Annotated in this window: 102 protein-coding genes and 2 pseudogenes (1 of these 104 running past the window's edge); 58 read left to right on the plus strand and 46 right to left on the minus strand. The window is 64.8% G+C overall.

Annotated features, from left to right (window positions below; translation table 11 throughout):
- Positions 1-1,573 (minus strand): annotated as a pseudogene (locus E2I15_RS39740) (alpha-amylase family protein); the annotation flags it as partial.
- Between the two features lie 226 nt (positions 1,574-1,799).
- Here E2I15_RS39740 and E2I15_RS32755 point away from each other — a divergent pair.
- Positions 1,800-2,282: an MmcB family DNA repair protein gene (locus tag E2I15_RS32755; RefSeq protein ID WP_137482889.1), complete on the plus strand. Its 483-nt coding sequence runs from the start codon at positions 1,800-1,802 to the stop codon at positions 2,280-2,282.
- A gap of 222 nt (positions 2,283-2,504) precedes the next feature.
- Here E2I15_RS32755 and E2I15_RS32760 read toward each other — a convergent pair whose 3' ends face one another.
- Both E2I15_RS32760 and E2I15_RS32765 read right to left on the minus strand, forming a co-directional pair.
- Positions 2,505-3,059, minus strand: coding sequence for an ActR/PrrA/RegA family redox response regulator transcription factor (locus tag E2I15_RS32760; RefSeq protein ID WP_016845514.1), 555 nt, complete (start codon positions 3,057-3,059; stop codon positions 2,505-2,507).
- Positions 3,060-3,210: 151 nt separating this feature from the next.
- Positions 3,211-4,530 (minus strand): ActS/PrrB/RegB family redox-sensitive histidine kinase, encoded by a 1,320-nt coding sequence (locus E2I15_RS32765; protein ID WP_137482888.1) that lies wholly within the window; start codon positions 4,528-4,530, stop codon positions 3,211-3,213.
- A gap of 141 nt (positions 4,531-4,671) precedes the next feature.
- Between E2I15_RS32765 and E2I15_RS32770 the strand changes: the two genes are divergently transcribed.
- The 4 genes from E2I15_RS32770 to E2I15_RS32785 all read left to right on the plus strand — a co-directional run bounded on the left by E2I15_RS32770 (position 4,672) and on the right by E2I15_RS32785 (position 8,793).
- Complete coding sequence (locus E2I15_RS32770) at positions 4,672-5,478, plus strand: ABC transporter ATP-binding protein (RefSeq protein ID WP_137482887.1); 807 nt, start codon at positions 4,672-4,674, stop codon at positions 5,476-5,478.
- On the plus strand, positions 5,475-6,299 hold the full coding sequence (locus E2I15_RS32775) for an ABC transporter permease (RefSeq protein WP_137482886.1): 825 nt from the start codon (positions 5,475-5,477) through the stop codon (positions 6,297-6,299). The genes E2I15_RS32770 and E2I15_RS32775 overlap by 4 nt, the downstream gene beginning before the upstream one ends.
- Before the next feature lie 127 nt (positions 6,300-6,426).
- Positions 6,427-7,755, plus strand: a complete 1,329-nt coding sequence (locus tag E2I15_RS32780; RefSeq protein ID WP_137482885.1) for a polyhydroxyalkanoate depolymerase — start codon at positions 6,427-6,429, stop codon at positions 7,753-7,755.
- Positions 7,756-7,953: 198 nt separating this feature from the next.
- Positions 7,954-8,793, plus strand: a complete 840-nt coding sequence (locus E2I15_RS32785; RefSeq protein ID WP_137482884.1) for a M48 family metallopeptidase — start codon at positions 7,954-7,956, stop codon at positions 8,791-8,793.
- Positions 8,794-8,957: 164 nt separating this feature from the next.
- Here E2I15_RS32785 and E2I15_RS32790 read toward each other — a convergent pair whose 3' ends face one another.
- On the minus strand, positions 8,958-11,213 hold the full coding sequence (locus E2I15_RS32790) for a transglycosylase domain-containing protein (RefSeq protein WP_137482883.1): 2,256 nt from the start codon (positions 11,211-11,213) through the stop codon (positions 8,958-8,960).
- 248 nt (positions 11,214-11,461) lie between these two features.
- On the opposite strand from E2I15_RS32790, the gene E2I15_RS32795 reads away from it, so the two are divergent.
- The gene (locus E2I15_RS32795) at positions 11,462-11,887 is read left to right on the plus strand and encodes a DUF1330 domain-containing protein (protein ID WP_137482882.1); all 426 of its coding nucleotides are present in this window, start codon (positions 11,462-11,464) and stop codon (positions 11,885-11,887) included.
- 270 nt (positions 11,888-12,157) lie between these two features.
- Here the strand turns inward: E2I15_RS32795 and E2I15_RS32800 are convergent, their stop codons facing one another.
- Both E2I15_RS32800 and E2I15_RS32805 read right to left on the minus strand, forming a co-directional pair.
- The gene (locus tag E2I15_RS32800; RefSeq protein ID WP_137482881.1) at positions 12,158-13,384 is read right to left on the minus strand and encodes an ABC transporter substrate-binding protein; all 1,227 of its coding nucleotides are present in this window, start codon (positions 13,382-13,384) and stop codon (positions 12,158-12,160) included.
- Between the two features lie 382 nt (positions 13,385-13,766).
- Positions 13,767-14,987 (minus strand): ABC transporter substrate-binding protein, encoded by a 1,221-nt coding sequence (locus E2I15_RS32805; protein ID WP_137482880.1) that lies wholly within the window; start codon positions 14,985-14,987, stop codon positions 13,767-13,769.
- A 196-nt stretch (positions 14,988-15,183) separates the two neighbouring features.
- On the opposite strand from E2I15_RS32805, the gene E2I15_RS32810 reads away from it, so the two are divergent.
- A complete protein-coding gene (locus E2I15_RS32810; protein ID WP_137482879.1) occupies positions 15,184-15,708 on the plus strand; it encodes a methylated-DNA--[protein]-cysteine S-methyltransferase in 525 nt (174 codons plus the stop codon).
- 365 nt (positions 15,709-16,073) lie between these two features.
- Here the strand turns inward: E2I15_RS32810 and E2I15_RS32815 are convergent, their stop codons facing one another.
- Positions 16,074-16,238, minus strand: a complete 165-nt coding sequence (locus tag E2I15_RS32815; protein ID WP_155262696.1) for a hypothetical protein — start codon at positions 16,236-16,238, stop codon at positions 16,074-16,076.
- On the opposite strand from E2I15_RS32815, the gene E2I15_RS32820 reads away from it, so the two are divergent.
- Positions 16,237-16,419, plus strand: a complete 183-nt coding sequence (locus E2I15_RS32820) for a hypothetical protein (RefSeq protein ID WP_137482878.1) — start codon at positions 16,237-16,239, stop codon at positions 16,417-16,419. The two genes, E2I15_RS32815 and E2I15_RS32820, sit on opposite strands and share 2 nt — an antisense overlap.
- Before the next feature lies 1 nt (position 16,420).
- On the opposite strand, the gene E2I15_RS32825 is transcribed toward E2I15_RS32820, so the two are convergent.
- Genes E2I15_RS32825 through E2I15_RS32835 form a run of 3 tightly spaced genes read right to left on the minus strand, consistent with a single transcriptional unit; the run spans position 16,421 to position 19,332 of the window.
- On the minus strand, positions 16,421-16,864 hold the full coding sequence (locus E2I15_RS32825; protein ID WP_502707214.1) for a response regulator transcription factor: 444 nt from the start codon (positions 16,862-16,864) through the stop codon (positions 16,421-16,423).
- Positions 16,865-16,897: 33 nt separating this feature from the next.
- Complete coding sequence (locus E2I15_RS32830; protein WP_137482877.1) at positions 16,898-17,572, minus strand: response regulator transcription factor; 675 nt, start codon at positions 17,570-17,572, stop codon at positions 16,898-16,900.
- Positions 17,566-19,332, minus strand: coding sequence for a PAS domain-containing sensor histidine kinase (locus tag E2I15_RS32835; protein WP_246668349.1), 1,767 nt, complete (start codon positions 19,330-19,332; stop codon positions 17,566-17,568). Before E2I15_RS32835 ends, E2I15_RS32830 begins: the two co-directional genes overlap by 7 nt.
- Before the next feature lie 353 nt (positions 19,333-19,685).
- On the opposite strand from E2I15_RS32835, the gene E2I15_RS32840 reads away from it, so the two are divergent.
- From E2I15_RS32840 to E2I15_RS32850, 3 genes are all read left to right on the plus strand, one after another.
- Complete coding sequence (locus tag E2I15_RS32840; RefSeq protein WP_137482876.1) at positions 19,686-19,961, plus strand: hypothetical protein; 276 nt, start codon at positions 19,686-19,688, stop codon at positions 19,959-19,961.
- Between the two features lie 374 nt (positions 19,962-20,335).
- Positions 20,336-21,691 carry an HlyD family secretion protein gene (locus E2I15_RS32845; RefSeq protein WP_246668348.1) on the plus strand — a complete coding sequence of 452 codons (1,356 nt, stop codon included), beginning with the start codon at positions 20,336-20,338 and terminating at the stop codon, positions 21,689-21,691.
- The gene (locus E2I15_RS32850) at positions 21,688-23,634 is read left to right on the plus strand and encodes a glycosyltransferase (RefSeq protein WP_137482874.1); all 1,947 of its coding nucleotides are present in this window, start codon (positions 21,688-21,690) and stop codon (positions 23,632-23,634) included. The genes E2I15_RS32845 and E2I15_RS32850 overlap by 4 nt, the downstream gene beginning before the upstream one ends.
- A 105-nt stretch (positions 23,635-23,739) precedes the next feature.
- Here E2I15_RS32850 and E2I15_RS32855 read toward each other — a convergent pair whose 3' ends face one another.
- The gene (locus E2I15_RS32855; protein ID WP_137482873.1) at positions 23,740-26,532 is read right to left on the minus strand and encodes a [protein-PII] uridylyltransferase; all 2,793 of its coding nucleotides are present in this window, start codon (positions 26,530-26,532) and stop codon (positions 23,740-23,742) included.
- A gap of 257 nt (positions 26,533-26,789) precedes the next feature.
- Between E2I15_RS32855 and E2I15_RS32860 the strand changes: the two genes are divergently transcribed.
- Positions 26,790-27,299 carry an OsmC family protein gene (locus tag E2I15_RS32860; protein WP_016845538.1) on the plus strand — a complete coding sequence of 170 codons (510 nt, stop codon included), beginning with the start codon at positions 26,790-26,792 and terminating at the stop codon, positions 27,297-27,299.
- A 186-nt stretch (positions 27,300-27,485) separates the two neighbouring features.
- Complete coding sequence (locus E2I15_RS32865; RefSeq protein WP_137482872.1) at positions 27,486-28,286, plus strand: hypothetical protein; 801 nt, start codon at positions 27,486-27,488, stop codon at positions 28,284-28,286.
- 81 nt (positions 28,287-28,367) lie between these two features.
- Here E2I15_RS32865 and mutS read toward each other — a convergent pair whose 3' ends face one another.
- Positions 28,368-31,094, minus strand: coding sequence for a DNA mismatch repair protein MutS (mutS, locus tag E2I15_RS32870; protein ID WP_137482871.1), 2,727 nt, complete (start codon positions 31,092-31,094; stop codon positions 28,368-28,370).
- 315 nt (positions 31,095-31,409) lie between these two features.
- Between mutS and pcaF the strand changes: the two genes are divergently transcribed.
- The 7 genes from pcaF to E2I15_RS32905 all read left to right on the plus strand — a co-directional run bounded on the left by pcaF (position 31,410) and on the right by E2I15_RS32905 (position 37,032).
- Positions 31,410-32,618, plus strand: a complete 1,209-nt coding sequence (pcaF, locus tag E2I15_RS32875) for a 3-oxoadipyl-CoA thiolase (protein WP_137482870.1) — start codon at positions 31,410-31,412, stop codon at positions 32,616-32,618.
- A gap of 105 nt (positions 32,619-32,723) precedes the next feature.
- A complete protein-coding gene (gene pcaH / locus E2I15_RS32880; protein WP_137482869.1) occupies positions 32,724-33,425 on the plus strand; it encodes a protocatechuate 3,4-dioxygenase subunit beta in 702 nt (233 codons plus the stop codon).
- Positions 33,426-34,028 carry a protocatechuate 3,4-dioxygenase subunit alpha gene (gene pcaG, locus E2I15_RS32885; protein ID WP_137482868.1) on the plus strand — a complete coding sequence of 201 codons (603 nt, stop codon included), beginning with the start codon at positions 33,426-33,428 and terminating at the stop codon, positions 34,026-34,028.
- 142 nt (positions 34,029-34,170) lie between these two features.
- Entirely contained in the window at positions 34,171-34,494 is a 324-nt protein-coding gene (locus tag E2I15_RS32890; RefSeq protein ID WP_137482867.1) for an ArsR/SmtB family transcription factor, read from the plus strand.
- Between the two features lie 11 nt (positions 34,495-34,505).
- Entirely contained in the window at positions 34,506-34,970 is a 465-nt protein-coding gene (locus tag E2I15_RS32895; RefSeq protein WP_137482866.1) for an SRPBCC domain-containing protein, read from the plus strand.
- A gap of 21 nt (positions 34,971-34,991) precedes the next feature.
- Positions 34,992-35,846: a shikimate dehydrogenase gene (locus E2I15_RS32900; protein ID WP_137482865.1), complete on the plus strand. Its 855-nt coding sequence runs from the start codon at positions 34,992-34,994 to the stop codon at positions 35,844-35,846.
- Positions 35,847-35,862: 16 nt separating this feature from the next.
- Positions 35,863-37,032, plus strand: coding sequence for a Gfo/Idh/MocA family protein (locus E2I15_RS32905; protein WP_137482864.1), 1,170 nt, complete (start codon positions 35,863-35,865; stop codon positions 37,030-37,032).
- A gap of 210 nt (positions 37,033-37,242) precedes the next feature.
- Here E2I15_RS32905 and E2I15_RS32910 read toward each other — a convergent pair whose 3' ends face one another.
- From E2I15_RS32910 to E2I15_RS32925, 4 genes are all read right to left on the minus strand, one after another.
- Entirely contained in the window at positions 37,243-38,553 is a 1,311-nt protein-coding gene (locus tag E2I15_RS32910; RefSeq protein ID WP_137482863.1) for an ABC transporter substrate-binding protein, read from the minus strand.
- A gap of 290 nt (positions 38,554-38,843) precedes the next feature.
- Positions 38,844-40,400 carry an MDR family MFS transporter gene (locus tag E2I15_RS32915; protein ID WP_137482862.1) on the minus strand — a complete coding sequence of 519 codons (1,557 nt, stop codon included), beginning with the start codon at positions 40,398-40,400 and terminating at the stop codon, positions 38,844-38,846.
- 130 nt (positions 40,401-40,530) lie between these two features.
- A complete protein-coding gene (locus E2I15_RS32920) occupies positions 40,531-41,703 on the minus strand; it encodes an HlyD family secretion protein (protein WP_137482861.1) in 1,173 nt (390 codons plus the stop codon).
- Positions 41,696-42,175 carry a MarR family winged helix-turn-helix transcriptional regulator gene (locus E2I15_RS32925; protein ID WP_085970781.1) on the minus strand — a complete coding sequence of 160 codons (480 nt, stop codon included), beginning with the start codon at positions 42,173-42,175 and terminating at the stop codon, positions 41,696-41,698. The genes E2I15_RS32920 and E2I15_RS32925 overlap by 8 nt, the downstream gene beginning before the upstream one ends.
- A 168-nt stretch (positions 42,176-42,343) precedes the next feature.
- Here E2I15_RS32925 and E2I15_RS32930 point away from each other — a divergent pair, with 168 nt between their 5' ends.
- From E2I15_RS32930 to E2I15_RS32940, 3 genes are all read left to right on the plus strand, one after another.
- Positions 42,344-42,832 carry a Fur family transcriptional regulator gene (locus E2I15_RS32930; protein ID WP_026191999.1) on the plus strand — a complete coding sequence of 163 codons (489 nt, stop codon included), beginning with the start codon at positions 42,344-42,346 and terminating at the stop codon, positions 42,830-42,832.
- 240 nt (positions 42,833-43,072) lie between these two features.
- Positions 43,073-44,029, plus strand: coding sequence for a DMT family transporter (locus tag E2I15_RS32935; RefSeq protein WP_170991753.1), 957 nt, complete (start codon positions 43,073-43,075; stop codon positions 44,027-44,029).
- Between the two features lie 119 nt (positions 44,030-44,148).
- Positions 44,149-44,337: a hypothetical protein gene (locus E2I15_RS32940; protein ID WP_137482860.1), complete on the plus strand. Its 189-nt coding sequence runs from the start codon at positions 44,149-44,151 to the stop codon at positions 44,335-44,337.
- Positions 44,338-44,620: 283 nt separating this feature from the next.
- On the opposite strand, the gene E2I15_RS32945 is transcribed toward E2I15_RS32940, so the two are convergent.
- Complete coding sequence (locus E2I15_RS32945; RefSeq protein WP_137482859.1) at positions 44,621-45,496, minus strand: sulfurtransferase; 876 nt, start codon at positions 45,494-45,496, stop codon at positions 44,621-44,623.
- 259 nt (positions 45,497-45,755) lie between these two features.
- On the opposite strand from E2I15_RS32945, the gene ispG reads away from it, so the two are divergent.
- The 3 genes from ispG (at position 45,756) to E2I15_RS32960 (ending at position 49,655) form a co-directional block, all read left to right on the plus strand.
- Positions 45,756-47,045 (plus strand): flavodoxin-dependent (E)-4-hydroxy-3-methylbut-2-enyl-diphosphate synthase, encoded by a 1,290-nt coding sequence (gene ispG / locus E2I15_RS32950; RefSeq protein ID WP_137482858.1) that lies wholly within the window; start codon positions 45,756-45,758, stop codon positions 47,043-47,045.
- Between the two features lie 252 nt (positions 47,046-47,297).
- The gene (locus E2I15_RS32955; protein WP_028343560.1) at positions 47,298-48,191 is read left to right on the plus strand and encodes a TauD/TfdA dioxygenase family protein; all 894 of its coding nucleotides are present in this window, start codon (positions 47,298-47,300) and stop codon (positions 48,189-48,191) included.
- 123 nt (positions 48,192-48,314) lie between these two features.
- Complete coding sequence (locus tag E2I15_RS32960; RefSeq protein WP_137482857.1) at positions 48,315-49,655, plus strand: Rieske 2Fe-2S domain-containing protein; 1,341 nt, start codon at positions 48,315-48,317, stop codon at positions 49,653-49,655.
- Between the two features lie 146 nt (positions 49,656-49,801).
- On the opposite strand, the gene E2I15_RS32965 is transcribed toward E2I15_RS32960, so the two are convergent.
- Positions 49,802-51,409, minus strand: coding sequence for a Na+/H+ antiporter (locus E2I15_RS32965; RefSeq protein ID WP_137482856.1), 1,608 nt, complete (start codon positions 51,407-51,409; stop codon positions 49,802-49,804).
- Positions 51,410-51,517: 108 nt separating this feature from the next.
- Positions 51,518-51,892 (minus strand): nuclear transport factor 2 family protein, encoded by a 375-nt coding sequence (locus E2I15_RS32970; protein WP_137482855.1) that lies wholly within the window; start codon positions 51,890-51,892, stop codon positions 51,518-51,520.
- A gap of 100 nt (positions 51,893-51,992) precedes the next feature.
- On the opposite strand from E2I15_RS32970, the gene E2I15_RS32975 reads away from it, so the two are divergent.
- Entirely contained in the window at positions 51,993-52,427 is a 435-nt protein-coding gene (locus tag E2I15_RS32975; RefSeq protein WP_137482854.1) for a GFA family protein, read from the plus strand.
- An 84-nt stretch (positions 52,428-52,511) separates the two neighbouring features.
- Here the strand turns inward: E2I15_RS32975 and E2I15_RS32980 are convergent, their stop codons facing one another.
- Together E2I15_RS32980 and E2I15_RS32985 are read right to left on the minus strand one after the other, a co-directional pair.
- Complete coding sequence (locus E2I15_RS32980) at positions 52,512-53,192, minus strand: DUF1345 domain-containing protein (protein ID WP_018269206.1); 681 nt, start codon at positions 53,190-53,192, stop codon at positions 52,512-52,514.
- Positions 53,193-53,210: 18 nt separating this feature from the next.
- Positions 53,211-54,131 carry a polyprenyl synthetase family protein gene (locus tag E2I15_RS32985; RefSeq protein WP_137482853.1) on the minus strand — a complete coding sequence of 307 codons (921 nt, stop codon included), beginning with the start codon at positions 54,129-54,131 and terminating at the stop codon, positions 53,211-53,213.
- A gap of 199 nt (positions 54,132-54,330) precedes the next feature.
- On the opposite strand from E2I15_RS32985, the gene mtgA reads away from it, so the two are divergent.
- From mtgA to E2I15_RS33000, 3 genes are all read left to right on the plus strand, one after another.
- Complete coding sequence (mtgA, locus tag E2I15_RS32990) at positions 54,331-55,002, plus strand: monofunctional biosynthetic peptidoglycan transglycosylase (protein WP_137482852.1); 672 nt, start codon at positions 54,331-54,333, stop codon at positions 55,000-55,002.
- Between the two features lie 160 nt (positions 55,003-55,162).
- Positions 55,163-55,348 carry a 50S ribosomal protein L32 gene (gene rpmF, locus E2I15_RS32995; RefSeq protein ID WP_021077536.1) on the plus strand — a complete coding sequence of 62 codons (186 nt, stop codon included), beginning with the start codon at positions 55,163-55,165 and terminating at the stop codon, positions 55,346-55,348.
- Positions 55,349-55,491: 143 nt separating this feature from the next.
- The gene (locus tag E2I15_RS33000) at positions 55,492-56,124 is read left to right on the plus strand and encodes a hypothetical protein (protein ID WP_137482851.1); all 633 of its coding nucleotides are present in this window, start codon (positions 55,492-55,494) and stop codon (positions 56,122-56,124) included.
- Positions 56,125-56,191: 67 nt separating this feature from the next.
- Here E2I15_RS33000 and E2I15_RS33005 read toward each other — a convergent pair whose 3' ends face one another.
- A complete protein-coding gene (locus E2I15_RS33005) occupies positions 56,192-56,476 on the minus strand; it encodes a hypothetical protein (RefSeq protein ID WP_137482850.1) in 285 nt (94 codons plus the stop codon).
- A 219-nt stretch (positions 56,477-56,695) separates the two neighbouring features.
- On the opposite strand from E2I15_RS33005, the gene E2I15_RS33010 reads away from it, so the two are divergent.
- The 6 genes from E2I15_RS33010 to E2I15_RS33035 all read left to right on the plus strand — a co-directional run bounded on the left by E2I15_RS33010 (position 56,696) and on the right by E2I15_RS33035 (position 65,528).
- The gene (locus tag E2I15_RS33010) at positions 56,696-58,387 is read left to right on the plus strand and encodes a bifunctional diguanylate cyclase/phosphodiesterase (protein WP_137482849.1); all 1,692 of its coding nucleotides are present in this window, start codon (positions 56,696-56,698) and stop codon (positions 58,385-58,387) included.
- Positions 58,388-58,832: 445 nt separating this feature from the next.
- A complete protein-coding gene (locus tag E2I15_RS33015; RefSeq protein ID WP_246668352.1) occupies positions 58,833-59,690 on the plus strand; it encodes an ABC transporter substrate-binding protein in 858 nt (285 codons plus the stop codon).
- Positions 59,691-59,720: 30 nt separating this feature from the next.
- Positions 59,721-61,331 (plus strand): amino acid ABC transporter permease/ATP-binding protein, encoded by a 1,611-nt coding sequence (locus E2I15_RS33020; RefSeq protein ID WP_137482847.1) that lies wholly within the window; start codon positions 59,721-59,723, stop codon positions 61,329-61,331.
- Between the two features lie 40 nt (positions 61,332-61,371).
- Positions 61,372-62,613, plus strand: a complete 1,242-nt coding sequence (locus E2I15_RS33025) for an acetamidase/formamidase family protein (RefSeq protein WP_137482846.1) — start codon at positions 61,372-61,374, stop codon at positions 62,611-62,613.
- 82 nt (positions 62,614-62,695) lie between these two features.
- A complete protein-coding gene (locus E2I15_RS33030; protein ID WP_137482845.1) occupies positions 62,696-65,032 on the plus strand; it encodes an acetamidase/formamidase family protein in 2,337 nt (778 codons plus the stop codon).
- A gap of 109 nt (positions 65,033-65,141) precedes the next feature.
- On the plus strand, positions 65,142-65,528 hold the full coding sequence (locus E2I15_RS33035) for a RidA family protein (RefSeq protein WP_137482844.1): 387 nt from the start codon (positions 65,142-65,144) through the stop codon (positions 65,526-65,528).
- A gap of 142 nt (positions 65,529-65,670) precedes the next feature.
- Here E2I15_RS33035 and phaR read toward each other — a convergent pair whose 3' ends face one another.
- Positions 65,671-66,261, minus strand: coding sequence for a polyhydroxyalkanoate synthesis repressor PhaR (phaR, locus tag E2I15_RS33040; RefSeq protein WP_137482843.1), 591 nt, complete (start codon positions 66,259-66,261; stop codon positions 65,671-65,673).
- 313 nt (positions 66,262-66,574) lie between these two features.
- Here phaR and E2I15_RS33045 point away from each other — a divergent pair, with 313 nt between their 5' ends.
- The 3 genes from E2I15_RS33045 (at position 66,575) to yddG (ending at position 69,822) form a co-directional block, all read left to right on the plus strand.
- Positions 66,575-67,753 (plus strand): acetyl-CoA C-acetyltransferase, encoded by a 1,179-nt coding sequence (locus tag E2I15_RS33045; RefSeq protein WP_137482842.1) that lies wholly within the window; start codon positions 66,575-66,577, stop codon positions 67,751-67,753.
- Positions 67,754-68,023: 270 nt separating this feature from the next.
- On the plus strand, positions 68,024-68,749 hold the full coding sequence (gene phbB, locus E2I15_RS33050) for an acetoacetyl-CoA reductase (protein ID WP_016841131.1): 726 nt from the start codon (positions 68,024-68,026) through the stop codon (positions 68,747-68,749).
- A gap of 200 nt (positions 68,750-68,949) precedes the next feature.
- The gene (yddG, locus tag E2I15_RS33055; protein WP_137482841.1) at positions 68,950-69,822 is read left to right on the plus strand and encodes an aromatic amino acid exporter YddG; all 873 of its coding nucleotides are present in this window, start codon (positions 68,950-68,952) and stop codon (positions 69,820-69,822) included.
- 185 nt (positions 69,823-70,007) lie between these two features.
- Here yddG and E2I15_RS33060 read toward each other — a convergent pair whose 3' ends face one another.
- Together E2I15_RS33060 and gloB are read right to left on the minus strand one after the other, a co-directional pair.
- Positions 70,008-70,442 carry a cupin domain-containing protein gene (locus E2I15_RS33060; RefSeq protein ID WP_137482840.1) on the minus strand — a complete coding sequence of 145 codons (435 nt, stop codon included), beginning with the start codon at positions 70,440-70,442 and terminating at the stop codon, positions 70,008-70,010.
- Entirely contained in the window at positions 70,439-71,206 is a 768-nt protein-coding gene (gene gloB / locus E2I15_RS33065; RefSeq protein ID WP_137482839.1) for a hydroxyacylglutathione hydrolase, read from the minus strand. Before gloB ends, E2I15_RS33060 begins: the two co-directional genes overlap by 4 nt.
- Positions 71,207-71,385: 179 nt before the next feature.
- Between gloB and E2I15_RS33070 the strand changes: the two genes are divergently transcribed.
- Positions 71,386-72,138: a class I SAM-dependent methyltransferase gene (locus tag E2I15_RS33070; protein ID WP_137482838.1), complete on the plus strand. Its 753-nt coding sequence runs from the start codon at positions 71,386-71,388 to the stop codon at positions 72,136-72,138.
- Between the two features lie 69 nt (positions 72,139-72,207).
- Here the strand turns inward: E2I15_RS33070 and E2I15_RS33075 are convergent, their stop codons facing one another.
- The gene (locus tag E2I15_RS33075) at positions 72,208-72,972 is read right to left on the minus strand and encodes a DUF4167 domain-containing protein (protein ID WP_137482837.1); all 765 of its coding nucleotides are present in this window, start codon (positions 72,970-72,972) and stop codon (positions 72,208-72,210) included.
- A 497-nt stretch (positions 72,973-73,469) separates the two neighbouring features.
- Complete coding sequence (gene prmC, locus E2I15_RS33080; protein ID WP_137482836.1) at positions 73,470-74,357, minus strand: peptide chain release factor N(5)-glutamine methyltransferase; 888 nt, start codon at positions 74,355-74,357, stop codon at positions 73,470-73,472.
- Positions 74,358-74,463: 106 nt separating this feature from the next.
- Between prmC and E2I15_RS33085 the strand changes: the two genes are divergently transcribed.
- Complete coding sequence (locus E2I15_RS33085) at positions 74,464-74,889, plus strand: HIT domain-containing protein (RefSeq protein WP_137482835.1); 426 nt, start codon at positions 74,464-74,466, stop codon at positions 74,887-74,889.
- Positions 74,890-74,975: 86 nt separating this feature from the next.
- Here the strand turns inward: E2I15_RS33085 and E2I15_RS33090 are convergent, their stop codons facing one another.
- The 4 genes from E2I15_RS33090 to E2I15_RS33105 all read right to left on the minus strand — a co-directional run bounded on the left by E2I15_RS33090 (position 74,976) and on the right by E2I15_RS33105 (position 79,885).
- Complete coding sequence (locus E2I15_RS33090; RefSeq protein ID WP_038387064.1) at positions 74,976-75,674, minus strand: ABC transporter ATP-binding protein; 699 nt, start codon at positions 75,672-75,674, stop codon at positions 74,976-74,978.
- Positions 75,671-77,524, minus strand: coding sequence for a branched-chain amino acid ABC transporter ATP-binding protein/permease (locus tag E2I15_RS33095; protein WP_137482834.1), 1,854 nt, complete (start codon positions 77,522-77,524; stop codon positions 75,671-75,673). The genes E2I15_RS33090 and E2I15_RS33095 overlap by 4 nt, the downstream gene beginning before the upstream one ends.
- A 14-nt stretch (positions 77,525-77,538) precedes the next feature.
- Positions 77,539-78,414 carry a branched-chain amino acid ABC transporter permease gene (locus tag E2I15_RS33100; RefSeq protein WP_016843310.1) on the minus strand — a complete coding sequence of 292 codons (876 nt, stop codon included), beginning with the start codon at positions 78,412-78,414 and terminating at the stop codon, positions 77,539-77,541.
- Between the two features lie 115 nt (positions 78,415-78,529).
- Positions 78,530-79,885: a substrate-binding protein gene (locus E2I15_RS33105; protein WP_137482833.1), complete on the minus strand. Its 1,356-nt coding sequence runs from the start codon at positions 79,883-79,885 to the stop codon at positions 78,530-78,532.
- Between the two features lie 293 nt (positions 79,886-80,178).
- On the opposite strand from E2I15_RS33105, the gene E2I15_RS33110 reads away from it, so the two are divergent.
- Both E2I15_RS33110 and E2I15_RS33115 read left to right on the plus strand, forming a co-directional pair.
- Complete coding sequence (locus E2I15_RS33110; RefSeq protein ID WP_246668347.1) at positions 80,179-80,640, plus strand: hypothetical protein; 462 nt, start codon at positions 80,179-80,181, stop codon at positions 80,638-80,640.
- A 142-nt stretch (positions 80,641-80,782) separates the two neighbouring features.
- Entirely contained in the window at positions 80,783-81,253 is a 471-nt protein-coding gene (locus tag E2I15_RS33115; RefSeq protein ID WP_137482831.1) for a MarR family winged helix-turn-helix transcriptional regulator, read from the plus strand.
- 34 nt (positions 81,254-81,287) lie between these two features.
- On the opposite strand, the gene prfA is transcribed toward E2I15_RS33115, so the two are convergent.
- The 3 genes from prfA to E2I15_RS33130 form a co-directional block, all read right to left on the minus strand.
- The gene (gene prfA / locus E2I15_RS33120) at positions 81,288-82,367 is read right to left on the minus strand and encodes a peptide chain release factor 1 (RefSeq protein WP_137482830.1); all 1,080 of its coding nucleotides are present in this window, start codon (positions 82,365-82,367) and stop codon (positions 81,288-81,290) included.
- 57 nt (positions 82,368-82,424) lie between these two features.
- A complete protein-coding gene (gene ptsP / locus E2I15_RS33125) occupies positions 82,425-84,692 on the minus strand; it encodes a phosphoenolpyruvate--protein phosphotransferase (protein WP_137482829.1) in 2,268 nt (755 codons plus the stop codon).
- Positions 84,693-85,128: 436 nt separating this feature from the next.
- A complete protein-coding gene (locus tag E2I15_RS33130; protein WP_137482828.1) occupies positions 85,129-86,385 on the minus strand; it encodes an aspartate kinase in 1,257 nt (418 codons plus the stop codon).
- Between the two features lie 210 nt (positions 86,386-86,595).
- Between E2I15_RS33130 and E2I15_RS33135 the strand changes: the two genes are divergently transcribed.
- The 4 genes and pseudogenes from E2I15_RS33135 to E2I15_RS33150 all read left to right on the plus strand — a co-directional run bounded on the left by E2I15_RS33135 (position 86,596) and on the right by E2I15_RS33150 (position 89,296).
- On the plus strand, positions 86,596-87,063 hold the full coding sequence (locus E2I15_RS33135; protein WP_137482827.1) for a PH domain-containing protein: 468 nt from the start codon (positions 86,596-86,598) through the stop codon (positions 87,061-87,063).
- Positions 87,064-87,077: 14 nt separating this feature from the next.
- Positions 87,078-87,848 carry a bifunctional 2-polyprenyl-6-hydroxyphenol methylase/3-demethylubiquinol 3-O-methyltransferase UbiG gene (gene ubiG, locus E2I15_RS33140; protein ID WP_137482826.1) on the plus strand — a complete coding sequence of 257 codons (771 nt, stop codon included), beginning with the start codon at positions 87,078-87,080 and terminating at the stop codon, positions 87,846-87,848.
- A gap of 98 nt (positions 87,849-87,946) precedes the next feature.
- Positions 87,947-88,227 (plus strand): annotated as a pseudogene (locus E2I15_RS33145) (GIY-YIG nuclease family protein).
- A 169-nt stretch (positions 88,228-88,396) separates the two neighbouring features.
- Positions 88,397-89,296 carry an EamA family transporter gene (locus E2I15_RS33150; RefSeq protein WP_137482825.1) on the plus strand — a complete coding sequence of 300 codons (900 nt, stop codon included), beginning with the start codon at positions 88,397-88,399 and terminating at the stop codon, positions 89,294-89,296.
- Between the two features lie 60 nt (positions 89,297-89,356).
- On the opposite strand, the gene E2I15_RS33155 is transcribed toward E2I15_RS33150, so the two are convergent.
- The 6 genes from E2I15_RS33155 to E2I15_RS33180 form a co-directional block, all read right to left on the minus strand.
- Positions 89,357-89,797 carry an EamA family transporter gene (locus E2I15_RS33155; RefSeq protein ID WP_069279773.1) on the minus strand — a complete coding sequence of 147 codons (441 nt, stop codon included), beginning with the start codon at positions 89,795-89,797 and terminating at the stop codon, positions 89,357-89,359.
- Positions 89,798-89,910: 113 nt separating this feature from the next.
- On the minus strand, positions 89,911-90,381 hold the full coding sequence (locus E2I15_RS33160; RefSeq protein WP_016847390.1) for a DUF1178 family protein: 471 nt from the start codon (positions 90,379-90,381) through the stop codon (positions 89,911-89,913).
- Positions 90,378-91,253 (minus strand): carbon-nitrogen hydrolase family protein, encoded by an 876-nt coding sequence (locus tag E2I15_RS33165; protein ID WP_137482824.1) that lies wholly within the window; start codon positions 91,251-91,253, stop codon positions 90,378-90,380. Before E2I15_RS33165 ends, E2I15_RS33160 begins: the two co-directional genes overlap by 4 nt.
- On the minus strand, positions 91,253-91,525 hold the full coding sequence (gene grxC, locus E2I15_RS33170) for a glutaredoxin 3 (RefSeq protein ID WP_137482823.1): 273 nt from the start codon (positions 91,523-91,525) through the stop codon (positions 91,253-91,255). Before grxC ends, E2I15_RS33165 begins: the two co-directional genes overlap by 1 nt.
- A gap of 29 nt (positions 91,526-91,554) precedes the next feature.
- Positions 91,555-92,364, minus strand: coding sequence for a ComF family protein (locus tag E2I15_RS33175; protein WP_137482822.1), 810 nt, complete (start codon positions 92,362-92,364; stop codon positions 91,555-91,557).
- A 55-nt stretch (positions 92,365-92,419) separates the two neighbouring features.
- Positions 92,420-93,010 (minus strand): macro domain-containing protein, encoded by a 591-nt coding sequence (locus tag E2I15_RS33180; protein ID WP_137482821.1) that lies wholly within the window; start codon positions 93,008-93,010, stop codon positions 92,420-92,422.
- A 114-nt stretch (positions 93,011-93,124) separates the two neighbouring features.
- On the opposite strand from E2I15_RS33180, the gene E2I15_RS33185 reads away from it, so the two are divergent.
- Positions 93,125-93,967 (plus strand): methyltransferase domain-containing protein, encoded by an 843-nt coding sequence (locus E2I15_RS33185; protein WP_137482820.1) that lies wholly within the window; start codon positions 93,125-93,127, stop codon positions 93,965-93,967.
- A 470-nt stretch (positions 93,968-94,437) separates the two neighbouring features.
- Here E2I15_RS33185 and E2I15_RS33190 read toward each other — a convergent pair whose 3' ends face one another.
- Entirely contained in the window at positions 94,438-94,848 is a 411-nt protein-coding gene (locus E2I15_RS33190) for a (deoxy)nucleoside triphosphate pyrophosphohydrolase (RefSeq protein WP_016847399.1), read from the minus strand.
- A gap of 171 nt (positions 94,849-95,019) precedes the next feature.
- On the opposite strand from E2I15_RS33190, the gene E2I15_RS33195 reads away from it, so the two are divergent.
- Complete coding sequence (locus E2I15_RS33195; RefSeq protein WP_137482819.1) at positions 95,020-96,348, plus strand: TadE/TadG family type IV pilus assembly protein; 1,329 nt, start codon at positions 95,020-95,022, stop codon at positions 96,346-96,348.
- 99 nt (positions 96,349-96,447) lie between these two features.
- On the opposite strand, the gene argJ is transcribed toward E2I15_RS33195, so the two are convergent.
- Entirely contained in the window at positions 96,448-97,689 is a 1,242-nt protein-coding gene (gene argJ, locus E2I15_RS33200) for a bifunctional glutamate N-acetyltransferase/amino-acid acetyltransferase ArgJ (protein ID WP_137482818.1), read from the minus strand.
- Between the two features lie 285 nt (positions 97,690-97,974).
- Entirely contained in the window at positions 97,975-98,901 is a 927-nt protein-coding gene (locus E2I15_RS33205) for a peptidylprolyl isomerase (protein WP_137482817.1), read from the minus strand.
- A 378-nt stretch (positions 98,902-99,279) separates the two neighbouring features.
- On the opposite strand from E2I15_RS33205, the gene secA reads away from it, so the two are divergent.
- Positions 99,280-102,144, plus strand: a complete 2,865-nt coding sequence (gene secA, locus E2I15_RS33210) for a preprotein translocase subunit SecA (protein ID WP_137482816.1) — start codon at positions 99,280-99,282, stop codon at positions 102,142-102,144.
- A 250-nt stretch (positions 102,145-102,394) separates the two neighbouring features.
- On the opposite strand, the gene E2I15_RS33215 is transcribed toward secA, so the two are convergent.
- A complete protein-coding gene (locus E2I15_RS33215; protein WP_246668346.1) occupies positions 102,395-103,024 on the minus strand; it encodes a TetR/AcrR family transcriptional regulator in 630 nt (209 codons plus the stop codon).
- Between the two features lie 147 nt (positions 103,025-103,171).
- On the opposite strand from E2I15_RS33215, the gene E2I15_RS33220 reads away from it, so the two are divergent.
- Both E2I15_RS33220 and E2I15_RS33225 read left to right on the plus strand, forming a co-directional pair.
- A complete protein-coding gene (locus E2I15_RS33220) occupies positions 103,172-104,269 on the plus strand; it encodes an HlyD family secretion protein (RefSeq protein WP_246668345.1) in 1,098 nt (365 codons plus the stop codon).
- Positions 104,270-104,272: 3 nt separating this feature from the next.
- Positions 104,273-105,871: a DHA2 family efflux MFS transporter permease subunit gene (locus E2I15_RS33225; RefSeq protein ID WP_246668344.1), complete on the plus strand. Its 1,599-nt coding sequence runs from the start codon at positions 104,273-104,275 to the stop codon at positions 105,869-105,871.
- Positions 105,872-105,994: 123 nt separating this feature from the next.
- Here E2I15_RS33225 and E2I15_RS33230 read toward each other — a convergent pair whose 3' ends face one another.
- Both E2I15_RS33230 and E2I15_RS33235 read right to left on the minus strand, forming a co-directional pair.
- Complete coding sequence (locus E2I15_RS33230) at positions 105,995-106,429, minus strand: VOC family protein (protein WP_137482814.1); 435 nt, start codon at positions 106,427-106,429, stop codon at positions 105,995-105,997.
- Positions 106,430-106,594: 165 nt separating this feature from the next.
- The gene (locus E2I15_RS33235) at positions 106,595-107,038 is read right to left on the minus strand and encodes a MarR family winged helix-turn-helix transcriptional regulator (protein ID WP_016847408.1); all 444 of its coding nucleotides are present in this window, start codon (positions 107,036-107,038) and stop codon (positions 106,595-106,597) included.
- A 178-nt stretch (positions 107,039-107,216) separates the two neighbouring features.
- On the opposite strand from E2I15_RS33235, the gene E2I15_RS33240 reads away from it, so the two are divergent.
- The 6 genes from E2I15_RS33240 to E2I15_RS33265 form a co-directional block, all read left to right on the plus strand.
- The gene (locus E2I15_RS33240; protein ID WP_137482813.1) at positions 107,217-108,398 is read left to right on the plus strand and encodes a substrate-binding domain-containing protein; all 1,182 of its coding nucleotides are present in this window, start codon (positions 107,217-107,219) and stop codon (positions 108,396-108,398) included.
- A 79-nt stretch (positions 108,399-108,477) separates the two neighbouring features.
- Complete coding sequence (locus tag E2I15_RS33245) at positions 108,478-109,662, plus strand: substrate-binding domain-containing protein (protein WP_170991751.1); 1,185 nt, start codon at positions 108,478-108,480, stop codon at positions 109,660-109,662.
- Between the two features lie 272 nt (positions 109,663-109,934).
- A complete protein-coding gene (locus tag E2I15_RS33250; protein WP_137482811.1) occupies positions 109,935-111,449 on the plus strand; it encodes an amidase in 1,515 nt (504 codons plus the stop codon).
- A gap of 42 nt (positions 111,450-111,491) precedes the next feature.
- Positions 111,492-112,349 carry a branched-chain amino acid ABC transporter permease gene (locus tag E2I15_RS33255; RefSeq protein ID WP_018269185.1) on the plus strand — a complete coding sequence of 286 codons (858 nt, stop codon included), beginning with the start codon at positions 111,492-111,494 and terminating at the stop codon, positions 112,347-112,349.
- A 4-nt stretch (positions 112,350-112,353) separates the two neighbouring features.
- Positions 112,354-113,571: a substrate-binding protein gene (locus E2I15_RS33260; RefSeq protein WP_057015630.1), complete on the plus strand. Its 1,218-nt coding sequence runs from the start codon at positions 112,354-112,356 to the stop codon at positions 113,569-113,571.
- 7 nt (positions 113,572-113,578) lie between these two features.
- Positions 113,579-114,374, plus strand: partial view of a branched-chain amino acid ABC transporter permease gene (locus E2I15_RS33265; protein ID WP_246729468.1) — the 5' portion only. It continues 299 nt past the right edge of the window; only the first 796 of its 1,095 coding nucleotides appear in the window; the start codon lies at positions 113,579-113,581; its stop codon lies off the right edge, out of view.

The following is a 114,374-nucleotide window of genomic DNA, read 5'->3' on the forward strand; positions in this document are numbered from 1 at the left end:
GGCATCGTCGGCGCGGCTGTGGTCCTCGGTCAGGAGATTGACGAGGAGATTGCCGGCGTCGTCGGGCAGCCCGACGTTGAAAGATATCTCGAGCGGCTTTTCCGCGAAATTGTGCACGAACAGCACAGAGTTGTTACGCCAGTCGTACCGGACGATCAGGATGGCGCGATTTCGGGTTGCGATAACCTTGAAATCTCCCCAGCCGACCTCGGGGACTTCCTTGCGCATCCGGACGATGCGCTCGGTCCAGTTCAGCATCGAATTGGGGTCGCGCCGTTGCTTGGCCGCGTTGACGTGCTCGTAGCCATACGGTCCATTGTCGATGATGGGCACACATGGGCAGTCGCTCTCGGTGAAGCCGGCGTGGGGCTCAGTGGACCATTGCATCGGCGTGCGCGCGCAACCGCGTTCGGGCAGGTCGAGATTGTCGCCCATGCCGAGCTCATCGCCGTAGCGGATCACGGGCGTGCCGGGAAGCGTGCACATCACGCTGTAGGCGAGCTCGATGCGCCGGCGGTCGCCGCCTAGCATGGGCGCAAGCCGTCGCCGGATGCCCCGGTCGTAGAGCTGCATGCTCTTGTCGGCACCGAATGCCTTGAACACCGTCTCGCGCTGCGGCTTGGAGAGGCGGCCGAGGTCGAGTTCATCATGGTTGCGCAGGAACAAGCCCCATTGTGCGGTCGCGGGCCGTGGCTTGGTTGCCGTCAGGGCCTTCGCTAGCGGCTTCGTGTCGGCGGACGCCAGCGCGTAGAACAGATGCTGATTGACGTGGAAGTTGAACATCATGTGCATGCGGTCGCCGTCACGCCCGAAATATTCCATGTCCGTCTCGGGTAATACGTTGGCTTCGGCGAGAATGATCGCGTTGCCCTGGCGCCATTGCAGGAATTCCCGAAACGATCGCAGCATGTCGTACTGCTCGACCGGCTTGCGACTGGAGGCGCCCTTGGTCGCGATCACGAACGGCACGGCGTCCATGCGGAAGCCCGAGACGCCGAGCTGAATCCAGAACCCCATGATCTTGAGGTCTCGGCCTGCACATGCGGGTTCGACGTGTTGAGGTCCGGCTGGAAATCGTAGAAGCGGTGAAAGTACCAGGCACCGGCTTGCTTGTCGCGCGTCCAGGTCGATTTCTGGACGCCGGGAAATACCATGCCGGTGTTGGCATTGGCGGGCTTCTTGTCCGACCAGACGTACCAGTCGCGGTACGGCGAGTCCTTCGAGCTGCGCGCTGATCGAAACCAGTCGTGCTGATCGGAGGTGTGATTGACGACGAGATCGATGATGACGCGGATGCCGCGCTGCTGGCAGCCATGGGTAAATTCAACGAAATCGCCCAGCGTGCCGTAGCGCGGATCGACGCCGTAATAGTTCGAGATGTCGTAGCGTCGTCCCTGTTGGGCGAAGGCTGAAACGGCATCAGCCAGATCGCGGTGATGCCGAGCCCGTGCAGATAGTCCAGTCGCCGCAGCAAGCCGCTGAAATCGCCGACGCCGTCGCCATTGGCATCCATGTAGGTGCCGACGGAGAGGCAGTAGATCACGCCATTCTTGTACCAGAGGTCGTCGATCACCAGGCAATCCTCTCCGGTCCACCCGTGGCGGCGGCCGAGAGGATAAGCGGTGAGGCGGCGACGGGTTCCTGCTCCGAGCGCTGTCCCGTCTGTTGCGGGACACACGTTTCGCGCCGACAGGTTGCTGCTTGATCTGCGCCTTCAGCGTATCAAGGCGGCTCCCTCGGGAATTTGCGGCCGAATCCGGTGCTGCCGTCGGGCCACGGAATCGGCTAGTCTTCCCTGGATGGACTCGCCCGCCCGCCAGATCGCGCTTGTGCCCGCGCCCGACCGACGCCAGTCGGAGACCGCGCTTGCGATCGCGCGCGGCACGGCGAGGCTTCTGAGATCGCTAGGATTTTCCTGCATCAGCGAACTACCGCTGCCGTCCGGCCGAAGAGCCGATCTGGTCGCGCTGAACGAGCGCGGCGAGATCTGGATCGTCGAGATCAAATCATCGGTCGAGGATCTGCGCGCCGACCAGAAATGGCAGCACTACCGGATGCATTGCGACCGGCTGTTCTTCGCCTTCACGCAGGATCTGCCGTGCGAGATCTTCCCGGTCGACGCCGGCCTGATCATCGCCGACGCCTATGGCGCGCATCTGCACTGCGAGGCGCCGGAGCATCGGCTGCCGGCGGCAACCCGCAAGGCGATGACGGTGCGTTTTGCCATGGCCGCGGCGCAGCGGATCAACCGCCTGGTCGATCCGCAGGGGCATGAGTTTTAGGACAGGTGCGGTAGTGCTCCGTCATCCCCGCGCAAAGGCGAAGCCTTTGCGCGCGGGGATGACGGTGTGAAATCAAGTAGCCCGGATGGAGCGCAGCGTAATCCGGGTGAGTCTTGCCGCGGACTGCGCTGCCCCGGATTTCGCTTGCGCTCCATCCCACGGGAGATCGAACGGAAATGGCCGGGCAATAACCCGGCCATCGCAAACCAAAATGAATCCTGCTTAACGCGGTGCGCGCTTGGCGAGGATGCGCTGCAGGGTGCGGCGGTGCATGTTGAGACGGCGCGCGGTCTCCGAGACGTTGCGGTTGCACATCTCGTAGATGCGCTGGATGTGCTCCCAGCGCACGCGGTCCGCCGACATCGGATTGGCCGGCAGCTCGGACTTCTCGGTGCCGGTCGCGAGCAGCGCGGCGACGACGTCATCGGCGTCGGCGGGCTTCGAGAGATAATCGACGGCGCCCATCTTCACCGCGGTGACGGCGGTGGCGATGTTGCCGTAGCCGGTCAGCACGATCGCGCGCGCCTCCGGGCGCTTGCGCTTCAACGCCGAAACGACGTCGAGGCCGTTGCCGTCGCCGAGGCGGAGGTCGACGACCGCGAAAGCGGGCGCGGCGCGGCCGATCTCGGCGAGACCATCAGATACCGTGTCGCATGACTTCACCGCGAAACCCCGCGTCTCCATCGCGCGCGACAGGCGTTCCAGGAACGGCTTGTCGTCCTCGACGATGAGGAGCGAGCGGTCGGCATGGTCATTCAGTTCAGTGATGGCGTTCACGATCCATTTTTCCCTGTGGCAGACCCCTATTATATGGGGTCCTACCGTGGCGCTGCCAAGGCAGCCGAAAGTCGCGTGCTCGTCTGGAACGCGTGCTCGTCTGGAAAGAGCAATGCATCCGTAATGCCAGAGGTGCGATTAAGAATCGTTCTTAGGATTCGGTTTCGTCGCCCGGCGCGGCTTCCTCGAAGCGCTCGCGCTGCCAGACGATCTGCACGACGGCGCCGTGATCGGGGAAGGTGCGATTGGTAAACGACACCTTGGCGCCGGTGCGTTCCAGCAGCGTCCTTGCGATGAAAACGCCCAGGCCGAGGCCCCCACGTGGGTTTTGGGCCTCATCCGCACCGCGGCGGCGTGACAGATACGGCTCGCCGATCCGCTTCAGCATGTCGGGCGCGATGCCCGGACCGTCGTCGGAGACGACGACCTCAACGGTCTCGGCGTTCCACCACGCGTTCACCTCGACGGTCTGATGCGCGAAATCGACCGCATTTTCGAGAATGTTTCCGACGCCATAGAGGATCGCCGGATTGCGCGCGGCGACCGGTTCAGGCGTTGCTGCGACAGCAAGCCGCACCTTGATGTTGATGCCGAAATCGCGATGCGGCGCCACCGCCTCCTCGATCAAGGTCGACAGCTTCATGGTGTCGAACGGCGCACCGCTCGACGACAATTGCGCGATCTTGCTCAGGATGTCGCGGCAGCGCTGCGCCTGCTCGCGCAGGGTCTTGAGGTCGCCGGCGATCGCCGGGTCATGCACCGTCTTCTCGAGCTCGCGCGAGATCAGGAAGATCGTCGACAGCGGCGTGCCGAGCTCATGCGCGGCGGCGGCGGCGAGGCCGTCGAGCTGGGTCAGGTGCTGTTCGCGCGTCAGCACCAGCTCGGTGGCGGCGAGCGCATCGGAGAGCTGGCGTGCTTCCTCGGTCACCTGGAATGCGTAAAGGCTGGTGACACCAATCGCGAGCAGGATCGAAAGCCAGACGCCGATCAGATAGATCGGCGGCAGCACCAAGGGATCGTCGGCGTCCCAAGGCAGCGGCAGATGGTAGAAGAACAGTGCCGAGGCACAGGCGACCGCAAGGCAGCCGAGCGCGATCGTCAACCGGATCGGCAGCACGGTGGCCGAGATCAGGACCGGCGCCAGGAACAGGAACGAGAACGGGTTCTGCAGCCCGCCGGTGAAGTACAAGAGCCCGCCGAGCTCGACGATGTTGAAGGCGAGCAGCGCGGCGGCATAGGCCGGCTCCAGCCGCTGCATCGGGTTGAAGGCGATCTGCAGCGCCAGATTGAGCAGCGCCGAGAACGTCACGATGGTGACGCAGGGGACGATCGGTACGTCGAATTCCAGTCCCTGCGCCACGATGAAGATGGCGACGAGCTGGCCGAGCGCGGCGAGCCAGCGCAACCGCAGGATCGTATCCAGGCGGACGTAGCGGCGGGGTTGGCGGAAATCGGAAGCGACGTCGGTCATTCCTGGACCTTAGCTGTGCAGTGGGCGGCGCACAAATTCGCGACCTAGCGCAACGATGCAGGGCAAGCCTTTAATTACCGCCAAGCCTTGAATTACCGCGAAGCCTTGCGCTTATTGTCGCAATGGCTCAATGACGGCCACATGCAACAGGTCGGGACAGGTCAGGCGCAAACGCCGGCGGTCGATCAGGGCGGATCGGCCGCGATCGACGTCGCGCATCTGGTCAAGGTCTACAAGACCACCCGCGCGGTCGACGATATCTCGTTCCGCATCGCGCGCGGCAGCATCACCGGCCTGCTCGGCGGCAACGGCGCCGGCAAGACCACGACGATCGCGATGATCATGGGCCTGGTGCTGCCCACCTCGGGCAGCGTCGAGGTGCTCGGTGCACGAATCCCCGAGCAGCGCTACGACGTGCTCGGCCGGATGAATTTCGAAAGCCCTTATGTCGACATGCCGATGCGGCTCACGGTGCGGCAGAATCTGACCATTTTCGGCCGCCTCTATGCCGTGCAGCATTTGTGCGAGCGGATCGACCAGCTCGCCGACGATCTCGATCTCAAGGAATTCCTCGACCGCTCCAACGGCAAGCTCTCCGCCGGGCAGAAGACCCGCGTCGCGCTGGCGAAGGCGCTGATCAACGAGCCCGATCTCTTGCTGCTCGACGAGCCGACCGCTTCGCTCGACCCGGATACCGCCGACTGGGTGCGGCAGCATCTCGAGACCTACCGCAAGACCCATAGCGCGACCATCCTGCTGGCGTCACACAACATGCTGGAGGTCGAGCGCCTCTGCGACCGCGTCATCATCATGAAGCGCGGCAAGATCGAGGACGACGACAGCCCCGAACGGATCATGGCGCGCTACAACCGCGACACGCTCGAGGAGGTGTTTCTCGACGTGGCGCGCGGTCGGGTGCGGGAGGGCGCGCCAGAGGGCACACCATGAGTGAACTCGTCAGCCAGCACCGGCACGCCATTTCACTGCAACGCATCAACGCGATGGTGCTGCGCTATTGGTATCTGCTGATGTCGTCATGGCCGCGGCTTTTGGAGCTGGTCTACTGGCCGGCCTTGCAGATCATCACCTGGGGCTTCCTGCAGAATTACATCTCGCAGGCATCCGGTTTCTTCGCCAAGGCGGGCGGGACGCTGATCGGCGCCGTGATCCTGTGGGACATCCTGTTCCGGGGGCAGCTCGGCTTCTCGATCTCGTTCCTGGAGGAGATGTGGGCGCGCAATCTCGGCAACCTGATGATGAGCCCGCTGAAGCCGATCGAATTCCTGCTCTCGCTGATGATCATGAGCCTGATCCGGCTCGCCATCGGCGTGATCCCGATGACGCTGCTGGCGCTGTTCTTTTTCGGCTTCAACTTCTACGCCATCGGGCTGCCGCTGATCGCGTTCTTCTGCAATCTGATCTTCACGAGCTGGTCGGTCGGCGTGTTCGCCTCGGGCCTCGTCCTGCGCAACGGGTTAGGGGCGGAAAGCATCGTCTGGACGCTGATGTTCGCGGTGATGCCGCTCGCCTGCATCTACTATCCGGTCGAGGTGCTGCCGGGCTGGCTGCAAGCTGTCGCCTGGACGCTGCCGCCGACTTACGTGTTCGAAGGCATGCGCTCGCTGTTGATCGATCACGTGTTCCGCGCCGACCTGATGGCGTGGGCGCTGGCCATCAACGCCATCCTGTTCGCTGCCTCTTTTGCGGTCTTCCTTGCCCTTTTGCAGAGCGCCAAACGCAACGGGTCATTGCTCAGCAGCGGTGAATAAATGTCACTTTCTCGTGGATTTCCGGTGTTTTAGCCCGATAACGCCCCAACATTCGGCTCGCGGCGCATTGACGCATTGTTGCGCATTGGTCAGTATGCTGCGGCGCAAACAGGGGTCTGAGAATACTATGCCCATCGGTGAATTTGGCGGTGCACCGCCACTAGCGGCGGAAGGCAGCCCGGCACTCACGACGCCGTTGTACTGGATGTACGAGATGGCGCATGCGTCGCTCAACCCGGCACGTGCGGTGACCGACGCCACCAAGATCCTGTTTCAGAACCCGCTCAATCCGTGGACCCACACCGAGTTCGGCAAGTCGATCGCCGCCGGCTGTGAGCTGTTCGAGCGGACCACACGCCGCTACGGCAAGCCCGATTGGAACCTGCCGACGACCGAGGTCAACGGCATCCGCACGGCGGTCGAGGTTCGCACAATCTGGGAAAAGCCGTTCTGCCGCTTGCTGCACTTCGACCGCAAGCTGACTCGCCCGTTGCGCGCGCCGCAGCCGCGCGTGCTGATCGTGGCGCCGATGTCGGGCCACTATGCGACGCTGCTGCGCGGCACGGTCGAGGCATTCCTGCCGACGCACGAAGTTTACATCACCGACTGGGCCGATGCACGCATGGTGCCGCTTGCGGAGGGCCGGTTCGACCTCGACGACTATGTCGACTACGTGATCGAGATGCTGCACGCGCTCGGCGGCAACATGCATGTCGTCGCGGTGTGCCAGCCTTCGGTGCCTGTCGTGGCAGCTGTTTCGGTGATGGAAGCCAATAACGATCCGTTCGTGCCGCTGTCGATGACGCTGATGGGCGGCCCGATCGACACCAGGCGCAATCCGACCGCGGTCAACGACCTTGCCGCAGAACGCGGCATCGATTGGTTCCGCAACAATGTCATCACCAAGGTGCCGTTCCCGCATCCGGGCGTGATGCGTGACGTCTATCCGGGCTTCCTGCAGCTTAACGGCTTCATCAGCATGAATCTCGACCGGCACATGGACGCGCACAAGGCGCTGTTCGCCAATCTGGTCAAGGGAGACGGCGATCTCGTCGACAAGCACCGCGAATTCTATGACGAATATCTCGCGGTGATGGACCTCACCGCCGAATATTACCTGCAGACCGTCGACCTCGTCTTCGTCAAACACGCGCTGCCGAAGGGCGAGATGACCCACCGCGGCAAGCCGGTCGATCCGTCGAAGATCCGCCGCGTCGCACTGATGACGGTCGAAGGCGAGAAGGACGACATCTCCGGCCTCGGTCAAACCGAGGCGACGCACGCGCTTTGTACCGCGATTCCGAACCATCGCCGCGTGCATTACGTGCAGAAGGGCGTCGGGCACTACGGCGTGTTCAACGGCTCGCGTTTCCGCTCCGAAATCGTGCCGCGAATCTCCGATTTCATGGTTTCGGCGGCCAATACGCGGCTTTCCCTGGTCGCTGCCGCCGAATAGGTGTCGCCCCGGTCGCGATTTTCGCGGTCGCGCAAGCTGCTGATTTAACTAAAAGAATCTCAAATCGGGCAAAGCTCAAGGGATGAATATGTTTTCATCCTTTGAGCCTTGTTCGCGACTCCGATTCATTGGAAAAATTCCGGTTCCAGCCCCTGCCGGTAGAGGTCAATTAACGGCTAGCCCCTGTATATTGGGCAAATGATTTGTTTTTGCGCCGAGCGCTTTCCCTGGCGGCGGATATGGCAAAGTTCGGGCGAACTCCTGCTCCCCGGACTCTCAGAAATGGCTACTCGCGCGCTCCTCTATCGGCGGCCTGCCGAACCCGCGACCGTATTGGTCAGACACGGCTCCCAGTTCTTCACCGTCAGGTTGCGCCGGCACAGGCGCGCGCGCCGCTACACGCTCAGGATACATCCGACCGATCGCGAAGCGATCCTGACGATGCCGCCGCGGGGGACGATTCCCGAAGCCAAGGAGTTTGCCAATCTCCATGGCGGCTGGATCGCCGCCCGTCTCGGCCGTCTGCCGAAGGCGGCACCGTTCCAGCCCGGCACCGTGGTGCCGTTGCGCGGTGTGCCGCATCGGCTGGTGCACCGCTCGGGCGAGCGCGGCACGGTGTGGACCGAGACGCGCGACAGCGGCGAGAAGATCATTTGCGTCGCCGGCGGCGTCGAGCACATGGATCGCCGCGTGCACGACTTCCTCAAGCGCGAGGCGCGCAAGGACCTGCAGAAGGCGGCACAGCTTCACGCCGCGGAACTCGGCGTGCGAGTACGCCGGATTTCGATCCGCGATCAGTCCAGCCGCTGGGGCTCGTGCACCTCGGCGGGTTCGCTGTCGTTCTCGTGGCGGCTGATCCTGGCGCCGCCCTTCGTGCTCGATTACCTCGCCGCGCATGAGGTCGCCCATCTCGTCGAGATGAACCACTCGGCGCGGTTCTGGCGGGTGGTCGACAAGGTCTGCGCGTCGGTGACGCGCGCCAAGAACTGGCTCGATACCTACGGCAACGACCTGCACCGCTACGGGATTCAGGAGTAGGCAGCGCCTCTCTCCTCCACCTCCGCTGTCATCACCCGCGAAAGCGGGCGATCCAGTATTCCAGAGGCGCTCGTGTTCAACCGACGGACCCCGGCGTACTGGATCCACCGCATTCGAGGGGGAGGAGGACGGTTGGAATTGCGGTGCGACCTTCGGTCTAACGCCTATCGAAACAACCGATCCGCTAGCCAGCCGTCCAGTCCAGCTGCCGCCTCCGGCCGCGCGTTCGGGTTGGGCGGCGGCGCCGAGGCGCGCGCCGGCGTCGGCGGAGGCGGGCGATAATAGCCGCCACCGGATGGGACCGGCGGCTGCGGTGCCTGCATCGGCGGCTGAATCTGCATCGGTCCCGCCGGCGCTGACGGCGCGGTGACCTGCGAGGAGATCTGCATCAGGTTCGCCGGTCCCCAACTGCCCTGCGAGTTCGGGATCGCGGCGACCGGCACGCCCTGATGCGCCGCCTTCATGAAGCGGGTCCATACTTCGACCGGCAAGCCGCCGCCGGTCGCCTTCTTGGTCGGTGAATTGTCGTCATTGCCGAGCCAGACGCCGGTGACGAGCTTGGCGGTGTAGCCGATGAACCAGGCGTCGCGATAATCCTGGCTCGTGCCGGTCTTGCCGGCGGCGGTCCAGCCCGGGATTTCCGCCTTGCGCGCGGTGCCGGAGATCAGCGTCTCGCGCATCATGCTGTTCATCATCGAATCGTAGCGCGGCTCGATCACCTGGTTGGGCGGATCGGTCGGACGGTCATAGAGCAGCTTGCCCGAGCTGGTCTTGATCTTGGTCACCACATGCGGCGAGATGGCGTAGCCGCCATTGGCGAACGGCGCATAGGCGCCGACCAGTTCGATCACGGAGACCTCCGAGGTGCCGAGCGCGATCGAGACGTTGGGCTCAAGCTTGGAGGAGATGCCGAGCCGGTGCGCGGTACGCACCACATTCTTGGCGCCGACCTCGACGCCGAGCCGCACCGCAACCGTGTTCAGCGACATCGCCAGCGCCTGGGTCAATGTCACCGAGCCGAAATATTCGTGGGTGTAGTTCTCCGGCTTCCAGCCCTTGATGTCGAGCGGCGCATCGGTGCGGATGGTGTCCGGCGTCAGCCCTGCTTCGACCGCGGTGAGATAGACGAACGGCTTGAACGCCGAGCCTGGCTGCCGCTTCGCGGTGACCGCGCGATTGTACTGGCTCTCCGAGTAGTTCCGGCCGCCGACCATGGCGCGCACCGCACCGTCCGGCGTCATCGCCACCAGCGCGCCCTGGCTGACATTGAACTTCACGCTCTTGGCGGCGAGCTCGTCGATGATGGCGGCCTCGGCAACGTTTTGCAGCTTGGGATCGATCGTGGTCTGCACCACGATGTCCTGGTCGATCTGGCCGACCAGATCGTCGAGCACCTCGCCGATCCAGTCGGCGACATAGTTCACGGTACCGGCGCCGGCCGGCTTCACGGCGATCGAGGGCTGGCCGATCGAGGCCTTGGCCTGTGCCTCGGTGATGAACTTGGCGTCGGCCATCGCCGCGAGCACGACCTGCGCGCGCTGCTCCGCGCCTTCCGGGTTGCGGTTTGGCGCCAGCCGCGACGGCGATTTGACGAGGCCAGCCAGCATCGCGGCTTCCGGCAGCGTGACGTTCTTCGCCGACTTGCCGAAATAGCGCTGGGCTGCGGCCTCGACGCCATAGGCGCCGGAACCGAAATAAACCCGGTTGAGATAAAGCTCGAGGATCTCGTTCTTGGAATGCTTGCGCTCCAGCCAGAGCGCGAGCTCGGCCTCCTGCAGCTTGCGCTGCATGGTGCGCTCCTGGGTCAGGAACAGGTTCTTGGCGAGCTGCTGGGTCAGCGTCGAGCCACCCTGCGAGACGCCGCGATGCAGGAGGTTGGTCACCGCCGCGCGCAGGATGCCGACCGGGTCGACGCCGTAATGCGAATAGAAGCGGCGGTCTTCGATGGCGATGAAGGCCTTCGGCAGATAGGGCGGCAGATCCTTCAACGCGATGTTGGCGCCGGCCATTTCGCCGCGCTGCGCCAGCACGCTGCCGTCGATGCCGACGATCTGGATCGTCGGCGGACGCTTGGGAATCTCCAGCGACTGGATCGGCGGCAGATGCGCGCCGACCCACACCACGACACCGATCACGGCGATGCCGGCCCACAGGCCGAGCACCGCGGTCCAATAGAACAGCCGGCCGATGCCGAAGCCCCGCGACTTGCTGCGCCGCTTGCTGCCGCTGCGCGACGGGCGCGGTTTCTCGCTACCGGAATCGCCGCTCTTGTCGCTGCTCTTGGCTTTGGATTTAGCGGGCTTGTCGTCGTCACCGCCGGGAACGCGATCGGAGGGCGACAGCCGGAGGTCGGCAAGCGCGGCCGGAAGCCCGAACAGCGGCTCCTTGCGCGCCCCGCCTTTTTTACGTCCCCACGCCATCCGCTACGCTCACACCCAGACAGGGACGCACGCTAGCGTTCCCGGTTTAAGGGGCGGTTACGCAAAGCTTAACGGGGGATTAGGAGGTGAGGCAGCGCGTGCTACATAAGGAGCATGATCAGGAAAAGTGGGCACCGGTTTTCCCTCGCGACAAACGCGAAGCGTTTGCGCGGAGATCATGCTCAAACAGGATGGAAGAGCGCGATCGAGCGATCGCGCTAGGGAACAGGAAAGCGAAGGAGCACCGCATGAGCCATATCGATCCGACCAAGGACGTTTTCGCGCAATTCCGGGACAACAACCGGCCGGGCCCGATCCACATGCTCAACCTGGTGCGCTTGCGCGAATGGGCCGCCTATCCCGACGGCCGCAAGGCGACCGGTGCGGAGGCTTATGCGGCCTACGGCCGCGAGAGCGGGCCGGTGTTCGAACGGCTCGGCGGCCGCATCGTCTGGCAAGGCCGCTTCGAGCTGATGCTGATCGGCCCGCAAGAAGAGCGCTGGGATCACTGCTTCATCGCGGAATATCCTGATGTCGCCGCCTTCGTCGAGATGATCCGCGATCCCGTCTATCGCGAGGCGGTGAAACACCGCCAGGCCGCGGTGGATGATTCGCGCCTGATCCGCCATGCCGTGCTGCCGGTCGGCAAGAATTTCGGCGAGATACCGGAGTAGGCATCCAAGCAACGAGCGTTCACTATGACCGTCATCCTCAGGAGCGCCAACGGGTCCGCGCGAAGCGCGGCCCGATGACAGGCTCCACGCGTCTCGAAGGGTGCACGGCCACAGTCGGGCCATCGACCCTTCGAGACGGCCGCTGCGCGGCCACCTCCAGCGACAAAGGCGAAGCCCTTGCGCGGGGGTGACGGTGAGGGAATCGATGTTCGCACTCCCAAAAACAAATCGGCGGCCCGGAGGCCGCCGATCGCATTCGAACCTGCGCGACTAGCCGGCCGGGCCGGCGTCCTCGAGGATCGGGCCGAACAGCTCCCAGCGCTCGCCGTTGAAGCGCATCATCTGCAGCTGCTTGTTGACGCGATAGTCGTTCGGCGCGGTGTTGCCCTTGATGCCGGGCAGCGCCATGTCGAGCTCGACATTCTTCAGGTTGGTCGCCTGCTTCAGCACGTTGTCGCGGGTCAGGTCGTCGCCGCACTGCTTCAGCACATGCACCATCAGCTGGGCGGTCGAGTAGCCATAGGTGTTGAAGTTCGAGTTCTTGTCGCCGTCGGGATAGTACTTGGCCATGAAGTCGAAATAGCGCTTCATGCCCGGATCGTCCTTCCACTGCGGATCGGCCGGATCCTTGCCGTAATTGGTGCTGATCAGGCCCTTGGAGGCTTCCAGGCCCGCCGGCTGCAGCACGGCGCCGACCGAAGTCGCGTTGATGTCGACGATGTGGATCGGGTGCCAGCCGAGCTCGGCGATCTTCTTGATCGCCTGCGCCGCCTGTTTCGGCGTCGAGGCCGAGAAGAACAGGTCGGCGCCGGCATCCTTGATCTTGATCACCTGGGAATCGATGGTCGGGTCGGAGACCTCATAGGAGGCTTCGGCCACGATCATCTTGGCGGCCTTGTCGCCGAGGCCGGCCTTGATGCCGTTCAGATAATCCTTGCCGAGGTCGTCGTTCTGATAGAGCACGCCGATCTTCGCGTTGGGATGCTCCTTCAGGATGTACTGGCCGTAGATGCGGCCTTCGACGAAGTAGTTCGGGTTGAAGCCGAGCGTCCAGGGGAAGTTCTTCGGGTCGGTGAACTTCGAGGCGCCGGTGGCGGCAAACAGCTGCGGCACCTTCTTGGCGTTGAGATATTTCTGCACGGCGGCGTTCGACGGTGTGCCGACGATCTGGAAGGTCAAGAGCACCTCGTCGCTCTCGACGAGCTTGCGCACCTGCTCGACGGCCTTGGGCGGCGAATAGGCGTCGTCATACTGGATCAGGTTGATCTTGCGGCCGTTGATGCCGCCCTGATCGTTGATCATCTTGAAATAGGCCGCCTGGGTCTTGCCGATCGAGGCATAGGCGGAGGCCGGTCCGGAGAATGGGACGGTTTGGCCGATCTTGATCTCGGTGTCGCTCGCGCCGGGATCGTACTTCTTCTGCGCAAAGGCCGAACTTGCTGACAGCGCGATCGCGAGCGCCGTTCCCGTGACCAGGTGGAAAATCCCGTTCCTCATGATGCTGTTTCCCTCACGTGACTGATGGTTGGCCGATGATCTTGTCCGCGGGTTCAAGGTCCCGCGGTCGCCATCGCTGGGCCGGGATACTGGAGGAACCGTTATTGCAACGCAAGACGAGCGCTGCCGAAAAGGTGAGCGATTTCAGTCAACCAAAGTAGGGGGCGGTGCGAAATATGGGTGGAGCGGCTCGAAGGTTGGGGCCCGCTTTACCTCGCCCCCGCCTGCGGGGAGAGGTCGCATCGCATCGAAGATGCGACGCGGGTGAGGGGGAGTCGCCGCGGGCGCAGCTACTGCAACGGTGCGCGGAAGCTGCCCCCCTCACCCCAACCCTCTCCCCGTAAGAACGGGGAGAGGAAGTGGAGTCTCGTCGCGGCGATCCCTAGCCCGCCGGTCCGGTGTCCTCGATGATCGGGCCGAACAGCTCCCAGCGCTCGCCGTTGAACTTCATCATCTGCATCTGCTTGTTGATGCGGTAGTCGTTCGGGCCCGTCGTGATCGACATGCCCGGCAGCGCAAGGCTCGGCACGAACTTCTTCAGGCTGGTCACCTGCTTCATCAGGTTCTCGCGGGTGAGGTCGTCGCCGCACTGCTTGAGCACCTGGATCAGCAGCTCGGCCGTCGAGTAGCCGTAGGTGTTGACGGTGTTGAGCTTGTCGCCTTCCGGATAATACTTGTCCATGAACGCGAAATAGGCCTTCACGCCGGGATCGTCCTTCCATTGCGGGTCGGCGGGATCCTTGCCGTAATTGGTCGAGATGATGCCCTTGGAGATGTCGAGACCGGCCGGCTTCAGCGTCGCCGACACCGGGCTCGCGTTGATGTCGAGGATGTGCACCGGGTTCCAGTTGAGATCGGCGATCTTGCGGATCGCCTGCGCGGCGAATTTCGGTGTCGAGGCGTCATAGACCAAATCGACCCCGGCGGCCTTCAGCTTCACGATCTGGGAATCGACCGTCGGGTCGGTCAGCTCGTAGGACACCTCGGTGACGATCATGCTCGCGGCCTTGTCGCCGAGCCCGCTCTTCAGGCCGGTGATGTAATCGCGGCCGAGATCGTCGTTCTGGTAGAAGATGCCGATCTTGGCGTTCGGGTGATTGGCCAGGATGTATTTGGCGTAGATACGCCCTTCGGACTGGTAGTTCGGGTTGAACGCGATCGTCCACGGCGCATTCTGCGGATCGGAGAAGCGCGAGGCGCCGGTGGAGGCGAGCAGCTGCGGCACCTTCCTGGCATTCAGGTATTTCTGCACGGCGGCATTCGACGGCGTGCCGATGATCTGGAACGTGAACAGCACCTCGTCGCTCTCGACGAGCTTGCGCACCTGCTCGACCGCCTTCGGCGGCGAATAGGCGTCGTCATACTGGATCAGGTTGAGCTTGCGGCCGTTGATGCCGCCCTGCTCGTTGATCATCTTGATATAGGCGGCCTGGGTCTTGCCGATGCCGGCATAGGCGGATGCCGGGCCCGAGAACGGCACGGTCTGGCCGATCTTGATCTCGGTGTCGGTCGCGCCGACGTCGTATTTCTTCTGCGCGGTGGCCGATGTAACCGTCAACGCGATCGCAAGCGCCGTCGCAGCGAGCAATTGCACGCTTCTCATGTCCGTGACCTCCCATGTTGCCGGTGATCTTGTCCGCAAGCGACGGCCGGCGGATGTCACCGTTGTCAGGGATGATGGAGGAACGTCTGGGGCATTGCAAGGACGCCGCCGGTACGCGGTGTCGCGGAATTCGGGTGGACGTCGGCGGTCGCGAGATGAAACTATTGCCGAGCGACACCGATTTCCCGAGATGACGATGGCCGACCGCAAGACTGCACAGAGTTTCAACCTGGATCGCCTCAAGACCCCGATCGGCACCGCGCTGCTGGTGACCGATGATGACGGCGTGCTGCGAGCGCTCGACTGGGACGACTATGAAGGGCGCATGCTCGACCTGCTGCGGCTGCATTATGGCGCCGTGACGCTGCGGCACGGCCGCGCGCCGGTTGCGATGCGCAAGGCGCTCGGCGATTACTTCAAGGGCGATCTCGACCGGCTCACCGATATCGAATGGCGCGTCGCCGGCACGCCGTTCCAGCAGAAGGTCTGGCACGCGCTGCCGAAGATTGCGCCGGGCACCACCATGAGCTACGGCGCGCTGGCGGCGAAACTGAACGCACCGAACGCGATGCGCGCGGTCGGCCATGCCAACGGCTCCAACCCGATCAGCGTCGTCGTGCCGTGCCACCGCCTGATCGGCGCCAACGGCTCGCTGGTCAAATATGGCGGCGGGCTGGAGCGCAAGCGCTGGCTGCTGCGTCACGAGGGCGTGGAGGTGTAGCGGCCCACTTCAGCCGCCGGTGCGGTAATCAATCGAGATCTTCGCGAGGCATGTTGCGCAGATCGCGCACGATATAGAGGAAGACAACGAACGAGGGCACCCACGCGAGTATCGCTCCTGCCAGCATCGCATCGACCGTCGTCATGAAGACTCCCTCAAGCGCTGTTGGCACTCGCCGTCAGATCGGCTTTTCGATGAGGGGCCGGTTCTGGGGAAGGGATACAGCCACTTCCAATAGGCCTTGTTGCGCTCCAGCTGCCGTTTGTGGACGTCGCGGCACTTCGTCGAGCAAAACTGCTCAAAATACCAGCTATGCCGGATCAGCCCGAAAGGCCGCTTGCATCCTGGGTTTCCGCAGCGGGCTGTCATGACACGGCCTCCACATTGGAACGCGTGAGCCAGCGGATGAAGTCCTCCTGGCCTTTGTAGAGGCACAGGCGTCCGCAATAGCGTTCACCCGCCGGATTTCGCAAACAGATGATCTTGGGTTCTTCGCTGTCACACCGGGCGCAGCGCGGTTCCGCACGCATGGCGACCTCCCTCCGAGGAATTGCCATCTGCCAATCAAAATGTCTGGTGCTGTCCTTGCCGTCGATCCTCCCGAAGGACGACGATGCCAAATCTCGCGCCGCCGCCGTCGATGCGCAACTTGTCCAGATGTTTTGCGGCATCATCCTTGCGTATAGCCGGCCCGGTGATGGCGGACTGTAACTCACGCGCCCGGCACCGTGCTGTGCTGCGCGAGGGCGGCATCGAGGCATTTGATCAGGACGTCCCCGTCGCAGGGCTTGCTCAGAAAGCAGATCGCTCCAGCCTTCAGCGCCCGGATGCGATCGCTTTCGACGGAGAACGCCGTGACGAAAATGAACGGAAAGCGGCGTCCGCTGGCAATCAGATGGCTCTGCAGGTCAAGCCCGCTCATGGCCGGCATCCTGACATCCGCGATCACACAGGATGTGTCATTCAGGCGGGGCGAGTGCAAGAATTCCTCGGCCGACGCGTAGGTCTCGACCGCGTAGCCCAGCGACCTGACGAGATTGTCGGTCGCGGTGCGAACCGACATGTCATCGTCGATGATTGATATCACTGGCGGATTTGGCAAGGAGGTTTTCCCGGCCCGGAGGGGCCCCTGGTGGTGCGATCTTGTACCGACCACAGTGCGTCGCCAATCGGGGCCGGAGAATCATACTTAGGTTTGCGCCCCGCCGGGTGCCTGCCCGATGCCGAGCATCTGTGCCATCCTGACCAAGTCGGGCAACGATTTCGCCGCCATCTTCCGCATGATGTGCCCGCGATGGATCTTGACCGTGATCTCGGCTACGCCGATTTCAGCGGCAACCTGTTTGTTCATGAGCCCTGCGGTGACGAGGCTCATGATCTGGCGTTCACGCGGCGTCAGGGTCGCGAAGGCGGCGCGCAGGTTCGCGAGAACCTTGGCCTCATCGCGACGATTCCTGTCGCGCTCGATCGCTGTCGTGACGGCATCCAGCATGTCCTGATCGCGGAACGGTTTGGTCAGGAAGTCGACCGCGCCGGCCTTCATGGCCCTGACCGTCATCGGGATATCGCCGTGGCCGGTCATGAAGATGATTGGAATGTGAATGCCGGCCTTCGCCAGCTCCGCCTGAAAGTCCAGCCCGCTCACCCGCGGCAACCTGATGTCGAGGATCAGGCAGCTCGGGACATCCGGGGGCTTGCGCTGCAGAAATTCATGGGCCGAGCCGAACGCTGCGGTCCGCAAGCCGACGGACCGGAAGAGATTGCTCAGTGCGTCGCGCACGGACGCGTCGTCGTCGACGACGAAGACGATGGGATCTTCGGAGCTTGCCAGACCCGAAGGCGATGCCGCGCGCCCGGTCACCATGCATGATCCTCTTCGCGCAGTGGCAAGGTGAACTGGAACGTCGTGCCCGGGCCGATGTTTGCGGCCACGGACAGGCGGCCTCGGTGGGCCTCGACGATCGACCGGCAGATCGACAATCCCATTCCCATGCCGCTGGCCTTGGTGGTGTAGAAGGCGTCGAACAGCCGTTCGGCATTCTCGGCAGCGATCCCGACGCCACAGTCGGTGACCGTGACCATGATCTGCCCGGCCTCGTCATGGCGCGTCCGGATCACGAGTTCCCGCGGCCTGTCGGTGACCGGCTGCATGGCCTCGATACCATTGAGGACCAGGTTGAGGATGACTTGCTGCAGCTGGATACGGTCGGCGACGACAGACGGGAGGGCGGGAGCGAGGTCGAGCTGCAAGGATACGAGATGGCTCTGCAGTTCATGCTGCACCAGTCCGACCACTTGGTTGATGACGTCATTGATGTCGAGCGGCGCCTTCTGATCGGTCGTCTTGTTCACCATCGCGCGGACGCGCTGGATGACCTCGCCCGCGCGGTTGCCGTCGCTGATGATCGACCTGACCGCGCCGCGGGCTTCGTTCAGATCGGGGGCCGCCCGGTTGAGCCACCGCAGGCATGCCGCGGCATTGGTGACCACGGCGGCAAGCGGCTGGTTCACTTCATGCGCGATCGATGCGGCGAGCTCGCCGAGCGCCGTCACGCGCGTGACGTGCGCGAGGTTGGTCTGCGCTTCGTGCAATTCCGCCTCGGCTCGCTTGCGGGCGGTCACGTCGGTGACCGCTCCGACAAATTCGATGTCGCCCGAAAGGTTCGTCACCGCATGCGCCCTGGCGTGAACAAACTTGATCGCCCCGTTGGGCATCAGCAATCGGTAGCCGTGCTCGAAGTCCTTGCCGTCGAGCGAGGCGCGGTCGATGGTCCGTTGCACGCGGGCACGATCGTCCGGATGGACGCGCTGCAGCACCGTGGCATGTGTGATGGAAGGGGCCCTGTCGAATTCGAAGATCCTGAACGTCTCTTCGGACCAGATGATCTCGCCGCTGGCGACGTGCCAGCCGAAGCTGCCGGTGTGGCTCAATCGCTGGGCTTCGGTCAGGTACATTTCACTCTGCTGCAGCGCATTTTCGGCGTGCTTGCGCTCGGTGATATCCTCACATGCGATCAGTACGATCAGCTGATCGTCCAGCCGCCGCACGGCCTTGGCGTTTTCGCGCACCCAAAGCCGGGAACCGTCCTTGCGGACCTTCCGGATTTCCCAATTGTGGGTCTGGCCGATGTTGTCGAGGCATGCCGCGACGTTGCGCTGGACCATATCCCGGTCTTCGGCGGCAAAGACCCGCAGCACGGATTGTCCGAGCAGCTCGTCGACGGTGTAGCCGAGCTGTGCCGCGCCGAACGTGTTGACCGACAGCACGAGGCCCGTTGCGTCGACCATGAAGTACATGACCGGGTTGTGTTCGAACACCTCCTTCCATTGCGCTTCGCTGTTGCGGAGCGCCTCCATCGCGCGCTCCTCGCCGCTGGCTCGGCCGCGCAACGTGGCTTCCATCCGCCTTTGCGAGCGGGCAACCAGACGGATCATCAGCAATGCGGCGGTCAGCGACGCGACGAGCAGCGCCAGGGCAATCAGATGGGCGGAAGCTGCCGGCTGCGGACCAAGCAACAGCCCGATGCAGGTTGCCGCCAGGGCCAGCACCATGCCGCCGAGCAGCCATTGCTCGGCCGACCAGGACTTCGTGGTCGGGTCGCGGATCATCGGCAGCACCAGCACTTGGCCATCATCATGGGCCGCGCCGCGTCGCTAGGTGACGGCTACCATCAGCGGCGACAACGTCGCCCTCCCAACAAACTGTATATTAGCAGCTTTCTTGCCGCCCGGACGGGATCACGCCGGCCTTTTTGGCGGTCCACATCGGTGAGATCGCGCGGAAAGCGAAGACGTCGAGCGCGCTCAGGTCCAGGTTGCGACCTAAACTCAAGTATGAGTCGTCCCCACCGAATGTAACGGTCTGATCAACCTCCGTTCAATGGCCCGTTCCATCCCGGTGACTACGCTTATTGGGTAACTCGATGACGGTAGAGATTTCCGGGGTTCGGCAATCGCCAATCAGAGACGGAGATTGAATGCCCAGCGCGCGCCTGCATCTGATCGTTTGCTCCGACGACGTCGACCACGAGGCAAGGCCTCAGAGACGCGATCGCAGCTTCCAGCCTTCCGTTATCGATGGTGGCAAGCAGACGGCAAGCACGCCGGCCGACAACCCGTGGATCGATCTGCTGGACGCATTCGATCTGGGTGTTGTGGTCTGTCAGGCCAGCTATCTGGCCTTGTTGGGAGCGAGCCTGGCGGCGCTGCAGCCGCAATTCGACGTGCCGGATTCAGGGCGATTGCCGGCCTGAATTCCAAGTCCGGCAGGCTGCCGGGACCGAAGCGCTGGCTGCTCACGCCTAGTCGCGCAAGACGGGTCCGATCACGGCCTCCGTGAGAGCCCGGAATCCATTCCCCGCCTAGCCCCGGCCTGATGGATTCCGGGCTCAGTCCTGCAGGTGCCCTCAGCTGCGCAACGGCACGCCGGAATGATGGGCGAAGCAGGTCGACGGCGCGGCTCCGCGCCAGGGTCCGGACCACGGCAAATTGCAGCAATTTTTTCGAAAGATGCCCCGTTCGCTTTAGCCGCTTTTGAAGCACCCGATTATTGGATCTGTCCGGCAACGGCATCGCTCTGCAGAGCTGTGCGTTGGTTCGCGCACTGACAGATCAGGGGCCGGTCATCATGAATCAGGCACAGCAGCACAAGCCGCTTCCCGAAGACAACAATTCCGTCACCAAGGGGGAGGCCGAGGGCGCACGGGGATTGCAGCGCGATCTGCAGGAACGGCTGCAGCCGGAGCATGAGGAGCCGATCAGCGATAGCGCTCCCCATCCCGAAGCATCCGCAGGCTCGGGCCGGATCGTTCGCCGCTTGCTCAAGGTCGGCATGGGCCTTGCCATCGTCGCCGTCTTCGGATGGCTGCCGCTCAGGGCCGTGTTGCAGACCTCGAGTGTGGAGGCCGTGGTCAATGCCAGGATCGTGACCTTGCGGTCGCCGATCGACGGCACCGTGAGCGCGAAGCCGCAGAAATCCACCCAGCTCAGCGTGGTTCGCGAGGGCGATGCGATCCTTCACGTGGTCAACGCGCGCGGCGATCGCGCGCGGCTTGATGATCTCCGGCGGCAGATGTCCCGGTTGGAAAATGAGCGCCCGAGTCTGGCCGCCAAGCTTGCGGCTGCCGAGACGGCGCAACAGGACCTTGCCCGCCAGGCAGGCCAGTTCCGTGACGGCCGCATCCTCCAGCTCGAGGCCCGGATCGCCGAAATCCAGACCGCGATCGAGGCCGCCGCCGCGCGGCGGGAGGAGGCCGTGGCCGCGGTCGAGCGGGCGTCGTCGCTGATCAAATCGGGCAGCGTGTCGACGGTCGAAATGGCTCGCCTGACGCGCGAGCAGGCGATCTCGCAGCAGACCGAAATCGGCGCTCGACGGCGTCTCGACGCCGCCAAGGTCGAGCTCACTGCGGCAAGGAACGGCACCTATCTCGGCGACAGCTACAACGACCGGCCGAGCTCCGTGCAGCGCGAGGAGGAGATGCGCCAGCGCGTCAGCGACCTGCGCGCCGATCTGGCGCATGCCGATGCGGAGATCGACTGGCTGACCCACGAGATCGCCGCCGAGCAGCTGCACTACGTCAACCGGGCCGAAGCCGACATCAAGGCCCCGGTCGGCGGCCGCATCTGGGAGATGATGACCTCGCCCGGCGAGGACGTCAGGGCCGGGCAGCCCTTGCTCAAGCTGCTCGACTGCAGCGGCGCGGTGGTCACGGCCAACGTCACCGAGAGCGTCTACAACAGGCTGAAACTCGGCGAGCAGGCGAGCTTCGAGCCGAATGACGGCAGCGCCGCGCTGCGGGGCGAGATCGTCAATCTCACCGGCGCGTCGGGCGCGCCCGCGAACCTTGCGATCAATCCGGATGCACTGAACAAGGAGCCCTATCGGGTCACTGTCTCGATGCCGGCGCTCGACACCACGGGCAAGGATTGCGCGGTCGGCCGCACCGGACGCGTGGTGTTCAACGCGGACGCGGCAAAGTCATGATGGCGGCATTTGCGCCCGGGCTGGTCGCCTTCGGCGCCTGTCTTGCAATCCTGCCCCTGCTCCACCGCGAGCAGACCTTGGCCCGCGTCCTGATGACCGGCATGTCGTTCGTCCTGCTGGTCCACTATTTCGCGTGGCGGGTGACCCACACCTTGCCGCCTCCGGGCCTCACCGCCGACGCGCTGATCGGCTATCCCTTCGTGGCGGCCGAGGCGGCCTCGATGATCGCGGTGTGCCTGTCGCTGCTGTTCCTCAGCCGGACCATCGACCGCTCACCCGAGGTCAATGCGATCCTGCGTCGATCCAGAGCCAGCGCGGATGCGTCGCTCGTGGACGTCTTCATCTGCACCTACAATGAGGAGAAGGCGATCCTGGAGCGCACCATCATCGGCGCGACCGGGCTGAACTATCCGAACTACCGCGTCTGGGTGCTCGACGACGGGCGCAGGCTCTGGCTGCGCCGGCTCGCCCAGGAGCTCGGCTGCAACTATCTGGCCCGCCCGGACAACCGCCACGCCAAGGCCGGCAACATCAATCATGCGCTCCAGCACGTTTCCGGGCTGGCCGAGCGGCCGGAGTTCATCTCGATCCTCGATGCGGATTTTGTCCCGATGCCGGACTTCCTGACCCGGGCGATGAGCCTGATGCTGGACGGCAGCGTCGGCGTCGTGCAGACGCCGCAGCACTTCATCAACCCGGATCCGATCCAGACCAATCTCGCAGCGACCGATGTGTGGCCCGACGAGCAGCGCTTCTTCTTCGATATCCTGATGCCGGCCAAGGATGCCTGGGACACGGCGTTCTGCTGCGGCACGTCATCGCTGATCCGCTTCTCCGGCCTGATGCAGATCGGCGGCTTCCCGACCGATTCGGTGACGGAGGATTACCTCGTCACGCTGCGCCTGAAGGAGAAGGGATTGCGTACGGTCTATCTGAACGAGCGCCTGACCATCGGCCTCGCGCCGGAGGGACTGAAGGAATACATCACGCAGCGCGGCCGCTGGTGTCTCGGTTTCATGCAGATCTTCCGGGGCCGCAGCGGGCCGTTCTCGCGGCAATCGAGGCTTGCCTTCATGGACCGGCTGTCGCTGGTCGACGCCTTCATGAGCTGGGCGGCGGTCTACAGCACCAAGGTTTTCGGCCTGGTCGTGCCGTGGCTTTATCTGCTGTTCGGGATCAAGGCGGTCCATGCCGACCTGTTCGAGCTGCTGAAATATTTCTTGCCGTTCTATGTCTGGCACGCCTTCACGATGGCCTGGATCTCGCGCGGCCGCTCGCTCGCGATCATGACCGACGTGTCGCAATACATCGCGGCCCCCGCGGTGTTGAAGGCGGTGGTGACCGGCCTCGCCAGGCCGCAGGGCCACAAGTTCAAGGTGACGGCCAAGGGCGGCGACCGCAACCGCCGCTTCATCGAATGGCCGCTGCTGCGGCTCTATGGCGCCGCCCTGCTGATCACGCTGCTGGCGATCGCCTATGCCTTCATCCTGCATCTGCGCGGCGACAGCATTGCCTATGGCGGGCTGGCGCTGGCCTGGAGCCTGCACAATTGCGTCGTGCTCGCGATCGTGTGCTTCATCTGCATCGAGCAGCCGCGGCGCCGCAAGGCCGAGCGGTTCGAACGCGACGAGCCGATCCTGATCCATCAGGACGGCGAGATGCGCCTGATCCGGATGGCCGACATCTCGATCTCGGGCGCGCGCTTCATCGATCCCGCCCCGCCCGCCATCGGTTCCTTGATCAAATGCAATGTCTACGGGCAGAACGTGGCCGCGACCGTGGTCCGGCGCACACGCGACGGCTTCGGCGTCCGTTTCGAGGACGCGGTGGCGACGCGGGTCAATGTCGTGCGCGCATTCTATGCCGGCGAATATGTCCGCGCTTTCCAAGGCGTGCGCGCGGCGCCGGTCGGCAAGGCCCTGCTGATGCGGCTATTCGGTTGATCCAAGTCGTCATTCCGGGGCATCGCGCAGCGATGAACCCGGAATCTCGCACCACAACTTCTGGATTCCGGGTTCGCGCTACGCGCGCCCCGGAATGACAGATAGTCACGCCGCCGGCTTTGCCGCCTGGTCCTCGCTCGACAACAGATGCAGCAGCGCGCTCTTGATCGCGGCCTGCCGGGTCGGCGCGGTGATCTGGGCGCCGAGCAGGTCGGTGACATAGAACACGTCGCGGGCGCGTTCGCCGAAGGTCGCGACATGGGCGGAGGCGATGTTGAGGTTGAGCTTCGAGATCGCGGTGGTGAGCTGGTAGAGCAGGCCGGGCCGGTCGAGCCCGGAGACCTCGATCACGGTGTAGCGGTCGGACCACTGGTTGTTGATGGTCACCTCGGGCTCGACGATGAACGGCCGCGCCTTGCTGCGCACCGCCCGCTTCGCCACCGCCTCGGGCAGCCGCAGCTTGCCTTCCAGCACATGCTCGATCATCTCGCCGATCCGCGTCGCACGGCGGCCCTCGTCCTCGTCGCGGTCGTATTCGCGCGAGATCGAGATGGTGTCGAGCGCGCGGCCGTCGGTCGTGGTGTAGATCTGGGCGTCGACGATGTTGGCGCCGGCCGACGCGCAGGCACCCGCGATGATCGACAGCAGCCAGGGATGGTCGGTCGCCAGGATCGTCAGCTCGGTGACGGCGCGGACCTCGTCGAAGCCGACATTGATCGCGAGCTTGTGGCCGGCCTGCTCGCTGGCACGGATGAAGCGCGCCTGGCGGATCTTGCGCGGCAGCTCGACCTTGAGCCAGTAGGCCGGATAATGCCGGCCGATATAGGCGTTGAGCTCCGCCTCCGGCCATTCGGTGAAGGCGCGGCGGAATTCGGCTTGCGCCACCGCGATGCGCTGGGCGCGGTTGACCTCGGAGAAGCCGCCGGTCAGCACCGGCTCGGTCTCATAATACAGCGTACGCAACAGCTGCGCCTTCCAGCCGTTCCACACGCCCGGGCCGACGCCGCGGATGTCGGCCGTGGTCAAGATCGTCAGCAGCTTCATCTGCTCGACCGACTGCACCACGGCGGCGAAATTCTCGATGGTCTTGCGGTCCGACAGGTCGCGCGATTGCGCCACCGTCGACATCGTCAAATGCTCCTCGATCAGCCACGCCACCAGCTCGGTGTCGGCCGCCGAGAAGCCGAGCCGCGGGCACAGCCGCCGCGCCACCTTGGCGCCGGCGATCGAATGATCTTCCGGCCGGCCCTTGGCGATGTCGTGCAGCAGGGTCGCGATATAGATCACCGGGCGATGCTCGGGGCGGATCTTGCGGAACAGGTCGCTGGCGACCGTGAACTCCTCGTTGCCGCCGCGCTCGATGTCCTGCAGGAAGCCGATGCAGCGGAGCAGATGCTCGTCCACCGTGTAGTGGTGGTACATGTTGAACTGCATCATCGACACGATCTTGCCGAAAGCGCGGATGAAGTGGCCGAGCACGCCGGTCTCGTTCATCCGCCGCAGCACGATCTCCGCGTTGTCGGAGGTCAGGATCTCCATGAACAGGCGGTTGGCTTCGTCGTTCTCGCGCAGCTGGGTGTTGATCAGCTTCAGCGAGCGCGTCACCGTGCGCATCGCATCGGGGTGGAAGGCGAGGTTGTTCTGCTGCGCGAGGCGGAAGATCCGGATCAGATTGACCGGATCGTGCTTGAACACATCGGGCGCGGCGAGGTTGATGCGGTTGTTGTCGACGATGAAGTCGTCGCTGCCGTTAACCCGCCGCCGCTTGGTGCCGGGCCGCAGCCGCGCCACCATCCGACTCAGCACCGGCGCCGGCTTGTTGTGCTCTTCCTCGAGCTTGGCGCACAGGATCGCGGTGAGGTCGCCGACGTCCTTGGCGATCAGGAAGTAGTGCTTCATGAAGCGCTCGACGTCCTGCATGCCGGGATGCGAGGTGTAGCCGAGGCGGACCGCGATCTCGCGCTGCATGTCGAACGACAGCCGTTCCTCGGCGCGTCCGGCGAAGAAGTGCAGATTGCAGCGCACCGACCACAGGAAGTCGGCGCAGCGGCGGAAGGTGCGGTATTCCTGCGCGTCGAACACGCCGCGTTCCAGCAGCTCGTCGGTCTCGCGCACGCGGTAGACGTATTTGGCGATCCAGAACAGCGTATGCAGGTCGCGCAGGCCGCCCTTGCCGTCCTTGACGTTGGGCTCGACCAGATAGCGCGACTGGCCGGCGCGGCGATGCCGCTCCTCGCGCTCGGCAAGCTTGGCGGTGACGAATTCCGGCGCGGTGCCCTGCACCACTTCCTTGTCGAAGCGCTCGACCAGCTCGTCATAAAGCGGCTGGTCGCCGGTCAGGAAGCGGGTCTCCAGGATCGCGGTGCGGATCGTCATGTCGCCGCGCGCCTGACGGATCGATTCATCGACCGAGCGCGTGGCGTGGCCGACCTTCAGCCCCATGTCCCAGAGGCAATAGAGAATGGCTTCGGCAACCTGTTCGCCCCAGGCGGTCTGCTTGTAGGGCAGGATGAACAACAGGTCGATGTCGGATTCCGGCGCCATCAGCCCGCGGCCATAGCCGCCGGTCGCCACCACGGCCATGCGTTCGGCGCCCGAGGGGATCGGCGAGTGATAGAGATGCCGGGTCGCCGCCGCGTAGAGGATGCGGATGATCTCGTCCTGCACGAAGCAGAGCCGTTCGGCGCAGCGCCGGCCGTGACGGTCCTTCAGCAGCAGCGCCTGCGCCGTGGCGCGCGCCGCGATCAGCTCGGCCTTGAGCAGCTGCGCCATCGCGGCGCGGAACTGGTCCTCGCGGCCGGCGTGCTGTTCGGCAAGTGCATTGACCGCCGCAGTGATCCGCACGGTCTCGAAACGATCATCCGCTTCAGGGCGGGCCTCGGCTACGACGCTGTCCATAGGTTCATCCGATATCGGACAGAGCTGTTGCTGTCACTGACCAAAGTAGGATGACAGGCGCTCCATTCTGTGCCTCTCGCAGTCCTGGACAGAGCTAGGGATTTTTCCGTTGACTGCAAGGCTAACTCATTGAGCTTGAAGACTGTTTTCCTGACCCGGCAAGGGAGGCGCGAGGTTGTCGCGCTCACGCGCGATGGTGACATCCGCGCCCCAAGGCCTTACACCGGAGATCAAGAAGAACAGCCGGGAGCAGACCCATGGACTCCGCCGAACTCCGCGCAATGCAGGCTCCGATCAAGGAGCGCTACAAGACCGACCCACAGGCCGCCGTGATCACGCTGAAGGCCAAGGGCTCGATCGACAATGAGAGCATCGCCTGCAAGGTCGAGACCGGCCGTGCGCTCGCGATCGCCGGCCTCCACCCCGCTACCGGCGGCTCCGGGCTCGAGCTTTGCTCCGGCGACATGCTGCTGGAAGCGCTGGTCGCCTGTGCCGGCGTCACGCTGAAATCGGTTGCGACCGCCATCGAGGTGCCGCTGAAGGTCGGCAACGTCTTCGCCGAAGGCGATCTCGATTTTCGCGGCACGCTCGGCGTCGACAAGGAGACCCCGGTCGGCTTTCGCGAGATCCGCCTCCGCTTCGAGATCGGCACCGACGCGCCGCAGGACAAGCTCGACCTCTTGCTGAAGCTCACCGAGCGTTATTGCGTGGTCTATCAGACCATCAAGAACGGCCCGAAGGTGTCGGTGACGATGCAGCGGGTGTGAGGTATTGCTTACCCTCCCCTGGAGGGGGAGGGTCGACTCGCATCGCAGATGCGAGTCGGGGTGGGGTGAAGGCCTCTCCACCCGATCGGTGCCCGTGCTGAGAGATCACCCCACCCCGGCTCACATCTCGCTTCGCTCAATGTGAGCCGACCCTCCCCCTCCAGGGGAGGGTCAAGAAAAACAAAAATGTCCCCCGAACTCCATTTCGTCCTGATCCTCGCGCTGCGCATGGCGGTCGCCGCCGCATTCGTGGTCAGCGCATCCATCATCACGGAGCGTTCGGGACCGGTGATCGGCGCGCTGATCGCGACCCTGCCGATCTCGGCCGGGCCGTCCTACACCTTCCTCGCGCTCGACCATGACGCCGCCTTCATCGCCCAGGGCGCGCTGGCGAGCCTGCCGGTCAACGCCGCCACCATCTATATGGGCCTGACCTACGCCGTGCTGGCGCAGCGCTTCAGCATGTGGATCAGCGCGGGCAGCGCGATCGCGGTGTGGCTGGTGCTCGCCACCATCATCCGCCAGTTCGAGTGGTCGCTCGCCGCCGGCCTGATCGTCAACGCCATCACCTTTGCGATCTGCATTCCGCTGCTGAGGCCCTATCGGCACGTCGCGAAAATGCCGCTGATCGCGCGGCGCTGGTACGACATTCCGCTGCGCGCCGTGCTGGTCGCAAGCCTGGTCGGCACCGTGGTCACGGCGTCAGGCTGGGTCGGCCCGCGCGTCACCGGCGTGATGGCGTTGTTTCCGATCGTATTCTCCTCGATGATGCTGATCCTGCATCCGCGCATCGGCGGCCCCGCAACCGCCGCCGTGCTCGCCAACAGCGCCTGGGGTCTGATGGGCTTCGGTCTCGGCGTTGCGGTGCTGCACGTCGCGGTGCTGCAATTCGGCTCGCCAATCGGCCTTTGCTGCGCGCTCGCCACCTGTATCGTGTGGAATCTGGTGCTGTGGCGGATCGGGCGGCGGAAGGCCGTGAAGGCGTAGGTGGGTTAGCGAAGCGTAACCCACCATCTTTCTCGCCGCGACAATGGTGGGTTACGCTTTCGGCTAACCCACCCTACGGATCTAATGCTTCGGCAGCTTCGCCCGCAGCGCATACAGCGCGTCCAGCGCCTCGCGCGGCGACATCTCGTCGGGATGCAGCGCCTTCACTGCCTCGATCAGCAGATCCGCCTCGCTCGGCGGTTTGTCCTCACTGGCGGCGCGGGAGGGGACGGCGAACAGCGGCAGATCGTCGACCAGAGCACGCGCGGTCTGGCCGCGGTCCTGGGCTTCGAGTTTGGCCAGCACCGATTTGGCGCGCGTGATCACGGCCGGCGGCAAGCCGGCGAGTTTTGCGACCTGGATGCCGTAGGAGCGGTCGGCGGAGCCGGGCAGCACCTCGTGCAGGAACACGACGTCGCCCTGCCATTCCTTGACCCGCACCGTGGCGTTGAACATCCGCGGCAGTTTCGCCGAGAGCGCGGTCAGCTCGTGATAATGCGTCGCGAACAGCGTGCGGCAGCGGTTGCTCTCATGCAGATGCTCGATCGCGGCCCAGGCGATCGACAACCCGTCGAACGTCGCGGTGCCGCGGCCGATCTCGTCGAGGATCACCAGCGACCGCTCGCTCGCCTGATTCAGGATTACCGCGGTCTCGACCATCTCGACCATGAAGGTCGAGCGTCCCCGCGCCAGATCGTCGGCGGCGCCGACGCGCGAGAACAGCCGGTCGACGATGCCGAGCCGCGCCCGCGACGCCGGCACGTAGGAGCCGATCTGCGCCAAGAGCGCGATCAGCGCGTTTTGGCGCAGGAAGGTCGATTTACCGGCCATGTTCGGACCGGTGATCAGCCAGAGCTGGCCGGATTTTTGTGCGGGCGCCGGGGAGAGATCGCAGGCATTGGCGATGAACGGCTGGCCATCGCGCTTCAGTGCCTGCTCGACCACCGGATGCCGTCCACCCTCGATCGCAAAGCCGAGCGAGCCGTCGACGTCGGGCCGCACGTAATTGTCGTCGATCGCAAGTTTGGCCAATGACGTCGCGACGTCGAGCATCGCAAAGGCATGCGCGGCGTTGCGCAGATCGTCGCTCGCCGCGAGCGCCATCGCGGTCAAGCGTTCGAAGACCTCGAGCTCGAGATTGAGCGCGCGCTCGCCGGCATTGGCGATCTTGGCCTCGGTCTCGCCGAGTTCTGCGGTGGTGAAGCGGACCTGTCCGGCCAGCGTCTGGCGGTGGATGAAGGTCGCATTCAGCGGCGGCGCGAACAGCTTGTCGCCGTGCTGCGCGGTGACCTCGACGAAATAGCCCAGTACATTGTTGTGCCGGATCTTCAGCGTCTTGATGCCGGTGTCCTCGGCGTAGCGCGCCTGCATCGCGGCGACGACGAGGCGCGAGGCATCGCGCAGATTGCGGCTCTCGTCGAGCGCGGCCTCATAGCCCTCGCGGACGAAGCCGCCATCTCGCTTGATCAGCGGCAGCTGTTCGGAGAGCGCGCGGGAGAATTCCTGCGCCAGATCGCGCGAGGGGCGCCGCAAGGCCGCCATCACGGTGGAGACCTCGGTCGGCGGATTGGCAAGCTGCGCCAGCAGCTCCAGCGCCTGGTCGGCGGCGAGGATGCCGTCGCGCAGGCTGGCGAGATCACGCGGGCCGCCGCGGCCGACCGAGAGCCGCGCCAGCGCGCGCGACATGTCGGGCGCCGCGCGCAGCACGGTCCTGACGTCCTCGCGCGCCGCGGAATCCGCGACGAAGGCCGAGACGGCGTCGAGCCGCCGCGCGATCACGGCAACGTCGGTGAGCGGCGCGGCAAGGCGCTGCGCCAGGAGGCGCGAGCCCGCCGCGGTGACGGTGCAGTCGATCGCATCGAGCAGCGAGCCACGGCGTTCACCGGCCAGCGTACGCGTCAGTTCGAGATTGGCGCGGGTCGCCGGATCGATCGCCATCGTGGTGCCGGCGGCCTCGCGCGCGGGCGGCGACAGCGGCGGACGCTTGCCGACCTGGGTGCGGTCGATATAGGTGACGGCCGCGGCGGCGGCGGTCGCTTCCAGCCGCGACATCGCCGACAGGCCGTCCATGGTCGCGACCGCGAAATAGTCGCACAGCCGCCGCTCGGCGGTGGCACTGTCGAACACGTCGCGGGTCAGCGGCGTCACCGACGGCAGCTCGCGCAAGGTCGGCGCGAACTCGTTGTCGCTATAGAGCGCATCGGTGACGATCGCCTCGTTCGGATTGATGCGCGCCAGCGTCGCCGCGAGCTCCGCGGTCGCGCACTCCGTCACCATGAATTCGGAGGTCGAGATGTCGATCCAGGCGAGCCCGAGCCGGTCGGCGCCGGCCGAGCCGCGGGCGCGCGCGATCGCGATCAGGTAATTATTGGTGCGGGCGTCGAGCAGCGTGTCTTCGGTCAGCGTGCCCGGCGTCACCAGCCGCACCACGCCGCGGCGGACCACGCTCTTGTTGCCGCGGGCTTTGGCTTCCGCGGGGTTTTCCGTCTGCTCGCACACCGCGACACGGTGGCCGGCGCCGATCAGGCGATGCAGGTAATCCTCGGAGCGTTCGACCGGCACGCCGCACATCGGGATGTCCACGCCCTGATGCTTGCCGCGCTTGGTCAGCACGATGCCGAGCGTCTTCGAGGCGATCTCGGCATCCTCGAAGAACAATTCGTAGAAGTCGCCCATCCGGTAGAACAGCAGCAGGCCGGGATGGGCGGCCTTGATTTCCAGATACTGTTCCATCATCGGCGTGACGCGCGACGGCGCCTCGGCGGCAGTGGCTTCGGGCGGAACGGGGATGGGCTGCTGAATGGTCATGAGAGCGTTTTCGAGAGAAGTGGGTACCGGTTCGCGTGAAGAAAACGCGTCCAAAGAAAAATCTGGAGTCCGGTTCTGATCTCATCAGAACCGTCAGGCTCCAGACGGCGGAAACTACAAAATTTCGTCGCGCGGTCCTATCCGCGACGTCGGGGTTTTCCACCCTCTCCACGGCCAAGGATATGACAAGTCCTCACGGGAATGCGCTGATGCCACGCGGCGGCGTCGATTGACCTGCCGCGGGCACGCTCCTAAAACTCCCCCCAAGTTCCAGCCGATCCAGCGCCTAAGCCGCGGCATTCAGGGAGAGATTCAATGCGTGATGTGTTCATTTGCGATGCCGTCCGGACCCCGATCGGCCGTTTCGGCGGTTCGCTCGCCAAGGTGCGCGCCGACGATCTTGCGGCGGCCCCGATCAAGGCGCTGATGGCCAAGCATCCGACGCTCAACTGGAACGAGGTCGACGAGGTCTATTTCGGCTGCGCCAACCAGGCGGGAGAAGACAACCGCAACGTCGCACGCATGGCGCTCTTGCTCGCCGGCATGCCGGAATCGGTTCCCGGCCAGACCCTGAACCGGCTCTGTGCCTCCGGTCTCGACGCGGTCGGTGCTGCGGGGCGCGCCATCCGCGCCGGCGAGATCGATTTTGCGATCGCGGGCGGTGTCGAATCGATGACGCGCGCGCCGTTCGTGATGGGCAAGGCGCCGGAGGCCTTCTCGCGGTCCGCCGAGATCTTCGACACCACGATCGGCTGGCGCTTCATCAATCCGCTGATGAAGGCGCAGTACGGCGTCGATGCGATGCCGGAGACCGGTGAGAACGTCGCCGAGGAATTCCAGGTGTCGCGCGCCGATCAGGATGCGATGGCGATTCGCTCGCAGCAGCGCGCCGGTGCGGCGATCGCGTCGGGCTATTTCGCCGAGGAGATCGTGCCGATCCAGGTGCCCGGCGGCAAGGCCGGTCCCATCACCGTCGACAAGGACGAGCATCCGCGGCCCGAAACCACGCTCGAAGGATTGGCAAAACTGAAGCCGATCGTGCGCAACCCGGGCACGGTGACCGCGGGCAACGCGTCCGGCGTCAATGACGGCGCCGCCGCGATGATCCTCGCTTCCGAGGCCGCGGTGAAGAAGCACGGCCTGACGCCGCGCGCAAAAATCCTCGGCCTCGCGTCGGCCGCGGTGCCGCCGCGCATCATGGGCATCGGTCCGGTGCCGGCGACCAGGAAGCTGGTCGAGCGTCTTGGCATCAAGGTGTCGGACTTCGACCTGATCGAGCTCAACGAGGCCTTCGCCTCGCAGGGCATCGCCTGCCTGCGCCAGCTCGGCGTCAAGGAAGACGCCGATTTCGTCAATCCGCATGGCGGCGCGATCGCGCTCGGCCACCCGCTCGGCATGAGCGGCGCGCGGCTGGTCCTGACCGCCGTGCACGGCATGGAGAAGCGGGGCGGGAAGCTTGCCTTGGCAACTATGTGCGTCGGGGTCGGCCAGGGCGTTGCGGTCGCGATCGAAAAGCTGAACTAAGTCAATGGCTTGGAAGGGTTGAAAACAGCCCTTCCCCAATTTGGTTATGCATTATAATGATCTGACGTGAGCTCACCGGGCGCGTGGGCCGCGGAGGAATTCGCCATGACCTTGTTGTACCCGCTGCAATCGCTTGCGGCCCATCCAGCGCGGCTGTCGCCGGACTATCGCTCCACCGTGAAGCGCGCGCCGCAAAAGCCGCTGATCCCGATGCGGCATACGCTCTCGGAGCTGACCGGGCCGGTCTATGGTCATGAGACGGTGCGCGCGCACGACAACGACCTCACCATCCAGGCCAAGGGCGAGCCGCTCGGCGAGCGCATCATCGTGCACGGCTATGTGCTCGACGAGGACGGCCGTGGTGTCCCCAATACCTTGGTCGAGCTGTGGCAGGCCAATGCCTGCGGCCGCTACATCCACGTCGTCGACCAGCATCCGGCGCCGCTCGATCCGAACTTCACCGGCGCCGGCCGCACGCAATCCGATGCCAAGGGCTATTACAAGTTCATCACCATCAAGCCCGGCGCCTATCCCTGGGGCAATCACCACAATGCCTGGCGGCCGGCGCATATCCACTTCTCGGTGTTCGGCCACTCCTTCGTCTCGCGGCTCGTGACCCAGATGTATTTCCCCGGCGACCCCTTGTTTCCGTTCGATCCGATCTTCAACTCGGTGACGGATGCGAAGGCGCGGGCGCGGATGATCTCCTCGTTCGACCTCGAGAACACCAAGCCGGAATGGGCGCTGTGCTATCGCTTCGATATCGTGCTGCGCGGGCAGAGTGCCACGCCGATGGAGACCAGGTAAGTGTCGAACCCGCGTCCTGACGGAATCACGCCCTCGCAGACCGTCGGCCCCTATTTCAAGTATGGCCTGACGCCGAACGGCGAGTATGAGTGGAACGATGCTTTCACCAGCAACCTCTTGACGGGCGACGTCTCGGGCGAGCGGATCCGCGTCGAGGGCACCGTCTATGACGGCGACGGCGCCGTGATCCCGGATTGCATGCTGGAGATCTGGCAGGCCGATAGCCAGGGCCGCTTCTCCGATCCGCAGGATGCGCGCGCGTTGCCGAACTCGTCGTTCAAGGGCTTTGGCCGTTGCGGCACTGACAAGAACGGTGGCTACGCGTTTGACACCATCAAGCCGGGCGTGGTGCCGGATGCCGACGGCAAGCCGCAGGCGCCGCACATCCTGCTCGCGGTGTTCGCGCGCGGCATGCTGCTGCATCTCTACACCCGGATCTATTTCGACGACGAAGCCGGCAACGCCGCTGATTCCACGCTGGCGCTGGTGCCGGCGGATCGCCGCGCCACGCTGATCGCCAGGCGCAAGGCCGGCCCGGGCAACACCTACAGCTTCGACGTCCATCTGCAGGGCGACAACGAGACCGTGTTCTTCGACGTCTAGCTGCGCGCCGCCACCGGCGCGCAATACCAGCATTGAAGGGACGACCGGTATCCGCTGCGCGCGTTCGCCGCAGCGGATTTCGCTTGACCATGCGCTGCAAGTTATATAACAAGATATTTATATAACCGATACGAGATCAAGCATGACCAATCTCGATGCCGCCTTTTCCGCGCTCGCCGACCCGACTCGCCGGGCGATCCTGGCGCGCCTCGCTCTGGGCGAGGCGACTGTCATGGAGCTGGTCGAGCCGTTCGACATGACCCAGCCCGCGATCTCCCGCCATCTCAAGGTGCTCGAGGGGGCCGGCCTGATCGTGCGGCGGATCGAGGGCACCAAGCGGCCGTGCCGGCTGGCGCCATCAGCGGTTGCCGAGATCGATCAATGGCTCGGCATGCTGCGCCGCGCGCTGGAAACCAATTACGACCGGCTGGACGGCGTGCTGGCCGCAATGAAGCCTGAGCAGTGAAAGGTATCCCCATGAGCAAGTTGGCGCTGAAGACCGAAGGCGACCGCTACGTGATTGTTACCAGGCGCTTCGTCGCGCTGCCCGAGGCGGTGTATCGCGCGCATACCGAGCCGGAGCTGTTGCAGAAATGGCTGCTCGGCCCCGACGGTTGGACCATGCCGGTCTGCATCAGCGAGGCGAAGCCCGGCGGCAGGATCCGCTACGAATGGAATGACGGTAAGGGCGGCGGCTTTCATCTGACCGGCGAATATCTCGAACTCGAACCGTTCAGCCGCATCGTCCATGTCGAGCGCATGCATCTGCCGGATCCGACGCCGGACAATCACGTCGAGACGCGTTTCGCGCCCGACGGCGACGGCACCCTGATGACGATGCGGATGACGCTGCCGGATACGGAGACGCGCGCGGCGATGCTCGCGACCGGCATGGAGCACGGCATGGAAGACAGCTATGCTCGGCTCGACCGCATGAGTTGAACGCGACTGACGTGAGGGACAATGCGCGACCGTTTCCTGACGGGGCTGATTGGCTATCCGATCGCGCATTCGGCGGCGCCTGCGATGCACGAAGCGGCCGCAGCAGCACTAGGCGTTCGCTGTCACTACCAGCTCATCGAGGTCAAGGGCGCCGGCCGCGACGATCTGCGTGCGATGCTCGACGGCATCAGGCGGCTCGGCTTTGCCGGCGTCAATGTCACCTTTCCCTACAAGGAGGCGGTCGTCGAGCTGCTCGATGACCTTGCGCCGGATGCGCGCGCGATCGGCGCGGTCAACACCATCGTCGCCCATCGCACGCGGCTGGTCGGGCACAATACCGACGCGTCAGGTTTTGTGCGTGCGATCACGCCGCTGCTTGCATCAACGCCGCGCGGCCCGATCGCGCTGATCGGTGCCGGCGGCGTCGGCAAAGCGATCGCCTTTGCGCTCGCCGGTCTCGGCGTCGGCGAGCTCCGCATCTTCGACGCTGATGCCGCGAAGGTCGTGCGACTGGCCGGTCAGTTGGCCGGCCGTCATGCGGCTCGTGGTGCCGCCAGCGTCGAGCGCGCGGTCGATGGCGCGACCGGCGTCGTCAACGCAACGCCGGTCGGCATGCTGCCGAGCCGCGACAGTCCCGTGCCGGACAGCTTGTTGCATCCGTCGATGTGGGTCGCCGATGCCGTCTACACGCCGCTCTGGACGCCGCTGCTGTTGGCGGCCAAGGCCAAGGGCGCCAAAGTCCTGACCGGGCGCGAGCTGGCGGTCTACGCAGCAGCGGACGCGTTCGAATTGTTCACGACGATGATGCCTTCGACTGATGTCATGGCAAATGCGTTCGACGCGGTGATGGCCGCACGCTACTCTGCGCCCGCCTGAGGGGCGGAGACACAAAATGACAAAAATCAGGATCGGGCTGGCCGGCTGCGGCTTCGTGTCGGAGCTGCATATGTACGCCTACCGGCGCGTCTATGGCGTCGACGTCGAGGTGAGGGCGGTCGCGGCGCGCGGCGACCATGTCAATGCGTTCGCCCGCAAGCACGCAATCCCGAACGCCTATCGCAGCTTCGCCGAACTGGTCGCCGACCGCGAGCTCGACGTCATCGACATCTGCACGCCGCCCAATCTGCATGCCGCGATGATCGTGGAGGCGATGCAAGCCGGCAAGCACGTGATCTGCGAGAAGCCGTTCAGCGGCTATTTCGGCCGCGACGGCGACAAGGCGCCGATCGGCCGGCACGTGCCGAAAGCGGTGATGTATCAACGCGTGATGGAGGAGATGGAGAAAACCCGCGCCGCGATCGAGCGAAGCGGACAACTCTTCATGTATGCCGAGGACTGGATCTACGCGCCGGCGGTGACCAAGACCACGGAGATCGTCCGTGCGACAGGCGACAAGATCCTGTTCATGAAGGGCGAGGAGAGCCATTCCGGCTCGCATGCCGCGCACGCCGCCGAATGGGCGATGACCGGCGGCGGCTCGCTGATCCGGATGGGCTGTCATCCCTTGTCGGCGGTGCTCTATCTCAAGCAGGTCGAGGCGAAAGCGCGCGGCGAGACCATCACGGTCGCCAGCGTCACCTGCGACGTCGGCAATGTCACCGCCGGTCTCAAGCCGGAAGAGCGCGCCTACGTCAAGGCCAATCCGGTCGACGTCGAGGATTGGGGCACGCTGACCGCGACCTTCTCCGACGGCACCAAGGCCACGGTGTTTTCGGGCGACATGATCATGGGCGGCGTACGCAACCTGATCGAGACCTATACGAGCGGCGGCTCGCTATTCGCCAACATCACTCCGAACACGCATCTGACGAGCTACCAGACGAGCGAGGAGAAGCTCGCCTCGGTCTACATCACCGAAAAGGTCGATCGCAAAACCGGCTGGCAATATGTCTGTCTCGAGGAGGAATGGACCCGCGGCTACCTGCAGGAGATCCAGGATTTCATGGAGTGCGTGGCGACCGGCCGGCAACCGCTCGCGGACCTCGTACTGGCGTATGAGACGACGAAGGTGAACTACGCCGGCTACTGGGCGGCGGATGAGGGCAGGCGGGTGGTGCTGTAGCCGCGCGAACTCTTCCCTTCTCCCCTTGTGGGAGAAGGTGGCGCGCGCGAGCGCGCCGGATGAGGGGTTGTTACCGCAAATTCGGCTCTCGAAGAGCTCGCAAAGAGAAACCCCTCACCCGGCTTCGATGCGCTGCATCGAAGGCACCCTCTCCCACAAGGCGAGAGGATGCAGCGCCGCCGCCGCAGCAGTCTGGAATCATCGCAATCCCTACGCCGCGTACACCGAGCCCTTCGGCAGCGGGAACACCGGATCCTGCGTGCGGATATTGGTCGGCCACACCACGGTGATGCGCTCGCCGGCGTTCTGCATCACGACCGGGGTCGAGCGCTCGTTCTGGCCGGACAGCGGCGTGCCCGGCGGATAGAACTTCACGCCATAGCCCTGGATGGTGCCGCCTGCGGGGATGTCGACGTCGAGCGCCGCCTTGCGGATCGCCTCCGGATCGAAGCCGCCATATTTCTCCTTGGCGACCGGCAGCACATTGTTGAGCAGGATCCAGGTCTGGTTGAAGCCCATCGAACAGTGCGGCGGCACTTCGGTCGCATTGGTCTTCTCGCGGTAACGCGCGACCATGGTCTTGGTGAGGTCGCCGATTCCGGGCGCGAGCTTGGCAGGATCGAGCAGCTGCGCCGGCACCGGGTCGATGTTGCAGAAATTGTCGATGTCGGCGCCGAAGGTCGCGCGTAGCTTGTCGAGCTGGCTGTAGCCGGCGCCGGCGCCGAACAGCATCTTGAACTTCAGCCCGCTCTCGCGCGCCTGGCGCAGGAACAGCGTGATGTCGGGATTGTAGCCGGCATGCGAGATCACGTCGGCCTTGGCGCGCTTCAGCTTGGTGACCAGCACCGAGAGATCGGGCGCCGAAGCCGAATAGCCCTCCTTCAGCGCGACCTGCAGCCCGACCTCCTTGGCGAAGGCCTCGTCCGCCGCGGCGACGCCGACGCCATAGGGGCCATCCTCGTGGATCAGCGCCACCTTGACGTCCTTCGGCTCCATGCCGAGCTTGGCCTTGGCGTGCTCATTGATGAAGCTCGCGAAGGCCTGGCCGTACTGGTCGGAATGGATCTGCGCGCGGAACACGTATTGCAGGTTCTTGTCCTTGAACACGGCGGTCGAGACCGCGGTCGTGATCCACAGGATCCGCTTCTGCTGCTCGACCTTGGCGGCGAGCGGCACCGCGTGGGAGCTCGCGAACACGCCGTTGAGGATGTCGACCTTCTCCTGGTCGATCAGGCGATTGGCCTCGTTGATCGCGACATCGGGCTTGCTCTGGGAATCGACGTTGACCGGCGCGATCTTGTACTTGCCGCCGACGCCGCCCTTCTCGTTGACGAGGTCGATCGCGATCTGGGTGCCGATCGAGGAGGCGACCGAGCCGCCGGCGGCGAACGGACCGGTCAGGTCGTAGATCACACCGATCCGGACCGTCTCGGCCTGCGCCTGTGCCCGTGTCCAATCCAAGCTGAAAGCAGCGGCGGCAGCCGCTGAAGTCTTCAGCAGCGTCCTGCGTGAAGTCGGCATCGCGTCCTCCCCTGAGACCGTCGGTTGTGTGACGGGTCTTGCTTGTTTTCGCGGAGTATTGGGAGGCGAGGTCGGAAAGTCAACGCGGCTTGCGGCTGCGGCGTCTTGCGCTTTGGGAGGGGGAGCTTGGCTTCCTACGTCGTCCCGGCGAAGGCCTGGCGAAGGCCGGGACCCATTACCCCAAATATAAATCGTTGCGCGACGCTGGGGCTGCAGTTCCTCTTACAACACGACCCCGTGGTTATGGGTCCCTTCGCCGGGACGACGATGATGGTGGACTGCGAAAAAACCTACTCCATCACCGCGGCATGGTCCGACGGCGCCGACTGCGTGCGCAGCGCGGCCTTGGTCGAGCCGATCATCATCGCGAGCGGAATCGAGACCAGGATGAACAGCATCACCAGCTGGTAGTCGTGCGAGAACGCGATGATCTGCGACTGCGCGGCCACCATCTTGTCGGCCATCGCGCGGCCGGCGTCGGTGTTGAGGTTGATCATGCCCGATACGTCGGGCATCTGCAGCGCGTGGTTGAACGGATTGATCTGCTCCGACAGCTTTGCGTAGATCCGCCGCGAGCCCTCGGTGAGCTGCGCGATCACGATCGAGATGCCGACCGAGCTTGCGACGTTGCGCAGCAGCGTCAGCATCGAGGTGCCGTCGGTGCGCAGGTGATTGGGCAGCGTCAGGAACGAGACCGTCGACAGCGGCACGAACACGAGGCCGAAGCCGAAGCCCTGGATCACGCTGACGACGATGATCTCGCTCGCCTGCGTCATGTCGGTCCAGCCGGTCATCTGGAACAGCGAGGCCGCGGTCAGCGCCAGTCCCGAGATGATCAGCGTGCGCGCCTCGATATAGCGCATCATGCGGCCGACCAGCATCATCGCGACGAAGGTGCCGACGCCGCGGCTCGCCAGCAACAGGCCCGCGGTGATGATCGGATAGCCGATCACGTTTTGCAGATAGGGCGAGGACAGCGCCATGGTCGAATACAGCACGAGGCCCATGACCGTCATGAACACGCAGCCGCCGAGGAAGTTCTTGTCCTTGAACAGCGCGAACTGGATGAACGGCCGGCTCGTGGTCAGCGAATGGGCGAAGAAGAAATAAGCGCCGACCGCCGCGACGACGAACTCGACGAAGATCTCGTTGGATTCCAGCCAGCCGAGCTGCTCTCCGCGGTCGAGCGCGAGCTGCAGCGCGCCGATCGACACCGCGAGCGCGGTGAAGCCGAACCAGTCGAAGCGCAGATTGAGGTCCTGCTTGGTTTCGTCCATGAAGATCGCGAGCCCGAGCACGGTGATGGCGCCGAACGGCAGGTTGACGAAGAACACCCAGTGCCAGGAATAGGTCTCGGTCAGCCAGGCGCCGAGCGAGGGGCCCATGATCGGGCCCATCATCACGCCCATGCCCCAGATCGACATCGCTTTCGCGCGCTCATGCAGCGCGTAGGAGTCGAGCATCACCGCCTGCGACAGCGGCACCAGCGCCGCGCCGAACACGCCCTGCAGCAGGCGGAACAGCACCATCTGGGTGATGTCCTGCGCGAGGCCGCAGAACACCGAGGCGACGGTGAAGCCGGCCGAGCAGATGATGAAGATGCGCTTCCTGCCATAGCGGTTGGCGATCCAGCCCACCGGCGCGGTCATGATCGCGGCGGCGACGATGTAGGAGGTCAGCACCCAGTTGATCTGGTCCTGCGAAGCCGACAGCGAGCCCTGCATATAGGGCAGCGCGACGTTGGCGATCGTGGTGTCGAGCGCCTGCATGATCGTCGCGGTCATCGCGCAGATCGTCACCATGTTCCGGCGCATGCCGGGCACGGCGGATGGTGACGGTGCATTCATTCAGGTCGGTCCTGTTCTCGAGCGTTGGAGCCCCCTCTCCCGCTTGCGGGCGAGGTCGGCCCTCCCCGCGCAAGCGGGAGAGGGGGCGCACTGTTATCGCGGCCGCCGGTTCGGCCTTATCTCACCTATTCTATTCGTGGTCCGGGTGCGCCGAGGCCGGCGCCAGCCCGAGCAGTCCGGCCAGCGTGCGGCGGTGGTTGGTGTCGATCGTCGCGTAGACGCTCATGCCGGCCTTCAGCTTCTTCACGAACGGATCGTTCTCGTCGAAGTAGATTCGCACCGGGACGCGCTGCACCACCTTGACGAAATTGCCGGTCGCGTTCTGCGGCGGCAGGATCGCGAATTGCGCGCCGGTGCCGGGCGACAGCGAGCCGACCTTGCCCCTGAACCGATGGTTCGGGAACGCGTCGACATCGAGTTCAACCGGCTGGCCGACCGCGACATAGGTGAAGTCGCTCTCCTTCGGATTGGCGTCGACCCAGGGATGGTCGACGTCGATGATCGAGAACACCGGCGAGCCGGCGGCGACGAAGCGGCCGAGCTGGATCTGGTCGACCTGGGTCGCGACGCCGTCCATAGGTGCGCGCAGCACGGTGTGGTCGAGATTGCGCTGGGCGTCGTCGAGCTTGGCCTTGGCCTGGGCGTAGGGCGGGAACTGCTCGATCGGCAGGTCGATATCGCCGAGCAGCTGCGTCTTGTCCTTGGAGATCTGCTGCCTGATGTATTGCGCCAGACTCTCGGCCGTCACCTGCGCATTCGCCGCGTTGTCGAGGTCGAGCTGCGAGCCGAAATTCTGCTTGGCCAGCGTCGACTTGCGTTCGACGTCGCGCTTCTTCAACTCGATGCTCTGCTGGGCGAATTCCAGCATCCTGCCGTTGATCTTGATGTTGTCGACCAGGTTGTCATAGGTGGTCCTGGTCTGGTCGAGCGCGGCCTTGGCCTGCGCCACCGCGAGGCGGAACGGCACCGGGTCGATTTCGAACAGCTCATCGCCCTTCTTGACGTGCTGGCCTTCCTTCACGACGATCTTGTCGATCTTGCCGGAGATTTCCGGCGTGATCAGCACCTTCTGCGCGCCGACATAAGCGTCGTCGGTGCCGACATAGCGGCCGCCATTGAGATAGAACACGATGCCGCCGATCGCAGCGAGCGTCGGCAGCACGACCAGCAGCAGCGTGCGGCGATAGCGCCGCAGGCCCGCCATCAGGCGACGACGCGGCGCGCGGCTGGCCTTGCCCGACGGCGCAGGCTCGCCCGGATTGCTCTTCTGCTCGGGGGCCAGCTTGAGGACGGGTTCAGCCATAGCGCTGTTCCTTTCGGGAGGGCTCGCCGGCTGGGGTTTGGACGGCATTGCGAACGTTTTCCTTGATCGATTCCAATTGGGTGAGCAGGCGATACGCGTCAGCGGGGCTGATGCCCTCGAGCGCGGTCGCGGTGAGTTCGGAGCGGAGGCCGGCGAGCTTGCCGAGCAGCGGGCGCGCGGCTTTTTTCAGATAGAGGCGGTTGACGCGGCGGTCGTTCTCGTCGCTGCGGCGTTCGATCCAGCCATTGTCGCAGAGCTTGTCGATCAGCCGCGTCAGCGTGATCGGCTGCACCTCGAGCAGCTCGGCGAGCTCGGTCTGCTTCAGCCCTTCCTGGCGTTCCACCTTGGACAGCACGGCCCATTGCGCGCGGGTGATGCCGTAGCGTGCGGCCTCCTTGTCGGCATAGACCCGGATCAGCCGGAACACTTCGCCCAGCGTAAACAAGAAATCCGTGTCCACGGAACCGCGCATCGATCCTGCCTCCATAAGCTTGGGATATAATAAGCTTGCTTATAATTTCTGCATGCCGGGTTAACGCGAGGCTGCCCCGCTTTGCGGGCATGGCTGCAACGCGGCGGCGGACCGGGGCTGGGCTGCCGGGCTTTGGGAACGGGCGTGCAAATGCTACATATCGGGGCAATGAGCCTGGCCAAGCCGACATTTCCTGCCCCCGACCACGATCACGGCCGCTGCGCCGCGGACGCGATGGCGCATGCCGAGCAGGTGTGTGCGCGTCGCGGCCAGAAATTCACCCCGATCCGCCGTCAGGTGCTGCAGGCGCTGCTGTCGAGCCATCGGCCGCTCGGCGCCTATGAGGTGATCGACGAACTGGCCAAGACGATGCCGCGGCCGGCACCGATTACCGTCTACCGCGCGCTCGACTTCCTGATGGAGAATGGCCTCGTTCACCGCATCGAGAGTCGCAACGCCTTCCTTGCCTGCGCGCATGACCATGACGAGACCTCGATGGTGGCGTTCCTGATCTGCGACCATTGCGGCTCGGTCGGCGAGATCCCGGCCGCACCGGTCGCGCAAAGCCTGACCGCGGCGGCGCGGGCCTCGGGGTTCATCCCGAAACTCTCCGTCGTCGAGATCGCCGGCACCTGCGCGCATTGCCAGAAGACGTGATGGCTGATGCGACTGGAGCGAACGATCGCCGCGAACTCGCTCTGCTCCCTCTCCCGCTTGCGGGGGAGGGTTGGGGTGGAGGCTCTTTCCACGAGTCGCGTCGTGGAGAGAGCCTCCACCCGCCGCGCTCTGGCGAGCGCGTCGACCTCCCCCGCGAGCGGGAGAGGTAAGAAAGCAACGAGCACCTGAGGTCCCTGCTAAGCAACAATAACAGGCCGATAGGCCGGCCCGCGAGGAAACATGTCGACCCAAGCGATCTCCGCCAGCGTCACGAGGCCCGTCAGCGTCGGACACGGGCTGCCGCCCGGCGCCATCGCCGTGATGCTGATGCTGTGCGTGAGCTGGGGCTTCAACCAGCTTGCGGTGAAACTCGCGCTGCCCGACGTGCCGCCGATGTTGCAGGCGTTGATCCGCTCCGCCGGCGCGCTGCCGGTGATGCTGATCGTCGGCCACCTGCGCGGCGTCAAATTCTTCGAGCGCGACGGCACCCTCGTGCCCGGGATCATCGCCGGGCTGATGTTCGGTTGCGAGTTCGTGCTGATCTTCACCGGGCTGGTCTTCACCTCGGCGTCGCGTGCCTCGGTGTTCCTCTACACCGCGCCGTTCTTCGTCGCGCTCGGCTCGCACCAGTTCCTCGGCGAGCGTCTCTCGACCGTGCAGTGGAGCGGCCTTGCGCTGAGCTTTGCCGGCGTCGCGCTGGCGATCGGCGTGCCGCAGCCGAACGTCGATGCCAAGGTGCTGCTCGGCGACCTCATGGTGGTCGGCGGCGGCGCGCTGTGGGCTGCAACCACGCTGGTCGCCAAGGGCACACAGCTACGCAAGGCGGCTCCGGAAAAGGCGCTCGGCTACCAGGTCGCGATCTCGATTCCGATCCTCGGCCTCGCCGCCTGGATCGCGGGCGAGCGCATCGAGCATGTGCCGAGCGCGCTGTCGATCTCGCTGCTCGCCTATCAGGCGGTCTGGGTGGTGGGCTGCACGTTCGTGATCTGGTTTGCGATGGTGAAAACCTACTCCGCGAGCAAGCTGTCCGCCTTCACCTTCGTCACGCCGCTGTTCGGCGTCGTCGCGGCCTATTTCATCATGCACGACACCCTGACGGCGGTGTTCGGCGTCGCCGCGCTGCTGGTGATCGCTGGCCTCTATCTCGTCAACAAGCCCGACCCGAAGGTGACGCCGGATCCCAACGTGCCGGCGTGAGAGCGCGGCACATCATCGGCGGCGAATTGAGGCCGCTTGATGCGGTGTTGATCTACATCAACACTGCCACCGATACTCCGTGAAGCCTCCCATGGGAGGAAGGCCGTGGAGGCGCGCTGATGCCAATCGATGCCACCGATGCAATTGAAGCCGGTATTCGCTCCGCGTTCACCGCATACTCCAAGGAGGATGATCCGGACTGGCGGAGCGCGTGCTGGATCAAGCCGGATGAGTGCTCCCATTTGGCAAGGAGCATCCTGAAGGAATTGGCGGCACGAGGCCTTGAGATCGTCAGGAAGCCGGCTTGAGCGTCTGTTGCTTGGTGCCTCCCGACGGACAACTCAGCAGGAGTTGTCAATGAGGAGAGGGCGGAACGAGATGCAGAGCTGGGCATGTCGCGAGAACGTCGAGATATGACTCACAGGCGTCGCCACATGCTCGCTGTCGTCCCGGTGCAGGCCGGGACTCATAACCACCGAAGGTGATTGTTGCGCGACGCCGGGGCCCCAGCTTTCCTCACCACCCAATCCTGGGGCTATGGGTCCCGGCCTTCGCCGGGACGACGCGTGGAGAGAGCCGCGCTTGCCCCCGCTACCCCGTCTCGATCGGCAACTCTGCATCCTTCGCCCATTCACCCATCGAGCCGTCGTAGAGCGAGAGATTGTCGTAGCCGAGCCGGTGCAGCTGGAACAGGTCGATGGTTGCGGAGATGCCGCCGCCGCAATAGGCGACGACGCGCTTGTCCCTGGTGATGCCTTGCGCGACGAAGGTTGCTTCGGCCTCCTCAAGCGGCACGAACGTCTTGGCCTTGGGATCGATCAAGGTCGCCGCCGGCACGCTGACGCTGCCGGGAATGCGGCCGGGCCGGCCGTAACGGCTCGGCTCCAGTCCCTTGTAGAATTGCGGGCCGAGCGCATTGACGATGACGGTGTCGCCCTCCGTGGTCGCGGCGAGCACGTCATGCTTGTCGACGAACATGCCGTCCTTGGGCCGCGCCGGAAACGTCGCCGGCGGATAGCCGCCGGCAAGCCCGGTCTCGATGTCGCGTTCCTCGGCGGTCCATTTGTCGATGCCGCCGTCGAGCACCGCGGCACCTTCGAAGCCGAGCGAGCGCAGCATCCACCAGAACCGCGTCGCCCACATTGCGGTGCCGATCGAATAGAGCACGACGCGGCTCTTCGCCGAGATGCCGTGGCGGCCGAACGCGGCTTCGAGCTGCGCCGTCGGCGGCATCATGAAGCGCAGCTCGGTACGGGCCTCGGAGAATTCGGCCTGCAAATCCAGGAAATTCGCGCCCGGGATGTGGCCGGCCTCGAACGTCTGGCGGCCCGAGACGACAATATACGGAACGTTGCTGCCGGCAGGGGCAGGCTCCAGATAGGTCGTGCAGTCGAACAGGCGAAGGTCCGGCCCGGTCAGGATCTCGGCAAGTTCCGCCGTGGTGATCAGCTCGCTGTGGCCGGCCATTTCACGTCCTCCCGGAATGATCTTAAGGCAATGCTAAGATGCGCGAGATCACATGAAAAGCTGTCACTTTGCCCTTTGATTCACCCCAATCCGGTCCAATATAGCTGGGCATGCAGGACGCCGCTGCATGGCTTGCGTTTGGCCTCAATCGGCGCCATAAGCTGTTGAATTCACTCCGAAACATCACCGTTTGGCCCGTCTTGCGCGCGGCCCATCGCCCCCTTGGTGAATGTCACCAAAACCTGATATTCGAGACGCCATGAACAAGCCCGAGATTTTGCCGCAGGACGACGTCGCCGGCCCCGCGCCGCGGCACCAAACCACGCAGGTCATGGTCGGTAACGTCGCCGTCGGCGGCGGCGCGCCGATCGTCGTGCAGTCGATGACCAACACCGACACCGCCGATGTCGACGGCACCATCGCCCAGGTTGCCGCGCTCTCCCGCGCCGGCTCCGAGATGGTGCGCATAACCGTCGACCGCGAGGAAGCCGCCGCTGCGGTGCCGCACATCCGTGACGGCCTGCGCAAGCGCGGCATCACCACGCCCCTGATCGGCGACTTCCACTATATCGGCCACAAGCTGCTCGCCGAATATCCGGCCTGCGCCGAGGCGCTCGACAAGTACCGCATCAATCCCGGCAATGTCGGCTTCAAGAACAAGCGCGATACGCAGTTCGCCGACATCATCGAGATCGCCAACAAGAACGACAAGCCGGTGCGCATCGGCGCCAATTGGGGCTCGCTCGACCAGGAGCTGCTCACCAAGCTGATGGATGAGAACACGGCCTCCGCCAATCCGCGCGATGCCCGCGCGGTGACCCGCGAGGCGATGGTGCAGTCGGCGCTGCTGTCGGCGGCGCGCGCGCAAGAGCTCGGCATGCCGAAGAACCGGATCATCCTGTCGGCGAAGGTCTCCGCCGTGCAGGACCTGATCGCGGTCTATCAGGAAGTGGTGCGCCGTTCGGATTATGCGATCCATCTCGGTCTCACCGAGGCCGGCATGGGCTCGAAGGGCATCGTGGCCTCCTCGGCCGCGCTCGGCATCCTGCTGCAACAGGGCATCGGCGACACCATTCGCATCTCGCTGACGCCGGAGCCCGGCGGCGACCGCACGCTGGAAGTGCAGGTCGCGCAGGAATTGCTGCAGACCATGGGCTTCCGCACCTTCGTGCCGCTGGTTGCGGCCTGCCCGGGCTGCGGCCGCACCACCTCGACCACGTTCCAGGAGCTGGCGCGCTCGATCCAGGATTTCATCCGCGACGAGATGCCGGCCTGGAAGACCAAATATCCGGGCGTCGAGCAGCTCAACGTCGCCGTGATGGGCTGCATCGTCAACGGCCCCGGCGAATCCAAGCATGCCAATATCGGCATCTCGCTGCCCGGCACCGGCGAAGCGCCGGCCGCGCCTGTCTTCGTCGACGGTAAGAAGTTCCGCACCCTGCGCGGCCCCGGCATCGCCGCCGACTTCAAGGCACTGGTGATCGACTATATCGACCAGCGCTACGGCAACGGCGCCAAGCTGCCGGAGCAGGCCGGCGCCGCAGAGTAGTTTCACTCCGCGCGTGACCCACACTCAACCGTCGTCGCGGCGAAGGCCGGGACCCATAACCACAGACGGTGGTTGTGGAGCGAGATGTGGGTTACCAGCCTTCGCAATAGCTGAACCCGTGGTTATGGGTCCCGGATCTGCGCTCCGCTTCGCTGCGCTTGTCCGGGACGACAGATATGTTTGGGGCGCAGATTGCGCTTCCGTCGATGCGCGTTACCATGTCCCCAATCAAGAATGATTGGGAGAACGCCCATGAGCTCGCTGTCCGGCAAGCAAGGCCCGCGCTACCGCCACCTCGCCGACCAATCCGAGCCCTATGAGACCATCGGCGTCGAGAAGCTGACGCCGATCATTGGCGCGGAGATCTCCGGCGTCGATATCGGCAAGCTCGTCGGCGACGATGCGCGCTCCAACCGCCAGATGGACGAGATCCATCGCGCGCTCGCCGAAAACCTCGTCATCTTCTTCCGCGACCAGCACATCAGCCCCGACCAGCATCTCGCCTTCGGCCGCAAGTTCGGCGAGCTGCATGTGCATCCCGCCGCGCCCAATGAGGGCGATCCGGCGCTGATGAAGATCTACGCCGACAAGGATTCGCCGCGCGCCAATGGCGAGGGCTGGCACACCGACGTGTCATGCGACCTCGAGCCGCCGATGGGCTCGATCCTATACATCAAGCAGTGCCCGCCGCGCGGCGGCGACACCCTGTTCGCCAACATGTATGCCGCCTATGAGGCGCTGTCGGACCGCATGAAGGCCTATCTCGACGGGCTGACCGCGCTGCATGACGGCGAGCAGACCTATCGCGGGCTCTATGCGAACTACGGCGTCGCCGACAAGCGGGAATATCCCCGCGCCGAGCATCCGGTGGTCCGCACCCATCCGGTGACCGGCAAGAAATCGCTCTACGTCAATCGCGGCTTCACCCGCTTCATCGTCGGCATCCCGCGCGACGAGAGCGACGCCATGCTGGCCTATCTCTACCAGCACGCCGAGAACCCGCTGTTCCAGTGCCGCTTTCGCTGGACCGAGAACGCGATCGCGTTCTGGGACAACCGCTGCGCCCAGCATCGCGCGATGTGGGATTACTGGCCGCACACCCGCTCCGGCACCCGCGTGACCGTGAAGGGAGAGCGGCCGGTGTGAGGAATTGCGCAGGATGGTGAGCGGGGCGAAACCCATCATCTCGCCGCTTGGATGCAAGTGATGCGTTTCGCTTCGCCCCACCCATCCTGCAAATGAAACGAAAACAAAATCGGGAGACCGCCCATGCTTCGCGCCGAGGACAACAAATTCCTCACCGAATCCGGTGAGGGGACCGGCATGGGCGAATTGCTGCGGCGGTTCTGGATTCCGGTGCTGCTGTCGGAGGAACTGCCGGAGCCGGACAGCGATCCGAAGAAGATCGTGGTGATGGGCGAGGAGCTGCTCGCCTTCCGCGACACGAGGGGCGTGGTCGGCGTCATCGACCAATACTGCCCGCATCGCGGCGCCAATCTCTGGCTCGGCCGCAACGAGGAATGCGGCATCCGCTGCGTCTATCACGGCTGGAAGTTCGACACCGACGGCCGCTGCGTCGACATGCCGACGTCGTATCCCGACCTCAACGCAAAGGACCTGATCCGGATCAAGTCCTATCCGGTGCGCGAATGGGGCGACATGATCTGGGCCTATATGGGCCCGGCCGATCAGATGCCCGAACTGCCGGCGCTGGAGATGGCGCTGCTGCCGGCCTCGCACCGCTTCGTCACCAAGAAGTGGCAGGACTGCAACTGGGTGCAGGCGGTGGAAGGCTCGATCGACACCGCGCATTTCACCTTCGCGCATCTCTCCTTCGAGAAGGAGGAGAACGAGATCCTCGACATCAAGAAGCATTTCGTGAACCCGCTGACGCGGGTCGCGACCGATCACATGCGCTGGATCGCCGAGGACCCGCGCCCGGTGATCAAGATCAATCCGCATGAGGCGGGCCTCACGGTGGCGGGCGGACGGCTCACCGGCAGCGACAATATCTACTGGCGCATCGCCCAGTTCCTGATGCCGTTCCACAGCTACGCGCCGAGCTCGATGCCGGGCGAGAACATGTTCGGCCAGACCTTCGTGCCGGTCACCGACACCAATTGCTGGATCTACACCTATGCGTGGAATCCGCACCGCCCGCTGACCGATGCCGAGCGTGAAGGCTACGCCAACGGCAATGGCGTGATGGCTGTGGTCGACGAGAACTACGTGCCGCTGCGCAACAAGGCAAACGACTATCTGATCGACCGCAAGCTGCAGCGGACCAAGAGCTATACCGGTATCAAGGGCGTTTCCGAACAGGACGCCGCGGTGCAGGACAGCCAGGGCCCGATCGCCGATCGCACCCGCGAGCATCTCGGCCCGACCGATCTCGGCATCATGCATTTCCGCAAGCTCATGATGGAGGCGGCCCGCGCGCTGCAACAGGGCGAGGCGCCGCCGCATGCTCAGCACCAGGATCGCTACACCGTGCGCTCCGGCGCCTGTGTCACCAGCAAGACCAAGGACTTCACCGCTGTGATGATCGAACGGTTCGGCGATCCCGCCGGCTTCGTCGGCGGTCCCGGCCAGAACGCCGCCGCGGAGTGATCACCGCCGTCGTCCCGGCGAAGGCCGAGGACCCATAACCACGGCTATTCGCTACTATGCCACGCTGTGGCCCCAACCTTCGCCAAACCGGCAACGATGGTTATGGGTCCCGGGTCGCGCTTCGCTTGCCCGGGACGACATCGGGGCTACAACGGAATCCTTCGATACTCGCGGTTGGCGAGGCTGGCTTCCTCGAGGTCGAGGTCGCGCTCGATGCGCCGCCTGGTCTCGTCGGTGATCTTGCCGTCGCGCAGCAGCATGTGGATGAACTTGCGCTCGGAGGCGATCAGCTCCCGCGTCAGCTCGGTGCCGGTGGCGGAGACGTCGTGGGTGTCGGGGTTGAGCGAGTCGGGCAGCTGGTTGATGCGGATCTCGTGCCGCGAGCGCAAGAGCTTGATCACCTCGTCGGAGAGCTCGCGGTCGTCAGTAATGGCATCGAGCGACTTCAGCGCGGCGTTCAGCGCCTCGCGTCGCGCCGCGATCTCCTGCTCGTGCTCGGCGATGTGCTCGCTGCGGCCGTCCTTGGCGAGGCCGAGCCAGCGCACCACCAGCGGCAGAGTGAGGCCGAGCCCGACCAGCGTCACGAAGATCACGCCGAAGGCGACGAACAGGATCAGGTCGCGATACGGGAAGGCGTCGCCGCCGGGCAAGGTCAGCGGCAGCGCCAGCGCCGCGGCGAGCGAGACCGCGCCGCGCACGCCGGTGAAGGCGACCACGAACACCGCCCGCCACGACGGCAGCGGATCGCGCGCGCGCACTTGGGCGCTGATCCAGCGCGGCAGATAGGTGCCGGGAAACACCCAGACGAAGCGCGCGACGATCACGATCACGGCGACCAGCACGGTGGCGGTGAGGATGTCGTGCAGCGGAAACGACTTCGACCTCTCGTACAGCGAACGCATCTGGAAGCCGGTCAAGAGGAACAGCAGGCCCTCGATCAGATAGATGATCAGGTCCCAGAAGAAGATGCCCTGCAGGCGCGTCGCGGCCGAGATCAGCAGCGGCCCGTTCCAGCTCATGTAGAGGCCGCAGGCGACGGTCGCGATCACGCCGCTGCCGCCGAAATGCTCCGGGATCCAGTAGGCGAGATAGGGCGTGATCAGCGACAGCGTGATCTCGACCTGCGGATCCCTGGCGCGGCGGCGGGCACGCAGGCTGAGCCAGCCGACCGCGGTGCCGAACGCGATTTCGCCGGCGACGATGACGAGGAACGTGCCGGTCGCCTTCGGCAGCGAGAACAGCCCGGTGGTGATCGCGGCGAGCGCGAAGCGGTAGAGGATCAGCGCGGTCGCGTCATTGGCGAGCCCTTCGCCCTCGAGCACCACCAGGATGCGGCGGGGCATGCCGAGCTTGCGGGCGATCGCCAGCGGCGCGACCACGTCCGGCGGCGCGACGATGGCGCCGAGCAGGAAGCCGATGCTCCAGGGCAGGCCGATCAGATAATGGGTCGCGGTTGCGACCATGAAGGCGGTGAAGATCACGCAGCCGACCGACAGCAGGATGATCGGCCGCAGGTTGGCCTTGAACTCGCGCCAGCTCATCGCAACGCTCGCCGAATAGATCAGCGGCGGCAGCACCACCAGCAGCACGAGCTCAGGCGGCAGTTCCAGCGACGGCATGCCCGGCACGAAGGCGAGCACGATGCCGACCAGCAGCAGCAGGATCGCGGGCGCGATATCGGTCCGCCGCGCGACCAGGGCGGTTCCCGCCAGCACGCCGAGCAAAGTGAGAAAAATCTGAAACTTGGCTTCCATAACGGGCTCAATTCGCCCGGAAACCACCGCCAGTCAATGCGGTCCGGCCGGAGCCGGACCGCGGGGGCGTGTCACAAAGCCGTCGCGGAGCGCGCAGCTCCCGGTCGATCAATCCCTGAGGTCGTAGCGGTACGATTTCGAGACGATTTGCCAGCCGTCGGCGAGCTTCATCGCCACCAGATAGTCGGTGAAATAGCGCGGCGGCAGCTGGCAGCGCACCTTGATGAAGGCGGTGTTGTCGTCGGAGCGGTCGATGGTGACGATAAAATCCTCGCGCGCCTTGCCTTCGGCCTTCGCCGAGGTGCGCTTGCGCACCAACGCAAGCCAGTCCGGCACGGTCAGGACCTTCAGCTCGCCTTTCTCAACCCAGCGCAAATCGGCGCTCGGATGAAAAGCCTCGGCGAGCTTGTCGGCATTGCTCTCGTAGAGACCGTCGAAATAGGTTTGCACGACGCTTTCGACGCTGGATCGATCTTGGCTCATTGGTTGGTCCTCCCGGCAGCATTGGATCGGGGTAGGATTTAGGCATGAACCGCCGGATTGCGCCATGGCCGGCAGCAAAATTCCGCGTGAGGAGTAAGTTGTGACCGCATCTGCAAATTCGAACGAGCATATCTTGACCGGCGAATGCTTCTGCCGCGACGTGCGCTACGAGGTGGCCGACGCGTTTGCCTATGCGCTCAATTGTCACTGTTCGAACTGCCGGCGCACTACGGGCTCGGCGTTCAAGCCGTTCGCGGGAATCGCGCGCGACAAATTCACCGTGGTCAGCGGCGCTGACGGGCTCCTGATCTATGGCGATGAGCTCACCCACGACGCGCATTGCGGCCGCTGCGGCTCGCTGCTCTATTCGCAGGTCCGCGCCGGCGCCTATGTCCATGTCGCGATGGGCACGCTGCGCGACGCGCCGGCGATCCGGCCGACCGCGCACATCTTCGTCGGCTCCAAGGCGCCGTGGTACGCGATATCGGACGATCTGCCGCAATATCAGGAGCACGTGACGCAAGGCGGGGAATAGATTCGCGCGACGTCATCGGCGTGTAGCTTGTCGTCCTTGCCGACCGCCTTGCGCACGGCATCTCATCATGTACCGGCGGCGCAGCTAGATCGCGCTCGCGGCGATGTTTACCATCAGGGCGAGCAGCGCGGTGTTGAACACGAACGAGATGATGCCGTGCACGGTCGCGGTGCGGCGGATGATCTTGTCGGTGATGCCGACGTCGGAGACCTGCGCCGTCATGCCGATCACGAACGAGAAATAGACGAAGTCCCAGTAATCGGCGTCGACATGCTCCTCGCCGCTCGGAAACTGCAATCCGCCGGGCGTCTTGCCGCGATAATACTCATGGGCGTAGTGCAGCGCGAACGCGGTGTGGACCATCGTCCATGACAGCGTGATGGTGACGATTGCCAGCGTCAGTCCGGCAGGGCTGCCTTTGGATGCGCCGAGCTCGAACACGATGGCTGCGAGGCTCGCCAGCGCGCCGAACGCGGTCAGCAGCAGGATCAGGAAACGGCCATCGTCCTGCAGCATGGCGCTTCGCTTGATATGGGCGACGCCACAGCGCAGCATCATCACATAGGCGAGCACGAGATAGAGCGCGGCGAAGGCATCCCAGCCCGCGAGCAGGCGCGTGACGATGCGCGGTGCTCCCGGCACCAATAGCGCAGCGAGGACGCCGAACGCGATCGAGCCGAAGGTACGCGGCCGGCCCACGACGACGCGGACCGGCAGCGGCAGCTTGCGGAAGCGAACAAGGCGGTCGTCGATCTCCCTGTTCATTTCGCGCGTTGCCTTCGGCTAGTTCTTGCGCTCGGCGACGAAACGGGCTGCCGCGCGCAGCACGTCGCTGCGGTCGCCGAACACCGACAGCGCGGCGTCGGCGCGCGCCAGGAGGTCGCGGACGCGCTGCTTGGCGCCATCGATGCCGAGCTGGGTGACGAAGGTGGTCTTGCCGAGCGCGGCATCAGCGCCGGCCGGCTTGCCGAGCGCGGCGGCGTCGCCCTCGACGTCGAGCAGATCGTCGGCGATCTGGAAGGCTTCGCCGAGCGCTTTGCCGTAATCGTCGAGCGCCTGGTATTCCTTCTGCGAGGCCTGGCCGAGGATCGCGCCGGCGATGCAGCCGAAGCGGAGCAGCGCGCCCGTCTTCATCTGCTGCACGCGCGCGACGTCGACCGGCTCGCGGTCGCCGAAGCGGCCTTCGCCGGCGAGGTCGAGGATCTGGCCCCCGGCCATGCCGCCGATGCCGGAGGCGCGCGCCAGCGCACGGGTCAGGAGCAGGCGGACCTGGGCGTCCTTGTGGATCGCATCGCGGGTGATGATGTCGAAGGCGATGGTGAGCAGCGCGTCGCCGGCAAGGATCGCGGTGGCGTCGTCATAGGCCTTGTGCAGGGTCGGGCGGCCGCGGCGCAGATCGGAATTGTCCATCGCCGGCAGGTCGTCGTGGATCAGCGAGTAGCAGTGGATGCATTCGAGCGCTGCGCCGACCAGCAGGGCGGCTTCGCGCGGGACGCCGAACACCGCCGCGCTCTCGACCACGAGGAACGGCCGCAGCCGCTTGCCGCCGCCGAGGCTCGAATAGCGCATGGCCTCGATCAGCCGCTTCGGGCGCACGATCTCATCGCTTTCGGTCGCGTCGGACAGCAGATTGGCGAGCAGGGCTTCGGTATCCTCCGCGGTCTGGTCCAGCCGCTTGGAAAACTCTGCAGTACCGGTCGTCATTTAAGAATTGCTCCAGATCGATTTGCGGCCGGACAATCGTTGATGGCATCGGCTTCGTCAATTCCCGCCCTGCGACGGAATGCGCCTTAAAAGTGCTGGAAAAACCGTGAATTATCCCGCAGACGTCGACGGCGCCGGCCGTGTTCTGGCGGGCGGGTCGCAAATCCTTCCTGGAATGGTCCTCCCCGGAAACCCTGTTTTGCGCATCGTCCGAATTTTGTTGCTGCTTTTGCTGGCCCTGCTGTTGCTGCCGTATCTGGTGACGCCGTTCTACCGCGCCGGCCATCCGGTTTCGGCGCTGATGGCCTGGCGGAGCCTGCGCGGGGCTCCGGTCACGCGGCATTGGATCGATTTCGGCGCGATATCGCCCTATCTGGTGCGGTCCGTGGTCGGCTCGGAGGACGCCCATTTCTGCAAGCATCGGGGCGTCGATTGGGGCGCGCTGCGCGAGGTGCTCGACGACGCCGAGGATGGCGAGGTGGCCCGTGGCGGTTCGACCATCACCCAGCAGGTCGCCAAGAACCTGTTCCTGTGGTCCGGCCGCAGCGTGATCCGCAAGGGGCTGGAACTGCCGCTGGCGCTCTGGATCGATCTCGTGCTGCCCAAGCAGCGGATCCTGGAAATCTACCTCAATATCGCGGAAATGGGCCCGTCCGGCCAGTTCGGCGCCGAAGCCGGCGCCCAATATGCCTTTGGCCGGTCCGCCGCGGGGCTGTCACCCCGCGAGGCCGCGCTTTTGGCGGCGATCCTGCCGAATCCGGTCAAAAGAAGCGCCCGCAACCCCGGCCCGGGGGTCCGCAGGCTGTCCGCCACCTATATGGTCCGGGCCAACTCCGTAACGCGCTGCTGGCGCGAAAATCGCGGCTCCTGAGGCCGATTTCGGACGCTTTTTGCTGTCTCCGGCCCTAGCTTTACGCAGTGCCTTCCTCTATAAGCGCGGCCTTACCGGCATCGCAGCTGGCGCTTTGAAGCGCTGTGCGCTCGTCCCCATTTCGGACGATGCCTCCGCAACACCCCTAGAGGACACCGTCATGGCCGTTCCCAGAAGAAAAACCTCGCCGTCGCGCCGTGGCATGCGCCGTTCGGCCGATGCGATCAAGACCCCGACCTATGTCGAGGACAAGGACTCCGGCGAACTGCGCCGTCCGCACCACCTCGACCTGAAGACCGGCATGTACAAGGGCCGCCAGGTCCTGAAGGCCAAGAAAGAGTCCTGATCGGACATTCGGCCTGCGCGCCGCAGCCATGCGGCGCGGCGCCCGAATTCGGCCAACGAGTGCGGTCAACACGGGCGCGTCTGCGGTGAGGCCAATGAGCATCGCCGCATTGCTGGTTCTCCCTGAATAAGGCGCAAGCCCCGATGGTCGGTTTTCCGCTGCTGCTCGTTCCGCTCGCGGTCTACAACATCATCGCCTTCCTGATGCCCGGCGTGTCCTTCACGGACCCGCTGATCAGGCTGACATTGCTGTCGGGCGAGCAGTGGCAGATCACGCTCAGCGACATGCTGCTCGCCGCCGCCGTGCTGCTGTTGCTGCTCGAGGTCATCAAGGGTGCGCGCCCCGGCGCGAAATATCTCACCGATCATCTGCTGTCGCTGATCGTGTTCGGCGCCGCCGCCGCCGAGTTCGTGCTCTGGCCGAAATTCGGCAACTCGACCTATGGCCTGCTCACGCTGCTGGCGCTGGTCGATTTCATCTCCGGAATTGCGCTGCGGACCCGCCGCCGTGCGGTGGTCGTGCCTGCGGCACCGAGCGTCGGCAGGGCGCAGCCCGAAGCGCCGCAGCCCGCGCCGGCAGAGGCGCCCGCGCAGCGTTCCGAGCCCGCGCCCGTCGCCGCGCCGGCGCCCGCTGCTCCGCCGCCAGCTGCGCCCGTTCCGCCAGCGACGTCGGTTGCGGAATCCGTGCTGCTCGATCAGTCCGCGCCGAAGCCGACGGTCGCTTCACCGGATTTGCAGCCGGGCGGCCATCCGCCGTCGGACGCGCCGCAGCGCTGATATTTTCTAGAGCGTTTTCAAGCGAAGTGGGTACCGGTTCGCGTGAAGAAAACGCGTCAAAAAAGATCTAGATGATCTGTCGGGTCCGCCGCGCCACGCTGCGGCGCTCGTCGACATGCGGGCCGTAGGCGCTCTGCGCGTCGGCCAATGACCCACGCCGCTGCCCGCGCGTCTGCGGTTCGTGTGCGGCGGTTGCGATCAGATGAGCCACAAATGACGGATCGGCATGCGGCAGCGGGATCTTGGGCGCCCAATGGGTGGTCGCGGCCAGCGGCACCAGCGCCGTGCCGGCCGCCGCAGGATCGCCGGTGAACTCACCGTCGAGGATTTCCGATCGATCGATATCCGGCATCGTCTGCGACCCGTTGGAGCGTCATAGTTTGGGACGTTGCGTCCCTCCGCAACACCCTCGTGGCAAAGGTCATGCCCGCCGTCCCCAGTTCGTTCCCGGCCAGTCGAAAACGTGGTTTCCAGATTATTTATCAACTTCACCTAGCGTTGGATTCGCCGGAACCACTATCTTGAGAGCGTGTAGAATCACCGGGCGCCGTCCCAAATCGAGACATGTTCGATGCTCCCTGTCCCGCCAGCTGCCAGCATCCTCGCCTCGCTCGGCCAAGCGACATTCGCCTGGGACCTGGCGAGCGATGCGATTGCCTGGAGCGACAATGTGGCGGCGGTCTTCCCGGATATCCCGGTCGCGGCGCTTGCGAGCGGCGCCGAGCTCGCAAGGCTGATCGAGCCGTCGCGCTCGGTGCGATCCGATGCGCTCGGTGCGCCGGCGCCGGTGCGCAGCGGAAAGGGCGTTCCCTACCGGATCGAATATGGCGTGCGGGCCGTTACCTCGGCGCCGGTGATCTGGATCGAGGAGACCGGCTGCTGGTTTGCCGGCGCCGACGGCAGGCCGGCGCGCGTGCAGGGCGTCGTCCGCATCAACAATGAACGGCACGCCCGCGACGAGCAGCTGCTCAAGCTGTCGCGGCACGATCCGCTGACCAACGAGCTCAACCGCACCCATCTGATCGCCTCGCTCGCCGAGACGATGGAGGAGTGCGCGCGCTTCCGCTCCTCCTGCGCCTTCATGCTGATCGGCATCGATCATCTGGCGCGCGTCAACGATGCCTTCGGCTTCGATGTCGCCGACGCCGTCATCGCCGAGGTCGCGAAGCGGATTCGTGCGCGGCTGCGCAGCGGCGACATGCTCGGGCGCTTCTCCGGCAACAAGTTCGGCCTGATCCTGCGCAATTGCACCGTCGACGATACCAATGTCGCGGCCGAGCGCTTCCTGGCCGCGGTGCGCGACGAGGTGGTGCCGACCAAGTCCGGCCCGGTGTCGGTCACGGTCTCGATCGGCGCCGTCACCCTTCCGCGCCATGCGAGGTCGGCGGAGGAGGCGGTCAATCGCGCCCAGGAGACGCTGGACGCCGCCAAGAGCCGCCGCGCCGGATCGTTCGCGCTGTGGAAGCCCAATGTCGAGCGCGACGCCCAGCGCCGCGTCAACATCCGCGTCACCGACGAGATCGTCACCGCGCTGAACGAGCGCCGCATCGTGATCGGCTTCGAGCCCGTGGTCGATGCGCGCCTGCGGCAGCCCGCGTTCTACGAGTGCCTGGTCCGCATGGAGCAGGACGACGGCCGCGCGCTGCTCGCGCCCGATATCGTGCCGGTCGCCGAGCGGCTCGGCCTGATCCGGCTGGTCGATCACCGCGTGCTGGAGCTCGCCATCGCCGAGCTCGCCGCCGCCCCCGGCGTACAGCTCAGCCTCAACATCTCGCCCGACACCACGATGGATCCGGACTGGTGGGCCACCATCGAATCCTTGATGCGCGCGCATCCCGGCGTCGGCGAGCGGTTGATCGTCGAGATCACCGAGACGGTCGCGATCCAGGATATCGACGACGTGCGTGGCTTTGTCACGCGCCTGAAGAACTTCGGCAGCCGGATCGCGATCGACGATTTCGGCGCCGGCTACACTTCGTTCCGCAATTTGCGCAAGCTCGGCGTCGATATTGTCAAAATTGACGGCGCCTTCGTGCAGAACATCGTACGTTCGGCCGACGACCGCGCCTTCGTGCAAACGCTGATCGATCTGGCGCGCCGCCTCGAGATCAGGACGGTCGCCGAATGGGTGCAGGACGAGGAAGCCGCCGTGATGCTGCGCGAATGGGGCTGCGACTTCATCCAGGGCCGCCTGATCGGCCTCGCCTCCCCGGACCGCCCGTGGAATGTGCCGGCGGAGCCGGTTGTCCCCGCCACGGGCTGAGCCAGCTCGTTAGACTGCGCCGGCGAAGGCCGGAACCCATACGCCGCGGCTTCTCGATGAAGCGATCTGGCAGACGCCTCGTTCAAACAACCGACATTCGTGGTTTTGGGCCCAGTTTCGCCGGGGCGACGTTGGATGAATAGCGCCGCGAAGTCTTACGCCTCCTTCATCGGCTGACAGCCGCGCTCCAGACGGCCATGGCGAGCGGCGACCGGTCGTCGTATCGAGAATGGACCGCGTCGCTCCCGACAGAGGTTGCTCAAAATATGAGCGTGTCGTGCCCAAGGTTTGGCACGAGTTCATCCAATTTATTGTACGTCCCCAGACAAGTTTTCCAGCGGTGACCGCCCTTTACTTCTTCGCGGTTTGGACCGTGGCATGCGCCATGACAACGTCGAAAGAGGATCGAATGGGCACGTTATCTTTTCCGCGCACGTACAAACTCATGCATATCGCGGCGCTGTGGGCGCTGCTGCTTGTGGGCGTCGGTGCCCCGACCAGCGCCAGGGCGGCTGCGCCGGCCGCCTGTGCGGAGCTGCAGGCAAAATATCCGGACTGGAAGGGCAAGACCCTCGTCAACGCCATCAATCCGCATACGCCAGGCTACGAGTCGATCGATCCGAAGGATCCGAGCAAATATGTCGGCTTCGATATCGATCTCGGCGAGCAGATTGGTGAATGCCTCGGCTTCAAGCTGACCTACAAGGCGGTGACCTTTGCCGCACTCCTGACCACGCTGTCCAGTGGTCAGGCCGACATCGTGATCTCCGACATCTACGCCACGGAAGAGCGTGCCAAGGCGGCCGACTTCATCACCTATTCGAAGGTGTTCGACGGCGTATTGGTCGCCAAGGGAAATCCGAAGAAAATCTCCGGCATCAATACCTCGATGTGCGGCGCGGCAGCGGCCGAGAACACCGGCTACGTCGAAGTCCCGTTGATCCAGGCGCTCGTGCCGGAGTGCAAGAAAGAGGGCAAGCCCGAGCCGACCATTCAGCTCTACGACAACAACGCCAACTGCATTCAGGCGATCCTGGCCGGACGCGCCGACACCTATGTCAACGACGTCAACACCGTCGACAATGCGGTGAAGGCCTATCCGGACAAGCTCGAAAAAGCTATCGCGGTGACGATCCCGTACAAGGTCGGCATCGGCGTGCCCAAGGACAAGCCGGCGTTCCGCGATGCCGTGAAGGCGGCGCTGACCGAGATCTACAAATCGGGCGACCAGCTCGCGTTGCTGAAGAAGTGGAATCTCGATCCGGAGAACCTGATCGAGCCTGGTCTGCTGACGGTCAAGTAAGGCCAGCACTGACAAAGGACGACATGCTCGATGGAGCTGTTCCTCCACTATCTGACCATGCCGTATATGATCGAGGGCATTCAGGCGACCTTGCAGGTCACCGCCCTCGGTCTACTCGGCGGCCTCGCCCTCGGTGTGATCCTGGCCTGGATGCAGCTCAGCCGCTTCAAACTGCTGGCGTCCCTCGCCCGGGTCTACACGGTTATCTTTCGTGGCACGCCGCTGATCCTGCAGATGGTGTTCGCGTACAACGCCCTGCCGCAGATCGGCATCAAGCTCCCCGCCATTCTCGCCGCCGGCCTCGCGCTGGCCTGCAACGAAGCGCCGTTCATCGCCGAGATGCTGCGCTCCGGCGTGCTCGGCGTCGATCGCGGCCAGGTGCTGGCCGGGCAGGCGCTCGGGATGACGCCCGGCGTCCTGATGCGCCGGATCATCGCGCCGCAGGCGATTCGCTCGATGATCCCCGCTTTCGGCAACGAGACCGTCAGCGCATTGAAGAATTCGTCGCTGGCCTCGGTGATCGCCGTGCAGGAACTGACGTTGCGCTCGACCCAGATGGCGTCGGCAACTTTCGATTTCTTCTCGATCTTCTTCGCCTCCGGCCTGATCTATCTGATCCTCACTGCGGCGATCGCCGGCATCCAGCTGTTCCTCGAATGGCTGTTCGATCTCGACCGCACGTCGAAGCAGATCAGGCTGATGCGGATGATGCCGTGGTATCGCGCGCAAGGGCTCGATGATCCGCTGACCGCGGCCGAGGATGCGCCGCCCGAGATATTGCCCGATGCCGGTGTCGCCGAATTGCCGCCGCCGCGTGCGCTGTCCGAGCGTGCCGACCGCGCCAAACGCAACGAGATCCTGAGCCGGAACAATGTCGCCGTCGATGTCGTCGCGCTGCGCAAGAGCTATGACAAGCAGGTGGTGCTCGCCGGCGTCGATCTCACGGTGCGGATCGGCGAGGTGATCGCGCTGCTCGGGCCGTCCGGCTCCGGCAAGAGCACGCTGCTCCGCTGTATCAACAATCTCGAACTCTGGAACGACGGCAGCATCAAGGTCGGCGGTCGCCGGCTCGGATTCAGCGATCGCGGCAAGGCGCTGCCGCCACGACTGCTGGCGCAGGCGCGTGCCGAGGTCGGTGTCGGCATGGTGTTCCAGCAGTTCAACCTGTTCGGCCACCTCACCGCGAAGGAGAATATCGCCGGGCCGCTGCGCTGGGTGCATGGCGTGTCGCGCCCCGATGCGGATCGCCGGGCGACCGAGCTGCTCGCGCGCGTTGGCCTCAGCCACCGCGCCGATGCACTGCCGCGGCATCTCTCCGGTGGCCAGCAGCAGCGCGTCGCCATCGCCCGTGCGATCGCGCCGAATCCCAGCGTGCTGTTGCTGGATGAACCGACTTCCGCGCTCGACCCCGAACTCGTCAATGAGGTCCTCGAAGTGATCCGTCGCCTCGCGGTGGAGGACGGCCTCACCATGATCATTTCAACCCATCAACTGCGCTTCGCCAGTGAAGTCGCCGATCGCGTGGTGCTGCTCGCGGGCGGCGCGATCATCGAGGAGGGCCCGGCCAACGAGGTGCTGAGCAATCCGCGCAATCCGGTCGCGCAGCGTTTCCTCAATGCCATGGAGGCCGAGGTTGCATGACTAGAAACCGTTCCGTTTCCATCCGCGTGAGGGCCTCTGCGTGAAACATCATCTGCTGCCGGTATCCGCCAAGACTGTGCATTGGGGCTATTTCAGCAAGGTCGTGGCGCCGGCGCTGACGCTGAAGTCCGGCGACCGCGCCACCATCGAGACGCTGACACATCACGCCAATGACGATTACGAGCGCATGATCGAGGGCGATCCGGGCGCCGAGAGCGTATTCAGATGGACGCGCGAGCACAAAGCGGTGGCGCGGCGCGGCTCGGGGCCTACCGAAGGCCCGTTCATCCGCGGCTCCGGCGAAGGCGTCGGGGTGCATCTGCTCACCGGCCCAGTGGCGATCGAAGGCGCCGAGCCAGGCGATGTGCTGGAGGTGCGCATTCTCGACGTGCGTCCAAGACCGGCCTGCAAGGCCTGCCATGCCGGCAAATGCTTCGGCTCCAATGTCGCGGCCAATTGGGGCTTTCACTATCACGACTTGATCCAAGAGCCGAAGCCACGCGAGGTGGTGACGATCTTCGAGCTCGACACGTTGGGCGAACCCTTCGCAAAGGCGGTCTACAATTATGTCTGGACGCCGCAGACCGATCCCGATGGCATCGTGCATCGGACCATCGACTATCCCGGCGTGCGCGTTGATCACGCCACCATCGTCAAGCGCGAGAATATTCTGAGCAATGTTCGTGTGCCCGCTCGGCTGCATTTCGGAACCATGGGCCTCGCGCCATCGGAGCAGGATTTCGTCTCCTCGATCCCGCCGAGCTATACCGGCGGCAATATTGACGACTGGCGCGTCGGCAAGGGTGCCAAGATGTTCTATCCGGTCGCGGTGCCCGGTGCGTTCTTCTCGGTCGGCGATCCCCATGCCGCGCAGGGCGACAGCGAGCTCGGCGGCACGGCGATCGAGACCTCGCTCACCGGCGATTTCGAGTTCATCCTGCACAAGCATCGCGATCTCGGTGGCACACAGCTCGAAGGCCTGACGCATCCGATGCTGGAAACCCCCGACGCCTGGTCGGTCTACGGCTTCACCTATCCGAACTATCTCGCCGAGCTCGGCGCTAATGCGCAGCTTGAAATCGCCAATCATTCCAGCCTCGACCGCGCAATGCGCGACGCCTTCCGCAAGATGCGTCGCTTCCTGATGACGGTGCACAAACTCAGCGAGGACGAGGCGATCTCGCTGATGTCGGCGGGGGCGGATTTCGGCGTGACGCAGGTGGTCGATGCCAATTGGGGCGTGCATGGGACCATCCGCAAGAACGTGTTCCGGTGTGACTGATCACGCCTGGGCTACAGGGCGGGACGTGTCATCCTTCGGGATGGCACGGAGATTGCTTCGCTTCGGCCATAAAGGTCGATGCATGAGGCTGCGCCCGTTCACGAGTGAATCCTACCCCGAAGGCGACCGCCCCGAGGCGTGGCGGGACGTCCTGGCGTCGGTCGGCTTGCAGCCGACGGTCGCCACGAGCACCCATGCCGGCCATGCCATCGCGGTGCGGCGCAACTTTCAGGGCGTGACGCTGGCCAGGCTATCGGCAGGGCCACAATCGGTGTCGCCGCGCAATGATGTTGTGGCCGATCATCCGCTGGTGCTGCTGCCGCTCGAAGACGGGGTGGCGCTGAAGACGGCGGCCGGTTATCAAATCGTCGCGGCGCGGCATCTTCTGATGCTGCCGCGCGCCGGGGACTGGAGCGTGTCGTTCCAGCGCGAGATGCGCGCGGTGGTGCTGTCGGTGACTTCCGAGCCGGCCCATCGCCACCGCGCCACGTCGCAAGGCGGCGAGGTGCGCGTGCTCCAGCCCAGTGGCTTTGACAGCGTATTCGCGCAGATGATGGAACTTGCCGCGCGCGATCTCGACGCGCTGTCCGATGTCGAATGGACCGCGCTCGCGCGCAGTCTTGCCGATCTGCTGCCGACCTTCATGCGTCGGCAGAGCGAGACAGCAAACGATCTCGGCGGCGGCAGCGCCTCCAAGGCAGCGACGCTGCATCGCCTGTGCCAGACCGTCGAACGCAGCCTCGATGACCCCGATCTGACGCCGGCGAAAATCGCCAGCGCCGAGGGCATTTCCGAACGCTATCTGCAAAGACTGTTCGAGGGCGCCGGCACCAGTTTCACGCACTACCTGCGCGAACGCAGGCTGCAGCGCACCTGGGCCGATCTGTCGAATCCCGCCGAGGCGCATCACTCGATTTCCGAGATCGCCTTCCGCGTCGGTTTCAACGACTCTGCACATTTCAGCCGTGCCTTTCGCCAGCGCTTTGGTCTATCGCCGCGCGAATTCCGCCAGCATGAAGCGGAGCGGCAGACCGCATCCGCAGCCGCGGTGCAACGTGGCTGGCCTCAACAAGCGTTGGCGCAACTGTGCAGCCGGCACGCAGCCTTGGTGCGCAAGACGGCTGCGCCCTTCAACGCGCATGAGGTGGAGATCGCGGCCGCGCCGCGCCATCATCATCTCGCCGCGGATGCCTCGCGCGTGCATTGGGGCTATTTCAGCCATTCGTTGCCACCGCAGGTCGAGATCGGCTCCGGCGACACCATCACCATTGAGACGCTGACCCAGCACGCTTCCGACGATCCCGAGCGCATGATCACGGGTGATCCAGGCGCCGAGAGTGTGTTCCACTGGACGCGCGACCGGAAGAACGTCGATCGCCGTGGCGCCGGCCCACTCGATGCCTCGATCTATGGCCGCGGCGCCGGCGAGGGATTCGGCGTGCACATTTGCACCGGGCCGGTGGCTGTGAAGGACGCGGAGCCGGGCGACGTACTGGAAATCCGCATCCTCGACATCGTGCCGCGCACGAGCCGCAATCCGGACTTCGAGGGGCGCGTGTTCGGCAGCAGCGTCGCGGCCTGGTGGGGCTATCACTACGCCGAGTTCCTCGCCGAGCAGAACGCCCATGAGGCGGTCACCATCTACGAGATCGTCAACGACGATGACGCGCCGCATGCACGTGCGCTGTATTCCTATCGCTGGGAGCCGCAGACTGATCCGTTCGGGACGCTGCATAAGACTTATGACTATCCGGGCATTCCGATCCCGCCGTCATCGGTGCGGCGCCGCCACGACGTGCTCGATGGCATCCGCATTCCGCTGCGGCCGCATTTCGGAGTCATCGCGCTCGCGCCGCGCGAGGCCGAACTTGTCGATTCCGTCCCGCCCGCATATTTCGGCGGCAATCTTGACAACTGGCGGCTCGGCAAGGGCTCGGCGGTCTATCTGCCGGTGTCGGTGCCGGGCGCGCTGCTGTCGGTCGGTGATCCCCATGCTGCACAGGGCGATGGCGAACTCGGCGGCACCGCCATCGAATGTTCGATGACCGGCACATTCCAGGTCATCCTGCACAAGAAGAACGAGCTGACCAATCAGCCGTTCGCCGATCTGACCTATCCACTGATCGAGACTGAAGGCGACTGGGTGCTGATGGGCTTCAGTCATCCCAATTATCTCGCCGAATTCGGCGCCAAGGGGCAGAGCGAGGTCTATGCCACATCGTCGCTCGATCTCGCGATGAAGGATGCGTTCCGCAAGATGCGTCGCTTCCTGATGAACATCAAAGGCCTCACCGAGGACGAGGCGATCGCGCTGATGTCGGTTGCGGTGGATTTCGGCGTGACGCAGGTGGTGGACGGCAATTGGGGCGTCCACGCCATCATCAGCAAGCGCGTCTTCGATCACGCGCCGCAAAACTAGAGCATGATCCGGAAAAGCGGAAACCGGTTTTCCCTCGCGACAAACCCGGAACGCGTTTGCGCGGAGATCATGCCCAAACAGAGACATGGGATCAGGCGAGGAGACGTCGTTGCAGTTTCACATGATATCCGGCGGCCCAAAGCCGGTCGCGCCGTTCAGTCATGCGGTCGAGACCGACGGCTTCGTCTTCGTCACCGGCCAGATGCCGGATACGCCGGCCGCACCCGGCGTATTGCCCGAGGGCATCGTGGCGCAGACCCGCGCGGTGATGGAGAACCTGCGCGTGGTGCTTGCGGGCCTCGATCTCGGCCTCGAGCATATCGTGATGTCGCGCATCTATCTGACGCGCTTCAAGGACGATTATGCGGCGATGAACGAGACCTATCGCAGCTATTTCCCGCCCGACCGCCTGCCGGCGCGCACCTGCGTCGGCGTCACTGGTCTCGCCTATGATGCGTTGATCGAAATCGATCTCGTCTGCCGCCGGCCTGCATAGACGCGTCCGCAAGAGCATGTTCGATCAGGCGGCGACCGCCCGACGTCGGCGAGAGCCGCCGTCGTCAGGATTTTGGCACGCGATGGCGGCCGGAGGTCGGGCCGGCTGCCATCGGGAACTGTGAACCGGACCTGAACGAGACCTACTCGTCCTTCTTCGTCGGCTGCGACATGCGCTCGAGGCGTTCCTGCATGTCCTTCATCTGGCGGCGAAGGTCGTCGATGTTGCCGTCATCGGGCGTCGGCTCCGGCACCTTCTCGGCCTCGCCGCCACCGCGTTGCGGCACGAACGGCTTGAACATCGAGAAGGTCTGCTGGAACAGCTCCATGTTGCGGCGGACCTGCTCCTGCAGCGGCTCAAACGGCGTGCCGCTCAAGGCGCCCGCAATCTGCTTGCGGAATTTTTCCTGTTCCTTGGTCAGCGTCTCGATCGACTGTTCGAGATATTTCGGCACCACCATCTGCATGCTGTCGCCGTAGAACCGGATCAGCTGGCGCAGGAAAGTGGTTGGCAGCAGGTTCTGCCCGGCCTTGTTTTCCTGCTCGAAGATGATCTGCGCGAGCACGGAGCGGGTAATGTCGTCGCCGGTCTTGGCGTCATAGACGAGGAAATCCTCGCCTTCCTTCACCATCGCCGCGAGATCCTCGAGCGTCACGTAGGTGCTCGTCCCGGTATTATAGAGCCGCCGGTTCGCGTACTTCTTGATCGTGGTCGGTTGTTCAGATTTTGCCATGGGCTCTCACTTCAACACCGAAGAACCTGGAACCCTACGGCATCGCCGCAGGGCAAAATGCAACGCATCGCAGCAAAGGTAAGCATTTTCAAAGCGGTTCGGCTACAGTTTTGTGCTGTGCGGTTAATTCCAAAGCATAGGATTTGCTCAGGAAAGTGCCAAGGGCGTCATTTTGAGTGCGCCGCGGCGCGATTTGCGCGACAGTCCGATTGACATGCCTCAATGAGATTTACAGGATAGTCATTAAGAGACAGGCCTGCCAAACCGGCCGCCCGCCGTCGAGAAACCCAGCTACAACCCATAGGAGATGTCCATGTCAGACGATGTCGTCATCGTCAGCGCCGCCCGCACCCCCGTCGGCAGCTTCAACGGCGCCTTCGCCACCACGCCGGCCCACGACCTCGGAGCGATCGCCATCAAGGCCGCGCTGGAGCGCGCCGGCGTTGAGGGCGGTCAGGTCTCCGAAGTCATCATGGGCCAGATCCTCACCGCCGCGCAGGGCCAGAACCCGGCCCGCCAGGCCTCGATCGCGGCCGGCATCCCGGTGGAAAGCCCGGCCTGGGGCGTCAACCAGCTTTGCGGCTCCGGCCTGCGCACGGTGGCGCTCGGCTACCAGGCGCTGCTCAACGGCGATTCCTCGATCGTCGTCGCCGGCGGCCAGGAATCCATGAGCATGGCCCCGCACGCCCAATATCTGCGCGGCGGCGTCAAGATGGGCGGCCTCGAGCTGATCGACACCATGATCAAGGACGGGCTCTGGGATGCCTTCAACGGCTACCACATGGGCAACACCGCCGAGAACGTCGCCAAGCAGTACCAGATCACCCGGTCGCAGCAGGACGAGTTCGCGGTCGGTTCGCAGAACAAGGCCGAGGCGGCGCAGAAGGCCGGCAAGTTCAAGGACGAGATCGTCCCGGTCACCATCAAGTCCCGCAAGGGCGATATCGTGGTCGACAGCGACGAGTATCCGCGCCACGGCGCCACGCTCGACGCGATGGCCAAGCTCCGCGCGGCCTTCGAGAAGGACGGTACCGTGACCGCGGGCAACGCCTCGGGCATCAATGACGGCGCCGCCGCCGTCGTGCTGATGACCGCCAAGGAGGCCGCCAAGCAGGGCAAGAAGGTGCTGGCCCGCATCGTCTCGTGGGGCCAGGCCGGCGTCGACCCCAAGATCATGGGCACCGGCCCGATCCCCGCCTCGCGCGCCGCGCTGAAGAAGGCCGGCTGGAACATCGCCGACCTCGATCTGATCGAGGCCAACGAGGCGTTCGCGGCGCAGGCCTGCGCGGTGAACAAGGACCTCGGCTGGGATCCGGCCAAGGTCAACGTCAATGGCGGCGCGATCGCGATCGGCCATCCGGTCGGCGCGTCTGGTGCGCGCGTGCTGGTGACGCTGCTGCACGAGATGCAGAAGCGCGATGCCAAGAAGGGCCTCGCGACGCTGTGCATCGGCGGCGGCATGGGCATCGCTATGTGCGTTGCACGCGACTGAACAAAAGGCAGCGAGGCCGGTTAGGTGATGAAAAGATCATCTGTCAACCGCGAAGCGAGCTGATAAATAAGATGCCCGGCTTTGCGCCGGGCATTTTTGTTTCGAGGGCATGATCCGGAAAAGTGTGAAGTGGTTTTCCGAAAGGATCATGCTCAAAAGAAGGGAGCCAAGGCGCGATGACGATTCAGCCTGATCTTCGTCGCGCTTTGTTCAGTGAGTGCGTAGGCCGGAGTTATCCGGTTATAAAAGACGGCCAAGGAGGAAACGGACATGGCACGTGTTGCATTGGTGACGGGCGGAACGCGCGGTATTGGAGCTGCGATCAGCAAGGCGCTGAAAGCGGCGGGCTACAAGGTGGCGGCGAGCTACGCCGGCAATGACGCCGCGGCTGAGAAGTTCAAGGCGGAGAGCGGGATTCCGGTCTACAAGTGGGACGTCGCGTCGTTCGACGCCTGCGCGGCCGGCGTCAAGCAGGTCGAGGCCGATCTCGGCCCGGTCGACGTGCTCGTCAACAATGCCGGCATCACCAAGGATACCGCATTTCACAAGATGACGGTCGAGCAGTGGAATGCCGTGATCAACACCAACCTCGGCTCGCTGTTCAACATGACGCGCCAGGTGATCGAGGGCATGCGCGCCCGCAAGTTCGGCCGCGTCATCTCGATCTCCTCCATCAACGGCCAGAAGGGTCAGTTCGGCCAGGTCAACTACTCGGCGGCCAAGGCCGGCGACATCGGCTTCACCAAGGCGCTGGCGCTGGAGAATGCCAAGGGCGGCATTACCGTGAACGTGATCTGCCCCGGCTATATCAACACCGAGATGGTGCAGGCGGTGCCGAAGGACGTACTCGAGAAGAACGTGATCCCGCAGATTCCGGTCGCCCGGCTCGGCGAACCCGAAGAGATCGCGCGGGCCGTGGTCTTCCTCGCCGCCGACGATGCCGGCTTCATCACCGGCTCGACGCTGACGGTGAACGGCGGCCAGTATCACGCCTGACGCGCGAAGCGTCGTCGCGTCGCAGGCGCGCATAATCGACCAGCGAATGCCCGGCCTTGCGCCGGGCATTTTCGTCTTTACAACGCACCACACGCGAAGGAAGACGCGGCCGGCCGGACATCGGCAAGCGGCTTCAGACGACCATCCTTCAGACGGTCATCCTTCAGACGGTCATGCCGGCCACGACGGATTGAATTGAGATGACGACCCGAACTGCCACCCTCGTCGGACTGACCGCCATCCTGATGTGGTCGCTGCTGTCGGTCATGACGGTCGCGACCGGGGCTGTCCCGGCGTTCCAGCTCGCCGCCATGACGTTTGCGATCGGCGCCGCGGTTGCGTTTGCGAGCTTCCTGTTGCGTCCATCAGCCTTCGGCGCGTTGAAGCAACCGCTTGTCGCCTGGGTCGTCGGCGTCGGCGGGCTGTTCGGCTATCACGCGCTGTATTTCCTGGCGCTGCGCTTCGCCCCGCCGGCCGAGGCCGGCCTGCTCAATTATCTCTGGCCGCTGTTGATCGTGCTGTTCTCCTCGCTGCTGCCGGGCGAGCGGCTTGCGGTGCATCACATCGTCGGCGCGCTGCTTGGCCTCGCCGGCACCGTGCTGCTGTTCGCCGGTAACACCGGCTCCTTCACAAAAGAGCAGATTCCAGGCTTCGCGGCCGCCTTCGTCGCGGCGTTCGTCTGGGCCTCCTATTCGGTGATGTCGCGCCGGCTCAAGGCGGTGCCGACCGATGCGGTGGCCGGCTTCTGCCTCGCGACCGCCGTGCTCGCCGCGCTGGTGCACATGATGGTGGAGACGACGGTGTGGCCCGCGACGCCGCTGCAATGGCTGGCCGTCATCGCGCTCGGCATCGGTCCGGTGGGGGCTGCGTTCTTCGCCTGGGACATCGGCATGAAGCGCGGCGACATCCGCGTGCTCGGCGCCGCGTCCTACGCCGCGCCGTTGCTCTCGACCGCGTTCCTCATCCTCGCGGGCTTCGCCAAGCCCAGCGCCAACATCGCGATCGCCGCGATCCTGATCGCCGGCGGCGGGCTGATCGCGGCAAAGGACATGGTGTTGCGAAAGAGAACGTAGGATCGGTAGCGCAGAGCCCGTTTACCGTCACCCTGAGGAGGCCGCAACGCGGCCGTCTCGAAGGGTCGACGGCCCTTCTGTGGCCGTGCACTCTTCGAGACTCGCCCAGCGGCGCAATTGCGCCGCTAGGCTCGCACCTCCGGCGACAAGGCGTGGCCTTGCGCGGGGATGACGGAAAAAAAGTCTTACGAAGTCGGCTCCCAGCCTTTCGGCGCCAGCTCGAACTTCGCGAACTCGAATCCCGGCGCGACGGTGCAGCCGACCAGCGTCCAGTCGCCGCTGCTCTCCGCGGCCTGCCAGGCGCCCGCCGGCACGATCGCCTGTGGCTGCTCGCCGCGCGCCACATCCGGCCCGAGTGTGATCGCATGTGGGGCACCGTCCTGCGCGATCCGCAATGTCAGCGGCGCGCCGGCGTAATAGTGCCACATCTCCACGGCGTCGATACGGTGCCAATGCGAGCGCTCGCCGCGCGCCAGCAGGAAATAGATCGCGGTCGAATGCGCGCGGCCATTGGAGTCGCAGCGCGCGTCGCGAAACGTCTCGCGATAGTGTCCGCCTTCGGGATGCGGCTTTAGCGCTAGCTGTGCGATGATATCGGCCGCCGAGAGGTTTGCCGTCACGACTTGTTCTTGCGCTCGCGGAGCTCGCCGAACACCAACGCCGGGTCGGCGCCCTTCATGTGCAGCTTTGCCGCCACCGCCGGGTCGTCGGCGCGCAGGAACACGTTGGCCTTCTTCTCGTCGCCGAGCAGCACGGGGATCGTCGGCTTGTTCTCGGCACGCAGTTTCGTCACTTCCTCGGCGCGCGCCTGCAGGGCCGGATTGTCGGGCTCGATGGTGAGCGCGAACTTCACATTCGCCGCGGTATATTCATGACCGCAATACAGGCGGAAATCGTCCGGCAGCGAGCGCAGCTTCAAAAGCGAATCCCACATCATGGGGTAGGTGCCTTCGAACACCCGGCCGCAGCCGATCGAGAACAGCGTGTCGGCGGCGAACACCGCCTTCTCGCCATCGAACACATAGGAGATATGGTCGAGCGTATGGCCGGGCGTCTCGACGACGCGTGCGAGCAGGCTGCCGACCTTGATGACATCGGCATTGGCGGCGCGCAGATCGACATTGGCGATCTTGGCCGACTGCTCGTGCGGGGCGACGACGCGGCAGCCATATTTCTGCTTCAGCTCGGCGACGCCGCCGACATGGTCGCCATGGTGATGGGTGATCAGGATATCGGTCAGCGTCCAGCCTTCGCGCTCCAGCGCCTTGATGATCGGGCTGGCCTCCGGCGCGTCGATCGACGCGGTCGCCTTGGTCGCGGGATCGTGGATCAAATACCCGAAATTGTCGGTGAGGCAGCTGAAGGTGCGAATTTCGGCGGTCATGATATCTCCACGAACAAACGGGACGGACATTTCAGAGCATGATGTAAAGACCGGTATCGACTTTCCCGGATCATGCTCTTAACGCGCCCAATATAGGGGTGAAATATGGCGTTAACGCTCCGGCGGCAATGCAATTTTCGGCGCACCCGGGCAGCAGGCGGCGTGTTAGGCTAAACACCATGGACGTCATCGACCTGCGCGACTTCTATTCGCAGCGCCTCGGCATCGTGGCGCGGCAGCTGATCAACCGGGGTATCCGCGCGCGGTGGCCGAACGCGGAAGGCCAGCGCGTGCTCGGCCTCGGCTATCCGACCCCCTATCTCGGCCTGTTCCGTGAGTCCTGCGAACGCTGCATTGCCTTCATGCCGGCGGCCCAGGGCGTGCTGAAATGGCCCACCGGCCGGCCGGCGCTGGCCACCCTGATCGACGAATTCTCGATGCCGCTGCCGGATGCCGCGGTCGACCGCGTGCTGCTGGTACACGCGCTGGAAATGTCCGATGATCCGGAGCGGCTGCTGCGCGAGGTATGGCGGGTGCTGTCACCGTCGGGGCGGCTGATCGCGATCATCCCGAACCGCCGCGGCGTCTGGACGCGCACCGATGCCACGCCGTTCGGCCATGGCCGGCCCTATTCGCGGGCGCAGATCACGCAGCTGTTACGGCAGACCTGGTTCACGCCGTCGTCGTGGGGCGAGGCGTTGTTCATGCCGCCGGTGCAGGGCAGCTGGTTCCTGCGCTCGGCGATGGCGTGGGAGCGGGTCGGCGCGGCGCTGTCGATGCCGTTCGCCGGCGTGCATATCGTGGAGGCGACCAAGCAGGTCTATCGCGCGATCCCCGCGCGCCGCGAGCGCACGCAGCTGATCCCGTCATTGCGTCCGGTGCTGGTGCCGTCCTCGACGGCGACGCGCAAATCCAGTCACTCGGAGTCGTAAAACCATGCGGCCGGGAACGGACTAGCCACCCTCCCCTGGAGGGGGAGGGTGGGCGCCTGCATATGTGCGTTACTCGTTGCCCGGATTGAAGTCGTCGCTCGGCGCGGGCTGCGCCGCCATGTCGGGGCGCGGGCCGTGCGGACGGCGGCGGCGGCGCGGAAACCGCTCGCTCCGTTCGCCACGTTCTGCGCCGCCATTATTGCCTTCATAGGCGCCGTTGACCTGCGGCTGCGTGCCGCCGGTGATGAACGAGGGCAGGCGATCGACGCCGGCATCGGCCATCGCGGGCTGCGGCTGGTTCTGCGGTTGCGGCTGATATTGCGGCTGCGGACGATGCTCGCGCTCGCGGTGCTCACGCGGCTGCTGGTCACGCTCACGATGCTCGCGCGGCTGCTGCTGATCGCGCTGGTACGGCTGCTGGCCGTTGTCGCGCATGAAGGGTTGCTGCTGCTGCGGCACGAAGCCCGGCTCCTGGCCGAAGCTCGAATAGCCGTCGCTGTCGTCGTCTTCGGTCGGGGTGACCTCGGCGTCGGGGCGCGGCGGCTGCTGATTCTGCCGGAACTGCTCCTGCGCGGCCGCGATGATCCGGTAGTAGTGCTCAGCATGCTGGTAGTAGTTCTCAGCTGCCACCGGATCGCCGGAGGAGCGCGCATCGCGCGCAAGCTGAACGTATTTCTCGGCCACGTGCGAGGCCGTGCCGCGGATCTTGATGTCGGGTCCGTTCGATTCGTACACCCGTGTCAGGGGATTCTGGCCGCGCCGGTTATTGTTGTTGTTATTGTTGTTGTTATTATTCCGGTTGCGCATCCGCTTGTTGTTCTGACCGTTTCTCATCTGTCGCCTTTTATTCCAGCCCTGAAGTTATTGCAGTCCACAGTCCGATTTCTCAGCAGTCCGATTTCTCAGAAGTCCGATTCCCAGAGTTCGATTCGGCGCGCGCCTAGGCACACGGAATCGCAATACCGTTCGAAGTGGTTTCGATGTCGCCGACCATCTCGTTCAGCAAAGTCGCGTGCAGCAAAGACGCGTTCCCCAACCGCCGGCAATCGCGCCAGCGACCAAATCATTCCGCCCGTTGAGACAGGCTCAGTTCTCGTGCGTAAGTCTTCAAGCGCAATAACAGGCTTTCGTTCGCTTGGCGGTCGAGAGCAGCACAGCTTCGGCTATTGCGCTCTATGAGACCTGCGTTCCTGGAACCTTTCGATCGGCGGGCTCTGCTGAACCCTGGTCATCACCCGTAACGGATTACGGGGCCAGCACCGATGTTGTGCCCGGAACGTAGTCGTTCCCGGGGGATAATCCAAGAGGTTTTTTTTCGTTCCAATAGGACTTTATCGGGGCAGCCGGCGGGCGGAAACGGCCCTCGGAATGCCCCCCAGATCGGCCTTGGGCGGCCCCGTTGGGGATAATCCGGATGCCGTCATCAGCGCTTCAACGTCGCCGCTCTGACCCTGTCCGACTTCCACAACCAGAAATCCTCCTGAGGTCAGAAGACCCGCGGATTGCGAAATCAGCGCGCGGTAGGCGTCGAGCCCGTCGGCACCGCCGTCGAGCGCCGCGCGCGGATCATGCGCGCGCACCTCGATGTCGAGACCGGCGATGTCGGCCGACGGGATGTAGGGCGGGTTGGACACGATCAGCTCGAACGCACCGGCCAGGGCGCTGCCGTAGTCGCACTCGATCCATGTCGTGCGCTGGCTAAGTCCGAGTTCGGCGGCGTTGCGGCTCGCGGTCTGCAGCGCCTCCGCCGAGATGTCGGTGGCGAAGCCATGCGCGTTCGGCAGTTCCGAGAGCAGCGCCAGCAGGATCGCGCCAGAACCGGTGCCAAGATCGGCGATCCGCAAGGCGCGCTCGGCCGCACCGTCGGCGCGCAGCAGTTCGAGTGCGCGCTCGACCACAGTCTCGGTGTCCGGGCGTGGCACCAGCGTCGCGGCGGACAGGTGCAGCGGCAGTCCCCAGAACTCCTTGACGCCGAGAATGCGCGCGACCGGTTCGCCGGCGAGGCGGCGCTGCGCGAGGCGCTCGAGGTGGTCAGCCTCGTGCCTCGTCAGCGCGCGCTTCGCACCGGCGACCATGCCGGTCAGATCGAGCCCCAGCGCGGCGCCGACCAGCAGGCGTGCATCGAGCTCCGCGGCGTCGCGGCCCGCGGCCTTGAGGCGGGCGGCGAGGCTGCGCCTGATACGCTCGACCGTCTGGCCATGTCCTGCGGGTTCGCTCATGGCGCGTTGTTAGCCGATGGTCGATGCGGCGTCGATATCACTTGCGCCCCGTGCGGCCGGCGCGCACGGTCAGAAATCTGAAACTATCGATCCGGAACGCGCGACCATGACGGGCTATGACGACCAGAACATCTTCGCCAGGATCCTGCGCGGCGAGGTCCCGAGCTTCAAGGTCTACGAGACCGACCGGACCTTTGCCTTTCTCGACATCATGCCGCGATCCCCGGGCCATACCCTGGTGATTCCGAAGGCGCCCGCGCGCGGCATCCTCGACATCGCCGATGACGACCTTGCCGCGGTGGCGCGGTCGGCCAAGCGCATCGCCATCGCGGCGATGAAGGCGTTCGCCGCCGACGGCATCATCATCCAGCAGTTCAGCGAGCCCGCCAGCGGCCAGGTGGTGATTCACCTGCACATGCATGTGATGCCGGTGAAGGCCGGAATCGCGCTGCTGCCCGCGCAGACCGTCAAGGCGGACATGGACGTGCTCGCAGATCACGCCAAACGCATGATCGCGGCGCTCGCGGGTTGAGCTGGAACGGGCTCACCTCTCCCAAGGGAGAGGTGAACGTCCGCCGCCGCTCCAGATCAGACCCAATCTCATCGTGCTCCAGCGGGTTACACCCCGAGATAGCGCTGCAGGACGTCGGGCTGCGCCTTGATCTCCTGCGCGGGACCTTCGTGGACGATGTGCCCGTTGTTGATGATGTAGATGCGCTGCGCCAGCGCGAGCGTCGCGGCGAGGTTCTGCTCCACCAGCACGATGGTCTGCCCGGCCTCGGCCAGATCGCGGCACGCCTTCATCAGGTCGCGCACGATCACCGGCGCCAGTCCCTCGAACGGCTCGTCGAGCAGGATGATCTTGGGATCGCGCACCAGGGCGCGCGCGATCGCCAGCATCTGCTGCTCGCCGCCCGACAGGTCGGTGCCGCGATTGCTCCGCCGCTCTCGGAGCCGCGGAAACATCTCGTAGATGCGGTCGAGCGGCCAGCGCTGCGAGGCGGTCAGGCCGGCGATCACGAGGTTCTCCTCGACGCTCAGGCTGCCGAAGATGCGGCGCTCCTCATGGACCAGCTGCATGCCGGCCTGCGCGATCTTGTGGCTCTTCCGGCCGGAGATCTCGACGCCGTCGAACATCACCGAGCCGCGGCGCGGGGTGACGACGCCCATCAGGCTCTTCAGCGTCGTGCTCTTGCCGGCGCCGTTGCGTCCGAGCAGCGCCACCACCTCGTTGCGCTCGACGCGCATCGAGACGTCGAACAGGATGTGCGAGTCGCCGTAGTAGCTGTTCAGTCCGTTGACCTCGAGCAGGCTCATGCGGCGAGCACTCCATGCACGCCGCCAAGATAGGCCTCCTGGACGGTCGAATTGGTCTTGATCTCTTCCGGCGTTCCCTCGACCAGCACACGGCCCTCCTGCAGCACGGTGACGCGCTCGGCGAGCTCGAACAGCGCATCCATGTCGTGATCGATGATGATCATGGTGCGGCCCTGGCTGATCGACTTCAATAGCTTGACGGTCTCGACGCGTTCGCGCGGGCTCATGCCGGCGAGCGGCTCGTCGAGCAGCAACAGGCTCGGCGACGTCGCCAGCGCCAGCCCGATCTCCAGCCGCCGCTTCTCGCCATAGGCGAGCTCGGATACCGGCGTATCCGGCCTTGATGTCAGATTGACCAGCTCGAGCGTCTGCTGCACGCGCTCGGACAGGCCGGGAATGCTGTCGATGCTGCGGAACAGGTCGAGCTTGAACTTGCCGCGCAGCGCCGACAGCGCCGCGATCACCAAATTCTCGCGCACCGTCAGCCCGGCGAACAGCTGGTTGACCTGATAGCTCTTGGTCAGGCCGAGCTGACAGACATCGGTGACATTCATGCCGGTGATGTCGCGGCCCTCGAACAGGATGGTGCCCGAGCTCGGGTGCACCTCGCAGGTCAGCATCTTGAAGAAGGTCGACTTGCCGGCGCCGTTCGGGCCGATGATGCCGCGCAGCTCGCCGTGATTGACGGTGAAGTCGATGTCGCTGTTGGCGAGCAGGCCGCCATAGCGCTTGGTCAGGCCTTTGGCCTGGAGGATCGGGCCGGACGGATTGCCGCCGGCGCGAGCCGCCGCCGGCTTCGGCGCGGGCGCTGCGGCGTGCCGGTCGCTTGCCATGGGGACGACCTCGGGTGCGCTTTCGTCCGGCTCCTTGGCGCCGCGCTGTCCGGTCAGGAGGCGGGTGAGATCGGCGAGGCCGCCGATGATGCCGCGGCGCAGGAAGCACACCAGCAGCACGAACACGATGCCGAGCACGAGCTTCCAGGCAGCGCCGAGCCCGAGCGCCGCCTGCAGGAAGTCCTGCAGCGACAGCCAGACCGCGGCGCCGACCAGCGGCCCGAACAGCGTGCCGCGGCCGCCGATCGCGGTCTGCATCACGAGCTGCCCCGACGTATCGAAGGTGAACGCGTCGGGCGGCATGAAGGCCTGCAGCACGCCGAGCAGCCCGCCGGCAAAGCCGGCATAGGCGGCGGCGATCACGAAGGCGGTCAGCTTGTAGCCGTGGATGTTGTGGCCGACCGCGGTCGCGCGCAGCGGATTGTCGCGGATCGCGCTGAACACGGCGCCGACCGGCGAGCGCACGATGCGCAGCGCGATCACGACGCCGATGAAGTAGCACAGCGCCAGGAACTGGTAGAGCGACCAGCCGGTGGTGAAGTGCAGCGTGGTGAAGCCGAGATTGAAGCTCGGGGTCGGCACGCCCGGCAGCCCGTTCTCGCCGCCGGTGAAGTCCGACAGCGGATTGAACTCGACGAAGAAGAACACCTCGGCGATCGCCACCGTGATCATCGCGAAATAGATGCCGGTGCGGCGCAGTGCGATCAGGCCGATCAGATAGCCGGTGGCGGCGGCCGCGATCATGCCGATGACCAGCGCGAACACGACGTAGGGAAAGCCGGCACGCGTCAGCAGATAGGCCGCGACGAAGCCGCCGGTGCCGTAAAAGGCCGACTGGCCGAACGACAGCAGGCCGGTGAAGCCGAACAGGATGTCGAAGCCGAGGCCGAACAGGCCCCAGACCAGGATCCGGTTCACCGTGTTGGGCGCGAAGCCGAGCCACGGCAGCACGAAGGGCGCGACGATCAGGCCGGCGGCGGTCAGGAATTCGATCAGGTATGGGCGCTGTTTGAGCATCTAGATATCCGTCGTCATTCGCGGCCCTGCGTGCCGAGCAGGCCGTGCGGTCTGAGCACCAGCACGAGCGTCATCGCCGCGAACAGCATGACGTAGGCGTAACCGGGGTTGAACATCGAGGTGATGCTGATGATCTCGCCGGCGATCAGTCCGCCGAGGATGGCGCCGGGAAACGAACCGACGCCGCCGATCACCACCACCACGAAGGTCTCGACCAGGATGTCGTCGCCGACACCCGGCGTCAGCGACACCACCGGCGCGTTGATGATGCCGGCGAAGCCCGCGGCCATCGCGCCGATGCCGAACACGATCATGAAGACGCGGTAGACGTTGATGCCGAGCGAATCGACCATCACCGAATCCTCGATGCCGGCGCGCACGATCATGCCGAGCCGGGTGCGGTACAGGATCAGGAACAGCGCGCCGAGCGCGACCGCGACGATGCCGACGACCGCGAGCCGGTAGGTCGGATAGAACAGGAAGCCGAGCGAGGTGATGCCCTGCAGCAGCGCCGGCGGCGGCACTACCTGCGACTGGCTGGTGAAGATCAGCCGCACGATCTCGACGAAGCAGATGCCGAGGCCGAACGTGACCAGCAGCTGGTCCTCATGCGGGCGATGGTAGAAATGGCGGATGATGATCCGCTCCATCGCGACGCCAAGCGCCATCACGAACAGCGAGCCCGCGATCACGGCGAGGATGAACGAGCCGGTGTAGGAATAGGTCACATATCCGGCGTAGCCGCCGATCATGAACATGGCGCCGTGGGCGAGGTTGAGCACCCCGAGCGTGCCGTAGATGATCGTCAGTCCGGAGCTGATCAGCGCCAGCAGTGCGCCGAGCGCCAACCCGTTGAAAAGTTGCGAGACGAAATTCGGCCAGTTGATCATGGCGCGCGTTCACTCAGCCGTTTTATCTGGCCCGGTCGATGGAGGATGCGTTCCGATAAAAGCGGCGCCGCGGGCCGGGTCGCCCCGCCCACGGCGCCGAGTCTTCCCACGTTAATCAGGTGTAGTCGCCGAGATGGCAGCCGAACGCATCCGGCTTCTGCATCAAGCCGTCGCCGGGGACGATCTCGACCACCTCGTAATAGTCCTCCTTGTTCTTCATCTCCTTTTCCATCTTGCCGCGGACGATGACGACGGGGCGGACGCACTGGTGATCCTCGGGGCGATAGTGGACGTCGCCGACCAGCGAGGGCAGCGTCTCGCCCTTCTCATAGGCCTTGATGACGTCGGGCGGATAGAAGCTGCCGGCTTCCTCGACCATGCGGGCCCAGTGCGCGAAGCTGACATAGGCGTTCTCGGCGCCCCATTCCGGCTTGTAGCCGTACTTCTTCTCGAAGGCCTCGTTGAACATCTTGGCCAGCGGATACTTGTCCTCGATGGTCCACCAATAATCGGTCGCGGCGTAGACGCCCTGCATCAGGCCACCGGTCTCGCGGGCGATGAACGGCACCTGGTAGGGCACCACGAGCTTCATCTTGTCGAGCACGCCGAACTGCTTGGCCTGCTGCGTCGACAGCACGGCGTCATGACCCCAGTTGACGTTGATCAGCACGTCGGCGCCGGAATTCGCGACGTTGAGCAGATAGGACGAATAGTCCGGCGCGCCGAGCGGCGATACCTGGTTGGTAACGGTGGTCCAGCCCGCCTTTGCGAGGTAGTCCTGCATCGACTTGGTGACGGTGTGGCCGTAGGTGTAGTCGGGCGTCAGGTAGGCGGCCTTCTTGTTCTTGCCGAACTGCTTGATCAGCACCGGCGCGATCGCCGCCGCGGCGGTCTGGCCGAAGAAGTTCTGGCGGAAGCCATAGCGCACGCAATCCTTGCCGGTGGTGTCGTTGGAGCCGGAAATGCCGCAGACGAAGATCACCTTCTCGCGCTGCGCCAGCTTGTTCAGCGCCACCGCGACCGCGCTCGACGTGCCGCCGGTGATCATCACCGCCTTGTTCTCGGAGATGAAGCGCTGCTGCGCCTGCACGGCCTCGTTCGGCTTCGCCGCAGAATCCGCGACGCCGAACCTCAGCTCCTTGCCCAGCACGCCCTTGCTGGTCTTCGGCGAGATCTTCTTGATCAGCTCGTGGCCGCTGTTGATGTGCTCGATCGCGAGCTGATAGCCCTTGAGCTCATCCTCGCCCTGCACCGCGTAGGTGCCGGTGCGCGGCACCGAGATGCCGATGAACGCCGAAGAGCCCGACGTGCCCGCGGGAAAGGTTCCGATCGCCGGATGGTCCTCGGCGAATGCCCGCGATGCGATCGAGGCCGGCAGCGCGGTGCCGCCGATCAGGCCCGCGCCGGCTTGCAGCAAAGTGCGGCGCGAAACGTTGAGGGCGCTGCCCGGCCGAAAATCCTTGGTGCTCATCGCTCAGTATCCTCCAATTATATTGATTGTTGGCGCGCATGTTCACTCGTCGCCGGATCGGATCGATCGGCGGCACGACGCGCCGGCTGCAATCGAGCAGCCTGTCACAGCTACAATTCCCCACCGGCATATTTAGTCAATGTCACCTTTCGTCGAATCGTATCGGCCTACGATAGAATTAATATCGTTCGACGATGTATCGAAGGGTTTACCGACCGGGTGCGGGTCCTGTAAGTGAGGGGGCGATGATCCAGGAGCCTTCAAGTCGCACCGGAAATGCCGGAGAGCACGCAGTGACCGAGCACGGTCACGCCGTGACCGAGCACGGTGGCGCCGAGCAATCGGGCAGCCTGAGCATCCGCGCGGTCAACGTCCTGAAGGAACTGGCGGTCGAGCTGCTCGACGAAGTGCCGCCGAAGGTGGGCTGGACGCCGCCGGACGATCTGCTGCGCCTGCTCACCGCGCGCCATCTCGCGACCGCGCGAAATTGCGGACGGCAAACCATGCGCGAGATCATCGCTTGGGCCGAAGCGCGCGGAATAACGATCCCGTCTCCACATCACACCGGCAAGTCGTTGTCGGAGGTCTGGGGCGATCTGGTCGCGCGCGCCTCGGCCGGGCATCTCACCAAGAGCGAGATCACCGAGGCGCTGGAGAAATCCATTCGCCGCAGGAGCCCGCGGATTCCGGTCGCCTTCCAGATCGTGCTGCTGAAGATATTGAGCTCGACCTACGATCACTGGCCGCAGCCCTGAGCTTGCGCGCCTCCGCTCGACCGTCAAACCGTTGAAAACATGGGTGGAAGGACGGCCGGTAGTATGGTGCGTCCGGCGTTGGCTTGATAGCGTTGCACAGCGTCTGCCGTCCGGCGGAGCGAGCCTGCAGCAGGACGATCGAATGCCGCAACCAAAGCAACGACGAGCGCCGGCCGGCGCGCCCAAACGCAAGGCGGCGGCCGCGGCGGTGGACTACCGGGCGCTGGCGCAGTTTCGCTACGAGTTGCGGAGGTTTCTCGCATTCAGCGAGGAGGGCGCCCGGAAGGCCGGAATGACGCCGCGGCAGCACCAGGCGCTGCTCGGCATCAAGGGTTTCGTCGACCCCGGGCCGCCGACCGTCGGCGACATCGCCCGGTTTCTGCTGATACGGCATCACTCCGCCGTCGAGCTGATGAACCGCATGGCAAAGCTCGGGCTGGTCAGCCGCCTTGCCGATCCCGACGACGCGCGGCGGGTTCAGCTCAAGCTGACGGCAAAGGGCGAGCAGAAGCTCCAGGCGGTCTCGAAGAAGAACATCGAGGAGCTGCGCCGCGTCGCGAGCCCGGCCTTGCGCCGCTTGCTGAAGTCCTCGCCGTCTTCCGGAGAGGACTGAGCGCAGCATCCGCCGGCGCAAGCGGCGGCGCGCGTCAGGCCGCGGCGCCCTGCGCGGCGAGCTGTGCCGCCTGGTGCTCGGTGGTCAGCGCGTCGATCAATTCGCCGAGCGCTTCGCCCGCGATCACCTGCGGCAGCTTGTAGAGCGTCAGGTTGATGCGGTGATCGGTGACTCTCCCTTGCGGGAAATTATAGGTGCGGATGCGCTCGGAGCGGTCGCCGGAGCCGACCTTCTCCTTGCGGTCGGCGGAGCGCGCCGCCTCGACGCGCTGGCGCTCGGCGTCGTAGATGCGCGAGCGCAGGATGTTCATCGCCGACGCCCGGTTCTTGTGCTGCGAGCGGCTGTCCTGCATCATCACCACGATGCCGGTCGGCAGATGGGTGATGCGGATCGCCGATTCGGTCTTGTTGACGTGCTGGCCGCCGGCGCCGCCGGCGCGCATGGTCTCGATCCGCAAGTCGGTGTCCTTGATATCGACGTCGACGTCCTCCACCTCGGGCAGCACCGCGACGGTAGCGGCCGAGGTGTGGATGCGGCCCTGCGTCTCGGTGTTGGGCACGCGCTGCACGCGGTGCACGCCGGATTCGAATTTCAGCTTGGCGAACGCGCCGCGGCCCTGCACCTCGGCGATGATTTCCTTGTAGCCGCCGACGGTGCCTTCGCTCGCCGAGATCACCTCGACCTTCCAGCCCTGCAAGGACGCGAAGCGCTCATACATCCGGAACAGGTCGCCGGCGAACAGCGAGGCCTCGTCGCCGCCGGTGCCGGCGCGGATTTCCAGCATCACGTTGCGGTCGTCCATCGCGTCCTTTGGCAGCAGCGCGATCCGGATCTGCTGCTCGAGCTCGCCGAGCCGCGCCTGCAGCGTTTCCAGTTCGGCTTCCGCCATGCTGCGCATTTCGGCGTCGGTCCCGGCATCCGCCAGCATCGCCTCGGTGTCGGCGAGCTCGCTACGCGCGGAACGATAGGCCTTCACCGCGTCGATCAGCGGGTTGAGCTCTGCGAGCTCGCGCGTGATCGCAACATAACGCTCGGACTTGACCTCGCCGAGCAGCTCGGCCTCGAGCGAGGCGTGATGGGCGAGCAGGACGTCGAGTTTGGCTTCGGGTAGCATGGCGGTATCTCGAATTGCGGAAGGTACGGAAGGGCGGCAGCGGCGACGGCAGCGTCGCTACAAGGCCAGCCCCTCGGTTTCCGCAAACTTCGTCAGCGCCGCGCGGATCGAGACGCTGCCGACCGGCGCGTCCAGCAGCGGATTGATCATCGCCTCGGCCTTCTTGGCGTCGAGGTCGAGGATCATCGCCTTGACCGGCCCGTGCGCGGTTGCCGACAATGAAAGCGAACGGTAGCCGATTGCGATCAGCGCCAGCGCGCCGATCGGCTTCGACGCCATCTCGCCGCACAGCGAGGCGGCCTTCTTCGCCGCCTTGGCCTTGCGCACGATGTCGCGCAGCGCGCGCAGGATCGGCGCCGACAAAATGTCGAAGCGTTCGGAGACCTTGGCATTGCCGCGGTCGACCGCAAACAGGAACTGGAACAGGTCGTTGGAGCCGACCGAGACGAAGTCGACCTTCTTCAGCAGCTCGTCGAGCTGGTAGAGCAGCGCCGGCACCTCGACCATGGTGCCGATATCGATCCGCTCGGGCAGCGAATGGCCGTGCTGGCGCAGATAGGTCAGCTCGCGCTCGACGATCGCCTTGGCCTGGTCGAACTCCGCGATGTCGGAGATCATCGGGAACATGATCTTCAGCGCGCGACCGCCGCCGGCGCGCAGCAGCGCGCGGATCTGGCCGCGCAAAAGGCCGGGGCGGTCGAGACCGAGCCGGATCGCGCGCCAGCCGAGCGCGGGATTTTCCTCGATCACGGTCTCCATATAGGGCAGCGCCTTGTCGCCGCCGATGTCGAGCGTGCGGAAGGTGACGGGCTTGGAGCCCGCGGCATCGAGCACGGTGCGGTAGAGCGCGAGCTGGTCGCTCGAGCGCGGCAGGTTCGGGCTCACCATGAACTGCAATTCGGTGCGGAACAGGCCGATGCCGGCACTGCCGGTGTCGTCGATATGCGGCAGGTCGATGGTCAGGCCGGCATTGATCAAAAGCTCGATCGGCTGGCCGTCCTTGGTCACGCAGGCCTTGTCGCGCAGCGCCGAATATTGCGCCTGCCGGCGCGCCCGGAACCGGACGCGCTCGGCATAGGCGGATTCGATCTCGGCGGAGGGGCGGACATAGATCTCGCCGGAAATGCCGTCGACGATGATGGCATCGCCCGGATCGGCGATGCCGGGCGCGTTCGGCACCTCGCCGACCGCGGGAATGCCGAGTGCGCGCGCCACGATCGAGACGTGGGAATTCGCGGTGCCTTCCTCCAGCACCAGGCCGCGCAGCCGCTTGCGGTCATAATCGAGCAGTGCCGCCGGGCCCATCGCACGGGCGATCAGGATGGCATTGTCGGGCAGCTGCTCGCGCGACGGCGCATGGTCCTGGCCGACCAGCTGCCGCATCAGGCGATGGCCGAGATCCTCGAGGTCGTGCAGGCGGTCGCGCAGATAGGGATCGGTCGAGCGCAGCATGCGCGCGCGGGTGTCGGACTGCACGCGCTCGACGGCGGCTTCCGCGGTGAGGCCGGTGGCGACCGCCTCATGCAGCTTGTGCGACCAGCCCTGGTCGTTGGCGAACATGCGGTAGGCTTCCAGCACCTCGCGGTGCTCGCCCCCGTCGGCGACATCGCCGCGCTCCAGCATGCGATCGAGATCGGCGCGCAAATTGGCGAGCGCGGTGTCGAGCCGCTTGATCTCCTTCGGCAGATCCTCGGCGATGTAGTTGGTGATGACGACGCGCGGCTCGTGCAGCACGACATGGCCGAGCGCGATGCCGTCGGAGAGCACCGCGCCGGTCTTGTGCAGCGAGTGCCGCGCGGCGGGCTCGGCGCCGGGCTGCGCCAGCGCGGCAAGCTCGCCGGAGGCGATCATCTCCGCCAGCACCATGGCGGTGGTCTGCAGCGCCTCGACCTCTTCCTCGACATAGGTGCGCTTGGCGCGGTTCTGCACCACGAGCACGCCGAGCGTGTTGCCGGCGCGCAGGATCGGCACGCCGAGGAACGAGTGGTAGGCCTCTTCGCCGGTCTCCGGGCGATAGGCGAAGGCCGGATGGCTTTGCGCGTCGGACAGATTGAGCGGTGTCGCCTCGCTGGCGACGAGGCCGACCAGGCCCTCATGCGCGCTCATCACGGTGCGGTGGACGGCGTCGCGGTTCAGACCTTCGGTGGCGTAGAGCTCGAGGGTGTTGTCGATGCGCAGCACGTAGCAGGAGCAGACCTCGGCCACCATGTTGGCCGCGATCAGCACCACGATCTTGTCGAGCCGCTCCTGGGCGGAGACTTGCTCCGCCATGGTCTCGCGAAGCCGTCTCAACAGGATGCGGGGGCCTCCCGACGCGCTCCGCATGTGTTTCAGTCCCTCCCCACGAAGCCAGCACACCGGTGCGGCCGGCCGCTGGCGCAAAACTCGTCAAAAACAACAATTTTAGTCATTCGGTGTCGCCGCTCGCCAGTTCCCGCCGATTCGCGATCACCGAAACTGTGCCACAGTTTGCGACAGCCTACCTGACTGGCCGTATAGCCAATCGAGGCTTGCTTTGCCAAGCAAAACGCCTGCCAGTAGCAAATAACGTCTGCGTCAGCCCAATGCTGCGCCCGCTAAGAGAAATTCTAACTCCGGGGCGGGAGCAGCAGGGCGGCTTCTTACCTCTCCCGGAGGGAAAGGTCGGCGCGAAGCGCCGGGTGAGGGGATCAGGTCTCTCGATGGACCGGAAGCCCCTCACCCGGATTTCTCGCTGCGCTCGAATCCGACCTCTCTCTCCGGGAGAGGTGAAATGCAGGACCTACGCCTGGTCGAGGCCGTACAGCGTGTGCAGCGTGCGGACCGCGAGCTCGGTGTAGGCGGCGTCGATCAGGACCGAGAACTTGATCTCGGAGGTGGTGATGGCGCGGATGTTGATGTTGCGGTCGGCCAGCGCCTTGAACGCCTTCGCCGCGACGCCAGCATGGCTGCGCATGCCGCTGCCGATCACCGAGACCTTGGCGACGTCGGTCGCGGTATCGAGCCTGGCGTAGCCGATCTTGGCCTTGGCGGCGGTAATCGTGTCCTTGGCGCGGTTATAATCACCGGCCGGAACGGTGAAGGTGAGGTCGGTGGTCTTGCCGTCCTCGGACACGTTCTGCACGATCATGTCGACATTGATATTGGCATCCGCGAGCGGCCCGAAGATCGCGGCGGCGACGCCGGGCTTGTCCTCGATCTGGCGCACGGAAATCTGGGCTTCGTCCTTGGAGAAGGCGATGCCGGTGACGACGTGCATTTCCATGATTTCCTCCTCGCTGCAGATCAGCGTGCCCGGCGGCTGGTTGGCGTGCGGGTCGATATCCTCTGGCTTGTCGAAGCTGGAGCGCACGAAGATCGGCATGTTGTGCACCATGCCGAGTTCCACCGAGCGAACCTGCAGCACCTTGGCGCCCTGCGAGGCCAGTTCCAGCATGTCCTCGAAGGCGATCTTGTTGAGCCGGCGCGCCTTCGGCACCACGCGGGGATCGGTGGTGTAGACGCCGTCGACGTCGGTGTAGATGTCGCAACGGTCGGCTTTCAGCGCAGCCGCGATCGCAACCGCCGAGGTGTCCGAGCCGCCGCGGCCGAGCGTGGTGATGCGGCCGGTGTCGGGATTGATGCCCTGGAAGCCGGCGATCACGGCGACTTCCTTGCGCTCCTTGAAGCGGGTGATGATCTCGGTGCCGTCGATATCGAGGATGCGCGCCGAAGCGTGCGCGTCCGAGGTCTTGATCGGGATCTGCCAGCCCTGCCAGGAGCGCGCCTGGATGCCGATGCCCTGCAGCACGATCGCGAGCAGGCCCGAGGTGACTTGTTCGCCGGAGGCGACCACCGCGTCATATTCGCGCGCGTCGTGCATCGGCGAGGCGTCGGTGCACCAGGCCACCAGCTCATTGGTCTTGCCGGACATCGCGGAGACGACGACGGCGACCTCGTGGCCCGCGTCGACCTCGCGCTTCACGTGCTGCGCGACGTTGCGGATACGATCGATATTGGCGACGGATGTACCGCCGAATTTCATCACGAGGCGGCCCATGACGACGCGTCTATTCCTTTAAGAGGATAAGTAGGTTAACCCACGCCGAAAACCGCAAGCGCGGGGACCGAAACGCGCGTATACATAGCGCCGCGCCCGGGGGCAAGCCGGTAGGTAGGGGGCCCTCGAGGGTCTTTTGGGGGTGTTTTGACCGGTTGCGGGCGGGTTGTGGCGCACGGGTAACACGAGGGCAACTCGAAGGCAGATTGGATGGGACGTTATATCGACGAGATCCTGCAGCCTGGCGAGAAGGTGCTGTATTCCACCAATGCGCACTGGATGTTCTATTTGCCGGCGATCGGGGCCTGGATCTTGGTGCTGGCGCTCTTGATCCTGTCGCGGATGACGACCGTTGACGGCCTCGTGATGGCCTGCCTGGCCGCCGCCGCCGTGGTCGCGGTCGCGGCGCTGTACTGGACCGCCGCGGCCTGGTTCCACCGCTGGACCACCGAAACCGACGTCACCAATTTCCGCGTGGTGCACAAGAGCGGCTTCATCAAGCGGCGCACCTTCGAGATGAGCCTCGACAAGGTCGAGAGCGTCGACGTCAACCAGAGCATCATGGGACGCCTGCTCAATTATGGCGACGTCACCATCCGCGGCGTCGGCGAGGGCATCGAGACCATCAAGACCATCGCCGCGCCGCTCTCGTTCCGCAATTCGATCACCGCGCGATAGGGGCGTGCGCAATCATGGCTACGCAATCAACGGTTTCCAGTTCCTCCGCCAATGCCTCCGCCAGTTCGGTCGATCCGGCCGAGGTCGCGAAATTCTCGAAACTGTCCGATGAATGGTGGGATCCGCGCGGCAAGATGGCGCCGTTGCACAAGATCAACCCGCTGCGCCTGACCTATATCCGCGACGCGGCCTGCCGCAAGTTCGAGCGTAACGCCAAGAGCCTCAGCTGCCTGTCCGGTCTGCGCCTGCTCGACATCGGCTGCGGCGCCGGCCTGCTCTGCGAGCCGTTCACGCGGTTAGGGGCCCAGGTGATCGGGATCGATCCGTCCGCCACCAACATTGCTGCCGCGAAGCTGCACGCCGACAAGAGCCATCTGTCGATCGACTACCGCTGCACCACGGTGGAGGAGATGGACGCCCGCGAGCGCTTCGACATCGTGCTGGCGATGGAGGTGGTCGAGCACGTCAACGACGTCGGCGCCTTCATCAAGCGCTGCGCGGTCATGCTCAAGCCCGGCGGGCTGATGGTGGTCTCGACCCTGAACCGCAACTGGAAGAGCTTCGCGCTGGCGATCGTCGGCGCGGAATACGTGCTGCGCTGGCTGCCGCGCGGCACCCATGAGTGGAGCAAGTTCGTCACCCCCGCCGAGCTCGAGCGCTACCTCGGCGACGTCAACCTCACCGTCACCGAGCAGGCCGGCGTGGTCTACAACCCGCTCGCCGACAAATGGACCGTGTCGACCGACATGGACGTGAACTACATGGTGGTGGCGGAAGAGGTGTGAAAAGGGACCGAGGCATCCACATAACCGCTGTCGTCCCTGCGAAAGCAGGGATCAATAACCACCGGCCCGGACAATCGGGCGAGGTCCGCGTTCCCAGCATGTATTATGTCTACATCCTCGCCAGCCGACGCCATGGCACGCTGTATATCGGCGTAACGAATTCCGTTCAGACGAGGCTTGAGCAGCATCGCAACGGCAAAGGCTCGTCGTTTGTCAAAAGATACGGTGTGTATCGCCTCGTGCATGTCGGTCCTACCAACTCTCGGATGAGGCCATCACGCGCGAGAAGCAGCTCAAGAAATGGAAGCGTGACTGGAAGATCGAACTGATCGAGCGCGACAATCCCGAGTGGCGGGACCTCAGCGATCTGCTTGTCTGACCGGTGTGCCACGAACTGCTTCCTGTGGTTATGGGTCCCTGCTTTCGCAGGGACGACATCGAGTTTGTGGGCGCCGCGCAGCCCAGTCATGCGCCCATTCGGTTGACCGCGTCAGCGGCAATCGGCACCCTGTGCGTGTCCCCCCGCCGGCATGCTTTCCTTATTCCCCATGTTCACGATCGCCTCGCTCTGGATTCCCTTCACCGTCGTTGCCGCGTTCGGACAGGTGGCGCGCAATGCGATGCAGCGGCATCTGACCGGACCGCTCGGCACCTGGGGCGCGACCAATATCCGCTTCCTGTTTGGCCTGCCGTTCTCGGTGGTGTTCTTCGCGCTGGCGGTGCTGCTGACCGGCGATCGCGTGCCGTGGCCGGCGGCCGCGTTCTGGCCGTGGCTGGTGACCGGCGCGCTCAGCCAGATCGTCGGCACCGGCTTCATGCTGCTGGCGATGAACGACCGCTCCTTCGTGGTGACCACGGCCTACATGAAGACCGAGGCGATCCAGACCGCGATCTTCGGCTTCATCTTCCTCGGCGACCATCTCACGACGACCAAGGTGATCGCAATCGTGATCGCGACCATCGGCGTCGTCGTCACCGCGCTACGGCCCGGCGGGCAAAAGAGCTTTGCCGACCTGCGCCCGACCGTGCTCGGCCTCGGCGCCGCCGCGGTGTTCGCGATCTCGGCGGTAAGCTTTCGCGGCGCGATCATCGCGGTGCCCTCGGTCTCGTTTGTCACGGCGGCCTCCTACACGCTGATGTGGAGCCTCCTCGTGCAGACGCTGATTCTGTCGGTCTATCTGTTGCTGCGCGCACCCGACGTGCTGAGGTCGATCCTCAAGCTGTGGCGGCCCTCGATGTTCGCGGGCTTCATGGGCGCGTTCTCATCGCAATTCTGGTTCCTGGCATTCGCGCTCACCGCCGCCGCCAATGTGCGCACGCTGGCGCTGATCGAGGTGCTGTTCGCGCAGGGCGTGGCGTATTTCTCGCTCAAGCAGCCGTTCTCGCTGCGCGAGGTGTTCGGCATCGTGCTGATCGTGATCGGCGTCGCCTTGTTGATCGCGGCGTAGAACTCTCGCTTGGTGCGTTTTCTTCACGCGAACCGGTGGCCACTTCGGTCGAAAACGCGATCAGCCTTTGACCGCGATCAGCACCGCGCCCGCGGAGATCAGCGCGATCCCGATCCAGCCATAGGCCGAGGGGCGTTCGCCGAGGAAGGTGGCGCCGAACAGCGCGACCAGCACCACGCTGAGCTTGTCGATCGGCGCGACGAGTGTGGCCGGTCCAAGCTTGAGCGCGCGGAAATAGCAGATCCACGACGCGCCGGTGCCGAGCCCGGACAGCAGCAGGAACAGCCAGCTCTTCGTCGAGATCGGGCCGGACTGGGTGAACTGCCCGGTCGCGAACAGGATGGCCGACAGCGTGATCAAGACGATCACAGTGCGGATCAGGGTGGCGAGATCGGAGTTGATGCCCTCGACACCGACCTTGGCGAAGATCGCGGTCAGCGCGGCGAAGACGGCGGAAAGAAACGCCCAGACCTGCCAGGAGGAAAATGAGTCGGGGGTCATGCTTCCTCGTGGCCGTCATTTCGGGGCGGTGCGCAGCACCGAACCCGGAATCCAGAGGTTGTCGCGCGAGATTCCGGGTTCCTGCTCCGCAGGCCCCGGAATGACGGAGTGAATCAATTCCGGTCTTCCGGCAGCGTCGGCAGCGGCGAGACCTCGACGCCCTCGTCGATCAGCGCCCGGGCCTCTTCGGGCGAGGCTTCGCCATAGATCGGCCGGTGCTCGATATCGCCGTAATGCATCTTGCGCGCTTCGTTCGGGAAGCGGTCGCCGACATTGTCGGCGTTCTTCACGATATGGTCGCGCAGCTCCTTGAGCTTGCTGCGCAGCTCGCGCTCCTGCGCCATCATCAGCGACGTCGATTCATTGCCAGCCGCTTCGACGGGCGCGGCCGGCGCCGGCCGGGCCGGTTCGCGGCCCTTCTTGCTGACGACCTGCGGCGCCATGATCGCGCGCTCGATCTTGCTTGAGCCGCAGGACGGGCAATCGATCAGGTGGCGTCGCTCCTGCGATTCATAGGCCGAGGAGCTCTGGAACCAGCTCTCGAACTGGTGGCCGCGCTCGCAGCGCAGCGTGTAGCGGATCATGCCGAACCCCGGACGAGGTGCAGATGTTCCGGGCCGGCCTTGGGGTCGGCGATGCCGAAACGCCTGCCATGCTGCAGCGAGGGAATGGTCTTGCGCGCGGTCTCGACCTTGGCCGGATCGATCTCGGCCAGGAACACGCCCGGCTCGACGCCGCCCTCGGCGAGGATCTCGCCCCAGGGGTCGATGATCAGCGAATGGCCGAAGGTCTCGCGCTTGTTCTCATGCAGGCCGGCCTGCGCCGCTGCGAACACGAAGCAGCCGGTCTCGATGGCGCGGGCGCGCAGCAGCGTGTGCCAATGCGCCTCGCCGGTCTTGCGGGTGAAGGCGGACGGCACGGTGAGGAACGACGCGCCGGCTTCGGCCAGCGCACGATACAGTGCCGGGAAGCGCACGTCGTAGCAGATCGTCAGTCCGATCCGGCCCCACGGCAGGTCGGAGATCACGGCGGTCTCGCCGGGCTGGTAATTGGCCGATTCGCGATAGCTTTCGCCGCCCGGCAGATCGATATCGAACATATGGATCTTGTCGTAGCTCGCGAGCAGATTGCCCTCGGGCCCGATCAGGAACGACCGGTTGACCGCCTTCTCCGGCGAGTAGCGCAGCGTCAGCGAGCCGATATGCAGATGGATCTTCAATTCGGCGGCCAGCGCGCGATACGCCTTGAGCGACGTATCGTCCTCTTCGCTCGCCAGGTGCTCGAACAGCGCCTTGCGGTTCAGCTGCATCATGTTGCTGACCTCGGGGGTCAGCACGTATTTGGCACCTTGCGCCGCGGCCTCGCGGATCAGCCGCGTGCCCTGCTCGAGGCTCGGCTCCGGCAAGAGCCCGGTGCGCATCTGCACCATGGCGGCGGTGAAAATGTTCTCCGTCATCAGGCGCCGCCTCCGTTGCTGAGCAGGCCGTCGAGCTTGCCCTCGCGGTCGAGCGCGTAGAGCTCGTCGCAACCGCCGACATGGGTCTTGCCGATGAAGATCTGCGGGAAGGTCGAGCCGGCACCGGCGCGGCCGTACATCTCGTCGCGATAAGCCGGGTTGCTGGCGACGTTCAATTCGGTGAACACGGCGTTCTTGCGCGTCAAAAGCGATTTGGCCGCGGTGCAATAACCGCAGCCCGGGCGGGTGTAGATTTCAATGGCAGCGGTCATGGTGCGCTCGGTTGAACCTGAATGACAGATTATATGGGAGCGCGGTGGGTATCGACAACCCGGGCAAACACCAGCACGTCGACCTGCGCGGCTTTGGCGCGGAGCAGCGCCCGCGCACAGGCATCCACTGTCGCACCCGAGGTCAGGACGTCGTCGATCAGGATGACACGGCGTCCCTGGACGTCAGCCTTGCGTTCATCGGCGACCCCGAATGCACCCTGGACATTGCTGGCGCGGTCCTTGCGTGACAACCCGATCTGCTGCTCGGTGGCGCGGATGCGCCGCAGCGCTTCGGCAGCCATTTTGACGCCGCTCTGGCGCGCGATCACCTTGGCGAGCGCCCCGGACTGGTTGTAGCGCCGGCTCCAGCCGCGCCGCCAGTGCAGAGGAACCGGAACCAGCAGATCGGCGTCGCGGAGCAATTCCTTCCCCGCCCGCGCCATCCAGCGACCCATTGTCGGCGCCAGATCGGTGCGATCCTGGTATTTCAATGCGTGCACCAGCGTGCGCGCGACATCGTCATAGCGCACCGCGGCGCGGGCGCGCTGGTAGGCGGGCGGATTGGCGATCGCCTCCATCGACAGCAGCTCGGGCCCCGGATCGTAGACAAAGGGAATGCCGAGCCGCGGGCAAAACGGCGGCGCGATGAACGACAATCTGGCCCAGCAGGCCGCGCACACCCCCTCGCCATCGACCGGCTCGCGGCACGAAACGCATAGCGTCGGCAGCGCGATATCGAGCGCCAGCCGCGCCGTGCGCAGCCACGCGCCCCCGACCGCACCAAGCGCGCGCTGAATGTGTCCGGTAATGGAGCGTGTCGGTGATGCCTCGGCGTCCATGGGCGTGAGGCTAGCGTTTGAGCCGTACAGGCTCAAGGCGCTAAGGTATTGACGGTTAGGAGAGCATTTCATGGTGTTCGCGCAAGATTGCCCGCGCGCCACGCTTCTCGACGCCCCGGCCGCCAACAATCGCGTCGTAGGCGAGCCGCATTTGGCGTGCTGCGGCCTCAGGTGCAACGGCGCCAATTCCGGTGCCCAGTCCTGGAGCAAGCAAGGTCCGAATGGGCGCCTTTGTGCGGACATTATGGGCCAGGACGGCAATCAGCGCAGCCCGGAACGCAAGATACACATTGACGGTCGCGCTGATGTCCGATGGGACCCGCATGGTGGGTGCGCTGACCAGGAACGGAATGAAGTCGTGACCGGTCGCGACGATGGCGGCTTGCCCGACCGGCAGCTCGCCATGGTGATGCTCTGCGATCGCGGCCTGCAGGTCGGTCTGAAGCGTCCAGCCGAAGAATTTCGAGTAAAGAAGGTCGATTCCGCCGTCCATAAAGCCAAAGCTGTTCGCTGGGCTGACAATGGCGTCGGCTTTGTGTTCGAAAATGTCGCCGCGAGATACGTGCACGTCGGGCAGGTCGGCGAAGGCAAGCTGCCACGCCCCGATTACGCCGGCGTTGATATCCCGAAGGTGAATCGCAAGCATGGGAAATTCCCCACAATCTTGGTGAATATGGCGGCAACCATCAGGCTAGCGGCTCGCTTGGTTCGTCTCAAGCAACGCATTGCCTGCGGCGGCGGTCCGGCGTAACCAGCGCGGATGGCATCGACCCCGACCACCGCTCCCGTCCTGTTCGATCGCGCCTTGCTCGGCGCGCGGCTGGTGCGTGCGCAGGCAGCGGGGGCGGCGACGTTCCTGCTCGAGCGCGCGATGGAAGACATGGCAGACCGCTTGCAGGCGGTGTCGCGCAGCTTTTCCGCGGCGGCCGACCTCTGGACGCCGGGGGACGGGCTCGCCGACGCTCTGCGCGGGCGTGTCGCAGCGGTCGATGCGGTTGGTTTCAGCGCAGCGGAGTCGCTCGGTCTGCCGCCGGAATCGCGCGACCTCGTGGTCTCCGCGCTCGCCTTCCAGTTCGTCAATGATCTGCCGGGCGTGCTGGCGCAGATCCGCCGGGCGCTGAAGCCGGACGGGCTGCTGCTCGCTGCGATGCTCGGCGGCGACACGCTGACCGAGCTGCGGCAGAGCTTTGCCGCGGCGGAGGCCGAATGCGAGGGCGGGGTGTCGCCGCGCGTCGCGCCGTTCGCCGATCTGCGCGACATCGGCGCGCTGTTGCAGCGGGCGGGCTTCGCGCTGCCGGTCACCGACGTCGACCGCGTCGTGGTGCGCTATGCCAGCGCGTTCGCGCTGATGGCCGATCTCAGACGCATGGGCGCCACCAATGTGCTGCGCGAGCGCCGCCGCATCCCGACCCGCCGCGCCACCATGCTGCGGATGGCGCAGATCTACGGCGAACGCTTCGCCGATGCCGACGGCCGCATCCGCGCCACCTTCGACATCGTCTGGCTCTCCGGCTGGGCGCCGCATGAAAGCCAGCCGAAGCCGCTGCGGCCCGGCTCGGCGAAGGCGAGTCTGGAAGCGGCGGTGAAGGCTGTGAAGCGCTGAAGTGTGAGGTGGGCACGCTGCTCAGGCTCCCTCCCCCCTTGCGGGGGAGGGTCGGGGAGAGGGGTAGCCCCGGGCGAGATATTAGTGTGATCATCACTTTCGCAATTCTACATCTTCGAGATGCATGCCGAGCGAGCGCGCCGTGTGGCGCCCCTCTCCCCAGCCCTCCCCCGCAAGGGGGGAGGGAGCCCGTCCATTGTGCGTCCCTCACGGTCGCTCGCTCATGTGCGCCAGCGAAATCTTTTGCTTCGGCATCTCTTAGAGACTGCCGCCGAGGGCGGCCGACGCTCTCCCCACAAAGGGGCGAGGGTTGCTTGCGCGATTTCGGAATAATGGAATTGTGCCGGTGAGTTGCCCGACGTGTCAAGTCGCCTGGTCGAACGCCGGCCACCGCCGGCTCCTTTGCATGGGGTTGTTTTCGATATTTTGGATAGCCGCGCCTCCCTCGCACGCGGGAGAGGCTACGAGGATCACAACAACAGATCGATCAGATGCGGCAGCAGCGGGATGTCCGCGGGCGGCATCGGGTAGTCGCGCAGCTTGCTTGCGCGGACCCAGGCGAGGTTCTGGCCCTCGCGCGCCACCGCGACGCCTTCCCAGCGCCGGCAGATGTAGAGCGGCATCAGCAGATGGAAGGTCTCGTAGGCATGGCTGGCGAAGGTCAGCGGCGCGAGGCACGGCTCGCTCACGGTGATGCCGATCTCCTCGTGCAGCTCGCGGATCAGGGTCTGCTCCGGCCGCTCGCCGGGCTCGATCTTGCCGCCGGGGAATTCCCACAGGCCGGCCAGCGCCTTGCCTTCTGGGCGCTGCGCCAGCAGCACGCGCTTGTCGGCATCGACCAGCGCGCAGGCGACGACGAGGGTCAGTTTGATGTCAGCCATGCGGCGGGGGATTCCTTCCGGTCTGCAAGCTTTCATTAACCAGCAACGCGCCGCCAGCCAAACGATTTATGCCCGCGCGGCTTTCCGCGATTGCGATAAGCCGGCCTTAATTCGTATCCGGCAAGGTGAAGGTTCTCATTTATCTGCCCATATTCTTTGCCGACATAACCCATGAGCACCTTGATCCGAACCATCAGCCGTTTCCGCCGCGATCGCTCCGGCAACATCGCGATGACCTTTGGCCTCGCTGTGCTGCCGCTCGTCGTCGCGGTCGGATGCGCGGTCGACTATTCCCGCGCCAACCAGATCCGCAGCAAGCTGATATCGGCCGCCGACGCCGCGAGCGTCGGATCGATCGCCAAGGCATCGCCCGGCTTCATTGCTGCCGGCGCCATGACCTCGGACGGCGAGATATCGGTTGGCGAAGCCGACGCGACCAAGATCTTCAACGGCAACATCTTCAACCAGAACGGCTTCACGCTGACCAGCGTGACGCCGACCATGACCAAGACCGGCGGCGTCATCACCTCGACGGTCAAGTTCACCGCCGATGTCCCGACCATGTTTCTCGGCGTGATCGGGCAAAGCAAGATGACGGTGACCGGCGCGTCGACCTCGACCGCGAACATGCCGCTCTATATCGACTTCTATCTCCTGCTCGACAACTCGCCGTCGATGGGCGTCGCGGCGACGCCCGCCGACGTGACCAAGATGGTCAACAACACGTCCGACAAGTGCGCCTTCGCCTGTCACGACTACAACGACGCCAACAACTATTACAATCTCGCCAAGACGCTCGGCGTCACGACGCGGATCGACGTGCTGCGCAGCGCGACCCAGCAGTTGATGGACACGGCCGCGAACACCGCGACCTATGCCAGCCAGTACCGGATGGCGATCTACGATTTCGGCGCCTCGTCGAAGACGATCGGCCTGCGCGCGCTGTTCTCGCTGTCGACCAGCCTGTCGAGCGCCAAGACCGCGGCCGGCAACATCGACCTGATGGGCGTCTACGGCAACAACGATGCCTACACCGCCGACAAGGACAGCCAGTTCTCGACGGTGCTTCCGGCCATCAGCAACGCGATCAGCGCGCCGGGCCCGGGCACGGCGGCGGCGCCGATGAAATATCTGTTCTTCGTTTCCGACGGCGTGGCCGACGAGCCGAATTCAAGCTGCCTGAAGCCGATCAGCGGCGGCAATCGCTGCCAGTCGCCGATCAATCCGGCGCTGTGCACCGCCATCAAGAATCGCGGCATCAAGATCGCGGTGCTCTACACGACTTACCTGCAGCTGCCGACCAACAGCTGGTACATGACCTGGATCGATCCGTTCAACCAGGGCCCGTTCGGCCCGTCGCCGAACAGCCAGATCGCGCAGAACATGCAGGCCTGCGCCTCGCCGGGCTTCTATTTCGAGGTCAGCCCGACGCAGGGCATCGCGGACGCGATGAATGCGCTGTTCAAGAAGGCCGTCGCCGACGCGCGGATCTCGAGCTGACGCCGTAGGCGTCATTCCGGGGCGATGCGCCAGCATCGAACCCCGAATCTCGAGGTTCCGGGTCTGGTCCTTCGGACCATCCCGGAATGACGGAAGCAATTACGACCGGTAATCGCCGTTGATCGCGACGTATTCCTTGGTGAGGTCGCAGGTCAGCACGCGGTCTTTGGCTTTGCCGAGGCCGAGCGCGACCTTGATCTGGATCTTCGGCGCCTTCATTGCCTCCGACACCTCTTTCTCGTTGTAGGACGGGTCGCGCGCGCCGCTCTTGGCGACGCGGATGCCGTTGAAGGAGATCGAGAGCTTGTCGCGGTTGGCGGGCTCGCCGGCCTTGCCGACCGCCATCACCACGCGGCCCCAATTGGCGTCCTCGCCGGCGATCGCGGTCTTCACCAGCGGCGAATTGGCGATCGACATCGCGATTCTGCGCGCCGACGGTTTGGTGGTGGCGCCCTCGACCACGACCTCGACCAGCTTGCGGGCGCCTTCGCCGTCGCGCGCGACCTGCTCGGACAGATCAGCGAGGATCTGCTGGAATGCCTTGGTGAAGGCCTTCAGCCGCGGGTCGCTGGCGCGCGAGATCTTCGGCGCGCCATGGGCGGCAGCGGCGCCGGTCGCGAATGCCAGCAGCGTGTCCGAGGTCGAGGTGTCGCCGTCGATGGTCAGCGCATTGAATGTGTCCTCGACGCCGGCCTTGAGCAGGGATTGCAGCACCGATGCCGAGAGCGGCGCGTCGGTGAAGATGAACGACAGCATGGTCGCCATGTCGGGCATGATCATGCCCGCGCCCTTGGCCATGCCGTTGATCGTCACCTTGGCCTTGCCGAGCTTCACGGTCGCGGTGGCGATTTTCGGGAAAGTGTCGGTGGTCATGATCGCCTTCGCCGCGTCCATCCAGCGATCGGGGGTCGCGGTCTCCGCGAGCTGCGCCAGCACGCCGTCGAACTTGGTGGCGTCGAGCGGCTCGCCGATCACGCCGGTGGAGGCGAGGAACACGTCCGACGTCGAACAGCCGACCGCCTTCGCCGCGATCTGCGCGGTCAGTGCGGTGGACGCCTTGCCGGTCTTGCCGGTGAAGGCATTGGCATTGCCGGAATTGACCACCAGCGCGCGCGCAGCGCCGCCCTTCAGCTTGGCGCGGCACCATTCGACCGGCGCCGACGGGCACTTCGACTTGGTGAAGACGCCGGCCACCGTGGTGCCCTTGTCGAGCAGCGCGAGCAGCACGTCGGTGCGCCCCTTGTAGCGGATGCCGGCGGCAGCGGTCGCAAGCCGCACACCCGCGATCACGGGCATCTCGGGAACGTCTGATGGGGCGAGGGGAGAGACGGCGGTGGACATCGGCAACCTTCCGGCTACGGGGAGGGAAGCGCTCCATAACATCTCGTCGTGAGAAGCGGGAGAGGGCTGCGATGCGAACGCGTAACGGCGTCGTCCTCCCGGCGAAGGCCGGGACCCATGACCACCGTCATGAATTGTTCAAGAAACTGCTGCCACGACAAGAACTCCGCCGCGGCGTATGGGTCCCGGCCTTCCGCCGGGACGACGCAATCAATGGAAGGCGCCGCAAAAACGCAAATGGCCGGGACATGCCCGGCCATCGCAACTGCATCTGTTTCGCGAAGCTTACTTCTTCGCCGGCGCCATCTTGTTGTCGGCCGGCTTCGGCGCGTCCTTGGCGGCATCCGTAGGCGCGGCGGCGTCGGCCGGCTTGTCCATGCGCTCGACCTTGGCGGCCTCGCGCAGCTTGGCGACGTAGTCGGCCTGGGCCTTGCGGGTCACGTAGGTCTCGATCTGGGCCTTCACCTGCTCGAAGTCGGGCGCCTTGCGGTTGCGCTTTTCCTCGACCTTGATGATGTGCCAGCCGAACTGCGACTTCACCGGATCGGAGATCTTGCCCGGCTCGAGCGAGAAGGCGACCGCGGAGAATTCCGGCACCATCTGCTCCTTGGTGAAGAAGCCGAGGTCGCCGCCGTCGGAGGCGCCGGGGTCCTTGGACTTCTTCTTGGCGAGCTCGCCGAAGTCGGCGCCCTTCTCGAGCTCGGCCTTGATCGCCTTGGCCTCGTCCTCGGTCTCGACCAGGATATGGCGGGCGCGCACCTCCTGCTCGCCGGTGATCTGCTTGGCGGCCTCGTCATAGACCTTCTTCATGGCGTCGTCGGTGGTCGCGGCCTTGCCCTCGCTGGCAAGCAGGCTGTCCATCAACAGGCGGTTGCGGGTGAAGGCGAGCCGCTTCTTGAAGTCGTCATTGTTCTCGATCTTCTTGTCCTCGGCGGCCTTGGACACGATCTTCATGTCGATCAGGAAGGACAGCACGTTGTCCTTGCGGGTCGAGGGGTCCATCTGCTGCAGGCTCGGGCCGAGTTCCTCCTCGGCGAGCGCCACGTCGCTGGCGTGGATCTCCGAACCGTTGACCTTCGCCAGCACCGGGTCGGATTCCGCGGCCCGGACCGGAAGCCCGGCAGCCAGCACTGCGACAAGACAGCCCGTCGCGGCCAGGGTGGCGAGGCCGAGGCGCAGGCCGGTTTTGGTTTCCGGGGGCGAGGTGGTCATGCAAAATCCTTGTCTCAAAGGGGGGAAGCTCGAGCGGGGCGGACACTCGCCCAATCGTGTTACATTGGCAACGCGAAAGTCTTGTCAAAATGATGAATTCCTTGACATCTTGCCAGCGTTGACAACCCCCCGACCGGGCCATATCTCTGGCCAACCGCGTCAGCGGTGAGAACGCTTATTTTGCTGCGTTTTTTGCCGTTGAACCCAGGATGGCCTGTTTCCCACTCAATTGGCGGAGGAGCTCCGGGCCGGGGCTCGAACCGTAGCGCGTCACGGTGAGTTGATAGGCGATCCGGCGGACCATCTCAGGCTGTAATCCAGACCGAACTTCAAGACTGAACGAAGACCGAACCCGAGACCGAAGAACAGGAATTTCGCATGATCGGCGCGCTCGCCCGCAAGTTTTTCGGCTCCGCCAACGACCGTCGGGTCAAGGGGTATCAGTCCCGCGTCAACGCCATCAACGCGCTGGAGCCCGAGCTCGTCAAATTGACGGACGATCAGCTCAAGGCCCGCACCGCCGAATTCAAGCAGCAGCTCGCCAGCGGCAAGACGCTCGACGACATCCTGGTTCCGGCCTTCGCCACGGTGCGCGAGGCCGCCAAGCGGACGCTCGGCCAGCGCCATTTCGACGTTCAGCTGATCGGCGGCATGGTGCTGCATGAGGGCGACATCGCCGAGATGAAGACCGGCGAAGGCAAGACGCTGGTTGCGACGCTCGCGGTCTACCTCAACGCGCTCGCCGGCAAGGGCGTCCACGTCGTCACCGTCAACGACTACCTCGCCCGCCGCGACTCCGGCTGGATGGGCCAGATCTATTCGTTCCTGGGGCTGACCACCGGCGTGATCGTGCACGGCCTCGACGACGCCGAGCGCAAGGCCGCTTATGGCTGCGACATCACCTACGGCACCAACAACGAATACGGCTTCGACTATCTGCGCGACAACATGAAGTACCGCCTGGAGGACATGGTCCAGCGCGAGCACTACTACGCGATCGTCGACGAAGTGGACTCGATCCTGATCGACGAAGCGCGCACGCCGCTGATCATCTCCGGCCCGCTCGACGACCGGTCGGATTTCTACAACACGATCGACACCTTCATGCCGCAGCTGAGCAAGCTCGCCGACTTCGAGGTCGACGAGAAGCAGCGCACGGTGACGCTGACCGAAGCCGGCATGGAGAAGCTCGAGAACCTCCTGCGCGACGCCGGCCAGCTCAAGGGCGACTCGCTGTACGACGTCGAGAACGTCTCCGTCGTGCATCACGTCAACCAGGCGCTGCGCGCGCACACGCTGTTCACGCGCGACAAGGACTACATCGTCCGCGACGACGAGGTCATCATCATCGACGAGTTCACCGGCCGCATGATGCAGGGCCGCCGCTATTCGGAAGGCCTGCACCAGGCGCTGGAAGCCAAGGAGCACGTCACGGTCCAGCCCGAGAACCAGACGCTGGCCTCGATCACCTTCCAGAACTATTTCCGGATGTACCAGAAGCTGTCCGGTATGACCGGCACGGCGCTGACCGAAGCCGACGAACTGTTCGACATCTACAAGCTCGAGGTCGTGGAGATTCCGACCAACCTGCCGGTGGCGCGCCTCGACGAGGACGACGAGGTCTACCGCACCCAGAACGAGAAATACGCCGCGATCCTTGCCGAGATCGAGCGCGCCAACAAGCGGCTGCAGCCGGTGCTGGTCGGCACGGCGTCGATCGAGAAGTCGGAAGTGCTGGCCGAGTACCTGAAGAAGCACGGCTACAAGCAGATCGACTTCACATCCGAATCCGGCATGGAGAAGCTCTACGCCGCGGCGCGCGCCGGCAAGCCGGCAAAGCTGTTCGCGGTGCTGAACGCGCGCTTCCACGAGCAGGAAGCCTATATCGTCGCGGAAGCCGGCGTGCCGGGCGCGATCACGATCGCGACCAACATGGCCGGCCGCGGCACCGACATCAAGCTCGGCGGCTCGCTTGAGATGCGGATCCAGCAGGAGACCGCCGGGATCACGGATGACGCCGAGAAGGCCAAGAAGATCGAGCAGATCAAGGCCGACATCGAGCGCTTCCGCGAGATCGTGCTGAAGGCGGAAGAGGATTTCGAGGTCGAGCCCGCCAAGGGCAACAAGCCCGCGAAAACCGTGAAGAAGCCCGGCGGCCTCTACATCATCGGCTCCGAGCGTCACGAATCCCGCCGCATCGACAACCAGCTGCGCGGCCGCTCCGGCCGTCAGGGCGACCCCGGCCGCTCGAAGTTCTTCCTGTCGCTGGAAGACGATCTGATGCGCATCTTCGGCTCCGACCGGCTCGACAGCATGCTGCAGCGGCTCGGCCTGCAGGAAGGCGAGGCCATCATCCATCCCTGGATCAACAAGGCGCTCGAGAAGGCGCAGCAGAAGGTCGAGGCGCGCAACTTCGACATCCGCAAGAACCTCTTGAAGTTCGACAACGTCCAGAACGACCAGCGCAAGGTGATCTTCGACCAGCGCGTCGACCTGATGAAGGACGACAGCGTGGTCGAGACCGTGACCGACATGCGCCATGCCTTCGTCGAGGACGTGGTCGCCAAATACATTCCCGAGCACGCCTATGCCGAGCAGTGGGACACCGCGGGCCTCAAGGACGAGCTGAAGCGCGTGCTCGATGTCGATCTGCCGGTCGACGAATGGGCCAAGGAAGAGGGCATCGCCGACGAGGAGCTGCTGACCCGCATCGAGACCCATGTCGACGAGCGCATGGCGGCCAAGGTCGCGCAATGGGGTCCCGACGTGATGCGTTACGTCGAGAAGACCATCCTGCTGCAGACGCTGGACCATCTCTGGCGCGAGCACCTGATCATGCTCGACCATCTGCGCCAGGTGATCGGCCTGCGCGGCTATGGCCAGCGCGATCCGTTGCAGGAATACAAGACCGAAGCCTTCAACCTGTTCCAGGAGATGAGCGCGCATCTGCGCGAGGCCGTCACCGCGCAGCTGATGCGGGTCGAGATCTTGCCGCCGGAAGAGCCGCCGCAGCCGCTGCCGCTGATGGAGGCGCACAAGCTCGATCCCAACACCGGCGAGGACGAGTTCGCGCAGGCCCGCCTGACCGAGGCGACCTACGCCCAGGCCTCGCTGGCCCCGGGGATGATTGCCACCGACCGCAATCCGAACGACCCCGCAAGCTGGGGCAAGGTCGGCCGCAACGAGGACTGCCCCTGCGGATCAGGCAAGAAGTACAAGCATTGTCACGGACGGTACGCGTAAGCTGTCGAGCGCCGGTGGCCATCTCAGGCACGCACGTGGTGCAATGTGGTCTTCGCTATCCGGAGCGGGTGCCCGCAGGCATCGGTATCTGAACCAGAGCACAATAACGGGCGCGACGCACTGCGTTGCGCCCGTCCGCTTGCGTCCTCAAGAGTGGTCACGTCGTCGGGTTGGGCAACCGTTCTTTCGCCTCTGACATCGATATCGCGCGGGGCGCTCCGGCTTCTGTTCAAGCCTTTGTGCCCGTCGCTCACCGAGCCGCGCCGACCATGAAAATACGAACAGCCGATCGAACAGCCGCTTCGGCTTGGGCGGATGTCGGCGGCGGTCGCAATCCCAAAACGACCTGAAGGTGCAGATCGTCGCGGATCATGCCAAGGAAGTGCTCGGCCAGCCTTTCGCAATCGCGCTGTTGAAGGCCCCATTGCTTCGCGTTCTCGCGAAGAACCGCAGCCAGCCGAGCGCTTGCCCGACCCGGGCCGGCGGCAAAGAAGGTTTTCGCCAGATCAGGGAAGCGCGCGCCCTCGCCGACGACGGTACGGTAAAGCTGAAGGGCTTCCGGAGACATGACAACGTCGATGTACCTTCTGCCGACCTCGTAAAGGGTTGATTCAAGGTCGTCGCGTTCGAACGTGCCCTCCGAGAGAGGCGCCATGGCGCGCTGCGAAATCTCCCCCACGATCGTCGCGAACAGTTGCTCCTTGTTGCCGAAATAGCTGTAGATCGTCCGCTTCGATCCTCCGACCTTCGCGATCACCTCGTCGACGCTTGCTCCAGCAAAGCCGGAACGAAAAAACACTTCAGTCGCCGCCTCGAGAAACTCCGCGCGTCGCGCATCCCTCTTCCCCGAGCCGCTCGAAGGATCATCAACTTCAGCCAAGTTTGGACACCTCTCTGCCGCCAGCCGCTGTTCGTCGCGTCGCGCTAGCCCTTCCAACCATAACCCTCTCATCTTGACCTGCATCTTTCATTTAGGTACGGTACAGTACCGTACCAGATCGATTGGTCGACGCAAGGAAGCCTTGAAATGAAGCGAATTGGACGCCGTATGATCGTCGGGGCGGTCATTTCAGTGACGATCTTGGCGGTTGGGATCGGATGGGAGTGGTGGGAGCACGCCCAATCGACGGAGACGACGGACAACGCGTATATCCACGGCGATATCACCGCGATCGCGACGAAGGTCTCAGGTTACGTCGCGGAAGTCGCAGTACACGACAATCAGGCGGTCTCAGCCGGAGACATCCTTGTCCGAATCGCGAACGAGGATTATCGCGCACAGCGGGACCGGGCTGCGGCTTCGGTTAGCCAAGTCCAGGCGGCCATCGAGAACCTCGCGAGACGCAAGGACCTGCAGCAGGCAGTCGTTCGCGAAGCTGAGGCGTCATCCCAGATGGCCCAAGCGGATCTGGATCTTGCCGAACGTCAATTCGGTCGGACCAGCCATCTGCTGCAAACCGGCGCAGTCTCTGTCCGTGTCCACGACACTGCCATTGCGGATCAAAGCCGAGCGCGAGCTGCGCTGGCGCGCAGCCACGCAGCGATCACCGCAGCGCGCGAGCAAGAGGCAGTGCTCGCGTCAGAATCGGCTCAACTCGCGGCGCGTCTCGCCGAGGCCCGAGCCGGCCTTTCGCTTGCTGAGATCGCTTTGTCCGAAACCACTATCCGCGCTCCGGTCGCCGGCATCGTTGGAAATCGCCGGGTCCGGCTTGGCGAGTATGTTCGCCCCGGCGGAAGTCTGCTCTCGATCGTTCCAGTTGACCGCGTTTGGGTGGTCGCCAACTTCAAGGAAACTCAGATTTCCCGGATGCGTATCGGGCAGCCGGCCGAGATAACTGCCGACGGCTACGCGAATGTCAGAATGCGTGGAACGATCGACAGCCTTTCACCGGGCAGTGGTGCCGCGTTCAGCCTCATTCCGCCCGATAACGCGACCGGAAATTTCGTGCGGATTGTACAGCGTGTTCCCGTCAAGATCCGCCTCGACCATGCGAACGCCTTACACGGCCGACTTGTTCCGGGAATGTCCGTGGACGTGTCGGTCGACCTGACGACGCATGCGAAGCCAGCCTCAGGCCGCACGCCTGAGGATGCCACGGCATCGCTTTTTCGCGAGGCGAACTAGGTCATGAGCACCTCTGCGCAATCTGTGGCGGAGGCCTCTTCAGGTGAGCGATCTGCCCTGCGAGGATGGGTGCTCCTCCTCTTGATCCTTGCCACAGCCATCGATGCCATCAACAGCACGGTGCTGGTGATCGCGCGGGCCCACCTCATGGATTCTACCCACACCACGCCCGATGAAATCGCATGGGTCAACATGGCCTACCTCGCGGCAAAGCTCACCTGCTTTCCGGTCGCCGCCTGGCTTTGCCTTCGGGTGACTTCGGGAAAGCTCATCTTTGCTGCCACGACGGTACTGCTCGCAAGCTTGGTCGGCTGCGCGATGACCAACCACTTCGAAGTCCTCATCATGTGGCGCATTCTCCAGGGGAGCGCCGGTGCCGTGCTGCTCGTCTGCAGCCAATTTGTCTTGTTCGAAGCCTTTCCACGACGGCAGCAGGGCGCCGTGCAAGCGGCCTTTGCATTCAGCGTCATCATGGCGCCGACGACGTTGACGCCGGCGCTCCAGGGATGGGCAGTCGATACCGGAAGCTGGTCATGGATATTTTGGGCCAGTTTCCCGCTCGCACTCTGCGGATTGATAGCCGCTCTCTTGCTCCCCCTCGCCGGCATACCTAGAACGGAAAGCACGCCATTCGATTGGATCGGCGTCAGCCTTATGGCTACCGCCATGACGGCGATCGTGTTCGTCACCCAGGAAGGCAGCCGATACAATTGGTTTGATGAGCCCGAAATCGTCGTGCTCACGATTGTCGCCACGATCGCCACGGTGACATTCGTCGTCTGGCAATTTGCGTCGCAGCGCCGTGGCGCGTTGATCGACTTCGGCGCCTTTAGAGACGAGCATTTCAGTTTCGGCTTTCTGGTGAGCTTCATCGCCGGATGCGCGCTGTTCGGCAGTGCGTTTATCATCCCGGCTTTCGCCACGAACGTCCTTGATTTCTCGCCGAGCTATGCGGGCTTTCTGCTGTTGCCGAGTGGACTTTGCGTGTGCGCCGGCCTGCTCGCGGCAGGTTCGGCGATCCAGTTCAGATCGCTTGATCCTACGAGGCCAATCCCGATTGGCATCCTCTGTTTCATGACGGCGATGTGGATGATGTCGGGATCGACCTCGCAAAGCGGATTACCCGATCTGGTTGCCATCCTGCTCCTCCGCGGCTTTGGCTTGGGTTTGCTGTTCGTGTCTCTCACGCTCGTGACGCTCAACGGATTGAACGGCGTGGCTCTCGCTCACGGAATTGCCTTGTTCAATGTGGGCCGCCAGCTGGGAGGCCAGGTCGGGATCGGCTGGCTCGCGACTTATCTTGATCATCAGAACGTGCTGAACAGGACTGTGCTCTCCCAATTCATCACTCCTGGAAATCCGGCCTTCATTCAGCGTCGGGAAGCGATCGAGATGGCGCTGATTTCGAGAGGCTTCAACCCCGAAGATGCGGGGCAAGCCGCGATCAGGGTCATTCAGCAGGAATTCGGACGCCAAGTCGCAACCGTGTCATTCAACGAATGCTTCCTGGCGGTCGCGCTGTTATTTATCGGTGCCGCTCCAGTCCTGATCCTGGCCAAGATCATGCTGCATCGCGTTTCTCCTCATCGACCCACGCCATGAGAGACAAGTCTGGCCGCAGTCACACCCGATCGATGTGAAGGCGAGCCGCGGCAGGTCGGCGCTGCCGCTGGCACAACCAGCGGCTTGCACGGGCCGTATCGCAAGGGCTAACGCAGGGAGAGCTTACCCGGCGTAGGCCCTGTCGAGATCGGCGATCACGATTTTCTGCATCTTGAGCATCGCCTGCATGACGCGGTCGGCCTTGGCGCGGTCGGGATCGCTGAGATAGCGGCCGAGCGCTGACGGGATCACCTGCCAGGACAGGCCGAAGCGGTCCTTGAGCCAGCCGCAGCGCGATTCCTGGCCGCCGTCGGCGAGCTTCTCCCAGAAGTAGTCCACCTGCTCCTGGGTCTCGACGCTCAGGAAGAACGACACCGCCTCGTTGAACTTGTGCTGTGGCCCGCCATTGAGCGCGTGGAACCGCTGCCCCTCGAGCTCGAAGGTCGCCATGAAATCGCTGACGGTCTCGATCTCAGCGTTCGGAAACACCGATTTGTAGAAGGCGACGGCATCGCGGACGTTGTTGTCGAGCCAGAGGAACGGCGTGATCGAAGTCATGACGGGAAGTCCTCGCTAATTGTCGATCGGGGAAGCCTGCGCGACGGCGCGCGAAGGCTGCGCCGCAGGGCGCGCCCCAAGGACGCACCAAACCGCCGCATCCCGACATTTCCTGCCGGTCTTTTTTCGATGGTTTCGATAGGAATGCGCCGGGCCGGCGCGGCCTCAATTGGCGCTGCCGATCAGGCTTTCCAGCAGGCGCTTGAGCTCGGTGGTCGACTTGTCGCCATAGCTCTCGACGATGTGCTCCTCCTGGCTCACCGCGAGCGAGTTGAGCCGCCGGCACAGCGCCTTGCCGCGGTCGGAGACGAACATCAGCACCTTGCGGCGATCCTTGGGATCCTGGACGCGATAGACCAGGGCGTCCGACACCATGCGGTCGATCATCTTGGTTAGCGTCGGATGGTTGAGCAGCACGGCATCCGCAAGCTCGCCCATCGAGTGGCCGTTGCCGTCGGACAGCACTTTCAGGATGCGCCACTGCTCGACCGGCACGCCTTCCTTCGCGAGCCGCGTCTCCAACTGCCGGTTGATCTCCCGGTTGGCTTGCGCCAGCAGGTAGGCGAGATGTTCGGTGATCGGGGAATTTTCTTTCGGCGGTTTAGCCACGGCGTGAGACCTGGTTCCTGACCCGGTGAATGAATGTCCGGCAACTCATGCCGTTTCTATATGCACTTCAATTGTTGAATATTCAATATTTTCACCTAGGATATTCCCCCAACCAAGGGGCGGATGCCGCGACCGCCCGCTGGCTGCGTTGCGTACTGCTTCCCAGACAGGAGTTGGCGTGCTCTCGACGGTCTCTTTCCAGGCGTATGGCGGCATGCCCGTCGCGCCGCCGCTGCTGTTTCGAAACCCGTCGTCCTGCGCGGCCGATCTCGCTTTGACCGTCAAGCCGGGCTCGTCGCGGCGTGGCGGCACCGGCAGCAAGCTTCGAATCGGCAATTTCATCACCTTCTCTGGCGCTCCCGGGATCTGGGGGCCTATTTCCGCCAACAGCGTCATGCTCGCGGTCGCCGAGATCAACCGGCGCGGCGGTATCCGAGGCCGCGAGGTCGAATTGTCGATGTACGACGCCGGCGGCCCGATCGAGGAGGTGGTGCGCCGCGCCGAGCGGGCGATCGCGTTCGACGAGATCGACGTCATCATGGGCTCGCATATCTCGGCGGTGCGCCTCGCGCTGCGCAAGGTCACAGCCGGCCGCATCCCCTATGTCTACACGCCGGTCTATGAGGGCGGCGAGCGGACGCCGGGGGTGATGGCGATCGGCGAGACGCCGCGCGCGGAAAGCCGGCCGGCGATCCACTGGCTCACCGAGGTCAAGAAGGCGCAGCGCTGGTACCTGATCGGCAGCGACTATGTCTGGCCCTGGCAGTCGCATCGCGCGGTGAAGCGCTACATCAAGGAGGCCGGCGGCCGGGTCGTCGGCGAGGAATTCGTCCCGCTCGGCGAGGACAATCACGAGCCGCATCTGGCGCGGATTCGCGCCGCCAAGCCCGACGTCGTGCTGATCAGCCTGATCGGCACCGACAGCATCACCTTCAACCGCGCCTTCGCCGAGGCCGGGCTTGCGGCGACCACGCTGCGTTACGCCGGCGCGATGGACGAGACCGTGATGCTCGGCATCGGCCCGGACTCGACCGAGAACCTGTTCTGCGCCTCCGGCTATTTCGGCTGCATCGATTCGCGCGCCAATGACGACTTCCGGACCAGTTACCGCGCGATGTTCGGCGAGCATGCGCCGCCGATCGGCTCGGTCGGGCAGTCGAACTATGAGGGGATGCGCTTTCTCGAGGCGGCGGCCAACCAGGCGCGCTCGCTGTCGATCGGACCGTTGTCCGCCGCAGCGCACAACCTCGTCTACAGCGGCGCCCGCGGCACCGTCACCATTCGCGACGGCCGCGCCGAGATGCCGATCTTTCTTGCCGAGGCCGACGGTCTCGACTTCAATGTGATCAGGACGATCTAGATGGACCGGGCGACGCCGCGCTCGCCGCGCGGCTTGCCGGTGCCAGACAGGAGCAGGTGTGCATTCGACGCCCTACGTCATGGCCCGAGCCTCAAGCAACAGGTATGGCGGCCTTCCATGCCCACCATCCCTGCTGTTCCGGAACCTGACGTCGGCGCGGTCCGATCGGGTGTTTTCCCCGATGGATCGGGACGGTTTCGGTCCGCGCGGCGCACGCAGCCGGCTGCGGATCGCCGGCTTCGTCTGCTGCACCGGCTCGCCCGGGATGTGGGGACCGGCCGCGACCTCAAGCGCGCAGCTCGCGGTCGCCGACATCAACCGGCGCGGCGGCATCCTCGGCCGCGAGATCGAGTTCTCGGTCTATGACGCCGGCGGGCCGATCGAGGAGGTACTCGACCGCGCCGAGCAGGCGATCGCGTCCGACGACGTCGATCTCATCATGGGCATGCACACCAGCGCGGTGCGCGTCGCGCTGCGCGGCCTGATCACCCGCAGCAAGATCCCCTACATCTACACGCCGGTCTATGAGGGCGGCGAGCGGACGCCCGGCGTCATCGCGATCGGCGAGACGCCGCGCTGGCAGAACCGGCCGTCGATCCACTGGCTGGCCGAGGCGAAGCGCGCCTCGCGCTGGTACCTGATCGGCAGCGACTATGTCTGGCCATGGCAGTCGCACCGCGCGGTGAAGCGCTACATCAAGGAGACCGGCGGCCAGGTGGTCGGCGAGGAGTTCGTGCCGGTCGGCGAGGATGATCATGAAGCGCAGCTGGAGCGCATCCGTGCCGCGAAGCCCGATGTCGTGCTGATCTCGCTGATCGGCACCGACAGCGTGACCTTCAACCGCGCCTTCGCCGATGCCGGCCTCGCCGCCACCACACTGCGCTTTGCCGGCTGTTTCGACGAGACGGCGCTGCTCGGCATCGGCGCCGACAAGACCGAGAACCTGTACTGCGCTTCCGGCTATTTCCCCTCCGTCGGCTCGCGCGAAGGCGACGATTTCAGGGAGCGCTATCGAGCGATGTTCGGTGCGTTCGCGCCGCCGGTCGGCTCGTGCAGCGAGTCCGCCTATGAAGGGTTCTGCCTGCTCGAGGCCGCCGCCAAGCGCGCCGGCACGCTGGACATCCGGCCGCTGCTCGCGGCGGCGGACAACCTCGTCTATCGCGGCCCGCGCGGTCCGGTCACGGTGCGCAGCGGCCACGCCCGGATGCCGATGTATCTTGCCGAAGCCGACGGTCTCGACTTCAGGGTGATCAAGCCGATCTGATTCTTCCTTCACCTCTCCCGCTTGCGGGGGAGGTCGGATTGCATCGCAGATGCAATCCGGGTGGGGGCTCTTTCCACCATATGATTCGTGGAGACGCCCCCACCCCGACCCTCCCCCGCAAGCGGGAGAGGGAGCTTGCGAAATAATACTTGAAAAGGAAAATATTTCCGTTTTCAATACAGCAATGGGGTGAGCGGTTCGCGCGGACAACGCGCCGCTGCACCTGCCTCGAGGGATCAAATCCAAAGATCAAAAGCTATCAGGAGAGCGCCGTGACCGTCGTCCTTCCCACGCCAACGCAACTTCGTGCCGTCGCCGAGCAGTGCGGCCTGTCACTGACCGATGAGGATGTGGCCTCGTTCCGCGGCCTGATGCAGGGCTCGATCGACGCCTACAACGTGATCGCCGCGATGCCGGACGAACTGCCCGCGGTGAAATACCCGCGCACGCCGGGCTATCGCCCGTCGGCGGAGGAAAACCCGCGCAACGCCTGGTACTACAAGTCGACCGTAAAGGGCGCGGCGTCCGGCAAGCTCAAGGGCAAGACGGTGGCGCTGAAGGACAACATCATGCTGGCCGGCGTGCCGATGACGAACGGCTCGTCGACGCTGGAAGGCTATATCCCCGATTTCGACGCCACCATCGTCACGCGAATGCTCGATGCCGGTGCCGAGATCGCCGGCAAGACCCATTGCGAGCACTTCTGCCTGTCCGGCGGCAGCCACACCAACTCCTACGGAGCGGTGCATAATCCGCACAAGATGGGCTACTCGGCCGGCGGCTCGTCGTCGGGCTCCGGCGTCGTGGTCGCGCTCGGCGAGGTCGACATGGCGATCGGCGGCGACCAGGGCGGCTCGATCCGCATGCCGTCCTCGTTCTGCGGCACCTACGGCATGAAGCCGACCTGGGGCCTCGTGCCCTATACCGGCATCATGCCGATCGAGATATTCGTGGACCACACCGGCCCGATGACCGCGACGGTGGAGGACAATGCGCTGCTGCTCGAGGTGATCGCCGGCGACGACGGCTACGATCCGCGCATCAAGGCGCCCAAGGTCGAGGATTACACGAAGGCGCTGGGCAAAGGCGTCAAGGGCATGAAGATCGGCATCCTCAAGGAAGGCTTCGAGCAGCCGACCGCGGAGGCCGCGGTCAATGAAAGCGTGCGCGAGGCGGCCAAGCGCTTCAAGGATCTCGGCGCGTCGGTCGACACCGTGTCGATCCCGATGCACATGGTCGGCCCGGCGATCTGGACCCCGATCGGCACCGAAGGCCTGACCCAGACCATGATGTTCGGCGACGGCTACGGCCTCAGCCGCCCCGACCTCTATTCGACCTCGCTGATGGATTTCCATCGCGGCTGGCGCCGCCAGGCGGATTCGCTGTCGGAGACCACCAAGCTGTTCATGATGCTCGGCACCTACATCAACAACAGCTTCGGTCCGCGCTTCTACGGCAAGGCGCTCAACATCTCCCGCCGCCTCACCGCCGCCTATGACAAGGCGTTCAAGGATTATGACCTGCTGCTGCTGCCGACCACGCCGATGAAGGCGCCGGCGCTGCCGGCGGCCAATGCCAGTCGCGAGGACTATGTCGCCCGCGCGCTCGAGATGATCACCAACACCGCGCCGTTCGACATCACCCATCACCCGGCGATGTCGCTGCCCTGCGGCATGGTCGATGGGCTGCCGGTCGGGTTGATGCTGGTCGGCCGGATGTTCGAGGAATCCACCATCTACCGCGCCGCGCACGCCTTCGAGCAGGCCGGCGACTGGAAGAAGATGTGAGGCGCCGCTTGTTGCAGACGCAGGCTGGATGGATCGAACGCCATGGCTAGCACTTTTGCCGCGGCGTTCGAGATCGTGAGCTTCGGCGCGATCATCGTGCTGGTGGTGCTCGGGCTCGGCATCATCGCCAGCATGATGGGCATCTTCAACTTCGCGCAGGGCGAGTTCGTCCTGCTCGGGGCCTATGTGACCTATCTGGCCTACGCCCATGGCGCACCGGTCTGGGTCGGCATGGTCGCGGCGCCCTTCGTGGTCGGCGCGATCGGCTTCGTGCTGGAGGCGCTGATCATCAGGCGGTTCTACGCCGCGCCGATCGTGGCGATGCTCGGCACCTATGCGCTCGGCCTGATCATCCGCGAGAGCGTGCGCGGCCTGATCGGCGGCTTCTATCTCACGGTGCCGGAGCCGATCGGCGGCTCGATCGACCTCGGCTCGGTCCACATCTCGGCCTGGCGCTTCACCATCATCGTGATCACGCTCTTGGTGATGGGCGCCTGCTATCTCTTGCTGGCGCGCACCTCGTTCGGGCTTCGCGTCCGCGCCACGCTGGAGAATCCGGCGCTGGCGCGCGCATCGGGCATCTCGACGCCGCTGATCTACGGGGCGACCTTCGCGTTCGGCGCGGCGCTCGCCGGGCTTGCCGGCGCGCTGATCGTGCCGGTGTTCAGTCTGTTTGCCGATCTCGGCATCCGCTTCCTGATCCAGGGCTTTGTTGCCGTGATGGTCGGCGGGGTCGGCTCCTTCATCGGTCCGGTCGCCGGCGCCGGTGTGATCGGCACACTCAGCGCGGCGCTGCCATGGGTGATGTCTCCGGTCGTCGCCGACGTCCTCGTCTTCGTGCTCGCCATTGCCTTCATCAAATTCCGCCCGCAGGGCCTCATATCGGGAAAAGGGGTTTAGCCAGATGTTCGATCGCACCAATCTCACGCGCCGCCGCTTCATGAGCAATTTCGCCTTCGCGACCGGCGCGCTCGCGACCGGGGTCGGCAGCTGGGTGGTCAGGCCCGACTGGGCCAACGCCGCCGAGGGACCGATCAAGGTCGGCATCGCGACCGACCTGACCGGTCCGATCGCCTATGCCGGCAACGCCGACGCCAACGTCGCCAAGATGGTGATCAAGGAGATCAACGCCGCCGGCGGCCTGCTCGGCCGGCCGCTCGAGCTCTATATCGAGGACACCGCCTCGAACGAATCGGTCGCGGTCGGCAATGTCCGCAAGCTGATCCAGCGCGACAAGGTCGACATGGTGCTCGGCGGCATAACCTCGTCGATGCGCAACGCGATCAAGGATCCGATCGTGGCGCGCGGCAAGACGCTCTACATCTACCCGCAGCTCTACGAGGGCAAGGAGTGCACGCCCTATCTGTTCTGCACCGGCCCGACCCCGGCGCAGCAATGCGACACGTTCATTCCCTGGCTGATCAAGAACGGCGGCAAGAAATTCGCGCTGCCGAGCGCCAACTATGTGTGGCCGCACACGCTCAACGTCTACGCCCGCAAGGTGATCGAGTCGAACGGCGGCGAGGTGGTGTTCGAGGAGTATTACCCGCTCGACCAGGTCGATTTCTCGGCCACCGTCAACCGTGTCATCTCCAACAAGGTCGACGTCGTCTTCAACACCGTGATCCCGCCCGGCGTCGGTCCGTTCTTCAAGCAGCTTTATGAAGCCGGCTTCCTCAAGAACGGCGGGCGGCTCGCCTGCGTCTACTATGACGAGAACACGCTCAACATCAACCAGGCCAACGAGATCGAGGGCCTCGCGAGCTGTCTCGACTATTTCAAGGTGCTGACCAAGGAAGATCCGTTCGACGCCAAGCTGCAGGCGGCCTATGAGAAGGATTTCCCCGGCAACTTCCTGTTCGCGGCCGGCAGCGCCGCCACCGGAACCTATCGCGGCCTCAAGCTGTGGGAGGCGGCGGTCAAGGAGGCAGGCAAGGTCGACCGCGACTCCGTTGCGGCCGCGCTCGACCACGCCAAGATCGCCGAAGGGCCGGGCGGACCCGCGGAGATGGTGCCGGGCAAGCGTCACTGCAAGATGAAGATGTACACCGCTGTTGCCAAAGGCGGGAACTATGAGATCGTTGCGCGCAGCGACGGTCTCGTTGATCCCAAGGAATGCTGAGCGATCCATGGTTGGAGCAAGAGAGGCCGTCGCACGCGTCGGTGAGGAACCAGATGTCGTGACGGGCGAGGGTGCACCGGCCGCAAGCGCGCCGGCGGGACGAGCATCGGCGGGATGGAAGGTCCTGCCGATCGTGGAAGGGCTGGTGCTGTTGATTGCGCTGGTCCTGCCATGGGTGCTGCAGGATTATCTCACGGTGTTCGCCACCCGCGTGGTGATCCTCGCGCTGTTCGCGCTGTCGTTCGACCTGGTGTGGGGCTACGCCGGCATCATGAGCTTCGGCCAGGCGCTGTTCTTCGGCGCCGCCGGCTACGGCGTGGCTCTCTTGGCACGCGACCTCAACGTCACCTCGATCCTGCTGATCCTGCCCGCCGGCACCTTGATCTGGCTCACTGCGTCGCTGCTGCTCGGCGGCTTCCTGCTGCTCGGGCGCTATCCCTCGAGCGTGATCTTCGTCTCGCTCGGCACCCTGACCGGCTCCTATGCCGCGGACCGGCTGGCGCGCGGCTGGTACTATCTCGGCGGCCAGAACGGCATCCCGTCGATCCCGCCGCTCACCCTCGGCAGCTACGAGTTCGAAGAGGGCCCGATCTACTACTACATGGTGCTCGGCATCCTCGTGGTCGTCTATCTGCTCTGCCGCTTCCTGGTGCGCTCGCAATTTGGCCTCGCGCTCGCGGGGCTGCGCGAGAACGAGCAGCGCATCGCCTTCTTCGGCTACAAGGCGCAGCACCTGAAGGCGATCATCTTCGCGGTCGGCGGCACCATCGCCGGTCTCGCCGGCAGCCTCTATGCCTTCCACG

Origin of the sequence: Bradyrhizobium sp. BR2003 (assembly GCF_009720285.1) — a bacterium.
Classification (GTDB): Bacteria; Pseudomonadota; Alphaproteobacteria; order Rhizobiales; family Xanthobacteraceae; genus Bradyrhizobium; species Bradyrhizobium elkanii.

Coding starts and splice junctions, on each gene's coding strand:
- E2I15_RS33130 (WP_137482828.1), bottom strand. CDS start 86,385: ATGGGCCGCCTCGTGATGAAATTCGGCGGTACATCCGTCGCCAATATC.
- E2I15_RS33090 (WP_038387064.1), bottom strand. CDS start 75,674: ATGAGCCTGCTCGAGGTCAACGGACTGAACAGCTACTACGGCGACTCG.
- E2I15_RS33245 (WP_170991751.1), top strand. CDS start 108,478: ATGGCCCGAGCCTCAAGCAACAGGTATGGCGGCCTTCCATGCCCACCA.
- E2I15_RS32925 (WP_085970781.1), bottom strand. CDS start 42,175: ATGCGCGGTTCCGTGGACACGGATTTCTTGTTTACGCTGGGCGAAGTG.
- prfA (WP_137482830.1), bottom strand. CDS start 82,367: ATGCTACCCGAAGCCAAACTCGACGTCCTGCTCGCCCATCACGCCTCG.
- E2I15_RS33165 (WP_137482824.1), bottom strand. CDS start 91,253: ATGACGGAGAACATTTTCACCGCCGCCATGGTGCAGATGCGCACCGGG.
- E2I15_RS32905 (WP_137482864.1), top strand. CDS start 35,863: ATGACAAAAATCAGGATCGGGCTGGCCGGCTGCGGCTTCGTGTCGGAG.
- E2I15_RS32770 (WP_137482887.1), top strand. CDS start 4,672: ATGCAACAGGTCGGGACAGGTCAGGCGCAAACGCCGGCGGTCGATCAG.
- E2I15_RS32855 (WP_137482873.1), bottom strand. CDS start 26,532: ATGGACAGCGTCGTAGCCGAGGCCCGCCCTGAAGCGGATGATCGTTTC.
- E2I15_RS33105 (WP_137482833.1), bottom strand. CDS start 79,885: ATGAGCACCAAGGATTTTCGGCCGGGCAGCGCCCTCAACGTTTCGCGC.
- E2I15_RS33190 (WP_016847399.1), bottom strand. CDS start 94,848: ATGGCTGACATCAAACTGACCCTCGTCGTCGCCTGCGCGCTGGTCGAT.
- E2I15_RS33135 (WP_137482827.1), top strand. CDS start 86,596: ATGGGACGTTATATCGACGAGATCCTGCAGCCTGGCGAGAAGGTGCTG.
- E2I15_RS32935 (WP_170991753.1), top strand. CDS start 43,073: ATGTCGACCCAAGCGATCTCCGCCAGCGTCACGAGGCCCGTCAGCGTC.
- E2I15_RS33005 (WP_137482850.1), bottom strand. CDS start 56,476: ATGCCGGATATCGATCGATCGGAAATCCTCGACGGTGAGTTCACCGGC.
- E2I15_RS33195 (WP_137482819.1), top strand. CDS start 95,020: ATGAGCACCTTGATCCGAACCATCAGCCGTTTCCGCCGCGATCGCTCC.
- E2I15_RS32890 (WP_137482867.1), top strand. CDS start 34,171: ATGACCAATCTCGATGCCGCCTTTTCCGCGCTCGCCGACCCGACTCGC.
- rpmF (WP_021077536.1), top strand. CDS start 55,163: ATGGCCGTTCCCAGAAGAAAAACCTCGCCGTCGCGCCGTGGCATGCGC.
- E2I15_RS32755 (WP_137482889.1), top strand. CDS start 1,800: ATGGACTCGCCCGCCCGCCAGATCGCGCTTGTGCCCGCGCCCGACCGA.
- ptsP (WP_137482829.1), bottom strand. CDS start 84,692: ATGCGGAGCGCGTCGGGAGGCCCCCGCATCCTGTTGAGACGGCTTCGC.
- E2I15_RS33155 (WP_069279773.1), bottom strand. CDS start 89,797: ATGACCCCCGACTCATTTTCCTCCTGGCAGGTCTGGGCGTTTCTTTCC.
- E2I15_RS32830 (WP_137482877.1), bottom strand. CDS start 17,572: ATGGTGACCGGGCGCGCGGCATCGCCTTCGGGTCTGGCAAGCTCCGAA.
- E2I15_RS32800 (WP_137482881.1), bottom strand. CDS start 13,384: ATGAGGAACGGGATTTTCCACCTGGTCACGGGAACGGCGCTCGCGATC.
- E2I15_RS33220 (WP_246668345.1), top strand. CDS start 103,172: ATGAAGCGAATTGGACGCCGTATGATCGTCGGGGCGGTCATTTCAGTG.
- E2I15_RS32960 (WP_137482857.1), top strand. CDS start 48,315: ATGCTTCGCGCCGAGGACAACAAATTCCTCACCGAATCCGGTGAGGGG.
- E2I15_RS33150 (WP_137482825.1), top strand. CDS start 88,397: ATGTTCACGATCGCCTCGCTCTGGATTCCCTTCACCGTCGTTGCCGCG.
- E2I15_RS33085 (WP_137482835.1), top strand. CDS start 74,464: ATGACGGGCTATGACGACCAGAACATCTTCGCCAGGATCCTGCGCGGC.
- E2I15_RS32895 (WP_137482866.1), top strand. CDS start 34,506: ATGAGCAAGTTGGCGCTGAAGACCGAAGGCGACCGCTACGTGATTGTT.
- E2I15_RS33115 (WP_137482831.1), top strand. CDS start 80,783: ATGCCGCAACCAAAGCAACGACGAGCGCCGGCCGGCGCGCCCAAACGC.
- E2I15_RS33075 (WP_137482837.1), bottom strand. CDS start 72,972: ATGAGAAACGGTCAGAACAACAAGCGGATGCGCAACCGGAATAATAAC.
- E2I15_RS32920 (WP_137482861.1), bottom strand. CDS start 41,703: ATGGCTGAACCCGTCCTCAAGCTGGCCCCCGAGCAGAAGAGCAATCCG.
- E2I15_RS33260 (WP_057015630.1), top strand. CDS start 112,354: ATGTTCGATCGCACCAATCTCACGCGCCGCCGCTTCATGAGCAATTTC.
- E2I15_RS32845 (WP_246668348.1), top strand. CDS start 20,336: ATGAATCAGGCACAGCAGCACAAGCCGCTTCCCGAAGACAACAATTCC.
- E2I15_RS32915 (WP_137482862.1), bottom strand. CDS start 40,400: ATGAATGCACCGTCACCATCCGCCGTGCCCGGCATGCGCCGGAACATG.
- pcaH (WP_137482869.1), top strand. CDS start 32,724: ATGACCTTGTTGTACCCGCTGCAATCGCTTGCGGCCCATCCAGCGCGG.
- E2I15_RS32785 (WP_137482884.1), top strand. CDS start 7,954: ATGATTTGTTTTTGCGCCGAGCGCTTTCCCTGGCGGCGGATATGGCAA.
- E2I15_RS32900 (WP_137482865.1), top strand. CDS start 34,992: ATGCGCGACCGTTTCCTGACGGGGCTGATTGGCTATCCGATCGCGCAT.
- E2I15_RS32780 (WP_137482885.1), top strand. CDS start 6,427: ATGCCCATCGGTGAATTTGGCGGTGCACCGCCACTAGCGGCGGAAGGC.
- E2I15_RS33185 (WP_137482820.1), top strand. CDS start 93,125: ATGGCATCGACCCCGACCACCGCTCCCGTCCTGTTCGATCGCGCCTTG.
- E2I15_RS32820 (WP_137482878.1), top strand. CDS start 16,237: ATGGCGACCTCCCTCCGAGGAATTGCCATCTGCCAATCAAAATGTCTG.
- E2I15_RS32795 (WP_137482882.1), top strand. CDS start 11,462: ATGAGCCATATCGATCCGACCAAGGACGTTTTCGCGCAATTCCGGGAC.
- gloB (WP_137482839.1), bottom strand. CDS start 71,206: ATGACCGCCGAAATTCGCACCTTCAGCTGCCTCACCGACAATTTCGGG.
- argJ (WP_137482818.1), bottom strand. CDS start 97,689: ATGTCCACCGCCGTCTCTCCCCTCGCCCCATCAGACGTTCCCGAGATG.
- phbB (WP_016841131.1), top strand. CDS start 68,024: ATGGCACGTGTTGCATTGGTGACGGGCGGAACGCGCGGTATTGGAGCT.
- E2I15_RS33000 (WP_137482851.1), top strand. CDS start 55,492: ATGGTCGGTTTTCCGCTGCTGCTCGTTCCGCTCGCGGTCTACAACATC.
- E2I15_RS33070 (WP_137482838.1), top strand. CDS start 71,386: ATGGACGTCATCGACCTGCGCGACTTCTATTCGCAGCGCCTCGGCATC.
- E2I15_RS32980 (WP_018269206.1), bottom strand. CDS start 53,192: ATGAACAGGGAGATCGACGACCGCCTTGTTCGCTTCCGCAAGCTGCCG.
- yddG (WP_137482841.1), top strand. CDS start 68,950: ATGACGACCCGAACTGCCACCCTCGTCGGACTGACCGCCATCCTGATG.
- E2I15_RS32840 (WP_137482876.1), top strand. CDS start 19,686: ATGCCCAGCGCGCGCCTGCATCTGATCGTTTGCTCCGACGACGTCGAC.
- E2I15_RS33100 (WP_016843310.1), bottom strand. CDS start 78,414: ATGATCAACTGGCCGAATTTCGTCTCGCAACTTTTCAACGGGTTGGCG.
- E2I15_RS32930 (WP_026191999.1), top strand. CDS start 42,344: ATGAGCCTGGCCAAGCCGACATTTCCTGCCCCCGACCACGATCACGGC.
- prmC (WP_137482836.1), bottom strand. CDS start 74,357: ATGAGCGAACCCGCAGGACATGGCCAGACGGTCGAGCGTATCAGGCGC.
- E2I15_RS33095 (WP_137482834.1), bottom strand. CDS start 77,524: ATGCTCAAACAGCGCCCATACCTGATCGAATTCCTGACCGCCGCCGGC.
- E2I15_RS32910 (WP_137482863.1), bottom strand. CDS start 38,553: ATGCCGACTTCACGCAGGACGCTGCTGAAGACTTCAGCGGCTGCCGCC.
- E2I15_RS32865 (WP_137482872.1), top strand. CDS start 27,486: ATGTCCCCCGAACTCCATTTCGTCCTGATCCTCGCGCTGCGCATGGCG.
- E2I15_RS33160 (WP_016847390.1), bottom strand. CDS start 90,381: ATGATCCGCTACACGCTGCGCTGCGAGCGCGGCCACCAGTTCGAGAGC.
- E2I15_RS32965 (WP_137482856.1), bottom strand. CDS start 51,409: ATGGAAGCCAAGTTTCAGATTTTTCTCACTTTGCTCGGCGTGCTGGCG.
- E2I15_RS32790 (WP_137482883.1), bottom strand. CDS start 11,213: ATGGCGTGGGGACGTAAAAAAGGCGGGGCGCGCAAGGAGCCGCTGTTC.
- ispG (WP_137482858.1), top strand. CDS start 45,756: ATGAACAAGCCCGAGATTTTGCCGCAGGACGACGTCGCCGGCCCCGCG.
- E2I15_RS33180 (WP_137482821.1), bottom strand. CDS start 93,010: ATGCTTGCGATTCACCTTCGGGATATCAACGCCGGCGTAATCGGGGCG.
- E2I15_RS32955 (WP_028343560.1), top strand. CDS start 47,298: ATGAGCTCGCTGTCCGGCAAGCAAGGCCCGCGCTACCGCCACCTCGCC.
- E2I15_RS32945 (WP_137482859.1), bottom strand. CDS start 45,496: ATGGCCGGCCACAGCGAGCTGATCACCACGGCGGAACTTGCCGAGATC.
- E2I15_RS33030 (WP_137482845.1), top strand. CDS start 62,696: ATGAGGCTGCGCCCGTTCACGAGTGAATCCTACCCCGAAGGCGACCGC.
- E2I15_RS33010 (WP_137482849.1), top strand. CDS start 56,696: ATGCTCCCTGTCCCGCCAGCTGCCAGCATCCTCGCCTCGCTCGGCCAA.
- E2I15_RS33175 (WP_137482822.1), bottom strand. CDS start 92,364: ATGGACGCCGAGGCATCACCGACACGCTCCATTACCGGACACATTCAG.
- E2I15_RS32775 (WP_137482886.1), top strand. CDS start 5,475: ATGAGTGAACTCGTCAGCCAGCACCGGCACGCCATTTCACTGCAACGC.
- E2I15_RS32970 (WP_137482855.1), bottom strand. CDS start 51,892: ATGAGCCAAGATCGATCCAGCGTCGAAAGCGTCGTGCAAACCTATTTC.
- E2I15_RS33225 (WP_246668344.1), top strand. CDS start 104,273: ATGAGCACCTCTGCGCAATCTGTGGCGGAGGCCTCTTCAGGTGAGCGA.
- phaR (WP_137482843.1), bottom strand. CDS start 66,261: ATGGCAAAATCTGAACAACCGACCACGATCAAGAAGTACGCGAACCGG.
- E2I15_RS33230 (WP_137482814.1), bottom strand. CDS start 106,429: ATGACTTCGATCACGCCGTTCCTCTGGCTCGACAACAACGTCCGCGAT.
- E2I15_RS33255 (WP_018269185.1), top strand. CDS start 111,492: ATGGCTAGCACTTTTGCCGCGGCGTTCGAGATCGTGAGCTTCGGCGCG.
- pcaF (WP_137482870.1), top strand. CDS start 31,410: ATGCGTGATGTGTTCATTTGCGATGCCGTCCGGACCCCGATCGGCCGT.
- E2I15_RS32805 (WP_137482880.1), bottom strand. CDS start 14,987: ATGAGAAGCGTGCAATTGCTCGCTGCGACGGCGCTTGCGATCGCGTTG.
- E2I15_RS32985 (WP_137482853.1), bottom strand. CDS start 54,131: ATGACGACCGGTACTGCAGAGTTTTCCAAGCGGCTGGACCAGACCGCG.
- E2I15_RS33015 (WP_246668352.1), top strand. CDS start 58,833: ATGCATATCGCGGCGCTGTGGGCGCTGCTGCTTGTGGGCGTCGGTGCC.
- E2I15_RS32860 (WP_016845538.1), top strand. CDS start 26,790: ATGGACTCCGCCGAACTCCGCGCAATGCAGGCTCCGATCAAGGAGCGC.
- E2I15_RS32815 (WP_155262696.1), bottom strand. CDS start 16,238: ATGCGTGCGGAACCGCGCTGCGCCCGGTGTGACAGCGAAGAACCCAAG.
- E2I15_RS33205 (WP_137482817.1), bottom strand. CDS start 98,901: ATGACCACCTCGCCCCCGGAAACCAAAACCGGCCTGCGCCTCGGCCTC.
- E2I15_RS33020 (WP_137482847.1), top strand. CDS start 59,721: ATGGAGCTGTTCCTCCACTATCTGACCATGCCGTATATGATCGAGGGC.
- E2I15_RS32810 (WP_137482879.1), top strand. CDS start 15,184: ATGGCCGACCGCAAGACTGCACAGAGTTTCAACCTGGATCGCCTCAAG.
- E2I15_RS32940 (WP_137482860.1), top strand. CDS start 44,149: ATGCCAATCGATGCCACCGATGCAATTGAAGCCGGTATTCGCTCCGCG.
- E2I15_RS32765 (WP_137482888.1), bottom strand. CDS start 4,530: ATGACCGACGTCGCTTCCGATTTCCGCCAACCCCGCCGCTACGTCCGC.
- mutS (WP_137482871.1), bottom strand. CDS start 31,094: ATGACCATTCAGCAGCCCATCCCCGTTCCGCCCGAAGCCACTGCCGCC.
- secA (WP_137482816.1), top strand. CDS start 99,280: ATGATCGGCGCGCTCGCCCGCAAGTTTTTCGGCTCCGCCAACGACCGT.
- ubiG (WP_137482826.1), top strand. CDS start 87,078: ATGGCTACGCAATCAACGGTTTCCAGTTCCTCCGCCAATGCCTCCGCC.
- E2I15_RS33045 (WP_137482842.1), top strand. CDS start 66,575: ATGTCAGACGATGTCGTCATCGTCAGCGCCGCCCGCACCCCCGTCGGC.
- E2I15_RS32850 (WP_137482874.1), top strand. CDS start 21,688: ATGATGGCGGCATTTGCGCCCGGGCTGGTCGCCTTCGGCGCCTGTCTT.
- grxC (WP_137482823.1), bottom strand. CDS start 91,525: ATGACCGCTGCCATTGAAATCTACACCCGCCCGGGCTGCGGTTATTGC.